The organism is Streptomyces sp. NPDC047525 (assembly GCF_040643025.1).
In the GTDB taxonomy this organism is placed as follows: Bacteria; Actinomycetota; Actinomycetes; order Streptomycetales; family Streptomycetaceae; genus Streptomyces; species Streptomyces durmitorensis.
This window is the reverse complement of sequence record NZ_JBEYTL010000009.1, coordinates 286,438-399,160: the sequence shown is the minus strand read 5'-3', so window position 1 is coordinate 399,160 and position 112,723 is coordinate 286,438. Positions and strand designations below refer to the sequence as shown.

Annotated in this window: 104 protein-coding genes, 8 tRNA genes and 1 other RNA gene (2 of these 113 running past the window's edge); 56 read left to right on the top strand and 57 right to left on the bottom strand. The window is 69.6% G+C overall.

Translation table 11 applies throughout. The features are described from left to right. The 4 genes from ABZ833_RS27945 to ABZ833_RS27930 form a co-directional block, all read right to left on the bottom strand. Positions 1-409 carry the start of an ABC transporter permease gene (locus ABZ833_RS27945; RefSeq protein ID WP_361051734.1) on the bottom strand. The gene continues 755 nt to the left of window position 1, outside the view, so the window shows 409 of its 1,164 coding nt (coding positions 1-409); it begins with the start codon at positions 407-409; its stop codon lies beyond the left edge, outside the window. Positions 410-438: 29 nt separating this feature from the next. Further along, positions 439-1,296 (bottom strand): cytochrome c biogenesis CcdA family protein, encoded by an 858-nt coding sequence (locus ABZ833_RS27940; protein ID WP_361051731.1) that lies wholly within the window; start codon positions 1,294-1,296, stop codon positions 439-441. Next, a complete protein-coding gene (locus tag ABZ833_RS27935; RefSeq protein WP_249589053.1) occupies positions 1,293-2,045 on the bottom strand; it encodes a DsbA family protein in 753 nt (250 codons plus the stop codon). The genes ABZ833_RS27940 and ABZ833_RS27935 overlap by 4 nt, the downstream gene beginning before the upstream one ends. A 63-nt stretch (positions 2,046-2,108) precedes the next feature. Continuing rightward, complete coding sequence (locus ABZ833_RS27930) at positions 2,109-2,510, bottom strand: hypothetical protein (RefSeq protein WP_361051728.1); 402 nt, start codon at positions 2,508-2,510, stop codon at positions 2,109-2,111. An 83-nt stretch (positions 2,511-2,593) separates the two neighbouring features. Between ABZ833_RS27930 and hrpA the strand changes: the two genes are divergently transcribed. From hrpA to ABZ833_RS27915, 3 genes are all read left to right on the top strand, one after another. Next, the gene (hrpA, locus tag ABZ833_RS27925; RefSeq protein WP_361051725.1) at positions 2,594-6,571 is read left to right on the top strand and encodes an ATP-dependent RNA helicase HrpA; all 3,978 of its coding nucleotides are present in this window, start codon (positions 2,594-2,596) and stop codon (positions 6,569-6,571) included. Between the two features lie 95 nt (positions 6,572-6,666). Continuing rightward, positions 6,667-6,741: transfer RNA gene (locus ABZ833_RS27920), tRNA-Asp, on the top strand. A gap of 258 nt (positions 6,742-6,999) precedes the next feature. Beyond that, the gene (locus ABZ833_RS27915) at positions 7,000-7,209 is read left to right on the top strand and encodes a DUF6274 family protein (RefSeq protein WP_361051722.1); all 210 of its coding nucleotides are present in this window, start codon (positions 7,000-7,002) and stop codon (positions 7,207-7,209) included. Between the two features lie 546 nt (positions 7,210-7,755). Here the strand turns inward: ABZ833_RS27915 and bldC are convergent. Then, a complete protein-coding gene (gene bldC / locus ABZ833_RS27910; RefSeq protein ID WP_003949541.1) occupies positions 7,756-7,962 on the bottom strand; it encodes a developmental transcriptional regulator BldC in 207 nt (68 codons plus the stop codon). A 489-nt stretch (positions 7,963-8,451) separates the two neighbouring features. Beyond that, the gene (locus ABZ833_RS27905) at positions 8,452-9,321 is read right to left on the bottom strand and encodes a hypothetical protein (protein WP_361051719.1); all 870 of its coding nucleotides are present in this window, start codon (positions 9,319-9,321) and stop codon (positions 8,452-8,454) included. A gap of 209 nt (positions 9,322-9,530) precedes the next feature. Between ABZ833_RS27905 and ABZ833_RS27900 the strand changes: the two genes are divergently transcribed. Continuing rightward, positions 9,531-10,613 (top strand): Glu/Leu/Phe/Val dehydrogenase dimerization domain-containing protein, encoded by a 1,083-nt coding sequence (locus tag ABZ833_RS27900; protein WP_361051716.1) that lies wholly within the window; start codon positions 9,531-9,533, stop codon positions 10,611-10,613. Between the two features lie 290 nt (positions 10,614-10,903). Beyond that, on the top strand, positions 10,904-11,164 hold the full coding sequence (locus tag ABZ833_RS27895; RefSeq protein WP_361051713.1) for a DUF3073 domain-containing protein: 261 nt from the start codon (positions 10,904-10,906) through the stop codon (positions 11,162-11,164). A 110-nt stretch (positions 11,165-11,274) separates the two neighbouring features. Here ABZ833_RS27895 and purM read toward each other — a convergent pair whose 3' ends face one another. Together purM and purF are read right to left on the bottom strand one after the other, a co-directional pair. After that, positions 11,275-12,369, bottom strand: coding sequence for a phosphoribosylformylglycinamidine cyclo-ligase (gene purM / locus ABZ833_RS27890; protein WP_361051710.1), 1,095 nt, complete (start codon positions 12,367-12,369; stop codon positions 11,275-11,277). Between the two features lie 35 nt (positions 12,370-12,404). Beyond that, positions 12,405-13,931, bottom strand: coding sequence for an amidophosphoribosyltransferase (gene purF, locus ABZ833_RS27885; protein ID WP_361051707.1), 1,527 nt, complete (start codon positions 13,929-13,931; stop codon positions 12,405-12,407). Positions 13,932-14,094: 163 nt separating this feature from the next. Here purF and ABZ833_RS27880 point away from each other — a divergent pair, with 163 nt between their 5' ends. The 3 genes from ABZ833_RS27880 to ABZ833_RS27870 all read left to right on the top strand — a co-directional run bounded on the left by ABZ833_RS27880 (position 14,095) and on the right by ABZ833_RS27870 (position 17,194). Next, positions 14,095-14,196 (top strand): putative leader peptide, encoded by a 102-nt coding sequence (locus ABZ833_RS27880; RefSeq protein ID WP_344646327.1) that lies wholly within the window; start codon positions 14,095-14,097, stop codon positions 14,194-14,196. Positions 14,197-14,283: 87 nt separating this feature from the next. Then, complete coding sequence (locus ABZ833_RS27875) at positions 14,284-15,693, top strand: sulfatase-like hydrolase/transferase (RefSeq protein ID WP_361051703.1); 1,410 nt, start codon at positions 14,284-14,286, stop codon at positions 15,691-15,693. 160 nt (positions 15,694-15,853) lie between these two features. Then, positions 15,854-17,194 carry an LPXTG cell wall anchor domain-containing protein gene (locus ABZ833_RS27870; RefSeq protein WP_361051700.1) on the top strand — a complete coding sequence of 447 codons (1,341 nt, stop codon included), beginning with the start codon at positions 15,854-15,856 and terminating at the stop codon, positions 17,192-17,194. Here the strand turns inward: ABZ833_RS27870 and ABZ833_RS27865 are convergent. From ABZ833_RS27865 to purS, 8 genes are all read right to left on the bottom strand, one after another. After that, on the bottom strand, positions 17,166-17,966 hold the full coding sequence (locus ABZ833_RS27865) for an META domain-containing protein (protein WP_361051698.1): 801 nt from the start codon (positions 17,964-17,966) through the stop codon (positions 17,166-17,168). The genes ABZ833_RS27870 and ABZ833_RS27865 overlap by 29 nt on opposite strands. A 60-nt stretch (positions 17,967-18,026) precedes the next feature. After that, complete coding sequence (locus tag ABZ833_RS27860; RefSeq protein WP_361051695.1) at positions 18,027-18,821, bottom strand: sterol carrier family protein; 795 nt, start codon at positions 18,819-18,821, stop codon at positions 18,027-18,029. A 9-nt stretch (positions 18,822-18,830) separates the two neighbouring features. Then, entirely contained in the window at positions 18,831-19,469 is a 639-nt protein-coding gene (locus ABZ833_RS27855; protein WP_361051692.1) for a TetR/AcrR family transcriptional regulator, read from the bottom strand. 5 nt (positions 19,470-19,474) lie between these two features. Further along, a complete protein-coding gene (locus ABZ833_RS27850) occupies positions 19,475-20,314 on the bottom strand; it encodes a M23 family metallopeptidase (protein WP_361051689.1) in 840 nt (279 codons plus the stop codon). Positions 20,315-20,386: 72 nt separating this feature from the next. Continuing rightward, positions 20,387-20,887 carry a winged helix-turn-helix domain-containing protein gene (locus ABZ833_RS27845; RefSeq protein ID WP_361051686.1) on the bottom strand — a complete coding sequence of 167 codons (501 nt, stop codon included), beginning with the start codon at positions 20,885-20,887 and terminating at the stop codon, positions 20,387-20,389. Between the two features lie 94 nt (positions 20,888-20,981). After that, positions 20,982-23,231 carry a phosphoribosylformylglycinamidine synthase subunit PurL gene (gene purL, locus ABZ833_RS27840; RefSeq protein ID WP_361051683.1) on the bottom strand — a complete coding sequence of 750 codons (2,250 nt, stop codon included), beginning with the start codon at positions 23,229-23,231 and terminating at the stop codon, positions 20,982-20,984. Beyond that, positions 23,231-23,911 (bottom strand): phosphoribosylformylglycinamidine synthase subunit PurQ, encoded by a 681-nt coding sequence (gene purQ / locus ABZ833_RS27835; protein WP_361051680.1) that lies wholly within the window; start codon positions 23,909-23,911, stop codon positions 23,231-23,233. Before purQ ends, purL begins: the two co-directional genes overlap by 1 nt. After that, on the bottom strand, positions 23,908-24,159 hold the full coding sequence (purS, locus tag ABZ833_RS27830) for a phosphoribosylformylglycinamidine synthase subunit PurS (protein WP_135332092.1): 252 nt from the start codon (positions 24,157-24,159) through the stop codon (positions 23,908-23,910). The genes purQ and purS overlap by 4 nt, the downstream gene beginning before the upstream one ends. A 345-nt stretch (positions 24,160-24,504) precedes the next feature. On the opposite strand from purS, the gene ABZ833_RS27825 reads away from it, so the two are divergent. The 8 genes from ABZ833_RS27825 to ABZ833_RS27790 all read left to right on the top strand — a co-directional run bounded on the left by ABZ833_RS27825 (position 24,505) and on the right by ABZ833_RS27790 (position 29,133). Continuing rightward, positions 24,505-24,822, top strand: a complete 318-nt coding sequence (locus tag ABZ833_RS27825; protein ID WP_249589035.1) for an Lsr2 family protein — start codon at positions 24,505-24,507, stop codon at positions 24,820-24,822. A gap of 168 nt (positions 24,823-24,990) precedes the next feature. Further along, positions 24,991-25,062 (top strand) — tRNA-Gly (locus tag ABZ833_RS27820). Between the two features lie 79 nt (positions 25,063-25,141). Further along, positions 25,142-25,217, top strand: a tRNA-Gly gene (locus ABZ833_RS27815). Positions 25,218-25,364: 147 nt separating this feature from the next. Beyond that, entirely contained in the window at positions 25,365-26,336 is a 972-nt protein-coding gene (locus tag ABZ833_RS27810; RefSeq protein WP_361051677.1) for an ABC transporter ATP-binding protein, read from the top strand. After that, positions 26,333-27,136 (top strand): ABC transporter permease, encoded by an 804-nt coding sequence (locus tag ABZ833_RS27805; protein WP_361051674.1) that lies wholly within the window; start codon positions 26,333-26,335, stop codon positions 27,134-27,136. Before ABZ833_RS27810 ends, ABZ833_RS27805 begins: the two co-directional genes overlap by 4 nt. A 12-nt stretch (positions 27,137-27,148) precedes the next feature. Beyond that, positions 27,149-28,429 (top strand): sensor histidine kinase, encoded by a 1,281-nt coding sequence (locus tag ABZ833_RS27800; RefSeq protein WP_361051671.1) that lies wholly within the window; start codon positions 27,149-27,151, stop codon positions 28,427-28,429. Beyond that, entirely contained in the window at positions 28,426-29,034 is a 609-nt protein-coding gene (locus tag ABZ833_RS27795; RefSeq protein WP_249589031.1) for a response regulator transcription factor, read from the top strand. Before ABZ833_RS27800 ends, ABZ833_RS27795 begins: the two co-directional genes overlap by 4 nt. A 23-nt stretch (positions 29,035-29,057) precedes the next feature. Then, a tRNA-Gly gene (locus tag ABZ833_RS27790) sits at positions 29,058-29,133 on the top strand. A 52-nt stretch (positions 29,134-29,185) separates the two neighbouring features. On the opposite strand, the gene ABZ833_RS27785 is transcribed toward ABZ833_RS27790, so the two are convergent. The 6 genes from ABZ833_RS27785 to ffs all read right to left on the bottom strand — a co-directional run bounded on the left by ABZ833_RS27785 (position 29,186) and on the right by ffs (position 38,326). Next, the gene (locus ABZ833_RS27785) at positions 29,186-30,082 is read right to left on the bottom strand and encodes a phosphoribosylaminoimidazolesuccinocarboxamide synthase (RefSeq protein ID WP_361051668.1); all 897 of its coding nucleotides are present in this window, start codon (positions 30,080-30,082) and stop codon (positions 29,186-29,188) included. Positions 30,083-30,199: 117 nt separating this feature from the next. After that, positions 30,200-31,693 carry a N,N-dimethylformamidase beta subunit family domain-containing protein gene (locus ABZ833_RS27780; protein WP_361051665.1) on the bottom strand — a complete coding sequence of 498 codons (1,494 nt, stop codon included), beginning with the start codon at positions 31,691-31,693 and terminating at the stop codon, positions 30,200-30,202. 175 nt (positions 31,694-31,868) lie between these two features. Next, positions 31,869-33,749 carry a hypothetical protein gene (locus ABZ833_RS27775; RefSeq protein ID WP_361051662.1) on the bottom strand — a complete coding sequence of 627 codons (1,881 nt, stop codon included), beginning with the start codon at positions 33,747-33,749 and terminating at the stop codon, positions 31,869-31,871. A 383-nt stretch (positions 33,750-34,132) separates the two neighbouring features. Next, positions 34,133-35,386 carry a phosphoribosylamine--glycine ligase gene (purD, locus tag ABZ833_RS27770; protein ID WP_361051659.1) on the bottom strand — a complete coding sequence of 418 codons (1,254 nt, stop codon included), beginning with the start codon at positions 35,384-35,386 and terminating at the stop codon, positions 34,133-34,135. Between the two features lie 555 nt (positions 35,387-35,941). Next, complete coding sequence (locus tag ABZ833_RS27765; protein ID WP_361051656.1) at positions 35,942-38,185, bottom strand: DNA polymerase III subunit gamma and tau; 2,244 nt, start codon at positions 38,183-38,185, stop codon at positions 35,942-35,944. 42 nt (positions 38,186-38,227) lie between these two features. Next, positions 38,228-38,326, bottom strand: an RNA gene (ffs, locus tag ABZ833_RS27760) — signal recognition particle sRNA small type. 142 nt (positions 38,327-38,468) lie between these two features. Here ffs and ABZ833_RS27755 point away from each other — a divergent pair. The 4 genes from ABZ833_RS27755 (at position 38,469) to ABZ833_RS27740 (ending at position 42,170) form a co-directional block, all read left to right on the top strand. Further along, a tRNA-Ser gene (locus tag ABZ833_RS27755) sits at positions 38,469-38,556 on the top strand. A 1,258-nt stretch (positions 38,557-39,814) separates the two neighbouring features. After that, the gene (locus ABZ833_RS27750; protein WP_361051653.1) at positions 39,815-40,747 is read left to right on the top strand and encodes a hypothetical protein; all 933 of its coding nucleotides are present in this window, start codon (positions 39,815-39,817) and stop codon (positions 40,745-40,747) included. A gap of 788 nt (positions 40,748-41,535) precedes the next feature. After that, positions 41,536-41,751 carry a type II toxin-antitoxin system VapB family antitoxin gene (locus ABZ833_RS27745; protein ID WP_361051650.1) on the top strand — a complete coding sequence of 72 codons (216 nt, stop codon included), beginning with the start codon at positions 41,536-41,538 and terminating at the stop codon, positions 41,749-41,751. Beyond that, complete coding sequence (locus ABZ833_RS27740; protein ID WP_361051647.1) at positions 41,748-42,170, top strand: PIN domain nuclease; 423 nt, start codon at positions 41,748-41,750, stop codon at positions 42,168-42,170. The genes ABZ833_RS27745 and ABZ833_RS27740 overlap by 4 nt, the downstream gene beginning before the upstream one ends. Positions 42,171-42,440: 270 nt before the next feature. On the opposite strand, the gene ABZ833_RS27735 is transcribed toward ABZ833_RS27740, so the two are convergent. Continuing rightward, the gene (locus tag ABZ833_RS27735; RefSeq protein ID WP_361051644.1) at positions 42,441-43,820 is read right to left on the bottom strand and encodes an FAD-binding oxidoreductase; all 1,380 of its coding nucleotides are present in this window, start codon (positions 43,818-43,820) and stop codon (positions 42,441-42,443) included. 189 nt (positions 43,821-44,009) lie between these two features. Further along, positions 44,010-45,242 carry a helix-turn-helix domain-containing protein gene (locus ABZ833_RS27730; protein ID WP_361051641.1) on the bottom strand — a complete coding sequence of 411 codons (1,233 nt, stop codon included), beginning with the start codon at positions 45,240-45,242 and terminating at the stop codon, positions 44,010-44,012. Between the two features lie 107 nt (positions 45,243-45,349). Here ABZ833_RS27730 and ABZ833_RS27725 point away from each other — a divergent pair, with 107 nt between their 5' ends. Together ABZ833_RS27725 and ABZ833_RS27720 are read left to right on the top strand one after the other, a co-directional pair. Then, positions 45,350-46,213, top strand: a complete 864-nt coding sequence (locus ABZ833_RS27725) for an SGNH/GDSL hydrolase family protein (RefSeq protein ID WP_361051638.1) — start codon at positions 45,350-45,352, stop codon at positions 46,211-46,213. Positions 46,214-46,281: 68 nt separating this feature from the next. Next, positions 46,282-47,181, top strand: a complete 900-nt coding sequence (locus tag ABZ833_RS27720) for an acetylxylan esterase (RefSeq protein WP_361051635.1) — start codon at positions 46,282-46,284, stop codon at positions 47,179-47,181. A gap of 13 nt (positions 47,182-47,194) precedes the next feature. Here ABZ833_RS27720 and ABZ833_RS27715 read toward each other — a convergent pair whose 3' ends face one another. After that, positions 47,195-47,680, bottom strand: a complete 486-nt coding sequence (locus ABZ833_RS27715) for a cupin domain-containing protein (RefSeq protein ID WP_361051632.1) — start codon at positions 47,678-47,680, stop codon at positions 47,195-47,197. A gap of 165 nt (positions 47,681-47,845) precedes the next feature. On the opposite strand from ABZ833_RS27715, the gene ABZ833_RS27710 reads away from it, so the two are divergent. Then, entirely contained in the window at positions 47,846-48,793 is a 948-nt protein-coding gene (locus ABZ833_RS27710) for a LysR family transcriptional regulator (RefSeq protein WP_361051629.1), read from the top strand. On the opposite strand, the gene ABZ833_RS27705 is transcribed toward ABZ833_RS27710, so the two are convergent. Next, the gene (locus tag ABZ833_RS27705) at positions 48,733-49,296 is read right to left on the bottom strand and encodes a GNAT family N-acetyltransferase (RefSeq protein ID WP_361051626.1); all 564 of its coding nucleotides are present in this window, start codon (positions 49,294-49,296) and stop codon (positions 48,733-48,735) included. The genes ABZ833_RS27710 and ABZ833_RS27705 overlap by 61 nt on opposite strands. 194 nt (positions 49,297-49,490) lie before the next feature. Between ABZ833_RS27705 and ABZ833_RS27700 the strand changes: the two genes are divergently transcribed. Beyond that, on the top strand, positions 49,491-49,763 hold the full coding sequence (locus ABZ833_RS27700; protein WP_361051623.1) for a hypothetical protein: 273 nt from the start codon (positions 49,491-49,493) through the stop codon (positions 49,761-49,763). A gap of 11 nt (positions 49,764-49,774) precedes the next feature. Beyond that, positions 49,775-50,974, top strand: coding sequence for an SPFH domain-containing protein (locus ABZ833_RS27695; RefSeq protein WP_361051620.1), 1,200 nt, complete (start codon positions 49,775-49,777; stop codon positions 50,972-50,974). A 67-nt stretch (positions 50,975-51,041) separates the two neighbouring features. Here ABZ833_RS27695 and ABZ833_RS27690 read toward each other — a convergent pair whose 3' ends face one another. Next, the gene (locus ABZ833_RS27690) at positions 51,042-52,643 is read right to left on the bottom strand and encodes an ABC-F family ATP-binding cassette domain-containing protein (RefSeq protein WP_361051617.1); all 1,602 of its coding nucleotides are present in this window, start codon (positions 52,641-52,643) and stop codon (positions 51,042-51,044) included. 171 nt (positions 52,644-52,814) lie between these two features. Between ABZ833_RS27690 and ABZ833_RS27685 the strand changes: the two genes are divergently transcribed. The 3 genes from ABZ833_RS27685 (at position 52,815) to ABZ833_RS27675 (ending at position 54,562) form a co-directional block, all read left to right on the top strand. After that, the gene (locus tag ABZ833_RS27685; protein WP_361051614.1) at positions 52,815-53,399 is read left to right on the top strand and encodes an HhH-GPD-type base excision DNA repair protein; all 585 of its coding nucleotides are present in this window, start codon (positions 52,815-52,817) and stop codon (positions 53,397-53,399) included. Between the two features lie 620 nt (positions 53,400-54,019). Beyond that, positions 54,020-54,334, top strand: coding sequence for a hypothetical protein (locus ABZ833_RS27680; protein ID WP_361051611.1), 315 nt, complete (start codon positions 54,020-54,022; stop codon positions 54,332-54,334). A 69-nt stretch (positions 54,335-54,403) separates the two neighbouring features. After that, positions 54,404-54,562: a hypothetical protein gene (locus ABZ833_RS27675; protein WP_361051608.1), complete on the top strand. Its 159-nt coding sequence runs from the start codon at positions 54,404-54,406 to the stop codon at positions 54,560-54,562. 44 nt (positions 54,563-54,606) lie between these two features. On the opposite strand, the gene ABZ833_RS27670 is transcribed toward ABZ833_RS27675, so the two are convergent. After that, positions 54,607-56,127: a helicase HerA-like domain-containing protein gene (locus ABZ833_RS27670; protein WP_361051828.1), complete on the bottom strand. Its 1,521-nt coding sequence runs from the start codon at positions 56,125-56,127 to the stop codon at positions 54,607-54,609. A gap of 309 nt (positions 56,128-56,436) precedes the next feature. Here ABZ833_RS27670 and ABZ833_RS27665 point away from each other — a divergent pair, with 309 nt between their 5' ends. Both ABZ833_RS27665 and ABZ833_RS27660 read left to right on the top strand, forming a co-directional pair. Next, complete coding sequence (locus ABZ833_RS27665; protein WP_003955420.1) at positions 56,437-56,733, top strand: type II toxin-antitoxin system VapB family antitoxin; 297 nt, start codon at positions 56,437-56,439, stop codon at positions 56,731-56,733. A 120-nt stretch (positions 56,734-56,853) separates the two neighbouring features. Continuing rightward, positions 56,854-57,501, top strand: coding sequence for a LytR C-terminal domain-containing protein (locus tag ABZ833_RS27660; protein WP_361051605.1), 648 nt, complete (start codon positions 56,854-56,856; stop codon positions 57,499-57,501). 52 nt (positions 57,502-57,553) lie between these two features. Here ABZ833_RS27660 and upp read toward each other — a convergent pair whose 3' ends face one another. After that, complete coding sequence (gene upp / locus ABZ833_RS27655; protein WP_135331553.1) at positions 57,554-58,189, bottom strand: uracil phosphoribosyltransferase; 636 nt, start codon at positions 58,187-58,189, stop codon at positions 57,554-57,556. Between the two features lie 169 nt (positions 58,190-58,358). Between upp and ABZ833_RS27650 the strand changes: the two genes are divergently transcribed. The 9 genes from ABZ833_RS27650 (at position 58,359) to ABZ833_RS27610 (ending at position 64,107) form a co-directional block, all read left to right on the top strand. Then, on the top strand, positions 58,359-58,544 hold the full coding sequence (locus ABZ833_RS27650; protein ID WP_160505980.1) for a hypothetical protein: 186 nt from the start codon (positions 58,359-58,361) through the stop codon (positions 58,542-58,544). A 206-nt stretch (positions 58,545-58,750) separates the two neighbouring features. Further along, positions 58,751-59,326 (top strand): hypothetical protein, encoded by a 576-nt coding sequence (locus ABZ833_RS27645; protein ID WP_361051602.1) that lies wholly within the window; start codon positions 58,751-58,753, stop codon positions 59,324-59,326. A 126-nt stretch (positions 59,327-59,452) separates the two neighbouring features. Beyond that, the gene (tadA, locus tag ABZ833_RS27640; protein WP_361051825.1) at positions 59,453-59,884 is read left to right on the top strand and encodes a tRNA adenosine(34) deaminase TadA; all 432 of its coding nucleotides are present in this window, start codon (positions 59,453-59,455) and stop codon (positions 59,882-59,884) included. 57 nt (positions 59,885-59,941) lie between these two features. Further along, positions 59,942-60,026 (top strand) — tRNA-Ser (locus ABZ833_RS27635). A 455-nt stretch (positions 60,027-60,481) separates the two neighbouring features. Continuing rightward, positions 60,482-60,661, top strand: coding sequence for a hypothetical protein (locus ABZ833_RS27630; protein WP_160505981.1), 180 nt, complete (start codon positions 60,482-60,484; stop codon positions 60,659-60,661). A gap of 52 nt (positions 60,662-60,713) precedes the next feature. Continuing rightward, entirely contained in the window at positions 60,714-61,007 is a 294-nt protein-coding gene (locus tag ABZ833_RS27625) for a Dabb family protein (RefSeq protein ID WP_351167436.1), read from the top strand. Between the two features lie 237 nt (positions 61,008-61,244). After that, entirely contained in the window at positions 61,245-62,159 is a 915-nt protein-coding gene (locus ABZ833_RS27620; protein ID WP_361051597.1) for an RNA polymerase sigma factor SigF, read from the top strand. Between the two features lie 244 nt (positions 62,160-62,403). Next, positions 62,404-63,264 carry an RNA polymerase sigma factor SigF gene (locus ABZ833_RS27615; RefSeq protein ID WP_361051594.1) on the top strand — a complete coding sequence of 287 codons (861 nt, stop codon included), beginning with the start codon at positions 62,404-62,406 and terminating at the stop codon, positions 63,262-63,264. Between the two features lie 90 nt (positions 63,265-63,354). Beyond that, positions 63,355-64,107 (top strand): hypothetical protein, encoded by a 753-nt coding sequence (locus ABZ833_RS27610; protein WP_361051592.1) that lies wholly within the window; start codon positions 63,355-63,357, stop codon positions 64,105-64,107. A gap of 88 nt (positions 64,108-64,195) precedes the next feature. Here ABZ833_RS27610 and ABZ833_RS27605 read toward each other — a convergent pair whose 3' ends face one another. Continuing rightward, positions 64,196-64,399, bottom strand: a complete 204-nt coding sequence (locus ABZ833_RS27605; RefSeq protein ID WP_249589006.1) for a hypothetical protein — start codon at positions 64,397-64,399, stop codon at positions 64,196-64,198. A gap of 172 nt (positions 64,400-64,571) precedes the next feature. Here ABZ833_RS27605 and ABZ833_RS27600 point away from each other — a divergent pair, with 172 nt between their 5' ends. From ABZ833_RS27600 to ABZ833_RS27585, 4 genes are all read left to right on the top strand, one after another. Further along, positions 64,572-65,051 carry a MarR family transcriptional regulator gene (locus tag ABZ833_RS27600; RefSeq protein ID WP_249589005.1) on the top strand — a complete coding sequence of 160 codons (480 nt, stop codon included), beginning with the start codon at positions 64,572-64,574 and terminating at the stop codon, positions 65,049-65,051. Between the two features lie 14 nt (positions 65,052-65,065). After that, positions 65,066-67,600: an MFS transporter gene (locus tag ABZ833_RS27595; protein ID WP_361051587.1), complete on the top strand. Its 2,535-nt coding sequence runs from the start codon at positions 65,066-65,068 to the stop codon at positions 67,598-67,600. 157 nt (positions 67,601-67,757) lie between these two features. After that, entirely contained in the window at positions 67,758-68,576 is an 819-nt protein-coding gene (locus ABZ833_RS27590) for a YceI family protein (protein ID WP_361051584.1), read from the top strand. A gap of 27 nt (positions 68,577-68,603) precedes the next feature. Next, positions 68,604-69,065 (top strand): PPOX class F420-dependent oxidoreductase, encoded by a 462-nt coding sequence (locus ABZ833_RS27585; RefSeq protein WP_361051581.1) that lies wholly within the window; start codon positions 68,604-68,606, stop codon positions 69,063-69,065. A 23-nt stretch (positions 69,066-69,088) separates the two neighbouring features. Here ABZ833_RS27585 and ABZ833_RS27580 read toward each other — a convergent pair whose 3' ends face one another. The 10 genes from ABZ833_RS27580 to ABZ833_RS27535 all read right to left on the bottom strand — a co-directional run bounded on the left by ABZ833_RS27580 (position 69,089) and on the right by ABZ833_RS27535 (position 80,782). Further along, on the bottom strand, positions 69,089-69,859 hold the full coding sequence (locus ABZ833_RS27580; protein WP_361051578.1) for a TetR/AcrR family transcriptional regulator: 771 nt from the start codon (positions 69,857-69,859) through the stop codon (positions 69,089-69,091). A gap of 103 nt (positions 69,860-69,962) precedes the next feature. Continuing rightward, a complete protein-coding gene (locus ABZ833_RS27575) occupies positions 69,963-71,480 on the bottom strand; it encodes an MFS transporter (RefSeq protein WP_361051575.1) in 1,518 nt (505 codons plus the stop codon). Between the two features lie 164 nt (positions 71,481-71,644). Beyond that, on the bottom strand, positions 71,645-73,873 hold the full coding sequence (locus tag ABZ833_RS27570) for a glycosyltransferase family 39 protein (RefSeq protein WP_361051572.1): 2,229 nt from the start codon (positions 73,871-73,873) through the stop codon (positions 71,645-71,647). Continuing rightward, on the bottom strand, positions 73,870-75,198 hold the full coding sequence (locus tag ABZ833_RS27565) for a bifunctional glycosyltransferase family 2/GtrA family protein (RefSeq protein WP_361051569.1): 1,329 nt from the start codon (positions 75,196-75,198) through the stop codon (positions 73,870-73,872). Before ABZ833_RS27565 ends, ABZ833_RS27570 begins: the two co-directional genes overlap by 4 nt. A gap of 26 nt (positions 75,199-75,224) precedes the next feature. Continuing rightward, positions 75,225-76,805 carry a HAMP domain-containing sensor histidine kinase gene (locus ABZ833_RS27560; RefSeq protein ID WP_361051566.1) on the bottom strand — a complete coding sequence of 527 codons (1,581 nt, stop codon included), beginning with the start codon at positions 76,803-76,805 and terminating at the stop codon, positions 75,225-75,227. Next, a complete protein-coding gene (locus ABZ833_RS27555) occupies positions 76,802-77,563 on the bottom strand; it encodes a response regulator transcription factor (protein WP_361051563.1) in 762 nt (253 codons plus the stop codon). The genes ABZ833_RS27560 and ABZ833_RS27555 overlap by 4 nt, the downstream gene beginning before the upstream one ends. 74 nt (positions 77,564-77,637) lie before the next feature. After that, positions 77,638-78,558 carry an amidohydrolase family protein gene (locus tag ABZ833_RS27550; protein WP_361051560.1) on the bottom strand — a complete coding sequence of 307 codons (921 nt, stop codon included), beginning with the start codon at positions 78,556-78,558 and terminating at the stop codon, positions 77,638-77,640. Next, positions 78,545-78,937: an antibiotic biosynthesis monooxygenase gene (locus tag ABZ833_RS27545; protein WP_361051557.1), complete on the bottom strand. Its 393-nt coding sequence runs from the start codon at positions 78,935-78,937 to the stop codon at positions 78,545-78,547. Before ABZ833_RS27545 ends, ABZ833_RS27550 begins: the two co-directional genes overlap by 14 nt. A 179-nt stretch (positions 78,938-79,116) precedes the next feature. Continuing rightward, entirely contained in the window at positions 79,117-80,016 is a 900-nt protein-coding gene (locus ABZ833_RS27540; RefSeq protein WP_361051554.1) for a DUF2797 domain-containing protein, read from the bottom strand. Between the two features lie 22 nt (positions 80,017-80,038). Continuing rightward, on the bottom strand, positions 80,039-80,782 hold the full coding sequence (locus ABZ833_RS27535; RefSeq protein ID WP_361051552.1) for a chitinase: 744 nt from the start codon (positions 80,780-80,782) through the stop codon (positions 80,039-80,041). Between the two features lie 129 nt (positions 80,783-80,911). Here ABZ833_RS27535 and ABZ833_RS27530 point away from each other — a divergent pair, with 129 nt between their 5' ends. Together ABZ833_RS27530 and ABZ833_RS27525 are read left to right on the top strand one after the other, a co-directional pair. After that, positions 80,912-81,856, top strand: a complete 945-nt coding sequence (locus ABZ833_RS27530; protein WP_361051549.1) for an RNA polymerase sigma-70 factor — start codon at positions 80,912-80,914, stop codon at positions 81,854-81,856. Between the two features lie 122 nt (positions 81,857-81,978). Continuing rightward, entirely contained in the window at positions 81,979-83,175 is a 1,197-nt protein-coding gene (locus tag ABZ833_RS27525; protein ID WP_361051546.1) for an FAD-dependent oxidoreductase, read from the top strand. A 279-nt stretch (positions 83,176-83,454) separates the two neighbouring features. Here ABZ833_RS27525 and ABZ833_RS27520 read toward each other — a convergent pair whose 3' ends face one another. The 5 genes from ABZ833_RS27520 to ABZ833_RS27500 form a co-directional block, all read right to left on the bottom strand. Further along, complete coding sequence (locus ABZ833_RS27520) at positions 83,455-85,380, bottom strand: AAA family ATPase (protein WP_361051543.1); 1,926 nt, start codon at positions 85,378-85,380, stop codon at positions 83,455-83,457. After that, complete coding sequence (locus tag ABZ833_RS27515) at positions 85,377-85,949, bottom strand: hypothetical protein (protein ID WP_361051540.1); 573 nt, start codon at positions 85,947-85,949, stop codon at positions 85,377-85,379. Before ABZ833_RS27515 ends, ABZ833_RS27520 begins: the two co-directional genes overlap by 4 nt. After that, positions 85,946-87,307 carry a hypothetical protein gene (locus ABZ833_RS27510; RefSeq protein ID WP_361051537.1) on the bottom strand — a complete coding sequence of 454 codons (1,362 nt, stop codon included), beginning with the start codon at positions 87,305-87,307 and terminating at the stop codon, positions 85,946-85,948. The genes ABZ833_RS27515 and ABZ833_RS27510 overlap by 4 nt, the downstream gene beginning before the upstream one ends. Before the next feature lie 583 nt (positions 87,308-87,890). Beyond that, entirely contained in the window at positions 87,891-88,361 is a 471-nt protein-coding gene (locus tag ABZ833_RS27505) for an NUDIX domain-containing protein (protein WP_361051534.1), read from the bottom strand. Between the two features lie 2 nt (positions 88,362-88,363). Beyond that, the gene (locus ABZ833_RS27500; protein ID WP_361051531.1) at positions 88,364-89,110 is read right to left on the bottom strand and encodes an XRE family transcriptional regulator; all 747 of its coding nucleotides are present in this window, start codon (positions 89,108-89,110) and stop codon (positions 88,364-88,366) included. Positions 89,111-89,354: 244 nt separating this feature from the next. Here ABZ833_RS27500 and ABZ833_RS27495 point away from each other — a divergent pair, with 244 nt between their 5' ends. Both ABZ833_RS27495 and ABZ833_RS27490 read left to right on the top strand, forming a co-directional pair. Then, positions 89,355-89,537: a hypothetical protein gene (locus ABZ833_RS27495; RefSeq protein WP_361051823.1), complete on the top strand. Its 183-nt coding sequence runs from the start codon at positions 89,355-89,357 to the stop codon at positions 89,535-89,537. Next, positions 89,525-89,770, top strand: a complete 246-nt coding sequence (locus ABZ833_RS27490; RefSeq protein WP_361051528.1) for a hypothetical protein — start codon at positions 89,525-89,527, stop codon at positions 89,768-89,770. The genes ABZ833_RS27495 and ABZ833_RS27490 overlap by 13 nt, the downstream gene beginning before the upstream one ends. A 1,347-nt stretch (positions 89,771-91,117) precedes the next feature. Here ABZ833_RS27490 and ABZ833_RS27485 read toward each other — a convergent pair. Continuing rightward, positions 91,118-91,555, bottom strand: a complete 438-nt coding sequence (locus ABZ833_RS27485; RefSeq protein ID WP_361051525.1) for a GntR family transcriptional regulator — start codon at positions 91,553-91,555, stop codon at positions 91,118-91,120. Positions 91,556-91,713: 158 nt separating this feature from the next. On the opposite strand from ABZ833_RS27485, the gene ABZ833_RS27480 reads away from it, so the two are divergent. The 6 genes from ABZ833_RS27480 (at position 91,714) to ABZ833_RS27455 (ending at position 97,412) form a co-directional block, all read left to right on the top strand. Beyond that, positions 91,714-92,094, top strand: a complete 381-nt coding sequence (locus tag ABZ833_RS27480; protein WP_266741398.1) for a hypothetical protein — start codon at positions 91,714-91,716, stop codon at positions 92,092-92,094. Beyond that, positions 92,015-93,595 carry a cell division protein FtsK gene (locus ABZ833_RS27475; RefSeq protein WP_361051520.1) on the top strand — a complete coding sequence of 527 codons (1,581 nt, stop codon included), beginning with the start codon at positions 92,015-92,017 and terminating at the stop codon, positions 93,593-93,595. Before ABZ833_RS27480 ends, ABZ833_RS27475 begins: the two co-directional genes overlap by 80 nt. A gap of 46 nt (positions 93,596-93,641) precedes the next feature. After that, positions 93,642-94,355, top strand: a complete 714-nt coding sequence (locus ABZ833_RS27470) for a DUF2637 domain-containing protein (protein WP_361051517.1) — start codon at positions 93,642-93,644, stop codon at positions 94,353-94,355. A gap of 131 nt (positions 94,356-94,486) precedes the next feature. After that, positions 94,487-95,950, top strand: coding sequence for a replication initiator (locus tag ABZ833_RS27465; RefSeq protein WP_361051514.1), 1,464 nt, complete (start codon positions 94,487-94,489; stop codon positions 95,948-95,950). Further along, a complete protein-coding gene (locus ABZ833_RS27460) occupies positions 95,947-96,129 on the top strand; it encodes a helix-turn-helix domain-containing protein (RefSeq protein WP_266741402.1) in 183 nt (60 codons plus the stop codon). Before ABZ833_RS27465 ends, ABZ833_RS27460 begins: the two co-directional genes overlap by 4 nt. Next, entirely contained in the window at positions 96,129-97,412 is a 1,284-nt protein-coding gene (locus ABZ833_RS27455) for a tyrosine-type recombinase/integrase (RefSeq protein WP_361051510.1), read from the top strand. The genes ABZ833_RS27460 and ABZ833_RS27455 overlap by 1 nt, the downstream gene beginning before the upstream one ends. 91 nt (positions 97,413-97,503) lie before the next feature. Here ABZ833_RS27455 and ABZ833_RS27450 read toward each other — a convergent pair. Then, positions 97,504-97,576: transfer RNA gene (locus ABZ833_RS27450), tRNA-Arg, on the bottom strand. A gap of 191 nt (positions 97,577-97,767) precedes the next feature. Further along, positions 97,768-97,858: transfer RNA gene (locus tag ABZ833_RS27445), tRNA-Ser, on the bottom strand. A gap of 214 nt (positions 97,859-98,072) precedes the next feature. On the opposite strand from ABZ833_RS27445, the gene ABZ833_RS27440 reads away from it, so the two are divergent. Both ABZ833_RS27440 and ABZ833_RS27435 read left to right on the top strand, forming a co-directional pair. Next, positions 98,073-98,516: an SSI family serine proteinase inhibitor gene (locus ABZ833_RS27440; protein ID WP_361051821.1), complete on the top strand. Its 444-nt coding sequence runs from the start codon at positions 98,073-98,075 to the stop codon at positions 98,514-98,516. Between the two features lie 246 nt (positions 98,517-98,762). Continuing rightward, positions 98,763-103,121, top strand: coding sequence for a PAS domain-containing protein (locus ABZ833_RS27435; protein WP_361051507.1), 4,359 nt, complete (start codon positions 98,763-98,765; stop codon positions 103,119-103,121). Positions 103,122-103,193: 72 nt separating this feature from the next. Here ABZ833_RS27435 and ABZ833_RS27430 read toward each other — a convergent pair whose 3' ends face one another. The 9 genes from ABZ833_RS27430 to ABZ833_RS27390 form a co-directional block, all read right to left on the bottom strand. Continuing rightward, positions 103,194-104,843 (bottom strand): long-chain fatty acid--CoA ligase, encoded by a 1,650-nt coding sequence (locus ABZ833_RS27430; protein ID WP_361051504.1) that lies wholly within the window; start codon positions 104,841-104,843, stop codon positions 103,194-103,196. Positions 104,844-104,987: 144 nt separating this feature from the next. Continuing rightward, entirely contained in the window at positions 104,988-105,551 is a 564-nt protein-coding gene (locus ABZ833_RS27425) for a SigE family RNA polymerase sigma factor (protein WP_249588982.1), read from the bottom strand. Positions 105,552-105,711: 160 nt separating this feature from the next. After that, positions 105,712-106,626 (bottom strand): DUF1906 domain-containing protein, encoded by a 915-nt coding sequence (locus tag ABZ833_RS27420; protein ID WP_361051500.1) that lies wholly within the window; start codon positions 106,624-106,626, stop codon positions 105,712-105,714. Between the two features lie 51 nt (positions 106,627-106,677). Then, the gene (locus ABZ833_RS27415; protein WP_249588980.1) at positions 106,678-107,844 is read right to left on the bottom strand and encodes a lipid-transfer protein; all 1,167 of its coding nucleotides are present in this window, start codon (positions 107,842-107,844) and stop codon (positions 106,678-106,680) included. After that, positions 107,841-108,248: a MaoC family dehydratase gene (locus ABZ833_RS27410; RefSeq protein ID WP_361051818.1), complete on the bottom strand. Its 408-nt coding sequence runs from the start codon at positions 108,246-108,248 to the stop codon at positions 107,841-107,843. Before ABZ833_RS27410 ends, ABZ833_RS27415 begins: the two co-directional genes overlap by 4 nt. A gap of 32 nt (positions 108,249-108,280) precedes the next feature. Beyond that, positions 108,281-109,534, bottom strand: coding sequence for an acyl-CoA dehydrogenase family protein (locus ABZ833_RS27405; RefSeq protein ID WP_361051496.1), 1,254 nt, complete (start codon positions 109,532-109,534; stop codon positions 108,281-108,283). A gap of 1 nt (position 109,535) precedes the next feature. Continuing rightward, on the bottom strand, positions 109,536-110,453 hold the full coding sequence (locus tag ABZ833_RS27400) for an OB-fold domain-containing protein (protein WP_361051493.1): 918 nt from the start codon (positions 110,451-110,453) through the stop codon (positions 109,536-109,538). Further along, positions 110,450-111,640: an acyl-CoA dehydrogenase family protein gene (locus ABZ833_RS27395; RefSeq protein WP_361051491.1), complete on the bottom strand. Its 1,191-nt coding sequence runs from the start codon at positions 111,638-111,640 to the stop codon at positions 110,450-110,452. The genes ABZ833_RS27400 and ABZ833_RS27395 overlap by 4 nt, the downstream gene beginning before the upstream one ends. A 257-nt stretch (positions 111,641-111,897) precedes the next feature. Then, a complete protein-coding gene (locus ABZ833_RS27390) occupies positions 111,898-112,209 on the bottom strand; it encodes a hypothetical protein (protein ID WP_249588976.1) in 312 nt (103 codons plus the stop codon). Positions 112,210-112,579: 370 nt separating this feature from the next. Between ABZ833_RS27390 and ABZ833_RS27385 the strand changes: the two genes are divergently transcribed. Further along, positions 112,580-112,723, top strand: the 5' end (the start) of a protein-coding gene (locus tag ABZ833_RS27385) for a bifunctional DNA primase/polymerase (RefSeq protein ID WP_361051486.1). It continues 735 nt past the right edge of the window; only the first 144 of its 879 coding nucleotides appear in the window; the start codon lies at positions 112,580-112,582; its stop codon lies beyond the right edge, outside the window.

Here is a 112,723-nt window from a genome sequence, read left to right as displayed (position 1 = left end):
GCTCCTCCACCCCGACCCGCGCCGCGGCCACGCTGTCGTACGCGTGCAACTCCAGCGAGGCGTTCAGCGCCTTCTCCATGCCGACGAGGAACTCCTCGCCCCGCGGAGCGTCCTGCGCGCCGACCACCGCCGTGGGGATGCGGTGCGGGGTCGGATTCGCCATGGAGTACGTGTACGAGCCCGCGAAGAGCCCCGCGGCCGCGGCCAGGATGAACACCAGCACGGTCGCCGGCAGGAAGGGCGACTCCTTGAACGCCGACCAGCGCTCGCTCCGGGTGAGGACCCGGCCGTGCGCCCCGTGCTGCTGCCGCTCTTCCCGTTCGCCCTGCTCAGGCCGCTCAGGCCGCTCTTCCCGTTCGCCCTGCTCAGGCCGCTCAGGCCGCTCAGGCTCCTCAGACTGGTCAGACATACGAATACGCTAAACCACCTATAACGGACTTACCCCTGCTCGGCTGGCTCAGCCTCCACAGGGCCACGCCCCCGCCTCCGCCACGCCCGCACCCCGAACCCCGCACCCACCAGCGCCACCACACCCACCAGCAGCACCGAGTCCGGCACGGCACGGCCCACGCCCCCGGCCCACCGCTCCACGGCGAACGAGTCGTCCACGTCGAGCAGACCCGGCAGCGCGGTGGTCCCGTCGTACGCGAGGAAGAGCGCACCGAGGGCCACGAAGAAGAGGCCCGACAGGAGCGAGGTCGTGTGCAGTTCGAAGCGGCCGATCCGGAAGGAACGCCCCCGCAGCCAACGCCGCCGCCCGAGGTCAAAGCGCTCCCAGAGCAGCGCGAGGACGAACAGCGGCACAGCCATCCCCAGCGCGTAGACGGCGAGCAGCAGCCCCCCGTAGACAGGGCTCCCGCTCACCGCCGCCACCGTCAGGACACTCCCCAGGATCGGCCCCGCGCAGAAGCCCGCGAGCCCGTACACCGCGCCAAGCGCGTACACGGACACCGCCGTCGTCGGCCGGATGCGGCCCGACAGCTCGGCCATCTTCCGCGAGGCGAACCCCATCCCGACGACCTGAAGGACACCGAGCGCGATGATCAGCCATCCGGCGACGAGCACCAGCTGGTCCCGGTGCCCGAAGAAGAACCGCCCCGCCACCGAACCCGCCGCGCCCAGCGGCACGAGGGTCGTCGCGAGACCGGCGTAGAAGATGCCGGTGCGGGCGAGCAGCCGCGAGGTCGAGTCGATCGAGTACGCGAAGAAGGCGGGCAGCAGCAGCGCGCTGCACGGGCTCACCAGGGCGAGCAGACCGCCCAGGAACGCCGCGAAGTACCCCACATCGGCGGTCACTTGTCCCCCGCCCCGGACGGCTTCGCCGCCTTCGCCGCCTGCTCGATCGCCTGGTCGAAGACCTCGTCAGGCTGCGCCCCGGAGATGGGCCGCCCGTTGACCAGGAAGGACGGAGTCGACGTGGCCCCCAGGCCGTACGCCTCCTCCTGGTCCTTCTTCACGGCCGCCTTGGCCTCGGCACTGCCCGCGTCGTCCGAGAAGCGGCCGACGTCCTTGACCCCGGCCTCCTTCGCGAGCTCCTTCAGGCGGTCGCCCCCGAAGCCCTTCTCCTTGGAGCCGTCGGCGTACGCCGCCGCGTGGAACTGCCAGAAGCGCCCCTGCTGCCCGGCGGCCCACGCGCCGCGCGCGGCGGACTCGGAGTCCGCGCCGAAGATGGGGAAGTTGCGCCACTCGATGCGCAGGGTGCCGTCCTCGACGTACTTCTTCACCAGGTCCGGCTCGGTGTCGCGGGCGAACTTGCCGCAGTAGCCGCACTTGAAGTCGGCGTACTCGATGAGCACGACCGGCGCGTCCGCGCGCCCCTGGGCGAGCGGGTCCTTGGCGTCGCGCCGGGCGAGCTTGGCCAGCTCCGGGTAGACCCCGGCCTGCGGATCGGCGGAGACGTCCGCGGGGGACTCCTCCTTCGCGGTGACCGATGAGGGCTCGTCGGGCTTGGTCGCGCTGTAGGAAGCGGCGCCGAGCAGCAGGGCGGCGAGGGCCACGCCCGCTCCGATGGCGATGTTCTTCTTTTTGTTGTTGTTCTTGGGCATCAGGGAGTTCTCTCTCGTTCCTGCACGTCTGTACGTCGTTGAAGGGGCCCCGGACGGGGGCCTCTACACGCGCAGGATGGAGAGATCGACAGGCGAGGGCGGCGCGAGCGGCGGCGGCCCGCGCTCCGGCGTCAGGGACGGCACCGTCTGGTCGAAGCCCCACGCACCGGACGCGGCGTGGGCCTGATGCAGGGCGGGCAGCAGCTCGTACGCGGAACTGGAGCGCGGCGGGGCGGCGGGAGCCTGACCGGCGTCCTGCTGACCACCCTTGCCGCAGCCGGGCACCCCGGCGGACACCTCGGCGGACGCTTCGGCGGACGCTTCGGCAGGCACCTCGGCCTGCACCGACACCTTGGGCTTCGCGGGCGTCGGCTCCGCGGCCACCGCAGGCCCGCAGAACGCCCCGAGCACGACGAGCAGCACCCCCAGCAAGGGGCACCACGACAGACGCGCACGGGACGACATGCCCGGAATCGTACGTCCCCGGGCGCCCCGCCAGATAAATCGGTTCGCCACCTTCGAGCGGCGGGTGAGATCCTGGACGCCGTATGTCTACGCAGCCTGCCCTCACCCTCGACACCCTCGCCCCGCGCCTGTCCGAGCTCTCGCTCCGCGACGAGCACCGGATCGGCCGCCGGCTCGAGGGTGCGCGCCGGATCCGCAAGCCCGATGCCAGGGCCGCCGTCATCGCCGAACTCGCGGCGGAGGTCGACAAGGCAGCGGCGCGGATGGCCGAGCGGGGCAGCCGTCTGCCCAAGATCACGTATCCGCAAGAGCTCCCGGTCAGCCAGAAGAAGGACGACATCGCCGCGGCGATCCGCGACCACCAGGTCGTGATCGTGGCGGGCGAGACGGGCTCCGGCAAGACCACGCAGATCCCCAAGATCTGCATGGAGCTCGGCCGCGGCCTGCGCGGCATGATCGGCCATACGCAGCCCCGCCGCATCGCGGCCCGCACGGTCGCCGAGCGCGTGGCCGACGAGCTGAACACCCCGCTCGGCGAGGCCGTCGGCTGGAAGGTCCGCTTCACGGACCAGGTGGGCGCCGACACGTACGTGAAGCTGATGACGGACGGCATCCTGCTGGCCGAGATCCAGACGGACCGCGAGCTGCGCGCGTACGACACGATCATCATCGACGAGGCCCACGAGCGGTCGCTCAACATCGACTTCCTGCTCGGGTACCTCGCCCAGCTCCTGCCCAAGCGCCCGGACCTGAAGGTCGTCATCACGTCGGCGACCATCGACCCGGAGCGGTTCTCGCGGCACTTCGGTGACGCGCCGATCGTCGAGGTCAGCGGCCGTACGTATCCGGTCGAGGTGCGTTATCGCCCGCTCCTGGAGGACGACTCCGAGGACACGGACCGCGACCAGATCACCGCCATCACGGACGCCGTCGAGGAGCTCCAGGGCGAGGGCAAGGGCGACATCCTCGTCTTCCTCTCCGGAGAGCGCGAGATCCGGGACACGGCGGACGCGCTGAACAAGAAGAACTACCGCTTCACGGAAGTCCTCCCCCTCTACGCCCGCCTCTCGCACGCCGAGCAGCACCGCGTCTTCCAGCAGCACACGGGAAGACGGATCGTCCTCGCGACGAACGTCGCGGAGACCTCCCTGACCGTCCCGGGCATCAAGTACGTCATCGACCCGGGCACGGCCCGCATCTCCCGCTACAGCCACCGTACGAAGGTGCAGCGGCTGCCCATCGAGGCGATCAGCCAGGCCAGCGCCAACCAGCGCAAGGGCCGCTGCGGGCGTACGTCGGACGGCATCTGCATCCGCCTCTACTCGGAGGACGACTTCGTCGCCCGCCCCGAGTTCACGGACGCGGAGATCCTCCGTACGAACCTGGCGAGCGTCATCCTGCAGATGACCGCGGCCGGTCTCGGCGACATCGAGAAGTTCCCCTTCATCGACCCGCCGGACCACCGCAACATCCGTGACGGCGTCCAACTCCTCCAGGAACTGGGCGCGTTGGACCCGACGCAGAAGGACCCGAAGAAGCGCCTCACCCCGGAGGGCCGCAAGCTGGCCCAGCTCCCGGTGGACCCGCGCCTGGCCCGCATGGTCCTGGAGGCCGACAAGAACGGCTGCGTACGCGAGGTCATGGTGATCGCCGCCGCGCTCTCCATCCAGGACCCGCGCGAGCGCCCCGCCGAGAAGCAGACGCAGGCGGACCAGCAGCACGCGCGCTTCAAGGACGAGACCTCCGACTTCCTCGCCTTCCTCAACATGTGGCGGTACGTCCGCGAGCAGCAGAAGGAGCGCGGCTCGTCCTCGTTCCGCCGGATGTGCAAGGCGGAGTACCTCAACTTCCTGCGGATCCGCGAGTGGCAGGACATCTATACGCAGCTGCGCACGGTCGCCAAGCAGATGGGGATCCACCTCAACGAGGACGACGCCCCCGAGCAGCAGGTGCACATCTCGCTCCTGGCCGGGCTCCTCTCCCACATCGGGATGAAGGACGTGAAGGAGTCCAAGGACAGCGACCCCAAGCAGCGCGGCGGGCGTGGCGAGTATCTGGGCGCCCGCAACGCCAAGTTCGCGGTCTTCCCCGGCTCCGCGCTCTTCAAGAAGCCCCCGCGCTTCATCATGTCCGCCGAGCTGGTCGAGACCTCCCGCCTGTGGGCGCGGGTCAACGCGCGCATCGAGCCGGAGTGGGTCGAGCCGCTCGCCCAGCACCTCCTGAAGCGCACGTACAGCGAGCCGCACTGGGAGAAGGACCAGGCGGCGGTGATGGCGATCGAGAAGGTCACGCTGTACGGCATCCCGCTCGTCACCGACCGCAAGGTGAACTACGGCCGCATCGACCCCGAGGTCTCCCGCGACCTGTTCATCCGCAACGCGCTCGTCGAGGGCGACTGGCGCACGCACCACAAGTTCTTCGCCGCCAACCGCCGCCTCCTGACCGAGGTGGAGGAGCTGGAGCACCGCGCGAGGCGCCGCGACATCCTCGTCGACGACGAGACGCTCTTCGACTTCTACGACCAGCGGGTGCCCGAGGACGTCGTGTCCGGCGCGCACTTCGACTCCTGGTGGAAGAAGAAGCAGCGCGAGGAGCCCGAGCTGCTCGACTTCGAGCGGTCGATGCTCATCAACGAGCGCGCGGGCGACGTGTCGAAGGACGACTATCCCGACACATGGCGCCAGGGGCCGCTCAAGTTCAAGGTGACCTACCAGTTCGAGCCGGGCGCGGACGCGGACGGCGTCACGGTCCACGTCCCGCTCCAGGTCCTGAACCAGGTCACGGCGGACGGCTTCGACTGGCAGATCCCCGGCCTGCGCGAGGAGGTCGTGATCGAGCTGATCCGCTCCCTGCCCAAGCCGGTCCGCAGGCATTACGTCCCGGCGCCGAACTACGCGACGGCGTTCCTGGACCGGGCGGTCCCGCTCCAGGAGCCGCTGCACGTGACGCTGGCGCGGGAGCTCCAGCGGATGGTCGGCGTCCCGGTCTCGCCGGACGACTTCGACCTCACCCGCGTACCGGACCACCTGAAGATCACCTTCCGGATCACCGACGAGCGGCGCAAGAAGCTCGCCGAGGACAAGGACCTGGAGGCGCTCAAGCTCCAGCTCCGCCCGAAAGCCCGCAAGGCCCTCTCGCAGGCGGCCGCGGCGACGGCCGAGCGGACGGGTGGCTCCGCGGTCGAGCGGACGGGCCTCACGGACTGGTCGCTCGGCTCCCTCAGCCGCGTCTTCGAGACCCGGCGCGCGGGCCAGCCGGTGAAGGCGTACCCGGCGCTCGTGGACGACGGTTCCGAGGCGAACACCGTCTCCGTACGCCTCTTCGACACCGAGGCCGAGCAGCAGCAGGCGATGTGGAAGGGCACGCGTCGCCTGATCCTGCGCAACATCCCGGTGAATCCGGCCAAATTCGCCTCGGACAAACTGACCAACGCCCAGAAGATCGCCCTGTCCGCGAACCCGCACGGCTCCATCCAGGCGCTCTTCGCCGACTGCGCGATGGCGGCGGCGGACAAGCTGATCGGTGACTTCGGCGGTCCCGCCTGGGACGAGGAGTCGTACCGCAAGCTGTACGAGAAGGTGCGCGCGGAGATCGTCGACACGACGGTCCGCACGGTGAGCCAGGTCCAGCAGGTCATCGCCGCCTGGCAGGCCTGCGAGCGCCGCCTGAAGTCGACGAAGAGCCCGACGCTTCTGGCCAACCTCACGGACGTACGGACGCAGTTGGACGCCCTCGTCGGCCCCGGCTTCGTCACGGCCACGGGGATCCGCCGCCTCGGGGACCTGATGCGCTACATGGTGGCCGCCGACCGCCGGCTCCAGCAGATGCCGACGAACGTGCAGCGGGACACCTCGCGCATGGAGAAGGTCCACGAGATGCAGGACGAGTACGCCTGGCTCCTGGAACAGCTCCCGCAGGGCCGTCCCGTCCCCCGGGAGGTCCTGGACATCCGCTGGATGCTGGAGGAGCTGCGCGTCAGCTACTTCGCGCACGCGCTGGGCACGGCGTACCCCGTCTCGGACAAGCGGATCGTGAAGGCGATCGACGCCGCGGCGCCGTGACGGCCCGCTCACACAGAGCGAGTTCGACCAGCGCCCGTGAGCTGCTGTAGAGTCCTGTCTCGCAGCGCAACGCAGTAATCAGCGCCGCAGAGCAAGGTCCTGTGGAGCAGTTTGGAGTGCTCGCCACCCTGTCAAGGTGGAGGCCGCGGGTTCAAATCCCGTCAGGACCGCAGTAAAGGAAGGGCCGCACCCGGCAAACGGGTGCGGCCCTTCTTGCGTACCGCCTCACCCGCCCCAACTGCTCTCGCCACACTGCCGAAGGGCCGCACTCGTTGATCGAGTGCGGCCCTTCTTGCGTACGTCGGCAACGGGCCGTATCCCTTGGGGATACGGCCCGTTGTCGTTCCCGCATCTTGACTCCGTCACATTCCGCCGGTACCTAGACAACAGGGAACGGGGCGGGACCGCTCCCCAGCGGGAGGTGGCGCATGACGGCTTCGGCGGCGTCCGCACGGCACGAGACTCGCGCACTGCTGCGCGCCCACCTCTCCGCGGCGACCAGCTATCGCCACCTGACGCGGCACTGTCCGATCTGCCACCGCCTCGAGCGCCTCGCCCTGGAGACCGCCCCTGCCGCCCAGAGCGGCTGTGAGAGCGGCTGCGAGCCGGGTGAGGACGAAAGTCCCCCGAACGCGTGACCAAAGCCGACCCGCGACCCACCCCGGTGGTGGGAGGGTGAGGGGTAGAGCCTCGGGCGCGCGGAGCCAACTCCCCTGCATGTTCCGGGATCTCCTCTAGCTCAGAGGTATCGCAGGCAACAAGACTCACGGCGTGTGACGGGTGTCACCGAACTTGTTTTGGAAACCCCTGAACTTACCCCCGCCTTACAACAGGTCAATTTAATATGTGCAATTGCACCACCCCGCACAGCGTCCGCCCGGGCCGCACAAGGGTGACGGAAGGGTGGCGCCACAGCCTCCCCACAGCGCGGCCCCAGCACCCCTCAGAGACCAACAAGCCCGCTCACAGGGGCGCTCACCAGGGCCTACCGGGCGCACAAAAAAGATCGCGCTGGACCCGGCGGAGTCCAGCGCGATCGAAACGACTCACCCATGAGGCTCAGGCGTGGGACCCGTTGGGGCGGGGCCCGCGTCGCATGTAGCTAAAAGTCGGACGTTGTGGCTGGGTTGGGGGACCCAGGACCGGTCGTACTCTTCGTCCGGGTACTGCGGTAATGCGGTAAATCAGGCCTCGCTGCGCTGCTGCGGGATACCCGCGAGCAGTGCGCGGACCTCAGCCTCGCGGTAACGGCGATGGCCGCCGAGCGTGCGAATCGACGTGAGCTTGCCAGCCTTGGCCCAGCGCGTCACCGTCTTGGGGTCGACGCGGAACATCGTGGCAACCTCAGCCGGGGTCAGCAGCGGCTCGGCATCAGGGGTGCGAGCGGTCATGAGCGGCCTCCTCGGAGAACCGAACCTTCTCGGTTCATTCCTCTAAATTCTGCACCTTGACCCGCGTTGCCCGAAATGGCGGACGCGAGTCGAGTCGGTTATAGGACGAACGGCTTGTCCTCGGCACTACAACTACACCATCCGTCCAGCCACGTCGGCCAAACCGATGGAATTGCCCTCCCAGGTGTCTATCAGCGACGGAAGCCGATGGACCATGCCATAGCGGACAGTCACGCCACAGTGACGATCAGTCACAGAGCGATCAGGAGTCAACAGACCCCCCATAGCGTGCAATGTCGAGTATTCCGCCCATACATGGACGGAAGGAGCCCTCCCCGGACTCCTTGTCCTATTTTGGCACGAGGGGGGGCGATGGGCGCAAGGGCCCCGTAAGTGCGGTCCGTCACGCTTGATACAAAAGCCCGGATCGGGACCTACGTCCCGTGTAGGCAACACGTAGGGATGACCCGCGCGCGGCCGGGCTGACGCTCAGTTCGAGAACTGGCGGTCCCGGACCGCCCTCCATCGCTCCATGAGCCTCGCATACGCCTCGCCGGCCCCCTCGCCGTCGCCGTTGCGCAGCGCCTCGATTCCTTCGGCCACGTCCGCCGCCGAGTGGTCCTCGTCGAGCTGCTCCTCGGACAGGGCGTGCACGAGCCCGCCGTAGTCGAGCTCGACCAGCGAGCGCGGATGGAACTCCTCCAGCCACCGGCCCACCTCCGTGAGCCCGTCGACGAGCGGCCCCTCGTCGATCGTGTCCCGCAGCGTCCGCAGGCCGCGGGCCACCCGGCGCCGCGCCTGCACCATGGGCGTGCGGTAGCGAAGGACGGGCGCGCAGGCCGCCGCCTCGTCGCCCTCACGCCCCTCCTCGTACCCCTTCTCGAACTGACGCTCCTCGTCCGAGACGAGCACGAACCAGTTCAGGGGCACCTGCCACGTCGACGTACGGATCCACGGGCGCGCGTCGGGGTTCCGGACGAGCCACTGTTCGTAGTCCGCGGCCGTCTGGCGGCGCACCACCGGCGGCAGGACCGCGTCGAGGACCGGCGTCGGCAGCTGCCCCGGCAGCTCGCCCAGGGCCTGCCAGCCGCGCAGCCGGGTGCGCCAGGGGCAGACGCACACCACTCCGTCGGCCTCCACCACGAACGCGTCGCTGCTCTCGTGCACCGGCACGGGCACCGGCGGCGTGGGCAGCAAGTCGGCCAGGGAGCGCCTCAGTTCGTCCTGGTACGAGGGGCGGTCGGTGCGACGCGCGTAGCGCGCCCAGTGGCCGCGCTCGGGTTCGGGGAAAGCAGCGAGTGGCTCATAAACGCGCAAGTAGGACGCGTACGGGACGACCAACGAAGACACCTTGGGCACGGCTGCTCCCTCCCCCGCGTACCGGCTGGAAAACACTGCAAAGCGTGCCATGGCCGAACTCCGCCGTACCCCTGACTGCGCCGGGAGAGGGTGATCCTCGGCACTGCGCGGCCACCGGGTTCTTCCAGGCTCTAGTCTCATGCCCATCGGGCCCCGCCACCCGCACGGGCGCCCGCCCAACCGCCGCCACTTGACCGGGAGTCACCACAGTGACCGAAGCAGACAACGGCGTCCTGCACACCCTGTTCCACTCGGACCAGGGGGGCCATGAGCAAGTAGTGCTCTGCCAGGACCGTGCCAGCGGCCTCAAGGCCGTCATCGCCATCCACTCCACCGCCCTGGGCCCCGCCCTCGGCGGCACGCGCTTCTACCCCTACGCGAGCGAGGAAGCCGCCGTCGCCGACGCGCTGAACCTCGCGCGCGGGATGTCGTACAAGAACGCCATGGCCGGTCTCGACCACGGCGGCGGCAAGGCCGTGATCATCGGGGACCCCGAGCAGATCAAGAGCGAGGAGCTGCTCCTCGCCTACGGGCGCTTCGTGGCCTCGCTCGGCGGCCGCTACGTGACGGCGTGCGACGTCGGTACGTACGTCGCGGACATGGACGTCGTCGCGCGCGAGTGCCGCTGGACCACAGGACGCTCCCCCGAGAACGGCGGCGCGGGCGACTCCTCCGTGCTCACCGCCTTCGGTGTCTTCCAGGGCATGCGGGCCTCGGCCCAGCATCTGTGGGGCGACCCGTCGCTGCGCGGCCGCAAGGTCGGCGTCGCGGGCGTCGGCAAGGTCGGCCACCACCTCGTGGAGCACCTCCTGGAGGACGGTGCCGATGTCGTGATCACCGACGTGCGCGAGGAGTCCGTGAACCGGATCGTCCACAAGCACCCGTCCGTGACCGCCGTCGCCGACACCGAGGCCCTGATCCGGGTCGAGGGCCTCGACGTGTATGCCCCCTGCGCGCTGGGCGGCGCCCTGAGCGACTCCTCCGTGCCGGTGCTCACCGCGAAGGTGGTCTGCGGCGCGGCCAACAACCAGCTCGAGCACCCCGGTGTGGAGAAGGACCTCGCCGACCGCGGGATCCTCTACGCGCCCGACTACGTGGTGAACGCCGGCGGCGTGATCCAGGTCGCCGACGAGCTGCACGGCTTCGACTTCGACCGGTGCAAGGCGAAGGCGTCGAAGATCTTCGACACCACTCTTGCCATATTCGCTCGTGCGAAGGAAGACGGCATTCCGCCGGCCGCGGCAGCCGACAGGATCGCCGAACAGCGGATGGCGGAGGCCCGCCTCCGCTGATCCCGCAGGTGCCGCGAGAGGGCCCCGCCGACGTGCGCGAGAGACAAGACTCACCCCCGTCGGCGGGTCGCCCGGCAAGAAGAGGTTAAAATCGCAGTTGACCAGCGAGGACAGGGCTCCTCGCGGGTTCTGCGCCGAGGCGCGTCCTGCGGGCGACGTACCGTATGGCCGCAGGAGCAGGTACCGTGGAAGCCCTACGGACCGGCCTCTCCACGGAGAGCCCGTTCCTGATCATGAACGCGTGTCAAGACTCTGGGGTCACCAAGCCCCATATCCGAGGGGGTCGAGCCATGGGGCGCGGCCGGGCAAAGGCCAAGCAGACGAAGGTCGCCCGCCAGCTGAAGTACAGCAGCGGCGGGACTGACCTGTCGCGTCTGGCCAATGAGCTGGGCGCTTCGACTTCGCAACAGCCGCCTAACAGCGAGCCGTTCGAAGACGACGACGACGAGGAAGACGACCCGTACGCCCAGTACGCGGATCTGTATAACGACGACGAGGACGACGACTCTGCCGAAGAGTCCGGTCCCTCGTCGCAGCGCCGCGGCGCTTGACCTCGTTGCATTCGCAGCACTTGCAGTATTCGCAGTTCTCGTAGCAACTGCACTTCACCCGGTCCGGGGTGGTCACCACACCGGACCGGGTTTTGTGCTGCCCTGAGGGCTTACTTGGAGTAGTCACCGATGAGCTCAGCGCCCGTCGCGTGGTCCCCGCGCTCAGTGATCTCACCGGCGATCCAGGCGTCCAGGCCGCGGTCCGCGAGGGTCGCGAGGGCCGCGTCGGCGGACTCCTCGGGGACGATCGCCATCATGCCGACGCCCATGTTCAGCGTCTTCTCCAGCTCAAGGCGCTCGACGCCGCCCGCCTTGCCGACGACGTCGAAGACCGCGCCGGGCGTCCAGGTCTCGCGGTCGACGATCGCGTGCAGGCCGTCCGGGATGACCCGGCCCAGGTTCGCCGCGAGGCCGCCGCCCGTGATGTGGCTGAAGGCGTGGACGTCCGTGGTGCGGGTGAGCGCCAGGCAGTCCAGGGAGTAGATCTTGGTGGGCTCCAGGAGCTCCTCGCCGAGCGTGCGGCCGAACTCCTCGACCTTGCGGTCCAGGGACCATCCCGCACGGTCGAAGACCACGTGCCGGACGAGCGAGTACCCGTTCGAGTGAAGACCGGAGGCCGCCATCGCGATGACCGCGTCCCCCTTACGGATGCGATCGGGGCCGAGCACGCGGTCGGCCTCGACCGCGCCCGTGCCGGCGCCCGCGACGTCGAAGTCGTCCGGGCCGAGCAGGCCCGGGTGCTCGGCCGTCTCGCCGCCGATGAGGGCGCAGCCGGCGAGCACACAGCCCTCGGCGATGCCCTTCACGATGGCCGCGACACGCTCGGGGTGGACCTTGCCGACGCAGATGTAGTCGGTCATGAAGAGCGGCTCCGCGCCGCACACCACGATGTCGTCCATGACCATCGCGACCAGGTCGTGCCCGATGGTGTCGTACACGCCGAGCTGGCGGGCGATGTCGACCTTCGTGCCGACACCGTCGGTGGCGGAGGCGAGGAGGGGGCGCTCGAAGCGCTTGAGGGCGGAGGCGTCGAAGAGTCCGGCGAAGCCGCCGATGCCGCCGAGGACCTCGGGGCGCTTCGTCTTCTTCACCCACTCCTTCATCAGCTCGACGGCGCGGTCGCCCGCCTCGATGTCGACGCCTGCGGAGGCGTAGCTGGCACCAGTGCCCGCGTGCGGAGCATGCTCAAAAGACTCAGCAGACATGTGGGGTGAGAACTTTCGTGTCGTTACTACGGGGCTTACGGGCGACGGATCGCGTCGGCCGCTGCCGTGGACGCCGGACCGGCGGCCAGCTCCGTCTCCAGGAGCTGCTTGCCGAGCAGCTCGGGGTCGGGGAGATCCATCGGGTACACGCCGTCGAAGCAGGCGCGGCAGAGGTTCGGCTTGTCGATGGTCGTGGCCTCGATCATGCCGTCGATGGAGATGTACGAGAGGGAGTCGGCGCCCATGGACGTGGCGATCTCATCGATCGTCATGCCGTTGGCGATGAGCTCGGCGCGAGTCGCGAAGTCGATGCCGAAGAAGCAGGGCCACTTCACGGGCGGCGAGGAGATCCGGATGTGGATCTCGGCGGCTCCTGCCTCGCGGAGCATCTTGACCAGGGCGCGCTGGGTGTTGCCGCGGACGATCGAGTCGTCGACGACGACAAGACGCTTGCCCTTGATGACTTCCTTGAGGGGGTTCAGCTTGAGACGGATGCCGAGCTGGCGGATCGTCTGCGAGGGCTGGATGAAGGTCCGGCCGACGTAGGCGTTCTTGACCAGTCCCGCTCCGAAGGGGATGCCGGATGCTTCCGCGTAACCGATCGCGGCGGGCGTTCCGGACTCCGGGGTCGCTATGACGAGGTCGGCTTCCGCCGGAGCTTCCGCGGCGAGTTTTCGGCCCATCTCGACGCGCGAGAGGTAGACGTTCCGGCCCGCGATGTCGGTGTCGGGGCGCGCCAGATAGACGTACTCGAAGACACAGCCCTTGGGCTTCGCTTCCGCGAAGCGGGACGTTCGCAGTCCGTTCTCGTCGACCGCGATGAACTCGCCGGGCTCGACCTCGCGGACGAAGCTGGCGCCGCAGATGTCGAGCGCCGCGGACTCCGATGCCACGACCCAGCCGCGCTCCAGGCGGCCGAGGACCAGCGGGCGGATGCCCTGCGGGTCGCGGGCCGCGTACAGCGTGTGCTCGTTCATGAAGACGAGGGAGAAGGCGCCCTGCACGTCCGGGAGGACCTTGGTGGCGGCTTCTTCGATGGTCAGCGGCTTGCCGTCGTCGTCCACCTGGCCCGCGAGGAGAGCCGTCACCAGGTCGGTGTCGTTGGTCGCCGCGACCTGGGTCGCGCGGCCGTTCTCCTTGGGCAGGTCGGCGACCAGCTCGGCGAGCTGGGCCGTGTTGACGAGGTTGCCGTTGTGCCCGAGCGCGATGGAGCCGTGCGCGGTGGCACGGAACGTCGGCTGGGCGTTCTCCCAGACGGAGGCCCCGGTGGTCGAGTAGCGGGCGTGACCGACCGCGATGTGACCCTGGAGCGAGCTGAGAGAGGTTTCGTCAAAGACCTGGGAAACCAGCCCCATGTCCTTGAAGACAAGGATCTGGGAGCCGTTGCTGACCGCGATTCCCGCGGACTCCTGGCCTCGATGCTGGAGGGCGTACAGCCCGAAGTAAGTGAGCTTGGCGACCTCTTCACCCGGAGCCCAGACACCGAAGACGCCGCAAGCGTCCTGGGGGCCTTTCTCGCCGGGGAGCAGATCATGATTGAGTCGACCGTCACCACGTGGCACGACACCGAGTGTAGGCGAGATCGACCACTGGTCCGAATTGGGGATACGGGCCCCACACGGAGCGTGATGACGCCCCCGGTGCGTACGTGGAGTACGAAGCCCTTGTGAACAGGTGAGCGGGAGCGTTGACAGGGACGGGCGGGTCCCGTGAAGCTCCTGGTCCATGCCCCTGCAGCCCCTCGGTGACCCGACGGTCATCCTTGTGGAGCGCCGCCACGTCGACCTGGTCCGTGTCGCGAGCGCCATCTGTCGCAGCGCTGTCTGAGCTCACTCTCCGTCCCGTTTTTCCTCGCCTTTCCCGTCTCCGGGTACGTGCCCCCTGCCGCGCCGTGCCCCGATCAGGAGCACAGCCATGTCAGCGACGCCTTCGCACCACCAGTCCGCCCTGTCCCGACGCGCCTTCGGGGGCGCCGTGGGAGCCGGAGCCGCCGCCGCGGTGGGCCTGCCCGCCGCCGCCGAGGCCCGCGAGCGCCCCTTCCGTGCCGCCCCGGGCCGCGGCGCCAAGCGGCCCAACATCCTCTTCATCCTCGGCGACGACCTCGGCTGGGCCGACCTCTCCTCCTACGGGTCGCCGCACATCAAGACCCCGAACCTGGACCGCCTCGCGCGCCAGGGCGTGCGCTTCACCGACGCCTACTCCGGGTCGGCGACCTGCTCGCCGACGCGCTTCAGCCTCTACACGGGGCGCTACCCGGGGCGTACGAAGGGCGGGCTCGCCGAGCCCATCGCGGACAAGTCCGTGGGCCTGGAGCCGACCCACCCCACGCTCGCGTCGCTGCTGCGGGACGCCGGGTACGCGACCGCCCTGATCGGCAAGTGGCACTGCGGCTATCTGCCGGACTACTCGCCCACCCGGTCGGGCTGGGACGAGTTCTTCGGGAACTTCGGCGGGGCCCTGGAGTACTACTCGAAGCTGGGGCTCGGCGGTGAGTACGACCTCTACGAGGGCGACGCGGAGTACAAGGACCTGCGCTACTACACGCACATCCTGACCGAGCGGGCGAGCGAGTACGTCGGGCGGGACCACGGGGACAAGCCGTGGCTGCTCAATCTGAACTTCACCACCCCGCACTGGCCCTGGATAGCGGACGGCGACAAGGAGGAGAGCGCCGAGATCGTCCGCAGGATCAAGGCCGGCGAGAAGGGCGCGCTCTGGCACCAGGACGGCGGCTCCGTGGAGAAGTACACGGAGATGGTGCAGGACCTGGACCGGTCGGTCGGCGAGGTCCTCAAGGCCCTGAAGAAATCCGGGCAGGAGCGGGACACCCTGGTCTTCTTCGCCTCCGACAACGGCGGCGAGCGCTTCTCGTACAACTGGCCCCTGTCGGGCAACAAGGCCTCGCTCCAGGAGGGCGGCATCCGCGTGCCGACCATCGTGCGGTGGCCCGCGCGGCTCGACGGCGGGCAGGTCAGCCACGAGCCGGTGTTCACCCCCGACTGGACGGCGACGCTGCTCGACATCGGCGGGGCGCGGCCGAACCCCGCGTACGAACTGGACGGGACCAGCCTCGCGCCCTATCTCCTCAAGGGCGAGGAGCTGGCCGAGCGTGAGCTGTTCTGGCGGGTGCGCGGGGAGCGGGCGCTGCGGCGCGGGGAGTGGAAGTACTACCGGGGCAAGGGCGGCAAGGACCAGCTCTTCAACCTCGCGGCGGATCAGCGGGAGCAGGCGGACCGGGCGCCGGACGAGCCGAAGCTGCTCGCCGAGTTGAAGGCTGCCTGGGAGAAGACGGACGGGGGGCTGTTGCCGTATCCGGCCGCGTGAACGGCTGCCGGTAGGAAGCCGTGAGCCTGAACTGAGCCTTAAGCGCGCCCTAAGAAGCCTTCCCGGGGGTTCGCGCGGACCGAAGTGATCGCTAGCGTGCCTCGCGCGCGCCCAAGTTGATCTACAGGCCCGCGCGAACCCCCACTCGGAAGGTCCCCCCATGAAGCCGTCCCCGCGCCTCTGCCTCATACCGGCCGCCGTGGCCGCCGCCCTGACCGCCGCCGCAGCCACGCCCGCGCCCGCCGCCGACGAGCCTCAGCGGCGCGTCCAGGTCGCCATGGTCAACTTCACGGACAGCCGTATCCCGGACGCGGGCAAGCTCGAAACCGCCCTGAAGGACAACTACTTCGGCTCCACCGGCTCCCTCACCTCGTACTACAACGAGGTCACCGGAGGCGCGACCACCTTCAAGGCCGCCGAGGGCGACGGCGTCACCGGACCCGTCGACATCGATCTCGCGGCCACCGGCTGCGACACCGGCAAGATCAACGACCTGACGCGCAAGGCCCTCACCGCGAAGGGCGTCCCCGAGGACAGCTACGACCACCTGTCGCTCGTCTTCCCCTCGGAGAAGGCGGGCTGCGACTGGCTCGCGCTCGGCACCGTCGGCGGCGGCACCACCTGGATGCCCATCGGCGCCGACGGCAAGATGTCGATGACGGCCCTGGTCCACGAGTTCGGCCACAACTTCGGCTACAGCCACCACATGCGGCTTCGCTGCCCCGAAGGCGACCTGGGCGCGGGCTGCAAGGAGGACGGCACCAGCCACAAGACCCCGATGGGCGGCGGCGGTTGGGAGGCCGGGCTCACCTCGCCCGAGCTGCTTCACAACAAGTGGCTGACGGGTGGCGAGGTCGCAAAGGTGGCCAAGTCGGCGACGTACACGCTGCGTCCGCTGTACGGGAGTGGCGGCGGGGTCCGTGCGCTCGACATCCCGCTGGGTGACGACCGCCTGGTCGTGGAGCTGCGGCACAAGTCAGGCACCGTCGACGGCGAGATCCAGGGCGTGCACGCCTACCGGGTGCCGGAGAAGGACTACACGAAGTCGGCGCTCATCGACCCGACGCCGGACGCCGACGAGTCCACCGGCGGCGATGCCCCGGCCGACGCGGACGCGCTCAAGGCAGGGGCGACGCTGACGGACAAGGCCAGGAAGGTCGAGGTCAAGGTCGTCAAGGCGGCGGCGGACGCGGCGACGGTGCAGGTGAGCCTGGACGGCGTGGCGGCGCCGGCGGCCCCCGCGAAGGCCGATGAGCCCGAGCCCGTGCGGGACGAGGCCGCGGCAGCCCCCGAGGACGCTGCCGCTCCCGACGATGCTGCCGCCCCCAACGACGCGCGCCCCGAAGGCGGTTCCACCGAACTCGCCGAGACCGGCGGCGACTCCGACACCACGCTCGCCTACTCCATCGGCGGCGGCCTGATGCTCGCCTTCGGCGGGGCGTTCCTGCTGAAGTCCCGCACCCGCCGCGTGGCTACTTCTTCTGGTCGGCGTTCGCGCTGACGACCGTGCCGTCGGCCGCGGTGAGCGAGAGTCCGCCGTGGCTCAGGCGGTAACTCACCTTGCCGTCGAAGAGCTTGAGGAGCTTCTTCTCGGTGTCGCCCGCGGCTCCCTGGCACATCATCCGGGTGGTCCGCGGGGCGCCCAGGGTGATCCGCCCGTCCTTCACCTCCGCCTTGGCCGTGACGCTGTTGCAGCCGAGGTTGCCGCGGACGGTGCCGTCCTTGCCGAAGGTCAGATGGGCCTTGCCGTCCACTTCCTTCGGCAGGGGGGTCACCGCCTTGCCGTCGCCGATGGCGTTCACGTTCCACTTGGTGCCCGTCAGCGGGACGTCCGGCTCCGAGGTGAGGGCCACGCGGTCTCCCTTGTCGGTGGTCAGCGTGAGCTTGTCCCCGTCGACCGCGGCCTTCAGGTCGCCCTTGCCCAGAGCGCCCTTGAAGGCGTCCTCGAAGTCGAGTTTGTCGCAGCCCCGCTTGGTGGAGATGGCGTTGGCGAAGTCGACGCTGTCGCCGTCCGTCGAGACGTCCGCGGAGAAGCCGTTGCAGCCGTAGTTGCCCTCGGCCTTCCCCTTGTCGCCGATCTTGACGTAGGCGTCGGCCGGGGCCTGCTGTTTCTTGCCGTCCACCGTGACGCTCTCGACGCTCCAGTGGACGCCGGTGAGGGACGGTTCAGACCCGACGGACCCGCTGCCTGAGCCGGTCTCGGTGCCGCACGCGGTGAGCATGCCCGCGGCGGCCAGGGCCATGACGGTCGGAGTCAGTCGTTGCTTCTGCATGCCGCTGTGACGGGACAAGTGGGTGATCTGGTTCCCCTCCCGCCCACAGTACGGCCCCGGCTAGCTCATGACCGGCAGCAGCGCGGCGAGATCCGCCCGCTCCCCGCTCGCGCTGACCTTCGCCGCGTCGAGGGCCGTCTTCCAGTCGCTGCGCCCGGTCGCGAGGCGGATCCAGGTGAGCGGGTCCGTCTCGACGACGTTCGGCGGGGTGCCGCGGGTGTGCCGGGGCCCTTCCACGCACTGGACCACGGCGAACGGCGGGATTCTGACCTCGACGGCGCCGCCGGGCACCTTCACGGCGAGGGCGTCGGCGAGCAGCCGGGTGCAGGCGGCCAGGGCCTGCCGGTCGTACGGGACGTCCAGACCCGGCACCGCGTCGTTCAGGTCGTCGGTGTGGACGATGAGTTCGACGGTGCGGGTGACCAGGAAGTCGTCGAGGGCCATCGCACCGAAACGGGTGGGCATGAGCCGCCCGGCCGTGACGTCGGGCAACGCGGCCTCGAAATCGGCGAGCGTGCGCGTGTACAGCCCGGCCAGATCCTCCTGCGCGGCGAAGGCCCGCGACGCCTCGTCGACCTGCGCCGCGGCCGAGGCGGTCGCGAACGGCCAGTCCAGCAGGGCTACTTCGCGTGCCGCGGGCTCCGGCATGGCGAGGAAGCGGGTGGCGCCGCCGAGGGCCATCGTGAGGTGCGCGGCCAGCTCGCGGACGGTCCAGCTCCCGAGCCGGGTCGGCAGGGCGAGCTGCTCGGGCTCCAGGGCGCCGACCGCTTCCCGTACGTTCCCGAACTGGGCGAGCACGGCGGTGCGGATCTTGGCGGAGTCGTAGATACGCGTGCGCTTCTTGGCCGGTGGCATGGGCCGAGCCTAATTCTTCCCGGGGTACCCCTGGAGACCCTTTTCCACCTGGCCGAAGACGCGCTCGGCGGACGCGGCGCAGTCCTTCGCGATCTCGTCGAGCGGGTCGTCGAGGAGGCTGCGCTGGTGGTTCTCCATGATGAGCGCGTTCCGGGCGCCGATCAGCTGGGCGGCGGCGACGCGGGCGAGGAGCATGTCGCCCGTCTCCTCGGCGAGGGCGTCCGCGAGGAGCTGGACGCTGCGCATGTGGAAGCTCACCATGCGGTGCGCGAGGGTCGGTGTCTCGCTGATGAGCTGGCGCACCTTGAGGGTGCGCGGGTCGCCGCTGAGGCCGATCGAGGCGTCGCGCCCGGTGACCTGCTCCAGGAACTGGCCGCGCAGCGCGGCGACCGCGGACTCCCCCGGCTGCCGCTCGCGCACCGCACGGGCGGCATCGCCGACGTGCTCCTCCATGGGGCTGACGATCACGCCTTCCTTCGTACCGAAGTAGTTGAAGACGGTCATCTTCGACACCTCGGCCGCCTCGGCGATCTCCGCTACGGAGACGTGGTCGAAGCCCCGCTCGGAGCAGAGGTCCACGGCTGCCTGCCAGATCCGCGACGCGGTCTGCCTCTTCTTGCGCGCACGCAGCCCCAGCTCCTCAGTCATGCAGGTCACGGTACCGGGACGGCCTCTTCCCCCACCGTGAACGTCTCGCCGTTCGCGGGCACTCCGATCCCCCGCCAGCGGAACGGCACACCCCGCGCGGTGTCCAGGTCGGGGCAGTCCATCAGCTGGAAGTGCAGGTGGGGTTCGGTGGTGTTGCCGGAGTTCCCGCAGCGGGCGATGACCTGCCCGGCGACGACCTTGTCCCCCGCGCGGACGGCGAGCGAACCCTGCTGGACGTGGGCGTACACGGCGTACGTCCCCTCACCGAGGTCGAGCACGATGTGGTTCCCGACGACGCGGCGGGCGCCGCCCAGGGTCCGGAACGTGCCCTCGACCACGAACAAGTAGAGGTACGCGGCAAGGGAGTTGCGGCTGAGGTGGTCGCGCTGACCGTCCTCGGCGTGCACGACGGTCGCGTCGGCGACCGAGAGCAGCGGGGCCCCGAAGGCCGGGAAGGCGCGGTTGCCGCGCGCGACGGGCCAGAGCCAGGCGAAGGCGGGACGCTCCGTGCCCTCCGGCTCGGCCACGATGTCGATGGCGTAGGTCTGCCCGAGGCCGTGCGTGCCGTGGCTCGGCACCTTGTCGGCGGGGCTGTTCAGGGCGGTCCAGCGGCCGGTGACGGGCGGGGCGATCTCCACGGGGGCCTTGGGCTCGGCCTGGGCCCGGTGCCGGCGGGCGGCCTGGCCGAGCACGATGGTGAGGACGACGAAGCAGGCCGCGGGGATCACTCCCCACCAGGAGGGATAGGGCAGCTCCACGAAGCGCCCGGTGATCACATGGACGAGGACGACGAGCAACAGCAGCCGCTGAAGCAGCACCGCGAACTTGCGCTGACGTACGGACATGATGGTTCCCCCAGTGTCAGTGGCGCCGGTGATCGGCGATCGGCGACCAGTGGTCAGTGGTCAGTGGTCGGTTCAGGGCCGCGAGGCGGAGAGCACCACGAGCAGCGGAACGACCCGCCCCGCGGGAACCTCGTGCCGCCCGCGCCCCGTGGCGTGCAGCCAGCCCGCGCCGGTCAGTTGGCGCAGGTGGTGGTAGATCTGGCCGGTCGTGCCGATCTCCTCCAGTTCGGCGAGCTCGGCCGCGGTGCGCCGGCCGCCGAGGATCTCCCGCAGGAGCCTCAGCCGCACGGGATGCCCGAGCGCGGCGAACGACTCCGCGGCCTCGGACCAGTCGTCGCCGAGGAGCTGCTCGGTCGTGTGGCCGTACTGCCACTCGTACCGCTCGCCCGTGGGCACCCGCACCGCTCCGGTGAACACGACGGCGCCGTCCGGGACCTGCGCCTCGGGCAGGCGTGCCTTCAGCGCCTCCAGGGCCCAGAAGTCACCCTCGCCCACGGCCGGCGCGGCGGCACCTGCGCTCTCCAGCTCCGCCATGCGCCGTTCCAGCTCGGCGACGCGCTCTTCCAGATCCATGGAGCAAGTATTACGTAATTACGTAATCACCTGCAAGGGCACGACGAAGCCCCCGCCCGGACCAGGTCCGAACGGGGGCTCGCAGCAGTGATCGTCAGGCGAAGAGCCCCGGAAGGGTCCCCTCGTGCGCCTCGCGGATCTCGCCGAGCGTCAGCGTGAACTCGCCCTGCAGCTCCACGGCGTCACCGTCGACCACACCGATGCGCGTCGCGGGAAGGCCCCGCGCCCCGCACATGTCGGTGAAGCGCAGCTCCTCGCTCCGCGGCACGGAGACGACCGCGCGCCCCGCCGACTCCGAGAACAGGAGGGTGAACGCGTCCAGACCGTCCGGGACGACCAGGCGCGCACCCTTCCCGCCGCGGAGGCAGGACTCGGCGACGGCCTGCGCGAGGCCGCCGTCCGAGAGGTCGTGCGCCGCGTCGATCATGCCGTCGCGCGAGCCCGAGATCAGGATCTCGGCGAGCAGCCGCTCGCGCTCCAGGTCCACCTTCGGGGGCAGGCCGCCGAGGTGGTCGTGGACGACCTGCGACCAGGCCGAGCCGCCGAACTCCTCGGTGGTGTCACCGAGGAGGTAGAGCAGCTGGCCCTCTTCGGCGAAGGCGATCGGCGTACGCCGTGCGACGTCGTCGATCACACCGAGGACGGAGACGACGGGCGTCGGGTGGATCGCCGCCTCACCGGTCTGGTTGTAGAGCGAGACGTTGCCGCCGGTCACCGGGGTGCCCAGGATCTGGCAGGCGTCGGCGAGACCACGGGTGGTCTCGGCGAACTGCCACATGACGTCCGGGTCCTCGGGCGAACCGAAGTTCAGGCAGTCCGATACGGCGAGCGGCTTGGCACCGGTCGCGGCGACGTTGCGGTACGCCTCCGACAGGGCCAGCTGCGCGCCGGCGTACGGGTCGAGCTTCGAGTAGCGGCCGTTGCCGTCATTGGCGAGGGCGACACCGAGGCCGGTCTCCTCGTCGATGCGGACCATGCCGGAGTCCTCGGGCTGCGCGAGCACCGTGTTACCCTGCACGAAACGGTCGTACTGGTCCGTCACCCACGCCTTGGAGGCCTGGTTCGGCGACGCGACGACCGCGAGGACCTGGTCGCGCAGTTCGTCCGAACTCACCGGGCGGGCCAGCTTGTTCGCGTCGTCGGCCTGGAGGGCGTCCTGCCACTTCGGGCGCGCGTAGGGGCGCTCGTAGACGGGGCCGTCGTGGGCGACGGTGCGCGGGTCGAGGTCGACGATCTTCTCGCCGTGCCAGAAGATCTCCAGCCGGTCGCCGTCGGTGACCTCACCGACGACGGTGGCGATGACGTCCCACTTCTCGCAGATGGCGAGGAAGCGCTCGACCTTCTCGGGCTCGACGACCGCGCACATGCGCTCCTGCGACTCACTCATGAGGATCTCCTCGGGAGTGAGCGTGGAGTCGCGAAGGGGTACGTCGTCGAGCTCGACGCGCATGCCGCCGGAGCCGTTGGACGCGAGCTCGGAGGTCGCGCAGGAGAGACCGGCCGCACCGAGGTCCTGGATACCGACGACGAGCTTCTCGGCGAAGGCCTCCAGGGTGCACTCGATGAGGAGCTTCTCCTGGAAGGGGTCACCGACCTGCACGGCCGGACGCTTCGACGGCTTCGTGTCGTCGAAGGTCTCGGAGGCCAGGATCGAGGCACCGCCGATGCCGTCGCCGCCGGTGCGGGCCCCGTAGAGGATGACCTTGTTGCCGGGTCCTGAAGCCTTCGCGAGGTGGATGTCCTCGTGCCGCATGACGCCGATGGCACCGGCGTTGACCAGCGGATTGCCCTGATAGCAGGCGTCGAAGACGAGCTCGCCGCCGATGTTCGGCAGGCCCAGGCAGTTGCCGTAGCCGCCGATGCCCGCGACGACGCCCGGCAGGACGCGCTTGGTGTCGGGGTGGTCGGCGGCGCCCATCCGCAGCGGGTCCACGACCGCGACCGGGCGCGCGCCCATCGCGATGATGTCGCGGACGATGCCGCCGACACCGGTGGCCGCGCCCTGGTAGGGCTCGACGTACGAGGGGTGGTTGTGCGACTCGACCTTGAAGGTGACCGCATAGCCGTTGCCGACGTCGACGACACCGGCGTTCTCGCCGATGCCGACGAGCATGGCGTCGTTCTCGGGGGCCTTCTCGCCGAACTGGCGCAGGTGGACCTTGCTGCTCTTGTACGAGCAGTGCTCGGACCACATGACGGAGTACATGGCGAGCTCGGCGCCGGTGGGACGGCGGCCCAGGATCTCGCGTACGCGCGCGTACTCGTCTTCCTTCAGGCCCAGTTCGGCCCAGGGCAGCTTGACCTCGGGAGTCTCGGCGGCGTGCTTGACGGTGTCCAGAGTCATCAGACGTTGACCAGCTTCTTCAGGATCGAGGTGAAGAATCCCAGGCCGTCGGTGCGACCGGTCCCGATCAGCGGCTCGACGGCGTGCTCGGGGTGCGGCATGAGGCCCACGACATTGCCCGCGGCGTTCGAGACACCGGCGATGTCGCGCAGCGACCCGTTGGGATTCACGTCGAGGTAGCGGAAGACGACCCGTCCCTCGGCCTCGAGCATGTCCAGGGTCCGCTCATCGGCGACGTAACGGCCGTCGATGTTCTTCAGCGGTACGGAGATCTCCTGGCCGGCCGCGTAATCGGCGGTCCAGGCGGTGTCGGCCGTCTCCACGCGCAGCTTCTGGTCGCGGCAGATGAAGTGCAGGTGGTTGTTCTTCAGCATCGCGCCGGGCAGCAGGTGCGACTCGGTGAGCACCTGGAAGCCGTTGCAGATGCCGAGAACCGGCATACCGGCCTTCGCCTGCTCGATGACCGACTCCATGACGGGCGAAAACCGTGAAATGGCCCCGGCCCGCAGATAGTCGCCGTACGAGAATCCACCGGGGAGCACCACGGCGTCGACCTGCTTCAGGTCCTTGTCCCGGTGCCAGAGCGGCACGGCTTCGGCGCCGGCGACGCGGACGGCGCGCTGGGTGTCGCGGTCGTCGAGCGTTCCGGGGAAAGTGACGACTCCGATTCGAGCAGTCACTTCTCTTCCTCCACCTTTACGAAGAAGTCCTCGATCACGGTGTTGGCGAGGAAGGTTTCCGCCATCTCGTGGATACGGGCGAGGGCTGCGTCATCGACGGGCCCGTCCACCTCGAGTTCGAAGCGCTTTCCCTGACGTACGTCGGCGATCCCCTTGAATCCGAGGCGCGGCAGTGCACGCTGCACCGCCTGGCCCTGGGGGTCGAGGATCTCCGGCTTGAGCATGACGTCGACTACGACGCGTGCCACTGGCACTCCCGGTGTGTGGTGCTGGCTGAGCGGTCCCTTCAGACTACCCGCACAAAAATTCTACTCGCGTAGATTCGTAGAAACCTACGTGAGGACGGTCACGTTCCTACCCCTACTCACGTATCGAACAGGGCACCTTCGCGAAAAATCCCGGAAAAGATCACGCATCACCATTGCGTCCGGACACGCGGGCGGATTTAGTCGGGCTTCACAATGCAATGCCGGGCACTGTACAAAGGAAAAGGCATTAGCCGATGCTTTGCACATAACAGTGCCCCATAACAGCCGGACAGTCGGCATCACCGCACGTCAAGGCGGTAGAGCCGCACGAAGGGACCGATATTCGTGGCGCAGCGTGTCGTGGTCACTCTCTCTGACGACATCGACGGCGGGGATGCGGCGGAGACGATCGCCTTCGGTCTTGACGGCAGGTCGTACGAGATCGACCTCAATCAAACCAATGCCAAGAAACTGCGCAAGGCACTTGCCCCGTACCTGGACGCCGCCCGCAAGCAGTCCAAGTCCGGCAAGGCCTTCAAGCACACGACGGTGGCCGCGAATCCTGCGGCCGTACGCGCCTGGGCCCGCTCGCACCAGATGGACGTGCCGCCGCGCGGCCGCATCCCGAAGAAGGTCTACGAGGCCTTCGAGGCGGCCAACTGACGCGCGAAGGGCGGCCGGCCGACGCTCGGAGGACGGCCGACTGACCTGGGCCGACGCCCGGCCAGGAGGGCCCCTCGGCAACCGACTTGACCTGCACCCCCGCCGGTCGGCTAAAGTCTGGAGCACGCCGAGGGGCAAGGCCGAAAGGCCCGAACCTCACGGAGTCTTGCGGGTGTAGTTCAGTAGTAGAACATCCCCCTTCCAGGGGGAAGGCGCAGTGTGCAATTCCTGTCACCCGCTCTGCATCGCCGATCAGGCACTCTTTCGAGTGCGGTAGGCTGGTGCTCGCGCCGATCAGTGAGAGCTGGTCGGAGGCAATGCGAACGTAGCTCAGTTGGTAGAGCGCAACCTTGCCAAGGTTGAGGTCGCGAGTTCGAACCTCGTCGTTCGCTCCAGAGAAGAAGGCCCCGGTCATCACGACCGGGGCCTTCTTCGTGTGTGCCCCCTGTTGCCCCTGCTGTTGATCGCCTTCTGACATTTGTCATGCGAGCCGGTGACAGCGCGCACTGCTCCGGCGCCCGGGGCCGGGGGACGCTCTTCTCATGACTGACCAAGTGATCGACGTGACCGATCTGCGGCGCGTGTACGGGGGCGGTTTCGAGGCGGTCCGGGGAGTCTCGTTCTCCGTCGGACGAGGTGAGCTCTTCGCGCTGCTCGGGACCAACGGCGCGGGCAAGACCTCCACCCTCGAACTCCTCGAAGGGCTCGCCGCACCCGCCGGGGGGCGGGTGCGGGTGCTCGGACATGATCCGTACGCCGAGCGGGGCGCCGTGCGCCACCGGATCGGTGTGATGCTCCAGGAGGGCGGCTTTCCCTCCGAACTGACGGTCACGGAGACCGTGCGGATGTGGGCGGGATGCACCAGCGGCTCCCGTCCCGCCGCGGAGGCCCTGGAGATCGTGGGGCTCGGCAAGCGGGCCGGCGTACGCGTGAAGATGCTGTCCGGGGGTGAGAAGCGGCGCCTCGATCTCGCGACGGCGCTCATCGGCCGGCCCGAAGTGCTCTTCCTCGACGAACCGACGACCGGGCTCGACGCCGAAGGGCGCCGCGAGACCTGGGAGTTGGTGCGGGCCCTGCGCGACAACGGCACGACCGTGCTGCTCACCACGCACTACCTCGAAGAGGCCGAGAACCTCGCCGACCGGCTCGCGATCATGCACGAGGGGCGGATCGCGGCCGAGGGACGGGTCGCCGACGTGGTGGCACAGCAGCCCTCGCAGGTCTCCTTCGAACTGCCCGCCGGGTACTTCGTCGGGGATCTGCCGCCGCTGGGCGAGCTCGGCGTGAGCGACCACGAGGTGGTCGGCGGACGGGTCCGGCTGCGTACGCACGAGTTGCAGCGGGCGGCCACGGGGCTGCTGCTGTGGGCGCGGGACGCGAACGTCGAACTCGGCCGGCTCGACGTACGGGCGGCTTCGCTGGAGGAGGCGTTCCTGCGCATCGCGCGGGACGCCGAGGGTGCCGAGAGCGCCGCGGGTGCGGCTGGTGTGGCGCGGAAGGAGACGGTGGCATGAGTGGCATCAGTACGGCGACGGTGGCGAGGGCCGCGACGACGACCCCCGCGGGGCGGATGCGGGCGCTGGCGCGGGCCGAGCTGACGCTGCTCGGGCGCACCAAGGGGACGCTGTTCGCTGCCCTCTTCGTGCCGCTCGCGATGCCGTTCAGCCTGCGCCAGGTCGCCGACAGCATGGACCTGAAGGGCAACGGGCTCTCCATCGGGGCCGTCGTGGTGCCCGGGGCCATCGGCTTCTCCCTGCTCTTCGCCGTCTACTCCGCGCTGACCACCGTCTTCGCCGCCCGCCGCGAGGAGCTGGTCCTGAAGCGGCTGCGCACCGGTGAGCTGCGGGATCCGGAGATCCTTGCCGGGGCCGCGCTGCCCTCCGTCGCCATCGGCCTGACGCAGTGCGTCGTCCTCGCGATCGCCTGTACCGCGCTGCTCGACGCGGGGGCGCCGAGCGCACCCCATCTCGCCGTGATCGGCGTGCTGCTCGGCCTGGTGATGTTCGGCGCCCTCGGCGCGGTCACCGCCAGTTTCAGCAGGTCCGTGGAGTCGGCGCAGGTCATGGCCATGCCCCTGACGTTCGCGTCGATGTTCGGCTCGGGCCTCTTCGTCCCCTTCGAGGTCATGCCCGACAAGCTCGCATCGGTCTGCGAGCTCCTTCCGCTGAGCCCGGTGATCACACTGGTACGCGGCGGCTGGACCGGAGAGCTGTCCGGCGCCGAGACCCTGGGCGCCCTGGCGACCGCTGTGGCCTGGACCGTGGTCTCGGTGTTTGCTGTACGACGGTGGTTCCGCTGGGAACCCCGGCGTTGAGGAAGGGGTCAAGTGGTGGTCGGCCGATTCCGGGGGCTGCAGCGTGGCTGGCATGAGCGGAGCAAGATCGAGAAGGTCGAGTTCCAGAGCATGGCCATGTGGCACGCCATGCCCTGGCTCTTCTTCCTCAGCTGGGCCTCGGTGCCGCTGGCCGTGAGCCTGCGGCACGCGACAGTGCCGCTGGTCCTCGGCTGCTCGCTGATCGGAGTGGCCGTCCTCCAGTGCGTCCACGTCAACCGCACACTGCGCCGCTCCCTCGATCACTACTTGAAGCGCGCGGAGCCACCGCGCCTCGACCTCGCCGTGTCGTTCGTGCTCATGGTCGTCGTGCTGGGCCTCGTGCTCGCCCTGCAGGCCGTGGGCGGGGTCAAGGAAGGCACGCTCGTCCTTGCCACGATGTTCACGGTGATGCCCTACGGACAGTCGCTGGCCTTCGCCGTACCGATCCGCACGTTCTTCATCCGGTTCGCCGTGATGGACGCCGCGATCGTGGCCGGGTTCGCCGCGGTCGGCGTCCGTGACGGGCAGCTCGTGGCCACGGCTCTGGTGATCGCGTTCGGCACGCTGGTCTCCCTGCTGTCCTCGCGCTGCGGCGCCTGGACGCTCTCCGTGATGTGGGAGGCCGACCGGGCCCGCGAGGTCGAGGCACGGCTCGCGGTCGCCGAGGAGCGGCTGCGGTTCGGGCGTGACCTGCACGACGTGATGGGGCGCAACCTCGCCGTCATCGCGCTGAAGAGCGAGCTGGCCGTGCAGCTGGCGAAGCGGGGGCGGCCCGAGGCCGTCGACCAGATGGTCGAGGTGCAGCGGATCGCGCAGGAGTCACAGCGGGAGGTACGGGAAGTGGTGCGGGGGTATCGGGAGTCCGACCTCGCGGTCGAACTCGCCGGTGCGCAAGGTGTGCTTGAGGCGGCGGGGATCGACTGCCGGGTGAGCGGGTCGTCGGCGGGCCTTCCGGTTGCCGTGCAGTCCGCCCTGGGGTGGGTCGTGCGGGAGGCGACCACCAATGTGCTGCGGCACGGGGATCCGCAGCGGTGCGACATCACTCTGGCGATCACTGACGACCGTACGACGCTGGTCGTCGAGAACGACGGGGTGCCCGAGGCCATGCCGGACGGCAGCAAGGGGTCCGGCCTCGCCGGGCTCCGGGAGCGGCTCGCCGCGGTGGACGGGACGCTGGACTTCGCGTCACGGGACGGGCGGTTCCGCCTCGCCGCGGAGGTGCCGCTCGCCCGCCCCGGGCAGGACGGCCCCCGACAGGTCCGCCATCAGGAAGCCGAAAGGGTCGCGCCATGAGCCTGCGCGTGCTGCTCGCCGACGACGAGCACCTCATCCGCGGCGCACTCGCCGCGCTCCTCGCGCTTGAGGACGATCTCGTCGTGGTCGCCGAGGCCGCCTCGGGGCCCGAGGCGCTCGCCATGGCGCGGGCCCACCGGCCCGATGTGGCCGTGCTCGATCTGGAGATGCCGGGCGCCGACGGTGTGACGGTGGCCACATCGCTGCGGGACGAGCTGCCGCACTGCCGCACCATGATCGTGACGAGTCATGGCAGACCGGGGCATCTCAAACGGGCGCTCGCGGTGGGGGTGCGGGGGTTCGTTCCGAAGACCGTGAGCGCGCAGCGCCTCGCCGAGATCATCCGCACCGTTCACGCTGGTAACCGCTATGTGGACCCGGAGTTGGCCGCCGACGCGATCTCCGCCGGGGACTCGCCGCTGACCGCCCGTGAGGCCGAAGTGCTCGAACTGGCCGCCGACGGCGCGCCCGTCGCGGAGATCGCCGAGCGGGCCGCGCTGTCCCAGGGGACCGTCCGCAACTACCTCTCGTCGGCCGTCACGAAGACCGGGGCGGAGAACCGTCATGCCGCGGTGCGTCTCGCACGCGAGCGGGGTTGGGTATAGTTGTCCTCGCGCTTCGGCGCAGCGCGGACGTAGCTCAGTTGGTAGAGCGCAACCTTGCCAAGGTTGAGGTCGCCAGTTCGAACCTGGTCGTCCGCTCCACAGAGAAAACCCCCGGTGCCTCTCGGCGCCGGGGGTTTCTTCGTGCGTGCCGCTACCAGGCCATGCCCGTCAGACGCTCGTACGCCTCGATGTACTTGGCGCGCGTGGCGTCCACCACGTCCTGCGGGAGCGGGGGCGGCGGCTGCTCGCTCTTGCGGTCCCAGCCGGAGGCCGGCGAGGTCAGCCAGTCGCGGACGAACTGCTTGTCGAACGACGGCTGGGCGCGGCCGGGCTGCCAGCTGTCCGCGGGCCAGAAGCGGGAGGAGTCCGGGGTCAGGACCTCGTCCGCGATGACCAGCGTCTCGCCGTCGAAGCCGAACTCGAACTTCGTGTCGGCCAGGATCACACCGCGGTCGCGGGCGATGTCGCGGGCCCGGCCGTAGACCGCGAGGGTCGCCTGGCGGAGCTGGGCCGCCGTGTCCGCGCCCACCTGGCGGGCCACTTCCTCGTAACTCACGTTCTCGTCGTGCTCGCCGACCTCCGCCTTCGTGGCGGGTGTGAAGATCGGGGCGGGCAGCTCCGAGCCGTCGCTGAGGCCGTCGGGCAGCGCGAGGCCGCAGACGGTGCGCGAGGCGTTGTACTCGACCAGGCCGGAGCCCGTGAGATAGCCGCGGGCGACGCACTCGACCGGGACCATCGCCAGGGACTTGCAGACCGTGGTGCGGCCCTCCCAGTCGGCGGGGGCGCCTGCCGGGACGTCGGTGGAGATGACGTGGTTCGGGACGAGGTCGGCGAGCTGGTCGAACCACCACAGGGAGAGCTGAGTGAGGACCCTGCCCTTGTCAGGGATCTCCGAGGGCAGCACCCAGTCGTAGGCGGACATGCGGTCGCTCGCGACCATCACGAGGTCGCCCGCCTCGTTCCGGTACAGGTCGCGCACCTTGCCGGTGTGCACATGCACCAGGCCCGGCACCTGAAGAGGCTCGGGCTTTTCTACGAATCCGGACACGGTTCCTCCCCGTGGTTCTGACTGAATGCTGCTGATTCTCCCGCATGGGGAGGCAGCTTTTGGCCAGGGGTTGTCCCGAGGGCGCCAGGGGCTCTCCCGGGAGCGGATGGACGGTCCTCAGTCCCGTTTGCAGATGCGGTCCAGGAGGTTGGCCGTGGCGCGCTGGACGCGGGTGTCCACATGGCCGGGGCGGTCGAGCGCCGGGGACCAGGCGAAGGTGCCCGAGGCGAAGACCAGGGCGCCGGAGGGCGCGCGGTAGAGGGACGACTCCTGGTGGCGGGTGGCGCCCTCGGAGTCCTCGTACGGAGAGTGCGCGAGGAGGATGCGGCCCTGGTGCTCCGGGAGCGCGGTGCGCGGGAAATAGCGGTCGGCCTCGCCCGCGACCAGGCCCTCGATCTCGTCTCCCTCGTGCGCACCGGTCGCCTCCCACAGCCAGTGGTCGGCGTTGCGCACGACGAGGGGGGCGGGCTCGGGGACCCGGCCCGCGTACTGGATGCCCAGGAGCTGCTGTTCGGCCTTGTCCTGCTCGCGCCAGAGGGTCGGCTTTCCGGGGCCGCCCCGCTTGCGGCAGGTCAGCAGGCGGTCCGCCACACCGGACGGGGAAGGGCCCAACTCCACTTGCCAGTACATGGTGTTGGCGGAGAGGAAGACGAGCGATGTGCCGTGCTCGCGGGCCTGCTCCGTGGTGCGGCGCATGTTCGACGACCAGTACTCGTCGTGGCCCGGGAAGACCAGGCCCCGGTAGCGGGTCGGATCGATGCGGCCCGCGTGCAGGTCGCGGGTGTCGGCGTACGCGAGGTCGTAGCCGTACCGCTCGGCCCAGCGGATGAAGTCGTAGGCGTGGCCCACGTGCAGGGGCAGGCCCGCGCCCGCGTACGGACGGTCGAAGGAGACCGTGTGGGCGGCCTCGCTCTCGCCCAGGAGGCGGCCCTTCTCGTCCCACGCGTGGTAGAGGCTGGCGCCCGTGCGGCCGTCCTCGGGGTAGAGGTTGTACGCCTGCCAGGTGATGTCCGGCAGGAGCAGGAGCAGATCGGCCCGGTGGTCGTCGCGGACCGTGAACGGCACGTGCGAGCGGTAGCCGTCGACCGTGGTGAGGACCGCCACGTACGCCCCCACGCTCCAGTAACTCGGGATCTGCAGACGCCAGGAGAGCCACCAGTGGTGGCAGGAGACCGTGCGGTCGGCGGCGAGCGGGGGCGGCTGGACGATGCCGGAGAGGCGCGGGCTCGTGGTGATCTTGCTGGCGCCGTCGCCGCCGTAGTGCCCGATGCGGTAGATGTCGACGCTGAACTGCTGGGGCGGGTCCACCGTCACGTGGAAGTCGATCGCCTCACCGGGGGCCGCGGCGCCGGTGGAGGCGAAGCCCTTGATCTGGCCGTGCACGTCGTCGGCGGTGCGGGGGCCGTTCGTACGGGTGCGGTTGCGGGGCGCGGGGATGTTCTGCGCGCCGGGTGACGGAGCGTGGTCGACGTACCAGGGGACGACCTGGCCCGTGTCGTCGAAGTAGTGCTCGGCGCCTCGGAGCCAGGGCAGCGGCCCTTGACCGAAGGGGTCGGTCACGGCGTGCGCCAAGGCGCCCGATTCCCACCTGCGGATCTGCTCCGACCCCATGTGTACCCCTCCCTCGCTGCTCCCCCGAGATTGCTCTGCGCGCTGTCCCTGTGTGGTGCCGCTGACATGTCCGGACCGGCGGTCGATCCCAGCACATCACATTACGCACGCACTCCGTCACCGTTCGTCGCTAATCGACGAGAACGGAAGAGAGCGTTCCGGGGAGTGGGGGGGCTCAGACCAGCCGGACCGGCTTCTCCGGGCGGACGCCCAGGCGGGCCAGCCAGCCGCGCAGCGGGATGGGGTCGCCGTCCTCCACGAGGCTCCGGACGTGCGGTGTGAGGTCCGCCGCCCGTTCGCCGTCGATCAGGAGGGACGGGCCGTCCAGCCAGTCGAGGCCGGGGGCCGCGTCCGCCGTGTCCACGGCGGCGCAGCAGACCAGGGCCGTGACGTGATCGGCCAGCAACTCCCGTCCCGTACGCGGCGGCTGGAGCGGGAACAGCGGCAGCATGCCGTCGTCCCAGAGCGCGTCGTCCGGGCCCTGTCCCGTGGGCGCGGGGCGGGGCGGGGCGGCGGCCTCCTCGCGGGCGATCTCCGCACTGAGGCCCGCGGCGAGAAGTCCGCCGGGACCGTCGGTGGACTCTTCGGGGTCTACGGGCTCTTCGAGGTCTACGGGCTCTTCGCCGTACAAGGACTCATCGCCGTCCGCGGGCCCTTCGCCGTACGAGGGCAATTCGGCGTCCAGGGGCTCGGCGCTGCCCGGGATGAGGGCGGCTGCGGTGGGCTCGGTCGCCAGGTCTGTTCCGTTGTCCTGCGCCGTCAGATGGTCCAGTACGCGGCCCAGTGTCGGCCCCTCGGAGTCGGGGGCCGACGGGTCGGCGGAGTGGCTGACGCCCAGGGAGTCGAGGACCCGGTGGAGGCGGGCGGCGTCCATGCGCCACTTGCGGTCGACGACCTCGTCCGGATACTCCTGCCACGCCACCGGCGCCCAGTCAGGGCCCTGCTCGGCGGGGCCCCCGTGGAAGAGGCGGGCGGCGAGCAGCGAAGCCGCCTCGTCCACCGAGCCCGGCTCCTCCAGGAGGTCACAGGCAGGGCGCTCGCCCAGGCGGGAGGTGAAGCCCTCGGCCAGGCGGTCCCTGCGGGAGAGCTCGGTGAGGGCGGAGACGACGCCCGCGTCCAGACGCGAGGGCCAGCGGCCCATCCGCCAGGCGGGCAGCGCGACCTTGGTCAGGAGCCGGTCCCACCCGGCATACGCCAGGCCCACCTGCTCCTGGGCGACGATCCGCACCCCATAGTCCACGGCCTGGGCGCGCTCGGCGGCGGCCGCAGCGACCCCGCGCTCCATCTCGCCCGCATGCCCACGGCAGCTGCGCAGGAGCAGCCGCACCACCCAGCCGGCGCCACCGAGGACCGTACGCACGAGCGGACCGCGCCCCGGGGCGGAGGTGACCGCGACCGCGGCGTCGAGACCGCGGATGAAGCGCCGGGCGGCGGCTATGTCGGGATGCGCCGAGGGGCCCGTGCCTGCCACGACCGGGGCGAGCACCGCGCGGAGCTCGCCGACCCGCATCCACCACAGGAACGGGGAGCCGATGACGAGCACCGGAGCCACGGGGGCCTGGCGGCGCGGGGCGGGGCGACTGTCACGTACGCCGTTGCCCGCCGGCTCCGCCGGGTCGGCGGGGGCCTCCGCGGGCGGGCCGTGCGCGGGGTGCGTGCGGTCCTCCAGCCAGCTGTCGCAGTCCGGGGTGAGCGCTATCGCCGAGGGCGCGGGCACGTCGAGGCGGTCGGCGAGGTCCCGCACCAGGCGATACAGATCGGGGGCCGAGCCCTCGGCGATCGGGACGGTCGGGCTGACGGCGGGCCTGGACCGCGCGACGACGAGCGCGATGCCCGCGGCGGCGATCAGCACGAGGACGGCGACGACCGTCACGACGCCGCGCACGACGTCCCAACTCCCCCCGGTGGCATGGCCCGTGGCCCCGCCCGCGATCAGCACGACGGCGACGGCAGCGGGCAGCAGTGCGACGGCGAGCGCCCTGCTGCGGATGCGCAGCACGGCGAGCGCCTGGGAACGTGCGGACTGCACGCCCACCTCCACACCCGTACCTGACACGACCGATGTCACCCCCTGCTGCCTGTGCCGCCTGCTCCCCGGCCGTGGGCCGGGACTGCGGGCGGACGGCAGCCGCCGATGGATTTGCTCACTCCCCCACTGTGGCACCCGCCACTGACATCGCAATGCCGGTGGTCTGTTTGGCTCTGGGCACCCTTAACCGCTTGCGCCGCACCCTAGTTGGGGCGCCGGGCATCGTCAGCCGGATGGGCCAGCGGTCACTCGATGGAATGGCTTTGGGTAAAGGTGGATGACGGGGTGGATGACGATCAGGCCCCGGATCCAGTGTCGGATCCGGGGCCTGAGAGTGGTTCGCGGGTGACGCGAGGACGACCTTTACGGGGCCTCTATGGGGCCTCTATGGGGCATCCATGGGGCCTTTACTACGCCTCCGACGCCGCCTTCGCCGCGATGTCCGTGCGGTGCTGGGAGCCGTCGAGGCGGATGCGGGACAGCGCCGCGTACGCGCGCTCGCGCGCCGCGGTCAGATCCGTGCCGGTCGCCGTCACGGAGAGCACACGGCCGCCCGCGCTGACCACGGCGTCGCCGTCGCGCTTCGTCCCCGCGTGCAGGACGTACGCGTCCGGGGCATCCTGTGCCGCGACATCGTCGAGCCCTTCGATGGGGTCGCCGGTGCGCGGGGTCTCCGGGTAGTTGTGCGAGGCGATGACCACGGTCACCGCGGCGTCGTCGCTCCAGCGCAGCGGGGGCAGGTCGACGAGGGTGCCGTTCGCCGCGGCCAGCAGGACACCGGCGAGCGGGGTCTTCAGGCGGGCGAGGACGACCTGCGTCTCGGGGTCGCCGAAGCGGGCGTTGAACTCGATGACGCGTACGCCGCGGCTGGTGATCGCAAGGCCCGCGTAGAGCAGCCCCGAGAACGGGGTGCCGCGCCGTCGCAGCTCGTCGACGGTCGGCTGGAGCACGCTCTGCATGACCTCGTCGACCAGCTTCGGGTCGGCCCAGGGGAGCGGGGAGTACGCGCCCATGCCGCCCGTGTTCGGGCCTTCGTCGCCGTCGAGCGCGCGCTTGAAGTCCTGTGCGGGCTGGAGCGGTACGACGGTGACGCCGTCCGTGATGGCGAAGAGGGAGACCTCGGGGCCGTCGAGGAACTCCTCGATGACGACGCGGTCGCAGGCGAGGGCGTGGGTGCGGGCGGCGGCGATGTCGTCCGTCACGACGACGCCCTTCCCGGCGGCGAGCCCGTCGTCCTTGACGACGTAGGGCGCACCGAAGGCGTCGAGCGCCTCATCGATCTCTTCGGGGGTCGTGCAGACGTAGGACCGCGCGGTGGGGACCTGGGCGCCCGCCATCACGTCCTTGGCGAAGGCCTTGGAGCCCTCCAGCTGGGCGGCCTCCTCGGAGGGCCCGAAGCAGGGGATGCCGACGTCGCGTACGGCGTCGGCGACTCCGGCGACGAGCGGCGCCTCCGGGCCCACGATCACCAGATCGGCGCCGAGCCGGGTGGCGAGGGCGGACACCGCGCTGCCGTCGAGGGCGTCGACCGGGTGCAGCTCGGCCACGTCCGCGATGCCGGCGTTGCCGGGGGCGCAGTACAGGGCGGAGACGTCGGGGTCGAGGGACAGAGAGCGGCACAGGGCGTGTTCGCGGGCACCACTGCCGATGACGAGGACCTTCACGGGCGTCAGCCTAGCTGGCGCGGGCCGGTGCGTTCGTACGGGAGCCCCAGCGGGGAAGCCTCCGGCGGTTGTACGTTCCTCCAGGCCGGGGGGCTTCTGCGGCTCTCCGCGGCTGCGGGGGCGCGGGGGGCGGCCCCTGACTTGCCCTTGCTCGCCCTGGCTTCGGGCACCGCGCGGGCGGTCCCGCTGCCCGGCGCTCGATTGGCTCTCCCTGGCTGGGGGCGCCGTGCCTTCGCCCGCGGGTCCGGCGTCCGGGGCGCCCCTCACCCGACCCGGCGCTCCCTTCGCTGTCCTTCGCCGGGAGTGCCGTGCCTTCGCCTGCGGGCCGTCTTCGGACTGGCCCGCCGCTCCGCGGCGGATCTTTCCCGCCCACCCACCCGATTGCCCCGGGGTGAACGGGTGGGCGGGTGGGAGAGATCCGGCGCGGAGCGGCGGGCTTGTTCGGGGCCCCGGACCGCAGGCGAAGGCACCCATGGGGCGGCGGGCCTGGCCGGACCCCCGGACCCCCGGACCGGCGAGCGGGGCAGCACCGCCCCGGGGCAGCCACGCGGTGGATCAGGGTTCGTTGTTGTATTCCTCGACGATCGTGGCGCCCAGTTCGCGGACGATCAGGTCGTGGCCGGACAGCGCCGACTCGACCAGGTCGGGGTCGTCGTCCGCCGGGATGTCGTCCTCCGCGGACACGTGGTCCGGGACATGCCGCTCGGGGGCCGGTGCGGGAGCCGGCGACTGCGCCTGCGCCCGGCCGGCGGCGGGCGGCGGAGGCTGCGGCGACTGCTGCTGCGGAGCGGGGCGGGCCGGCGGCGGCGCGCTGCCTCCGAAGTTGCCCGCCGCGGGCGGCGGCGCAGAGCCCCCCGAGGGGTCGACGATCGCCTCGACCTTCCACTGCACCCCGAACTGCTCGGACAGCGCCTGCCGCAGCACATCCTCGCTGCCGCTGCTGGCGAAGTTGTCCCGCGCGCCCGCGTTGACGAAGCCGATCTGCAGTGTCGTCCCGTCGAACCCCGCCACCTGGGCGTTCTGGCTCAGCAGGATCCAGGTGAAGCGGCGGCGGCCCTTCACCGCGTCGAGGATGTTCGGCCACAGGGTGCGCGGGTCGGGCCCGCCCACCGGGGCCGGAGCCTGAGCCTGTGGCGCAGCCGGAGCCGCAGCCGGAGCAGGCGTCGGAGCAGGGGCAGTCGGCGCGGGCTGCTGCGGGGCCGCCGGAGCACCGCCACCCGCGGACGCGGCCGTGGGCCAGCCCCCCGGCCGAGGGGCCTCCTGCGCCGGTCCGCTCCCCGGCGCCGAAGCCGTGGGCCACCCACCGGGGCGGCGCTCACCGGCCGGCGCGGCAGCCGGAGCCTCCGGGGCGGGAGGAGCCGCAGGAGCAGGAGCCGCCTGCACCGGCGGCGGTGCAGCCTGCGCAGGAGCAGGAGCAGGAGCAGGAGCAGCCGGAGCCGGAGCCTCGGGCTCAGGCACCGCCCCCCCGCCCCGCACAGCCGCCCGCGCCGCCGCAGCACCGCCCCCCGGCGGAACCGGCGGGCCCGAAGCGGCCTGCGGCCCCGCGCCACCCTGCGGCTGCGCTCCCGCATGGGCGTCGGGCCCAGGAACGTACGCCATCGCGGGACCGGGACCGCCGCCCTGACCGCCCGCCATGAAGTTGCCGCCGCGCTCGAGCCGGTCGAGGCGGGCCATGAGCGAGCGCTCGTCGTCGTACGCGGCCGGAAGCAGTACGCGCGCGCAGATCAGTTCGAGCTGCAGCCGGGGCGAGGTCGCCCCGCGCATCTCCGTCAGGCCTTCGTTCACGATGTCGGCCGCGCGGCTGAGCTCGGCGCCGCCGAAGACACCCGCCTGCGCCTGCATCCGCTCCACGACGTCCGACGGGGCGTCGATGAGCCCCTTCTCCGCCGCGTCCGGAACCGCCGCGAGGATCACCAGGTCCCGCAGCCGCTCCAGGAGGTCGGCGACGAAGCGCCGCGGGTCGTTGCCGCCCTCGATGATGCTGTCGACGATCTCGAAGGCGGCGCCCCCGTCCCCGGAAGCGAAGGCCTCCACCACGGCGTCGAGCAACGTCCCGTCCGTGTAGCCGAGAAGGGACGTCGCCATGGCATACGTCACACCGTCCGTCGCCGCGGACGCGAGGAGCTGGTCCATGACGGACATCGAGTCACGCACGGAACCCGCACCGGCCCGCACGACCAGCGGGAACACGCCCTCCTCGACGGCCATCTGTTCCCGGCCGCACACGTCCGCCAGATACTCCCTGAGCGTCCCGGGCGGCACGAGGCGGAACGGGTAGTGGTGCGTGCGCGAGCGGATCGTCCCGATGACCTTCTCGGGCTCCGTCGTCGCGAAGATGAACTTGAGGTGCTCCGGCGGCTCCTCCACCACCTTCAGCAGGGCGTTGAACCCCGCCGGCGTGACCATGTGGGCCTCGTCGATGATGTAGATCTTGTACCGACTGCTCGCCGGGCCGAAGAAGGCCTTCTCGCGCAGGTCACGGGCGTCGTCCACACCGCCGTGCGAAGCGGCGTCGATCTCGATGACGTCGATCGAACCCGGGCCGTTCCTCGCCAGGTCCCGGCAGGACTGGCACTCGCCGCAGGGCGTCGGCGTGGGACCTTGCTCACAGTTGAGACAGCGGGCCAGGATGCGCGCGCTGGTCGTCTTGCCGCAGCCGCGCGGACCACTGAACAGGTAGGCGTGATTGACCCGGTTGTTGCGCAGCGCCTGCTGCAACGGGTCGGTTACATGCTCCTGCCCGATGACCTCGGCGAACGACTCCGGGCGATAGCGGCGGTACAACGCGAGAGACGACACGCATACGAGGTTATAGGCGCCCACTGACAACACATACCGCGAACGCAAAGCGCCCCCCACGCACCCGCCAGAGCCAACCTACCCTTGCTGCCTTCCGGCCCTGGGGGAGTTCAGTCAGATAGCGCCACGTGAGGGGCTGACGCCCACCCTAGCGGATCCCCTGGGCCGGAAGCCACGTCGGTCCGGCCCCGGCACCCGCCTCGGGACGATCTCGGGAGCGATCTTGGGACCGGAGGCGGATCGTGTTCGCGAGCACTCCTCAACGTCTTGTATTGTTTGCGGCGGAGGATTCGCCTAGTGGCCTAGGGCGCACGCTTGGAAAGCGTGTTGGGGGCAACCCCTCACGAGTTCGAATCTCGTATCCTCCGCCAGTGCCTCACCGGGCACTAACGTTGCAGGGCCCCACCGTTCGCGGTGGGGCCCTTCGACGTGCGTGGTTGCAGTTGCCGTCAATCACGGGGCGCCGCTCAGTTTCGCCAACGGCGCGAGGTGAGCCTTCGCTCTTGGAAGGACGCGCGCAGTTTGCCGACTCGGAGCAGGCTGAGGCGCCGGCTCGTCGGTGAAGCCGTCCGCAAGGCCGCCCCCGCACGCCACCTACACCGCTACTGCTGAGGGCCCGATACCCCCTGCGGAACCAGGGACAGCAGCTGGACAAGCCCGTAATGCGTACGCCGTATTGGCCGCACACACCGGGAGGCCTCTGCTCAGCTGTACTCACCACCGGAGCATCTGCCGAGCCATCGGTCTGCCCGCACTGCCGGACGGACCGCGTTCAACGCACCTCCGCCCGCCTCCGAGTGGCTACAGGCGAACATCCAGTTCGCCGACCGCCAAGCCGCCCAACGCGGCTTTCTCACCTATTTGTTGCCGCCCCTACTCGAAGCCCGCGACGCCGCGGCATCATCACCTGGTGATTCGTCCGGATGCCCATGCTGGCACCTCCATAGCACTCACTGCCCGCAGCCGACGGACGCCGACGCATCGGCACCCCTTAGCCCTCGACAGCACGGGCTCAGGGGAGTGGTCAAACGCTGGTGGTCATCGCCATACGAACCCGAGGCCACACCGTCGGCGCCCCCGATGGGTGAAGGTTGCTCACGCCCAGTTCCACACGGGCTGCATCGGCATCCCCAACTACCAACGCGGCTCGGCTGCCGAGGGCACCGCCCCGCTCGACGGTCCCGGTGGGTGGCCACTGCATGGTCGGCGGTACAGGCAACACCGAGTGGTACGGACCGGACCGGACCGCCCCTATGTCGAACTATGTAGCGCTACGGAGGGCCAACTGCAGGCTCCGTTCCCGCCCACCCGCCGCGCATGTGGCTTCCGCGTCGCATCACTCCGCTCCGTTTTCTGGCTGCCGTTGCCGTTCTGATGCGTCCACCACCGTCCGCAATGGTGATGCTTCGTGACCTCGCGTCTCAGTGAAACACTGCGGGCCTTCCCGTGCCCGTATGCCTCCGCTGTGGCAGTCGTAGGAACGACGACCGAGAGGCCTCACAGCTGGCGCTTAGGTTTCAACATGTCACCCCAAAGGGCCAATTCACATGCCCGAACGGGTGATGGAAACTCTACGATGCAGCAAAGAAACATTTCTTCGCCTGCGTAACCATGATTGGCTTCGCCGACATGAGCGAGATCAACAGACCCGAAGATGGTTACGCATTCCGCGTTCCGACACTAAACGAGAACGGAATCCCCGTACGCTCCGGAGATTACTGGGTTGGGGCGGACTTGGCCGAGAAGTGGCTCAGAAGGAACCTTGAGGGGAACAGAAAGGCGTCCACCCTACGAGTGAAGCGATACGCAAAAGCCATGGAGGAGGGCCGCTGGAAGCTGACACACCAATCAATCGCCTTCGATAGCCAGGGAAACCTGATCGATGGACAACACCGCCTGCTGGCCGTAATCCACTCCAAAACCGTGGTCCCAATGAGGGTGCACGTCGGTGCCGACCCATCCACGTTTGCCGTGATTGATACCGGCTACGGACGCGTCCCGTCGCAATTTATGCGAGTGACCAACGCAAACATCATCAAGGGGGCGGCCAGGATCATCCTCTTCGCTGAGGTGTGCCGGGAAAACGGCAGCGAAGCATCATTCATGCACCGTGGCAGCTTCGATAACGACGTCGTATTCGAAACCGTGGATCAATGGCCTGAGCTGCAAGAATACGCCCCCGCAGCGTCACGTATCTACCGGGCTTGCGGAAGCTCGTCGACAAACATGCTGGCGGTCCTCGCACAGGCATCTCGCGGAATGAACCCGGGAGCGATTGATGCATTCGTCGAAGGCATGATCTTGGGCGAAGAAATGTCGAAGGGTAACCCCGTCCTCCTCTTGCGCAACAGGGCCATCGCGCGAATGGACCGTTCTCTGTCCTATAGAGACAAAACTGTACTATATGGAACGACCGTGAAAGCATGGAACGCTCACGCCAGAGGCGAGAAGCTGAAGTTTCTCAGATTCATCTACGATGACAAATCAGAAGAGGGCATGCTGCCTGTAAGCGCAGGAAAGGGTTCAACAGGAATGAGGGAGAAAATCCCCGATGTGTATTGATAAGTAGTTTCAACGCCGCCCGTTCTGCCGTCTGCGCACCTATCTCAGCGCCCGTCACCACCAGATGGTTAAATGGGTGAATGAGCTTCACCCTATTAACCATCCACGGTCGACTGATAGGCGTTTCGGTTCCTCACTACCATGCCGTGAGACAGCTTTCCGGAAATATTCTGCTGGAACGGCCGAAGGCGAATCCGAGTATGGCTACTACGCCACACAGCCGAACGGGGCGGCAAGAAGTGGCACCAGCGAGTACGCGTCTCATGCCCTCCACCAGTGCCTGGCTGGGCACGATGTCGAAGGGCCCCCACCGTTCTCGGTGGGGGCCCTTCGACATCGGCCGTCTCAGGACGGGTCTGTTTGGGTCTGTGGAACCTCGCTCGAGGATCTCCTCACTCCTCGGGGAGGCCACACCTGTGAGCTGCCCCGTTGGCATCTGCTCCCCACCCTTGTCTGTGGCAAACGGGTCCGGGAGACCCGCAAGCGCGGCACCGAAGGTATGAGGCGGGAGGGTGCTGGCGACGCGGTATCCCTCTCCAGTCCGCTGCGCCCAGTGGGCATCGAGAGCATGACCCGCCCGCCCTGGCGCTCGATCGCCGCGCCGTAGAAATGGGCACCCATGTCACCGGCCGCCCCTTGCAACCGCTCGTCGACGACAGCACACATGCGCATGCCATCCGGGCCGACCCAGCGGGCCTGCGAGCACGTACTGGCAGCGTCACGCGCTGAGCCACATGAACCCTTGATGTATATACTCGATGCGAGTTCTTATATCTACGGAGGTGCCGATGAGTCGAACCGTGATCGATCTCGATGACGAGCTGGTGGCCGACGTGGCCAAAGCACTCGGCACCGGAACTAAGAAGGAAACCGTCAACACTGCTCTCCGTGAGGTACTGGAGAACCGGCGACGAGCTCTCGCGCTTACTCGCCTGCGTGCCGCGACTGGCGACGGCGCCTTCGACCTGGGCCTCTTCGAGGCCAAGGGGAACTACCGCCGGTGAACGCGGCCCAGTTCCTGATCGATACCAGCGCACTCGCCCGGTTCATGCGCAGTGATGCGGAGCAGTACGGATGGGACCAGGCTGCCGCAGCCGGGCTGATCGCCACCTGCCCCATCACCGAGTTGGAGTTCTTCTACAGCGCACGTTCCGCCGAAGACCGGTCGCAGGGCGTCGAGGACATGCGGATGATCTTCGGCTGGGTCGCGGTCGATGATCGCGCCTACACGCGTGCCTGGCAGGTGCAAGAAGCCCTGACTCAACGGGGGCAGCATCGGAGTGCGGGAGCCATTGACCTTGTCGTGGCTGCGACGGCCGAGCTCCAGGGGCTGACCCTGCTGCATCGTGACCGGGACTTCGACTGCATCGCCGCTGTCACCGGGCAGGCTCTCCAGTGGTATGGCCCCGAGCCAGGCAAGTAGTTCGTGTGTGGCTGCAGTTCTGGTTGGGCTTACGGGTGTACAGCACCGCTCAGAATCCCATCCAACCGCAGGTCAGGACTTTCCCGCACCAGCAAGAACGGTCAGGCGCACGCTTGGAAAGCGTGTCGGGGGCAACCCCTCACGAGTTCGAATCTCGTATCCTCCGCCAGTGCCTCACCGGGCACTAACGTTGCAGGGCCCCACCGTTCGCGGTGGGGCCCTTCGACGTTCTCCGCCCCGTGTCCCCGCCCCGGTGTTCCCCGCAAGAGCTCACGAGGCCGGCGCGATGTTCTGGTTGGCGTGGAAGAGGTTCTCCGGGTCGTAGGCGTTCTTGATGCGGGTGAGCCGGGCGTAGTGGTCGCGGTAGGTGGCCTTCACGCGGCTCTGGCTCTCGCCCTCGCCGATGAAGTTCACGTAGGCGCCGCCCATGGAGTGCGGGTGCAGCTCTTCCCAGTAGTCGACGCACCACTGTCTGATCGTCCCCGCGTTGGCCGGGTCCGGGTCGATGCCGCCGATGACTCCTGACCAGACCGCGTCGCGGTAGCCCCACGCGGTGTCTTCCTGGTCGACGCGGGCGGCGGCTCCGTCCACGGGGTAGAGGTGCATGGTCGACAGGTCGGTGGGGAGGTTCTCGGCGTACTTGGCGTGCACGTCGATCGCGTCGTCGGTGATCCGGTCGAAGAAGTCGCCGCGCCAGTACCACTGGAGTCCGGTGGGGATCAGCTCGTCGAACATGCTCTGCAGCGCCGGGTAGGGCATCGGCGCGGTGAAGTGGAAGGCGGGCGGGCCGGGTTCATTCACCGCGGCCAGGATCTTCTCGGCGTCGTCCGGGTCGCCCGTCCAGCACCACACGACACCGCACATCTTCTGGCCGTGTATCTCCTCCGGGAACGGCGGGCCGGGCGGGACGCTGAGTGCGGCGAAGAAGCCGTTCAGGTCGTCGGGTGCCTGCGGCAGGAAGTCGCGGTACCAGCGCAGCACGTCGCGGGTCATGTCGACGGGCCACACAGTGACCGCGACGACCACGTCGCCCACCGGGTGCAGGCGGAAGCGGAACGACGTCACGATGCCGAAGTTCCCGCCGCCGCCGCGCAGGGCCCAGAACAGGTCCGGGTGCTGGGACTCGCTCGCGGTGACGAAGCTGCCGTCGGCCAGGACGACGTCCGCCGCGACGAGGTTGTCGATCGTCAGGCCGTACTTGCGGGTGAGGTGGCCGTGGCCGCCGCCGAGGGTGAGGCCCCCGACGCCCGTCGTCGACATGATTCCGGCGGGGGTCGCGAGGCCGAAGGCGTGGGCCGCGTGGTCGAGGTCGCCGAGCTGGCTGCCGCCGCCGACCCGGGCCGTCCTCGCCACCGGGTCGACGCGTGCCCAGCGCATGGGCGACAGGTCGATGGTGACGCCGTCGTCGACCTCGCAGAGCCCGGCGCCGCTGTGGCCGCCGCCCCGGACGGCGAGTTCCAGGTCCCGCTCGCGGACGAAGTCGACGGCGGCCATGACGTCCGCGGCGTCGGAGCACCGCACGAGGGCGGCAGGGCGCCGGTCGATCATCGCGTTGTAGATCGTGCGGGCCCGGTCGTACTCGGGGTCCTGCGGGCCGATGACCGGGCCGCGGAGCGCGGCTCTCATGTCGTCGAGGGTGGTGCCGTCCATGACGGGCTCCTTGCCGAGACGCGGACCGCTTCTCCCACCCGGCCTCTCCCCTGTCGGGCCGTCGGTGAGCGGATGTGCGCCGGCGTCCTGGCGCCCCCCGCCAGCAGCAGAGCTGACCTCTCCAGGATCCCGCCGGTCGGCCCGGCCCGCAATCGGCGGGTGGCACGCCTGCCCTCATCACGCCCGTCCTCAGGACGTCCCCGACGCGTCGTACGCCGTCAGTGCCGCCCGCAGCGTCAGCAGATCCGTGTGCGCGGCGACGTCGAGGCCGGTCAGGGCCGCGATGCGGCGCAGGCGGTAGTCGACGGTGTTGGGGTGCACGTGCAGGCGTTCCGCCGTCCGTCTGCGGTCCAGGTTCGACGCGAAGTACGTCCGCAGGGTCGCCGTCAGGTCCGGGCCCTCCGCCAGAGGGGACAGGAGGGCGGCCAGGTGGGCGCGGGCGGGGCTCGCGCGGGTGAGCTGGTAGTCGAGGAGCAGCGCCGTCAGGGGGTAGACGCCCGGCGGCCGTCCCGTGCCCACCGCGGTGTCGCGCAGTTCGGTGGCGAGGCGGACGGCGTGCGGGACGCCGGCCGGTGCGCTCGCGGCGACCCCCGCCGTCAGGGGCACTCCGCTGACGGTGATGAGGGATCGCGTCAGGTTCTCGAGGCGTGCCCGGTCGGCTTCGGGCGCACGGTCCGGTGCGGTCTCGGACGGGATGAGCGCGAGGCCCTCGTCGGCGGACAGGCGGGAGAGGACGGAGTGGCCGAGGGCGCGGTCGAGCTCCGTACGCAGGCGTCTGATCTTGCGCCGGGATGCCACGGTGGCGTCGACGTCCTCGCGGTCCTCGTCGGGATGGCGGCCGATCGTGAAGGCGAGCACCAGATAGCAGGGCGGGAGGCGTATCCCGAGGTGGGCGGGGTCGAGTCGGGCGCCGCCGGCGTCCACCCGGTCGTCGAGGCCGTCGAGGAGTGCGGACAGGGCCGTGTGCCGGGCCGCGTCCCGCTCCCCGATCAGCGACTGGCTCTCCTCCACGTATCCCGATGTGACGGCGGCAGTGATCTCCCGCAGGCAGTCGAGCAGCAGCCGGTGGGCCTCGATCAGGTCCTGCGGTTCGACCGTCGCCGCCACCTCCTCGACGCAGATGCGGGCCCCGTAGTGATAGGCGCTGACGACCGCGTCCACGGGGAGGCGTTCCTCCGCCCGTCTGGCAGCCGAGCGGCGCACCGCCTCCAGGAACTCCGGGGGCGGCATCCGCTCCGTGCGCAGCACCTCGGCGAAGGCACGGATCGTCATGACGACGATGGCCCTGACGTCTCCGTGCAGTTCCTCCGCGGGCAGCCGGCCGTAGACCGGGAGGTCGTCCGCGATGCGCCGGGTGACCGTCGCGGCGAGGCCAGGTACGTCGGCGATCAGGAAGCGGCCCACGCTTTTGTCACCGGTCACAACTGACCTCTCGGAAAGTCTGGTTGCGCGCCTAGGACACCGAGGCCGCGATGGCCCGGATCATAAGGGCGTCCGTTACCCCCGGTACACCCCACACAGGAGAGCCCGTGCGCCCCACACGCGCCCGTACCACCGCGGTCATGGCCGCCGCCCTGTCCGCCTGCGTCATCGGAACGGCTCCGGCCGCCGGGGCGGTGTCGTCGAAGGCCGACGAGCCCCTGGAGTACGTCGCCATCGGCGACTCGTTCGCCGCGGGTCCCCTCATCCCCGGCCAGAGCCAGCTGTCCTGTCTGCGCTCCGACCGGAACTACCCGGCCGTGGCGGCCAAGGCCCTGGGCGCGAAGCTCACCGACGTCAGCTGCTCGGGCGCGAAGGTGAGCGACTTCTCCGGGCGGCAGTTCGGGCTCCTCGCGCCCCAGTACGAGGCTCTCGAGCCCGGCACCGACCTGGTGACCCTGACCATCGGCGGCAACGACGTCAGCCTCGTCGCCCAGGCGCTCGGCTGCGTCAACCTCCTGCCGAAGCCCACCGGCATCTCCTGCGCCGACACCGCCGCCGCCGAGGGCGATCCCACCGCGAAGGCCATCGACGCCTGGAGCGCCACCTTCGGGCAGGCCCTGGACGAGGTGCACCGGCGCGCGCCGAACGCCCGTGTCGTCGTGGCGGGTTACGCCACCTACGTCCGCAAGGACGGCTGCTGGCCAACCCAGCCCCTGTGGGACAAGGACGCCAACTACCTCCAGGCGCGCGTGAACCAGCTCAACGGCGTGCTCGCCGAACAGAGCCGGGCCCACGGCGCCACCTACGTCGACACCGCCGCCGTCAGCGCCGGACACGACACCTGCGCCGCACCGGCCGAGCGCTACATCGAGGGCCTGGTGCCCACCAGCGTCGCGGCCCCGCTGCACCCCAACGCCCGCGGCATGGCCGCCTTCGGGACGGCCGTCGCCCAGGCCGCGGCCCGCCCGTGACGGCCCGCGCCCGCGCTTGCGCCTCAGTAGCCCCAGAAGCCTCAGGAGCCCCAGGACAGGAGACCCGTATGCCAGGAATCCGCAGGGCCTGGCGGCGGTCCGCCGCCGTGCTCGCCGCATCGCTCGCGCTGTCGGCCGCTCTGACCGGCCAGTCGCTCGCGCAGCCGGACACCGGACCGGGGGCGACGACGGCCCACACGGCCGCCGACTGCCCTTCGGTGGGCGGCCGGTGGGCCGACGACGGGCCCTTCGCCGTGACCAAGGAGCGCGCCGGGCTGGGCCACACCATCCTGCGCCCGACCGAACTCGGCAGCAGGGGCTGCACGAAGCACCCGGTAATCATCTGGGGCAACGGCACGTTCGTGACCCCGGTCATCTACGACGGTCTCCTGAAGCACCTCGCGTCGCACGGGTTCATCGTGGTCGCCGCGAACACCACCCAGTCGGGGACCGGCCACGCCATGCTCGGCGGCCTTGACGTGGTGAAGAAGACAGCCGATGACCCCAAGAGCCCGTACTACGGCAAGGTCGACCTGGAGAAGGTCGGTGCGTCGGGCCACTCGCAGGGCGGCGGCGGGGCGATCAACGCCGGTGCCGACCCGCGCGTCGACGTCACCGTCCCCATCGAGCCGGGCCCCCTGGGCAGCGTCGGCGCACTCAAGGGCCCCATGTTCATCCTCGGCGGCGAGCACGATCCGGTGGTGGTCCCCGAGCTCCTGGTGATCCCCCGGTACGAGAGCGCGGACCACATTCCCGCCGTCTACGGGGAGTTGGCGGGCGCCACGCACGTGACCCCCGCCGGGGACGGCGGCGGGTTCCGGGGCCCGGTCACCGCCTGGTTCCGCTACTTCCTGATGGGCGACCAGGAAGCGCGCGGCGAGTTCTTCGGCGCCGACTGCGGTGCCTGCTCCTCACCGGTCTGGTCGGACTTCCGGCGCAACGCACGGGCGACCGGGCACGGCGGCTGATCCGCTCTCTCCCTCAGCGGTCGACGAAGAAGCTGTCGTGCTTGACGAGGAACTCGCCGAACTCCTTGCCGCCCTTCTGGGCCATCTCCGCCACCTGCTCGAAGTACTCCTCGCGCGGGGCGCCCGGCGAGAAGAGCATGATCATGGAAGCGGGGTCGTCGCTGTCGTTCTTGAAGGCGTGCAGGCCGCCGACCGGGACGTAGAGGAAGTCGCCGGGGCCGCCGGTGATCCAGCGGTCGCCGTCGTAGAGCTGGACCTGTCCTGACAGGACGAAGAAGGACTCCGAGATCGACTTGTGGAAGTGGGTGCTCGGGCCGGGCGACTTCGGGCCCAGATCCACTTTGTAGAGGCCGAACTCGCCGCCGGTGGAGGCGTGCGTCGCGAGGTAGTGCGTGGCGTTCCCGCCGGGGCGGACCAGCTCGGGCTCCTGGTCGGCGGGCCTGAACACCGCGTTGATCTCGCCTTCTTCGCCGAGATAGCGCGGCTCTGGGTAGGACATGTTCCGCTCCTTCGTCCGTGACACGGTCGTGGGTGACACAGCCGTGGGTGACACAGCCGGTCGTTGCTCACTTGTCGCGCACCGGGTGCTGACTTTATCCACCGCTCGCCCGCCTCCCTCATTAGTTGTACGTAAGAATTGAGGGGGAGAGTTAAGCTGGACTGCATGCTTGATACGCGGCGCATGCAGGTCCTCCGGGCGGTGGTCACCAGTGGCTCCGTGACGGCCGCGGCCCGCAACCTCGGGTACACGCCCTCCGCGGTGAGCCAGCAGATGGCCGCCCTGGAGAAGGAGGCGGGCATCGCCCTCCTGGAGCGCACCGGCCGCGGGGTGCGGCCGACGGACGCCGGGCGGCTGCTCACCGAGTACGCGGTCACGATCGGCAAGCAGATCGCCGAGGCGGAGACCGCGCTCGCCGAGCTGCGGGAGGGGCGGACGGGCCGGGTCTCGATGCGGTACTTCACGACGGCGGGCTCGACACTCGTCGCCCCGGCACTGGCCGCGCTGCGGCGCGCGCAGCCCCGCGTACAGGTCGAGTTGAAGCTGTCGGATCCCGACGACCCGATGCCCGAGGTGCGGGACCGGCGGGCGGATCTGGCACTGGTGGTCAGACCGCGGGGCCAACTGGGCGTGGACGGGGTCCGGTTCGAGCATCTCCTGGACGACCGCTACCACGCCGTGCTCCCGGCGGGGCACCCGCTCGCCGCGAAGCAGCTGCTCGACATGACGGACCTGGCCGACGAGCCGTGGGTCGCCAGCGAGTCGCCGGGGCCGTGCCTCGACCCCATCCTCGAGGCGTGCGGCGCGGCCGGTTTCAGCCCGGACTTCGTGGTGGAGAGTGGGGACTACGCCACGGCACAGGGCTTCGTCGCCGCGGGCCTCGGCGTCAGCCTGGTCCCCGAACTCGGCCTGGGCACGCCCCACTCCGGCGTGGTGGTCCGCGAGGTCCACAACCCGGTGCCGATCCGCTCGATCTACGCGGCGGTACGGGGCCCGGCGCCGGACCGCCCGGCGGTAGGGGGACTCCTGGAGGCGCTGCGGTCGGCGGTGACTCAGCTGGCAGAGGCTTCGGGGGCGGCGTCGACCTCGACCTCGACCTCGGGTGCGGCGTAAGACCGCACGATGACGGTCTGCCGCGGAGTCCAGTGCTGCTCGTCGGTGCCGAGGAATCGCCAGCCCGTACGTTCGTAGAGCGCGATGGCCGAGGTGTCGGACGCGACGACGTCCAGGACGGTGGCCAGCCCCAACTCCCCCGCCTCGGCGACGACCCGGTCCAGCAGCATCGCCCCGATCCCGTGCCCGCGGGCCCCGGGCGCGACGAACAGCCGGCTGACGACGGCGACCCGCTCCCCCGCCAGGCCCTCGCGCCCGCTCCACAGGGCAGGGGCCACGTCGTCCGCCCCGCTCCGGCAGAGCGCGACATGGCCGACGACGCGACCGCCGAGCTCGGCCACCCAGGCCCCGATCAGCGATCCCCCGGCCAGCCAGTCGCCCGGCCGCTCGGGCCAGTTGGTGGGGTACCCGTCGGCGATGTGCACCTGGCCGAGGGCTTCCACGCAGGCGGGGAGGTCGGAGGCGCGGCGGGGGCGGACGCGAGGGGCGGTGTCGTGGCGCATCAACGTATGCAAGCACAGGGGCGCAGGGGGCTGCGGTCGCTCCTGCCTCAGAGGGGCGCCGCGGGGTGAACGGGCGGGCGGGGAGCCCTCGTTCTTGACGGTCGGATGACCCTGCCGGGCATGGGCGGCCCGCCCGCCTGCCGCTATGGTCAGGATCAGACAGAGCCTGCATGACATGGGGGAGGCGGCCGACGATGGCGCCGGATGAGGCTGTGATCGGCTGTACCGGTGAACTCGTCATCGGTACACGCGGATCCGCGGGGCCAGGAGAGGTCCTGGTGCGGATCCGAGGAGGTTCCGAGACGTTTCTCGCCTGGTCCGACGAGCCGCTGCCGCGCGGCGCCACCGTGCTCGTGATCGATTCACGGGGCAGCCGCCAGGTCGATGTCATCAAGTGGGCAGACCCGTTGGACCCGTTGGGCCCGTTGAACGCGCTGGACGGCGACCGCGCCGACGGCGCCGGCTGAGGAGTCGATCGATGTTCGGTTACCGCGTTCCCGCCCCCGATGAGGCGATGCTGATCTCCGGCGGCAGACGAGGCCTGGGCGGCGCCCCGTTCCGGGTGGTGACGGGGCACGGCAAGTTCGTGCTGCCCATCTTCCGCAAGACCCGCTTCCTTACGCTGTCCATGTGCGAGGCGGAGGTCGCCGAGACCTGCGTGACCCGGCAGGGCATCGCCCTGACCGTGCGGGCCGTGATCGCCTTCAAGGTCGGCAACGACACGGAGAGCATCGTCAACGCGGGCCAGCGCTTCCTCTCCGACCAGGACCAGATGTCGCTTCTGACCGGCCGGATCTTCTCCGGTCATCTGCGTTCCATCATCGGTTCGATGACGGTCGAGGAGATCGTCACCGAGCGGCAGAAGCTCGCCACCGAGGTCCTGGACACCTCGAAGTCCGAGATGGCGAAGATCGGCCTGCACGTGGACTCGCTGCAGATCCAGTCGATCGACGACGGCGAGACCGGCTACATCGAAGCGATGTCCGCCCCGCACAAGGCAGCCATCCAGCGCCAGGCGCAGATCGCCCAGGCACAGGCCACCCAAGCGTCCGCAGAGGCCGAGCAGGAGGCGGCGCGGAACCAGGCCGAGTACGCGCGGCAGACCGCGATCGTGCAGGCCCAGTACTCCGCCGAGGTCGAGCGGGCCCAGGCCAAGGCCGCCCAGGCGGGCCCCCTCGCGGAGGCGCACGCCCAGCAGGAGGTGCTCGACGCGCGCACCGAACTGGCCGAGCGCGCCGCCCAGTTGCGCCAGCAGCAGCTGGTCGCCGAGGTGGTCAAGCCGGCGGAGGCCGACGCCGAGCGCATCCGGGTCCTTGCACTCGCCGAGGCCGAGCGGATGAAGATCCAGGCGGAGGCGGCCGCGTCGTACGACCGTGTCGCGCTGGACCGGATGCTGATCGACCAGCTGCCGCTGATCGTGAAGGAGGCGGCGACAGGTCTCTCCGGCGCCAACGTCAACGTCCTGAACGGCGCGGACGGCCTCGGCGAGATCGCGGCCGGACTCGTCGGGCAGGGCCTGACGATCCTGGACTCGGTGCGCAACAACCTCGGTACGCCCACCGCGCAGGCGCAGGCGCAGGGCGAGCGCGAACCGGTCGACATCAAGCGCTACTTGGGCGCCCCCGCCAACGGCCGGGCGGACGGCGGCAAGGGCGACGGCCCCGTAGAGATCCAGTAGCCCCGTGGGCGGCCCGGCTCCCTGTCGAATGCGGGCCGGGTCGCAGCCGGAGCACCTCGCACCCGCCCTAGGCGAGCGCGACGAGCTCCCGGTGGTCCGGACTCCACAGGTCCTCGGTCCCGTCCGGCAGGAGCAGCACGCGATCGGGCCGCAGCGCGTCGATGGCCCCCTCGTCGTGCGTCACCATCACGATCGCGCCCGGATACGTCCCCACCGCGCCGAGCACCTCGTCGCGCGAGGCCGGGTCGAGGTTGTTGGTGGGCTCGTCGAGGAGCAGGACGTTCGCCCCCGAGTGCACGAGCCCCGCGAGCGCGAGCCGCGTCTTCTCGCCGCCGGAGAGCACCGCGGCGGGCTTGTCGGCGTCGTCCCCGCGGAACAGGAAGGACCCCAGGACGCCCCGCACCTCGCCGTCCGTGAGACCGGGCGCGGTGGCGGCGAGATTCTCGCGCACCGTCATCCCGCCGTCGAGGGTGTCGTGCTCCTGCGCGAAGTAGCCGAGCCGGGCGCCGTGGCCGTGCACCACCCGTCCGCTGTCGGGGAGTTCGGCCCCGGCGAGGATGCGCAGCAGGGTGGTCTTCCCCGCTCCGTTCAGCCCGAGGACGACGAGCCTGCTCCCCCGGTCGACCGCGAGATCGACACCGCCGAGCACCCCACGCCCGCCGTACGCCTTCACCAGACTGACCGCACCGAGCGGCGTACGCCCGCACGGCGCGGGTTCGGGCAGCCGGATCCGCGCGACCCGCTCGTCCCTCCGCACGGCCTCGGTGGCGGCGAGCATCCGGTCGGCGCGGCGGGTCATGTTCTTCGCGGCGGTGGCGGTGGCGACGTGCGAGCGCATCTTCTCCGCCTGACTGCGCAGCGAAGCGGCCTTCCGCTCCGCGTTGGCCCGCTCACGGGCGCGCCGCCGCTCGTCCGCGGCGCGCTGGTCGAGATAGGTGTGCCAGCCGGTGTTGTGCACGTCGAGGGCCGCGCGGCCGGGGTCGACCACGAAGACGCGATTGACGGTGTCCGCGAGCAGCCCGACGTCATGACTGATGAGCACGAGCCCACCACTCCATGACCCCAGATACCCCCGCAGCCAGCCCACCGAATCGGCGTCCAGATGGTTGGTCGGCTCGTCGAGCAGCAGGGTGTCGTGGCGCGAGAACAGGATCCGGGCCAGCTCGACGCGGCGCCGCTGGCCGCCGGAGAGGTGACCCACCGGTGCGTCCATCAGGCGCTCGGGCAGCCCGAGCCCGGCGGCCACGCGTGCGGCCTCCGCCTCGGCGGCGTACCCGCCCCGCGCCTGGAACGCGTCGTCCGCGCGGGCGTAGGCGGCCATGGCCCTGCGCTGCTCGGTGTCGCTTCCGGCGGCGGCCATCGCGCGCTCGGCGGTACGCAGGTCCTGCGCCGCGCGGTCGAGGCCGCGGGCGGAGAGGATGCGGGCGGTGACGGTGCCGTGCGGGTCGGCGGCGGCGGGGTCCTGGGCGAGGTAACCGACGGAGCCGGTGGTCGTGAGGCTGCCCGCGGCGGGGGCGAGCTGCCCCGCGAGGGTCTTGAGCAGCGTGGTCTTGCCGGCGCCGTTGCGGCCCACGAGGCCGATGCGGTCGCCGGGGGCGATGTGGAAGGAGGCGCCGGCCAGCAGGAGGCGGGCGCCGCCGCGGACGTCGATGCGTCGGGCGGTGATCATGGGGTAACGCTCCGCAGTAGCGAATGGACACACGGGTGACGTGGAGACCGGTGTCCTGGCTAGGAGATGCGGGGCGTAGACATACGACGAGGCTAACGGGGCGGGCGCCGCGGCCGCACGCGGATTTCGGGCACCGTGCGAAGCCCCGCCGCACGGGGGATGATCGACTCCATGGACGCCACCCTGCACCTGGCCCAGGAGCCGGAAGCCGATGAGCTCCTCGGCCGCAGTCCGCTGGCCGCGCTCGTCGGGATGCTGCTCGACCAGCAGGTTCCGATGGAGTGGGCGTTCGCCGGCCCGCATACGATCGCGCGGCGGTTGAACGCTGACGATCTCGACGCGCATGAGATCGCGGCGTACGACCCCGACGAGTTCGCGGCGCTGCTCTCCACCAAACCGGCGGTGCACCGCTATCCCGGATCGATGGCGAAGCGGATCCAGCAGCTCTGCGCCTACCTGGTGGAGCACTACGAGGGCGACCCCACCGCCCTGTGGGAGGGCGCCGCCTCCGGCAAGGACCTCCTGAAGCGCCTGAACGACCTCCCCGGCTTCGGCAAGCAGAAGTCCCAGATCTTCCTGGCCCTGCTCGGCAAGCAGCTGGGCGTACGGCCTTCGGGCTGGCGGGAGGCGGCGGGGGCGTACGGGGAGCCGGACGCGTACCGCTCGGTCGCGGACATCACGGGCCCGGAATCCCTGCAAAGGGTCCGCACCCACAAGCAACAACTGAAGGCAGCAGCGAAGGCCTCCGGCAAGTAACCCCCACTTGGGCAGCCGCCCTAGCTCCAACCCCCGGCACCCCCCTGACCGAACAAGCCTCTCCCACCCACCCGCCCGATCACCCCGCATCCACCCCTGACCGAACAAGCTTTCCCGCCCACCCACCCGATTGCCCCGCGGTGACAAGGGGCGGGTGGGGAGGTCCACGCGGTGGGTGGGTGAACGACAGAAACAGGGGCGGGCGGGGAGGTCCACGCGGTGGGTGGGTGAACGACAGAGACGGGGGTGGGTGGGGAGCGTCGTCAAAGACGCCTCCCCTCAGCAGTCAGAGAGGTCGGCCCTCACGCACCCGCAGCCGGGAGCGCCCGTGAGGGGACGGGCCGGTATGTCCGCCCGGAGCACGGTTCGCGGCGCTCCAGCAGCGAAGCAACCCCACGGCCACCGGACGATAGCGAGGACGGACATACCGGCACGGCCCCGCCCCCACAGACGGACCAGACCCGCAGCAGCCCCCACGCACCAGCAGCCCGCCCCGCCCCCAAGACAGCCCCGCACCGCCCAAGACCCGGCGTCAGCCGCCCGCAGTGTGCGTAGCCCAAGAGGGCGGATCTCGGCGTCGGGCCATGCCAACGGGGTCCAGCCGGGGGACATGACCCCTCATGAGCCGCGCCGCGTCACCCCGCCCCGCGTGGCTCCGCGCTGCCCTCATCCTGCTGGCCCTCCTGGGCGCCGTCCTCGCCCCCGCGGCCCCCACCGAAGCCGCCCCCGCCCCACCCGCAGCCGTCTCCACCGAACCCACCGGCGAGGCCCACCAGGACACCGCCGACAGCGCACTCCGCGTCAGCACAAAGCGCCCCGTCCCCGTCACCACCGCCGCAGCCGCTCGCCCCCGCGAACCCCGCCGAAGCCGCCCCCTCCCCACCCGCGGCCGTATCCACCTCCCCGCCCCACGCTCCGTCGTCCTGCGCTGCTGACAGTCCCCGCCCCGGACTGAACCCACCACCACCAGCAGCAGCATCGAACCGACGACAGGACAGACACCCATGCCCATCGACCCGTACGCGGCCCTGCACGCCCTCCTCCGCGCCGAAGCCGTACGCAACGCTCCCGGCCCCGACGCCACCGCCCCGGCCCCGTCACAGGCAGAAGACGACGAGGACCACGACAAGAAGAAGCACAGCGCCGAGCAGAACGGCCGCTGACCCCACTCGGCGCAGACGCCGACGCCAGACGCCCCCGCCAGGCCTCAGCGTCTGCGCCGAGCCGTTCCGAACACCGACCGCGAGATCTCCCGCCCGATCTGCGTCCCCAACGACCGGGCAAGCGACTTGAAGATCCCGCTCCCCACGACCTGATCAACGACAGAACCAGAACCAGAGCCAGCCCCCTCCGTCTTGCCCTTCCCCGCTGCCTCGGCGGCAGCCGAGGCCGAAGCCGCCTCCGCCTGACGCGCAGTCAACTTCTCGTAGGCCGACTCCCGATCCACCGCCTCCGCATACCGCCCGTACAACAACGACCCCTTCACCGCCGCATCGAGCGCCCCCGCCTCCACCGGCCCCATCAGCGACTCCGGCGCCCGCAGCCGCGTCACCGCCACCGGCGTGGGCGCGCCCTTCTCGCTCAGGACCGTGATCACCGCCTCGCCCGTGCCGATCGCGGTCAGCGTCTCCTCCAGGTCGTACGCCGAGTTCGGGAACGTCCTGACCGTCGCCTTCAGCGCCTTCTGGTCGTCCGGCGTGAACGCACGCAGCGCGTGCTGGACCCGGTTGCCCAGCTGGGCGAGGACATCGCCGGGCACGTCCTTCGGCGTCTGCGTCACGAAGAAGACGCCGACCCCCTTCGACCGGATGAGCCGCACGGTCTGCGTGATCGCCTCCAGGAACGCCTTCGACGCCCCGTTGAAGAGCAGATGCGCCTCGTCGAAGAAGAAGACGAGCTTCGGCTTCTCCACGTCGCCCACCTCGGGCAGGTCGTTGTAGAGATCCGCCAGGAGCCACATCAGGAACGTCGAGAAGAGCTGCGGCTTGTCCTGCACCGCGGGCAGTTCGAGCACCGACACGAGCCCGCGCCCGTCCGGCGCCGCCCGCAGGAACTCGCTCGTGTCGAACTCCGGCTCCCCGAAGAAGTCGCCCATGCCCTGCGCCTCGAAGGCGGTAAGCGCCCGCAGGATGACGCCCGCGGTGACCGTGGACAGACCGCCGATCCCCTTGAGCTCGGACTTGCCCTCGTCCGACGTCAGGAACGTCACCACGGCCCGCAGATCCTTCAGATCGACCAGTTCAAGCCCTTTTTGGTCGGCGTAATGGAAGATCAGACCGAGCGACTGCTCCTGGGTCTGGTTCAGCTGAAGCACCTTCGAGAGCAGCACGGGGCCGAAGCTCGTGATCGTGGCCCGCACCGGAATCCCGGTACCGATCCCGCCCAGTGCGTAGAACTCGCTGGGGAAGCCCGTCGCCTCCCACGTCTGGCCGACCTCCCGCGCCCGCTCGGCGACCTTCTCGCCGCTCTCCCCGGGGAGCGAGATCCCGGAGACGTCTCCCTTGACGTCGGCGAGGAACACCGGCACTCCCTGCGCGGCCAGCTGCTCGGCGATGAGCTGGAGGGTCTTCGTCTTTCCGGTGCCGGTCGCCCCCGCGACGAGCCCGTGCCGGTTGAGCATGGCCAGCGGGATGCGGATCTGGGCGTCGGGCAGACACTGCCCGTCCCACAGGAGCGCGCCGAGATCCAGCGCGGGCCCGCTGAAGGCGTACCCGGAGACGATCTCCATGGCTTCCTGCGGCAGAGCGGCACCCCCACTGACGACCTCGGCGGCCACCCCACCGGAAGCCCCGCGGGAAGCCTCACCGGAAGCCCCACCGGAACCCTCGACTCCGCTCGTCACCCCCGCGACCGGCGAAGACACGTTAGAGGGGTTCGCGCTCCCCGTCGTGGACGGCATCGGCTGACTGTCGCTCACTTCTGCCCCTGTTCCCGGCGTGCGTGTTCCCGGTTTGCCCTGATTTACGACGTCATTTCCCAGAGTCGCACTCCGTCTCCATGGCTGCGCCCGGAGAGCCTTGCCCGGTAGGCTTTCCGTGTGATCTTCAAGCGCATCGGAAACGGCCGGCCGTACCCCGACCACGGCCGGGAAAGCACCCGGCAGTGGGCGGACGTCGCGCCGCGCCCGGTCCGCCTCGATCAGCTCGTGACGACCAAGGGCCAGCTGGACCTGGAGACGCTCCTCGCGGAGGACTCCACGTTCTACGGCGACCTTTTCGCGCACGTGGTGAAGTGGCAGGGCGACCTCTACCTGGAAGACGGACTGCACCGCGCGGTCCGCGCCGCGCTCCAGCAGCGCCAGGTGCTGCACGCCCGCGTCCTCGAACTGGGCTGAACCCGGCGGACAGCCGCGACAGGGGACACCCACGCCCTCATTGACCCTTTCGGGTTGGACTGAGCCCAAGTCAATGATCATTTAGTAGGCATCACGGCGTCGTCGCACTACGCTGCGCCCATGAGCATGCTCACTCCCCCCGGCATGGGCGGCAAGTACCGCATCACGGGGGCCAAATATCCGCGTATGCGCCGAAGCCGTGGCCGCCGCAGGATCGTGCTCGCGGTGGTCGCGTCCGTCGTCGCGGTGGGCCTGATCGGCTGGGGAACACTGCAGCTCATCGACGTCTTCACCGGCGGCAGCAAGGCCACGGCGGCGAGCTCGCGCAGCGACTGCGCCGCCAAGCCGGATCCCTCGGCCAAGCCGCCCGCCCCCAAGGCCCTGCCCAAACCGGACCAGATCAAGGTCAACGTCTTCAACGCGACGCCCCGCGGCGGCCTCGCCAAGGACGTGGCGGCCGAGCTCAAGAAGCGCGGCTTCACCGTCGGCAAGGTGGACAACGCCCCGAAGGCGTACGACAAGAAGGTCAAGGGCACCGGGATACTGCTCGGCGCCAAGACCGCCACGGACACCGCCCTGCCGGTGCTCGGCACGCAGCTCGCGGGCACCGAGAGCCGCACGGACGCCCGCAAGGGCGGCGAGGTCGACCTCATCCTGGGCGCGAAGTTCAAGGATCTGGCAAAGAAAAAGGACGCCGACAAGGCCCTGGCGGTACTTGCCGAGCCCAAGCCGACGTCCTCGCCGTCCAGCGGCAAGAAGGACTGCTGAACGCCACGCCAGAAGGACCGCTGAGGGCTACTCAGCGGTCCCGTGCACAGCGCTACTCCGCGGTCCCGTACATCCGGTCACCCGCGTCGCCGAGGCCCGGCACGATGTAGCCGTTCTCGTTGAGGCGCTCGTCGACCGATGCCGTCACGACCGTCACCGGCGTGCCCGCCAGCTCGCGCTCCATGACCTCGACGCCCTCGGGGGCGGCGAGCAGCACCACGGCGGTGACGTCGTCCGCACCGCGCTTGATCAGCTCCTGGATGGCCGCCACGAGCGTGCCGCCGGTGGCCAGCATCGGGTCCAGGACGTACACCTGGCGCCCGGAGAGGTCCTCCGGCATGCGGGTCGCGTACGTCGACGCCTGGAGGGTCTCCTCGTCGCGGATCATCCCGAGGAAGCCCACCTCGGCGGTCGGCAGGAGCCGCACCATGCCGTCCAGCATGCCGAGCCCGGCGCGCAGGATCGGTACGACCAGGGGGCGCGGGTAGGACAGCTTGACGCCGGTGGTCGGGGTGACCGGGGTCTCGATGTCGACCTGCTCGGTGCGCACGTCCCGGGTGGCCTCGTACGCGAGCAGGGTGACCAGCTCGTCGGCGAGGCGCCGGAAGGTGGGGGAGTCGGTGCGCTTGTCGCGCAGCGTGGTGAGTTTGTGCGCCACCAGTGGGTGATCGACGACGTGAATCCGCATGCCGTCAACAGTAACCGCGCCCTGAGCCCCCCGACCGCTCCCGGGACCGCCCAGGCTCCCCCGCGGCAGTCGGCCGCACCCCCGCTCCGGACCCCTGAGAACAGCTCGCGCTGGCATCAAACCCGCCGTACGGGGGAAAGTGGACGTACGACCTGGGGTGGTGTTGCCCATGCCGGACAGAGAGCCCGGCGGCCGAGAGCCGGACCGCGAGACCGAAGCCGAGCGCCGGCGCCGCCGTGCCCAGTTCCTGCACGAGCGGGCCGAGGCCATCGAGCTCCGCGACCGTGTGAAGCCGCGCCGCGCCCGGGCGGCACGCATGCGTCAGCAGATGCGTATGCGCACGTTCCGCTGGTAGCTGCCACCCCTCACGCAGGCGACGGACAGCCGTCCGGGAAACGCGACGCGGAACACAGCGCGCGGAAGACCTCTCCTCGGGCCGTGGTTTCTGCCACGATTCCGAGTGGGCGGGGCTTGGAACAGCAACTCCCCCGCTCCCCGAACTCGCCGGGGGGACACCCAAACCGTCAACCGGCACTGTCTATGACCAGTGGGAGAGTCACGGTGTACTTCGCCGCACTGCTCGCGCGCACCGAAGACGGGTGGGAAGCGAGCGACACGGAGCTCGACGATGTGGAGACCCTGTCGGATCTGACCGACCTGGCCCGCGAGGCCACGGCCGGCAGCGCTGAGGACGACACCGTCCTCGTCTTCATCGAACAGGAGGACGCCTGGTTCGGCGTCGTCCGCGTCGACGGTGAGGAGGACCCTCGTATCTACGTCTCGGACGCGGCCGCGGCCGCCCGGAGTTCGTACGGCGAGATCCTGCTCACCGACGAGATGCTCGGCCGTGAGCCGGGCACCGACGACCCGGGTGTCGACCTGGACGCCCTCGACCTGGACGGCACGGAGGACGGCGAACCCGCCGAGTCCGACGCCGCCCCCGATTCCGCCGCCGACGACGATGACACGGGGGAGGCCCCGGGCGACGCGGTGCCCGCGGGGCCCCTCGGCGACCCGGAGCTCCTGACCGACCTCGGTGTGCCCGAGAAGGAGCTGCTCGGCCTCGAGCCCGGTGACGCGCTCAGCGACATCGCCGAGATCCTCGGGGCGGCGGAGGTGCTCGAGACGGTCCGCTAGGTTCCGGGTGTGACCGACCGGAACGACCACATCACCCCACCCGAAGCCGACCGGAAAACCGGCCGGGAAACCGATCGAGAAACCGCCCGAGAAGCAGATCCCGTACGCGACCGCTGGCGGGCGCCCATGCGGCTCGCCCTGGCCGAGGCCGAACTGGCCGTCCGGGGCGGCGATGTGCCCGTCGGCGCCGTCGTGCTGTCCCCGGACGGCACGACGGTGCTCGCGGCGGGCCACAACGAACGTGAGGCGACCGGCGACCCGACGGCGCACGCGGAGGTCCTCGCCCTGCGCCGGGCCGCCGCCGCGCTCGGCGAGTGGCGCCTGTCCGGCTGCACGCTGGTGGTGACCCTGGAGCCCTGCACGATGTGCGCGGGCGCCCTCGTCCAGTCCCGCGTCGACCGGGTCGTCTACGGAGCGCGTGACGAGAAGGCGGGCGCCACGGGCTCGGTCTGGGACGTCGTGCGCGACAGAAGGCTGAACCACCGCCCCGAGGTGATCGAGGGCGTCCTCGCGCAGGAGGCCGCGGGGCTGCTCACCCGCTTCTTCCGCGGGCGCTGAGCGGCGTCGGCCAAACGGATTTCGGACCACGGCCCACTTTGGGCTAGAGTTCCTCTCGGTAGCGTGTCCGAGCGGCCGAAGGAGCTCGCCTCGAAAGCGAGTGTGGGGAAACTCACCGTGGGTTCAAATCCCACCGCTACCGCTCTTGAAACGAAGGCCCCGTCCGCGAGGACGGGGCCTTCGTCGTTCCCGGGGCAGGTCATGTGCCCAGCAGGCCGGACCGTCCGTCCCCGCACGCACGAGAGCCCCGGCGCCGCGAAGGCGCCGGGGCTCTGACCCGCGTTGGACGGGGGAAGCGGCATCGGGGGGACAAGCCGCTTCCCCCGATGAGGACTGGAACCCTCAAGCCGGCGCCGTCGTTCGGGGGAAGCAGACGGCGCGTGACCCCGCAGTGGGGCCAGTCCCGTGCCCGCGGATTCCTGCCAGATCCGCTGGGGCACATCACCAATCCTGCGCCTCGCGCAACCGGGAGAGGCCCGGCAAAGGGCCTCTGGTGCCGGGCCGTTGGTCCTTAAAGGCCCCGTGAGGACGTGCCGGGTTAGACTCACGCCCGTCACAGGGGTCACAGAGCGCAGCAGGTAAGGGGAGGCCGGGAGCGTGGCGGTGCAGTGGAAAAAGATCGGGCTCTTCGCGCTCGTCGTCTTCATGCTCTACGTGATCATCACTGACCCGGCCAAGGCCGCGGACTATGTGCAGATAGGCTTCGAGGCGGTTTCGGACGCCGCTCAGAGCATCGGCGACTTCATGACGTGGGTCGCCAACGGAGGCAAGGACTGAGCGGTTCATTCCGCCGCCTTCTCCCTCCTCTCCCCGTTTCCCAGGAGTGCGCATGATCCGCCATCTGGTCCTCTTCAAGCTCAACGACGGTGTGGAGCGCGACGAGCCGCGCGTCGTCGAGGGAGTCAAGGCCTTCCGCGCGCTCGGCGACCAGATCCCGGAGCTCTCGTTCTGGGAGTGCGACTGGAACATCACCGACCGGCCCATCGCGTACGACTTCGCCATCAACTCGGCGGTCGAGGACACCGATGCGCTGAAGCGCTACATCGAGCACCCGGCCCACCAGGCGGGCGTGGCGCTGTGGCGGGAGTTCGCCACGTGGGTGATCGCGGACTACGAGTTCTGAGCCGGCCGGCTCAGCAGCCCTGCGCGAAGCGGGCCCCTCACCGGAACGGTGAGGGGCTTTTCTGCGTCTTGTGCCCCAACTTGCCCCTCAACACGTAGTTATCGGGTGCTTGCACACAGTGCACATGTCTTGTGATGCTATGACCGCTTTTGACGGATGAGTTGACCAGGGTCGGCTGATCTTGACTGAGCTCGACAGGACTTGACTGAGCTTGACCGAGAAGGGGTGGCGTTGACCGTGCCGGCCAGTACTGCGCCCGAAGCACCACCCGTGAGCCCGCAAGCGAGCAGCCCCGAAGCACCGAGCACCCCGGGCGCCCCGGGACTCCAGGACGTGCACGACGCGCAGGGCGGGCAGGGTGCGCAGACCGCCCGGTCCACTCCCGGCAGCAGGGGCGCCGACACCCGGGCCCTGACGCAGGTGCTCTTCGGCGAGCTCAAGGGGCTCGAGCCGGGCAGCCCCGAGCACGGCCGCGTCCGCGGCGCGCTCATCGAGGCCAACCTGCCCCTCGTGCGGTACGCCGCCGCCCGCTTCCGCAGCCGCAACGAGCCGATGGAGGACGTCGTCCAGGTCGGCACGATCGGCCTGATCAACGCCATCGACCGCTTCGACCCCGACCGCGGCGTGCAGTTCCCGACCTTCGCGATGCCCACCGTGGTCGGCGAGATCAAGCGGTACTTCCGCGACAACGTACGAACGGTCCACGTGCCGCGCCGTCTTCACGAGCTGTGGGTGCAGGTGACCGGGGCGACCGAGGACCTCACCACGGCGTTCGGGCGCTCGCCCACGACCTCGGAGATCGCCGAGCGCCTGCGCATCACCGAGGAGGAGGTCCTGGCCTGCATCGAGGCCGGACGCTCGTACCACGCAACGTCGTTGGAGGCGGCCCAGGAGGGCGACGGACTTCCCGGCCTTCTCGACCGGCTCGGCTATGAGGACCCCGCGCTCGACGGCGTCGAGCACCGCGACCTCGTCCGCCATCTCCTCGTCCAACTGCCCGAGCGCGAACAGCGCATCCTGCTTCTGCGCTACTACAGCAATCTGACGCAATCACAGATCAGCGCCGAATTGGGCGTTTCTCAGATGCATGTGTCAAGACTGCTGGCCAGAAGCTTCGCGCGACTTCGATCCGCAAATCGTATCGAGGCGTAACCGTAACGAGTGGACTGCTCTCACGGCGGTTCCCGACGTTCCCCCGAGCAGAAATGCCTCAGACCCCCTCTTTCCTGCATCGATGTCACCCTTATTTGTCGACATGTAACTACAGCGTGTTGCCGACATGTGACATTCTGCTGGAACCGCGTTTGCCGCAGCCCCACGTCCGGTATTCAGGTGGAGGCTGCGTTCCTCCGACGGGAGCGTCCGCCGTGACCGTCCGCGACCTCAAGGGGGTGGCATGTCCGCAGACCAGGGCAGCTCGAAGGTGCTCACGCTCACGAAGAGCGAACCGGCGCCCGACGCGCTTGTGAGTTCAGTTGTGACCGGGACTCCCGGCGCCATCGACACCCGCACCCTGTCCCGCTCCCTGTTCCTGCGGCTCGCCGCACTCGACAAGGACAGCCCGGAGCGTGTCTACGTAAGGGACACGCTGATCGAGCTCAATCTCCCTCTCGTCCGGTATGCGGCGGCCCGCTTCCGCAGCCGCAACGAACCGATGGAGGACATCGTCCAGGTCGGCACGATCGGCCTGATCAAGGCGATCGACCGCTTCGACTGCGAACGGGGCGTGGAATTCCCGACGTTCGCGATGCCGACGGTCGTCGGTGAGATCAAGCGCTTCTTCCGCGACACGAGTTGGTCGGTGCGCGTGCCGCGCCGCCTTCAGGAGCTGCGGCTCGCGCTGACGAAGACGAGCGACGAGCTGGCCCAGAAGCTGGACCGCTCGCCGACCGTGCCCGAACTCGCCAAGGCGCTCGGGGTGTCCGAGGAGGACGTGGTCGACGGCCTGGCCGTCGGCAACGCGTACACGGCCTCCTCGCTCGACTCGCCCGCCCTGGAGGACGACGGCGGCGAGGGCTCCCTCGCGGACCGTCTGGGGTACGAGGACAGCGCCCTTGAAGGCGTCGAGTACCGCGAGTCGCTCAAGCCGCTGCTCGCCAAGCTCCCGCCGCGCGAGCGCCGCATCATCATGCTGCGGTTCTTCGCGAACATGACGCAGTCGCAGATCGGCGAGGAGGTCGGCATCTCGCAGATGCACGTCTCGCGCCTGCTCACGCGCACGCTCTCGCAGCTGCGGGAAGGGCTCATCGCCGACTGATCGCACTCCCCCTGTGGCTCAATGCGCCGCAGGGGGACAGGAGTTGCTGACGGGGTTCCTAATTGACGGACCGTCAGCCACACTGGCGCGATGCGACGTGGCATACGGAACGTACTGGGTGCGTCCACGGCTGCCCTGTGCCTGGGCGGGCTGCTTGCCGCCTGCGGCAGCGGGGACGGCGACGGCTATGTGGCCACGGGGCCGGCTGCGGCGGGCCCTGAGCGGGCTGCGGGCAAGGGTGTCGCCCCCACCGGTGACGTGGAGTTGGTTCCGCTCGACGGCGAGGCGCCTCCCGGCGAGGGGGGCGGTGACGGCTCCCAGGCCCCGAAGCCGAGCGCTTCGGGCGACTCCGCCGACAACTCTGCGGGCGGCAAGGCCGGTTCGGGCTCCCCGGCCACCCCGAACGGCGATGACTCCTCGGCCGAGGGCGCCAAGCCCGGTCGTACGGAGGGAAGTTCAGCGGGAAGCCCGGAGGGCGGGACGAGCGACGCCCCCGCCACCCCGTCCGAGCCCGCCACCAGCACTGGACCGAGCGGACCCGCGAAGCTCAGCGTCGGCGAACCGCAGCGGAAGGCGGCGGCCGATCGCTGGTGCGAGAAAGTGACCGTCTCCTTCAAGAACACCGGCGGATCGCCGGTGCGGTCGGGCACGGTCACCTTCGGTACGCATGTGATCGGGGCGCTTGGCGTGGACTGGGCCACGCTTGAGTCCGCCGTGAAGTTGCCCGCCCCCATCGACGCGGGGAAGACCGCGAAGAAGACCTGGACCGTGTGCGTCGAGGCGTGGCGGGTGCCGCTGGGGATGCACGTGGAGACGCGGGACGTCTCCGTGAAGTGGAAGTAGCTCCTCTTCCGCCTGCGGGCCGCATGTGGCTGGGCGCGCAGTTCCCCGCGCCCCTACAGCGCCCCTGCGGGGCGCTCCGGGGCGTCTTCTACTTGAGGGCCAGCCACGCCACTCCCGCCACCACCACGATCGCGAGTACGACGCCGATGATCAGGCCGATGCGCGGGCCCGCGGGCGCCGCCGCCGGCTGCTGTGCTCGGCCCTGCGGGGACTCGTCGACGAAGGCGCGGAACATCTGCGTGCTGCCGGCCGGGTCGGGGGTGTTCTGGGGGCCCTGGGGGTTGTGTGCCATAGCGCAGGACCCTAGCGAACCATCGGGGGTCGGCCCAACCCCCGCTGACCACTGACTTTACGAGCGCAGCCCCAGACCTTTGCCGACTCTTTAGGGCGTTGGTCCAGTTTTAGTTTGCCTGCGGCAACCAACTGTCTCTATCGTTGCCCTAAGCAACAACATAGGAGGTGCCGTGGCCGCGCAGCGTCAGTACGAGGAGCTGGCCCGACAGCTCAGCGCCATCGGTGCGGTGAAGCGAGGCCTCGGAAGGGGCCTGCCCCACGACTGCCCCGGTGGATCGGCCGCCGTACTCGTCCTGCTCGACCGGCACGGCGCGATGCGGATGAGCAGGCTCGCGGAGCTGCTCGCCGTCGACATGTCGGTGACCAGCCGGCACGTCGCCCATGTCGCGGAGAAGGAGTGGATCCGCCGGGATCCCGACCCCGCCGACAAGCGCTCCCGCATCCTGAGCCTCACGCCCCAGGGCAGGACCAAGCTCGAAGAGCTGAACGAACTGTCGATCAAAACGCTCACCCACTACTTGCATGACTGGTCAGACGACGAGGTCGTCCAGCTCAGCACGCTGCTCGCGCGACTGCGCGACAGCTTCGGGGACTGCCGTGCGGCTTCGGCCCGGCTCCCCTTCGAAGAGACCACCCGTACACCCGCGTAACGAAGAGGAAGCCCATGGCAACAACCACACCATCCGGTGTGCGGGGCAGCCACGCCAAGCACGGAGCCGCTCATGACTCCGGTGCTCCGATGACGCACCGGCAGATCATGGAGGCCCTTTCCGGCCTGCTGCTCGGCATGTTCGTCGCGATCCTGTCGTCGACGATCGTCTCCAACGCCCTGCCCGAAATCATCGGCGACCTGGGCGGCGGCCAGTCCGCCTACACCTGGGTCGTCACCGCGTCGCTCCTGGCGATGACGGCGACCACGCCCCTGTGGGGCAAGCTGTCGGACCTCTTCAGCAAGAAGGCCCTGGTCCAGATAGCCCTGATCATCTACGTCGGCGGTTCGATCGTCGCCGGTCTCTCGCAGAGCGCCGAGATGCTGATCGCCTGCCGTGTCGTGCAGGGCATCGGCGTGGGCGGTCTCTCCGCCCTCGCGCAGATCGTGATGGCCGCGATGATCTCCCCGCGCGAGCGGGGCCGCTACTCCGGCTACCTCGGCGCGACCTTCGCCGTCGCCACCGTCGGCGGCCCGCTGCTCGGCGGTGTCATCACCGACACGTCGTGGCTCGGCTGGCGCTGGTGCTTCTACGTCGGTGTGCCCTTCGCGATCATCGCCCTGATCGTGCTGCAGAAGACCCTGAAGCTGCCCGTCGTGAAGCGGGACGTCAAGGTCGACTGGGGCGGCGCCTTCTTCATCACCGCGGCCGTCTGCCTGCTCCTGGTCTGGGTGACCTTCGCGGGCGACAAGTACGACTGGATGTCCTGGCAGACCGGCGCCATGGTCGGCGGTTCGATCGTCCTCGGTCTGCTCTTCCTGCTCGTCGAGTCCAAGGCGAGCGAGCCGATCATCCCGCTGCGGCTCTTCCGCAACCGCACCATCACCCTCGCCTCGCTCGCCTCGCTCTTCGTGGGTGTCGGCATGTTCGCGGGCACGGTGTTCTTCAGCCAGTACTTCCAGCTGGCGCGCGACAAGTCGCCGACGATGTCCGGCGTCATGACGATCCCGATGATCGGGGGTCTGTTCATCTCCTCGACGGTGTCGGGCCAGATCATCACCAAGACCGGCAAGTGGAAGGTCTGGCTGGTCGCCGGCGGTGCGCTCCTGACCGCGGGTCTCGGCCTGCTCGGCACGATGCGGTACGACACCGAGTACTGGCACATCGCGATCTTCATGGCCCTGATGGGTCTCGGCATCGGCATGATGATGCAGAACCTGGTGCTCGCCACGCAGAACCAGGTCGCTCCCGAGGACCTCGGCTCCGCGAGCTCCGTCGTCACCTTCTTCCGTTCCCTCGGTGGCGCCATCGGCGTCTCGGCGCTCGGCGCCGTGATGTCGACCCGCATCACCGACTACGTGAAGGACGGCCTCGCCGACCTCGGCCCGAAGGCCGCGCAGATGGGCCACGGCGGCACCGGCGGAGGCGGCATCCCGGACCTGGACAAGCTCCCGGCTCCGTTCCGCACGGTCATGGAGAGCGCCTACGGGCACGGCATCGCCGACGTCTTCCTGATCGCCGCCCCGCTGGCCTTCCTGGCCTTCCTGATCACGATCTTCATCAAGGAGGTTCCGTTGCGTACGTCGGGTGCGCTGGCCCAGGCCAGCGAGTCGGCCCAGACCCCGGACACCGCCCCGGCGGCGGCCACCACCGCCTCCGTGGTCGCCGACCAGCAGCCGGTCCTCGCCTCCGTCGGCGCACACACCGAGACGGGCCCCGAGGGCACGCAGAAGCTCGCCGCCGTGGCCTCGTCGGCCACCGGTGAGGCTCCCCCGCAGACCACCGGCGGCGGCACTCCGGTGCACGGCTTCGTCCGTGGCGCGGAGAGCGCTCCGGTCCCGCGGGCCGCGGTCACGCTGATCTCCCTCGGGGGACGCCAGCTCGGCCGTGCGGTCGCGCAGGGCGACGGGTCCTACGCGGTCGACGCCCCCGGCGCCGGCTCGTACGTACTGATCGCCTCGGCCGACGGCTTCCAGCCGCAGGCCTCCACGATCGTCGTCTCCGACGAGGCCCTCGCGTACGACATCCTGCTGAGCGGCACGAGCGGCCTCAGCGGTGTGGTGCGGGCCTCCGACGGCAAGCTGCCGGTCGGCGGCGCGATGGTCATCGTGACCGACGTCCGCGGCGACGTCCTGGCCACCGGGCTCACCGGTGAGCAGGGCGAGTTCACCTTCGCCGAGCTGGTGCCCGGACAGGTCACCATCGCGGTGAACGCCGCGGGGCACCGTCCGATGGCGCTGCCCGTCGAGGTCGGCGCGGTCGGCGTCACCCGGGTCGAGGTCGAGCTCAAGGCCGGTTCGCAGGTGCTCGGCACCGTGCGGGCCAAGGGCGGGCCGCTGAACGACGCGCGGGTCACGCTCGTGGACGCGGCGGGCAACGTCGTCTCCACGGCGACCACCGGGTCGGACGGCGCGTACGCCTTCACCGACCTGGACAACGGCGAGTACACGGTCATCGCGACCGGTTACCCGCCGGTGGCGACGGGTCTGACCGTCTCCGGTGAAGGTGTCGGCGACCACGACATCGAACTCGCCCACCCCGGCGAGTAATTGACCCCGGCCCGTGCGCGCGCTTCGAGCGGATGAGTGCGCACGGGCCGGTTGTGGAAAGGGCCCCCGGGTTGGTGGTGACGTACACGGCAGGGGACGGCCGTGTCACCGCCGCCGGGGGCCGCACTCTTTTGAGCTTGGCAAGGAGAAAAACGGGATGGGACTCAGCGCTCGGATCCGCACGCGTGACGGGTGGGCGGTGTCGCACGCCGTCGTCACCCTGACGGACATGACCGGCGCGCAGGTGCTGCGCGCCGCGGCGGACGAGGAAGGCGCGGTGCGCGACGCGGCCGATCTGCCTCCCGGCCCGTACACCGTGATCGTCACCGCGGTCGGCTACGCGCCCGTGGCCTCGACCGCCCTCGTCACGGCGAGCGGCCGTGCCGATGTGGGCAACATCGTCCTGGCCCGGCAGGGCGGCACCGAGCTGCCGCCGCCCGGTCCCTGGACGATCGACCCGGCGCACTCGACCGTGGGCGCGGTCGCCCAGCACCTGGGGATCACCAGCGTGCACGGGCGGTTCACGGAGTTCGGGGGACGGGTGGAGATCGCCGAGGACGTGGAGAAGTCGCGCGTGGAGGCGGTCATCAGGTCGGCGTCCATCGACACCGGCAACGGCATGCGGGACGGCCACCTGAAGTCGCCCGACTTCCTGGACGTCGAGCAGCACCCGGAGCTGACGTACCGCTCGTCGGGCCTGACACCGGCTGGTTCGGACCGCTGGACGGTGCACGGCGAGCTGCAGATGCACGGTGTCGTACGGCCGGTCGACCTGGACCTGAGCTACCTCGGCACCGGGGCGGACCCCTGGGGCGGGACCCGCGCGGCCTTCCGGGCCACGGCGGAGCTGCGCCGGGAGGACTTCGCGATGAACTACAACCAGGTGGTGCAGGCGGGGATCTCGGCGATCGGCACGACGCTGCGGGTGGAGCTGGACATCCAGGCGGTCCAAGGGGATTCCCTCCCCCAGGCCTAGCGGTGCGTGCGGCACTAGGGTGCGTTCATGGCTCCCAACATCGCTAGCAACACCGCCGTTTCCCTGGACGAGTTGCTGGACTTCGTCCGGCCCCGGCACCGCGGCGTCCTGCTGACCGCCCGCGCGGACGCAACCCCGCAGGGATCCCCCCTGACCTGCGGGGTCGACGACGCCGGGCGGATCGTGGTGTCCACCTATCCGGAGCGGGCCAAGACGCGGAACGCCAAGCGGAATCCACGGGTCAGCATCATCGTCCTGAGCGACGAGTGGAACGGCCCGTGGGTCCAGGTCGACGGCACGGCCGAGGTCATCGACTCCCCGGAGTCGGTGGAGCCGCTCGTCGAGTACTTCCGGAACATCTCCGGTGAACACCCGGACTGGGACGAGTACCGCGAGGCCATGGTGAAGCAGGGCAAGTCCATCATCCGGATCACCCCCGAGCGGTGGGGCCCGGTGGCCACCGGGGGCTTCCCCGCGTCGAAGGCCTAGAGGCCCAGAGACCCGGAGGACCGCTACAGGGTGGCCTCGATGCCCGCCACCAGCAGGTCGAGCGCCACCCTGAAGTCCAGCTCCCACATCTCCTCGACCGTGGACCCGCCCCGCGCCTCCATCATGTCGGAGGAGCTGTGCAGGGTCTCCTCCATGGCCGGATGGGCGCTGACCGCTCCCATGGCCTCCTTGAAGTACTCCTCGGGAGTGAGCCCCGCCGCGGTGCACCGCGCGATGTAGTGGCCCTGGACCGTGCCGAATCCGTACACGAACTGGAAGACCGCGGCGATGGCCCCGGCCTGCTTCTCCGTCGGCAGGCCGGTCCCTCGGACCACCACCTGCACGGCGAGCGCGAACTTGATCCAGTTCGGGCCGATGTTGAGGAAGTTACCGACGAGCGGCGACACCCAGGGGTGCCTGACCAGCAACTCCCGGTACTCCTGCGCCAGTTCGCGCAGCCTCTCCTGCCACCCCTCGGACGAGGCCGAGTCCGGGTCGGGCAGGGTCATCTCCCCGGCGGCCGCGTCCAGGGCCAGTTCGAGGAGGTCGTCCTTGGTGTCGACGTACCAGTACACGGACATCGCCGTGACGTTCAGTTCCGCCGCCAGGCGCCGCATGGAGAACTTGGCGAGGCCCTCCTCGTCCAGGAGGCGGACCGTGACCTCGGTGATGCGGTCCCGGTCGAGGCCCGACGGCTGATCACTCCTGCGGCCCGCGCCGTTCCGGGGGGCTTTGCCCTCCAGCCAGACGCTGGTCCGCGCGGGGCGCTTCGCGCGGTCGGCTGCCTTCGCCATGGCGCACCTTCCTGGTCATGAGCTCTTGTTACCGATACTGGTACCGGTCGTGCGGGGCGGGCGACGACACGGAATCAGCCAGTCCGTCGCCCACCCGTCGATGCTATGCGGACGCCGCGGCGCGGTCCGCCTTCGCTGAGTCTGCCCTCTCCGCGCGCTTCAGCAACGCGGCTGCCAGCAGGCCACCGATGAGCACGGCCACCGCGCCCACCAGCTGGCTGGTCTCCAGGCCCGAGGAGAACGCGTCCGCGATTCTGGTGCGTTCGGCGTCCGATCCCGCGGCCGCGAGTGCCGCCGGCAGCGAGACCGCGGAGACCGTGACGAGTGAGGCGAACCGTGAGTTCAGGACAGCGCCGAGCACGGCGACGCCCAGACCGTTGCCGAACTCCGCGAGCGTGCCGTTGACGCCCGCGCCCACGCCCGCCTTCTCCGGCGGGATCGCGCTCATGATCGCGTTGGCCATGGCGGGCATGGCGAGCGCGATGCCCGCGCCCATCACGATGAGGCCGGCCAGCATCCCGGTGTAGTTGTCGCCGCCGAACAGGGCGATCCCGGCGAGGCCCGCGGAGAGCAGGGTCATGCCGATGGCGATCGTCGCGGGAGTGCTCGTGCGCTTGAGGAGGCGCGCGCCGAGACCGGTGAGGTTGAGCACGACGACGGTGACCGCCAGCGGCGCCGTCCGCAGGCCCGCCTCCAACGGCTCGTACCCGAGGACGAATTGGAGGTGCTGGGTGAGCAGGAACAGCGAGCCGCCCATGCCGAAGGCGACCAGGATGGCGCCCGCGACCGCGCCGATGAAGCGCTGGTTGCGGAAGAAGTGCATGTCCAGCATGGGGTACGGGATCCGCAGCTCCCAGAAGACGAAGACGCCCAGGACGACCACGCCCACCGCCGCCGCGACGAGCACCTGCGTCGACGTCCAGCCGTGCTCGGGGCCGGAGATGATCGCGTAGACGACCGAGGCCATGCCGATGGTGGAGAGCAGCGCGCCGAGCAGGTCGGGACGGTCGCCCTGCGGATTCTTGGACTCGGGGACCAGCTTGACGACGGCGGCGAGCGCCAGGAGCACGACGGGGATGTTGATCAGGAAGATCGCGCCCCACCAGAAGTGGTTGAGCATGACCCCGCCCATCAGCGGGCCGAGCGCGAAGCCGAGGGAGTTGACGGTCGACCAGAGGCCGATCGCCTTCATCCGCTCGCTGTCGTCGAAGATCTGCACGACCACCGCGAGCGTGGTGGTGATCAGGAGCGCGCCGCCGATGCCCATTCCGGCCCGCGCGGCGATGAGCTGCCCGGAGGACTGGGAGAGGCCCGCGACCAGCGAGCCGACACCGAAGAGCACGAGGCCCGCGGTGAGCATCTTCTTGCGGCCGTAGCGGTCGGACGCGCTGCCCGCGGTGAGCAGCAGGCCGGACTGGACGAGCGAGTAGGCGTTGATCATCCACTGGATGTCGGCCGTGGACGCGTCCAGTTCCTCGGTGAGAGAGGGGATGGCGACGTTGAGGACGGTGTTGTCCAGGAGGACGGTGAGCTGGGCGAGGCAGATGACGCCGAGGATCAGCCAGCGCTGGGGGTGCCCTTGTGGGGCTGTGGGGGTCTCGGCGGTCGTCGTTGCCGTCATGCCTCCCTCTCCTTCTGCTTATACGGTGTACGTGTGGTCAGCGACGTACACCGTAAAGCATGTCCCGTACGGCGTACAAGGCGGTTTCCGGCAGACCTGGCGGGCAGCGCGGACGGGGCCGACCGCGGCGTGCGGTCGACCCCGTCCGGTCCGTCAGCTGCGGGTCAGCTCTTCGGCTGGGTCAGGTCGTAGAAGGTCGCGCTGCCGACCGTGACCTTCTTGAAGGTGTCCTCCACCCAGGAGGTGATCTTGGAGGAGGTGCCGCTTTCGCCGCCCATGCCGCCTCCCATGCCACCGCCCGAGATGAAGTAGTGGACCTTTCCGTCCTCGACGTACTGCTTGAACTGCGCGAGGGTCGGGGACGGGTCGCTGCCGTTGAAGCCGCCGATGGCCATCACCGGGTCGCCCGTGGAGAGCTGGTAACTCGCCGCGTTCTGCGAGCCGATGGCCGCCGCGGCCCAGGTGTAGTCGTCGGCGTTGGCCTCCAGGAGCTTCTTGGCCTTGCTGCTCACCTGGGCGCCGTTGAGGAGGCCGCCCATGCCGCCGCCTCCGCCCATGCCGCCGCGCTCGCCGGTGCCGCCGCCGGGGAAGCCGCCCTGCTGCTGGCCCTGCTGGCCCTGCTTGCCCTGGGAGTTGGTGCCCTGCTTGCCGGTCTGGCCGGTCTGGCCGGTCTGGCCCGGGGGCTGGCCCATGCCGCCGCCGTTCTGGCCGCCGGTGGGGGGCTGCATGGCGTTGTTGCCCTGCTTGCCGTTCTGGCCCTGCTGGCCCTGCTGGCCCTGCTGGCCGGGCGGCTGCATCCCGCCGCCCCCGCCCTTGCCGCCCCCGCCGGGACCGCCGCCGCCGGGGCCGCCGCCCATCCGCCCCGCCGAAGCGGGACCCGCGGTCACGATCGACCCGGTGTGTGCGCTGTTCACGGTGGAGAGGGTGTACGCGACGGGACCCGCCACGGATGCGGCGAAGCTCAGCCCCACCGCCGCGATGGCCAGTTGGCGCCCGAGCTTGGCCGCGAGCAGCAGGCCGAGCGCGCCCACGAGGCCGCCGACGAGCACCGCCCAGCGCAGCCACGGCAGGTAGTCCGGGGTCCGGCCGAGGAGGACGTACCCCCACCACGCCGTGCCCGCGACACTCACGCCGAGCAGCGCGCCCGCCCACCACTTGGCCCGCTCCTCCCACAGGACCGTGGCGCCCATGCCGATCAGCGCCGCGATGTAGGGGGCGAGGGCGATCGTGTAGTACTGGTGGAAGATCCCCGCCATGAAGCTGAAGACGGCCGCCGTCATCAGGAGCGCGCTGCCCCACGCCACGAACGCCGAGCGCGCGGTGTCGGTCCTGCGGGCCTTCCAGGTCAGGATGGTGCCGCCGACGAGCAGGATCAGCGCGGCGGGGATCAGCCAGGAGATCTGGCTGCCGACCTCGGAGCTGAACATCCGCCCGAGCCCGGTCTCTCCCCACTGGCCGCCACCGCCGCCACCGCCGGGGCCGCCGCCTCCTCCGACGCTGCCGGTCTCCTCGCCGTTGATGCGGCCGAGGCCGTTGTAGCCGAAGGTCAGCTCCAGGAAGGAGTTGTTCTGGGATCCGCCGATGTACGGGCGCGAGGACGCGGGCCACAGCTCCACGATCGCCACCCACCAGCCACCGGCGACGACCATCGCGAGCCCGGAGAGGGCGAGCTGGCCGAAGCGCTTGCGCAGCCGCACGGGCGCGCAGACCGCGTACAGGACCGCGAGCGGCGGCAGGATCAGGAACGCCTGGAGCGTCTTGGCCAGGAAGGCGACGCCGACCGCGACGCCCGCCCACACCAGCCACTTGGTGCGGCCGTTCTCCAGGGCGCGCAGCACGCAGTACACGGTGACGGTCATCAGGAGCGCGAGGATCGCGTCCGGGTTGTTGAACCGGAACATCAGCGCGGCGACGGGCGTGAGCGCGAGCACCGCGCCCGCGATGAGCCCGGCCGCAGGGCTGAAGCGGCGGCGCACGGCCGCGTACAGGACGCCGACCGTCGCGACCCCCATGAGCACCTGCGGGGCGAGCACCGCCCAGGAGTTGAGCCCGAAGAGGCGTACGGACAGTGCCATCGGCCAGAGCGCGGCCGGGGGCTTGTCGACGGTGATCGCGTTGCCCGCGTCGAGCGAGCCGAAGAACATCGCCTTCCAGCTCTGGCTGCCCGCCTGGACGGCCGCGGAGTAGAAGGAGTTGGCGTAGCCGGACGCGCTGAGGTTCCAGAGGTAGAGGACCGCGGTCGCGAGCAGCAGGCCGAGGAAGGCGGGGCGTGCCCAGCGCGGGTCGTCGGGGCGTCCGCGCCAGAGCCGCGCGGGCAGGGTGCGCGGGCCCCGGTGGGCACGCTCACCCGGCGCCGCGTGCAGCGGCGCGGGCGGGTGGGAAGTCGTCGTCATCGTGCGTTCCTCGGGTCGTGTGCGTAGGTGAGTTCGTACGAGGACGGGGCGTCCGGCGGCGCCGCGTCGGGGCCGCGGTCCGGGAACACCCAGGCCCGCAGCAGCAGGAACCGCAGCACCGTCGCCGCGAGGTTGGCCGCTATCAGGACGGCGAGTTCCGTGGAGTGGGACGGGTCGCCCGAGGCCGCGCCCAGGGCGGCCAGCGAGCCACTGGTCAGGGCGAGGCCGATGCCGAACACGACCAGGCCCTGCGCCTGGTGGCGCATCGCGCGGTCACGGCCGCGCACCCCGAAGGTCAGCCGGCGGTTGGCCGCGGTGTTGGCGACCGCCGACACGAGGAGGGCCAGCGCGTTGGCCACCTGCGACCCCGAGAACGTACGGAAGCCGGAGTACAGGAGCAGATAGAAGAGCGTGGAGAGCGCGCCGACCACGCAGAAGCCGACCAGCTGGCGGGCGAGGCCGCCCGGTACGCCGGTCAGCTGCCGGTCGCGCGGGTCGTCCCCGAAGGGGCGTGCGAGGCGGTCGAGCGGGAGCGCGCCGACCGCGAGGGCGCGCCCGACCCGCCACACCCCCTTGAGGTCGTCCGTGGCCGTCCTGACCAGGTGGACCGTGGAGTCCGGGTCGTCGACCCAGTCGACCGGCACCTCGTGGATCCGCAGGCCCGCCCGCTCGGCGAGCACCAGCATCTCCGTGTCGAAGAACCACCCGGTGTCCTCGACCAGCGGAAGCAGCACCCCCGCCACGTCGCCCCTGATCGCCTTGAAGCCGCACTGGGCGTCGGAGAAGCGCGCGTGCAGGGAGCCGCGCAGGATGAGGTTGTAGCTGCGCGAGATGAACTCCCGCTTGGGGCCGCGCACCACGCGCGAGCTGCGCGCGAGCCGGGAGCCGATCGCCAGGTCCGAGTGCCCGGAGATCAGCGGCGCCACCAGCGGGAGCAGCGCGTTGAGGTCGGTGGACAGGTCCACGTCCATGTAGGCGAGGACGGGGGCGTCCGACGCGGACCACACGGCGCGCAGGGCGCGCCCGCGCCCCTTCTGCTCGAGGCGCGTGTAGCGGACCTCCTCGCTCGACTCCGCGAGCCGCTCCGCCACCTCGGGGGTGCGGTCCGTGGACGCGTTGTCCGCGATGGTGATCCGGAAGGGGTAGGGGAAGGTGCGTACGAGGTGGTCGTGCAGGCGCAGCACGCACGGCCCCAGATCCTTCTCCTCGTTGTAGACGGGGATCACGATGTCCAGGACGGGCACATCGCGCCGTCCGGCGGGAAGGTGGGCCCGCGCCGGCAGAGGCACCGAGCAAGCGCCGCCCGGGGAAGAGTCGGTTTGCATGACACCGACATTCGCCAAGTGGTCTGTCAGGCCTGTGTGGTGAGCCTGTGGCCCGCCTGTGAGTCCCGCCCGGGGACGCTGACCTGCACGGATTCCGTAGGAAGCGTCACCGTGAACACCGTCCGTCCCGGCACGCTCTCCACCGTCACACCGCCGCCGTGCGCCGCGACGATGGCCTGTACGAGGGCGAGGCCGAGCCCCGTGGATCCGGCGTTGCGGGAGCGCGATGCGTCACCGCGGGCGAAGCGTTCGAAGACGTGGGGGAGGAGGGCGGGGGCGATGCCGGGGCCGTCGTCCTCGACCTCCAGGCAGACGCCGGGTCCGGCGCGGCGCACGCGTGCGGTGACCTTCGTGCCAGGTGGCGTGTGCGTACGCGCGTTGGCGAGGAGGTTGACGACGACCTGCTGGAGGCGGGCCGCGTCGGCGAGCACGAGCGCGGGCTCGTCCGGCAGCTCAAGGGACCAGACGTGCTCCGGGCCCGCGGCCCGCGCATCGCTCACGGTGTCCACGACCAGCGGTGAGAGATCAGTGCTCTGATACGAGAGCGGCAGTCGGGCACCGGGCCCACCGCCTCCCGGGCGCCCGCCGTCACGCCCTTCGTCGAGCCGGGCGAGCAGCAGCAGGTCCTCCACGAGCCCGGTCATGCGCTGCGCCTCGGACTCGATCCGGCCGAGCGCGTGCCGCGTGTCGGGGCCCGTCGACTCCCGCCCCCGGCGCGTCAGTTCGGCGTATCCGCGGATCGAGGCAAGGGGCGTACGCAGCTCGTGGCTGGCGTCCGCGACGAACTGGCGTACCCGCGTCTCGCTCTCCTGGCGCGCGTGCAGCGCGGAGTGCACATGGTCGAGCATGCGGTTGAGCGCGGCGCCCACCTGCCCGACCTCCGTGTTCGGCTCCGTGTCGGGGACGCGCTCGTACAGCGTCACCTCGCCGCTGTGCAGGGGGAGTTCGGAGACCCGGGTCGCGGTCGTCGCGACCCGGCGCAGCGGGCGCAGCGCGACGCCGACCATGGCCGCACCGGCGAGCGAGGCGGCGACCAGGCCCGCGGCGGTGACGCTGACCTCGACGATGATCAGCGTTTCGAGGGTGTTCTGCACCTTGGTGGTGGGGATGCCGACGAGGAAGTCGCCGTTGGGTCCTGTCGCGTACTTCACGCGGTAGTCACCGAGGACCGGGATCTCGACGTTGTGCTCCTGCCCGTCCCGCGGCACGGAGCCGAGCGCGGCGGACTGCGCCGCGTCGAGCTGGTCGGTCCGCGGCTCGAAGGATCCGCTGTCCGGCTCGTTGCTGACCAGGGCCTGGCCGACCGAGCCGTCGTCCTCGACGACGGCCCCGATGGTGCCGACCTCCTGGGGCCCCTTGGAGACGAACCGCAGCGGATCGCCCTGGTCCACGGAAGGGGCACCGTGTTCGTCGGCCCCCGGCTTCGGCAGCGGACCCGACGCGCGCATCGCGACCGTGCCGAGCGAGCCGTCCAGCTGGTCGTACAGGTGCGAGCGCAGTGCGATGGTCGTCACCGTGCCGATCACCGCGCAGACGACGGCGATCAGCGCCACCGCCGAGACGACGAGCCGCGTCCGCAGCGACCGCGGCTGCCGCCGCCGTCTCATGAGGCGGCTGCCGCCTCGGTCGAGGGCGCGGCCTTGATCAGATACCCGGCGCCGCGCCGGGTGTGGATCATCGGCTCACGGCCTGCGTCGATCTTCCTGCGGAGATACGAGATGTAGAGCTCGACGACGTTGGCCTGGCCCCCGAAGTCGTAGTTCCACACGCGGTCGAGGATCTGCGCCTTGCTGAGCACGCGCCGCGGATTGCGCATCAGGAACCGCAGCAGCTCGAACTCGGTGGCGGTGAGGTGGATGGAGTCCCCGCCCCGCGTCACCTCGTGGCTGTCCTCGTCGAGGGTGAGGTCCCCGACGGCGAGGACGGACTCGCTGCGCCGGTCGGAGGCCCCGGCCCGGCGGATGAGCCCGCGAAGGCGCGCGACGACTTCCTCCAGGCTGAAGGGCTTGGTGACGTAGTCGTCGCCCCCGGCGGTGAGCCCGGCGATCCGGTCCTCGACGGCGTCCTTGGCCGTCAGGAAGAGCACCGGCACGTCGGGCAGCTCACGCCGCAGCCGTCCGAGGACAGCCAGGCCGTCCATGTCCGGCAGCATCATGTCGAGCACCACGGCGTCGGGCCGGAAGGAGCGGGCGGCGCGCACCGCTCCGGCGCCGTCCCCCGCACTGCGGATCTGCCAGCCCTCGTAGCGCAGGGCCATGGAGAGCAGCTCGGTCAGCGACACCTCGTCGTCGACGACGAGCACGCGAACGGGGCTCCCGTCCGCCCTGAGCAGTTCGGTACGCCCCTGGGGCGAGGTCGTAGTCATGGCACACAGCCTGCGGCGCGGCCCTGAGAGTGCTCTTGCCAGAACCTGTGAATTCCCTGAGAAACGGCCTCGTGCTAGGCGGTGGCGCCCGGCATCCCGAAGATCCGGGCCGCGTTCCCGTGGCACACCGCCCGCAGCCACTCGTCCCCCAGGCCGAGCCGCTCCAGGGCGTGCAGCTGATGCACGTACGCGTGCGGGGTGTTGGGGAAGTCCGAGCCCAGCAGGATCCGGTCCCCCAGATCGGCGAGGCGTGGCAGCTCCGCTCGCGGGAACGGCGAGAGCTCCTCGCAGAAGTCGGTGAACGCCAGGGTCGTGTCCAGCCTGACCTCGCCGTACCGCTCGGCGAGGTCCAGGAAGTCGACGTACTCCGGCATGCCCATGTGCGCCACCACGAGCCGCAGCCGGGGGTGGCGCGCGAGCAGCCGCCCGATCGGCTCGGGCCCGGTGTGCTTGCCCGGCGCGGGTCCCGACCCGCAGTGCACGACGACCGGGATCCCGGCGTCGGCGAGCAGCCCCCAGACGGGCCCGAGCGCGGGGTCGTTCGGGTCGTAACCCCCCACCTGCACATGGGACTTGAAGATCCGTGCCCCGGCATCGACGGCATCCCGCACATACGCCTCCACCCCCGGCTCGGGGAAGAAGGTCGCCGTGTGCAGACAGCCGTCCGTCCGGCGGGCGAAATCGGCGGCCCATCCATTGAGCCACTCCGCCATGCCCGTCTTGTGCGGATAGACCATCGACGTGAAGGCGAGCACCCCGAACTCCCGCAGCAGCGCGAGCCGTTGCTCCTCCTCGTGCCGATAGGCGATGGGCCACTGCACGCCGGTCAGCGGTCCGGCGGAATCGAAGTAGTCCCACACCTTGGCCAGCACGCGCTCGGGCATGAAGTGCGTGTGCACGTCGATGAGGCCGGGCAGTCCGAGCCGCTCCCAGAAGTCGCGGACAGCCCTGCCTTCACCGTCATGGCCGTTGCCTTCGCCCTCATACCCGTTCAAAGCCGTGACTCCGCTCCACCTTGGCGACATGGACGACGTACTTGTCGTACCACTCAGCGCGCCCGCGCTTCTGGGCCGTGCGGTGCTCGGCGTCGCCGCGCCACCGCAGAATCGCCTCCTCGTCCCGGAAGTACCCGACGGTGATGCCGAGCCCGCCGGGCGTCCGCGCGGAGTCCATTCCGAGGAAGCCGGGCACGGAGGCGACGAGCTCGTCCATGAGGGCCCCGGTCGCGTCATAGCCGTCGTCGTGACCGTCGTCGCGGCCGTCGTCGTGGCCGTCTTCCTGGCCGCCTTCGGCCTCGGTCCGCACGGAGGTGAACACGACGGCGTAGTAGGGCGGTTCGAAGGGGGGAACAGGCGCAACGGATTGATCACTCATGTCCCCAGACTCAGCCGCGCCCCACCCGCCTGTCCACCCTCTCCCCGCCTTCATTGCCGTACGGGCAGCGAGACTTGACCATCCGGTCAGCTTGATCGCGACGCGGCTCCGCCCGAGACGCCGTACGCGGCTCCGCCCGAGACCCCGTACGCGGCTCCGCCCGAGCCTCCGCCCGAGGCTCAGAAGAGCCCGCCCTGAACGACGGGAACCTCCCGCACAGGAACATTCGTACGCTCCGCGCCCCTGGCCCCTTCAAGCCGCCAGCCCCGCAGCAGCCTGCTGTCGAGCACGACAAGACGCCCGCCGTCCCCGCCGTCATCCAGATACAGATCGGGCCCGGCCACGGCGACAAGATCCCCCAGCACCACACCGCCGTCGACGAGCTCGGTGACGGCGAACCCGCCGACGCCGCCGAGCCGCTCCACCCCGAACACCTCACCGTGATCGACCACACCGTGCTCACCGTGGCCCCCCACACCGCGTTCCCCCAGCGCCACCCGCTCCAGCGACTCGGGCCACCCGTCGAGCGCGAGGGCGAAGCCATGCATCCGCTCCAGCTCACCCCGCCGCTCGTCCACGCCCGGCAACGCGGCCCTGACGGCCCGCTTCTTGGCGTACGAGATCCGGTCCGGCACCCCGAGGGTGACCCGCAGCAGTTCCTCGGCCCGCCGCGCGGCCATCAGGGGCCCGCGCCCCAGCCAGACGAAGGCGACGGCTCCCTGCTCAAGGAGCCGCGCCGCTCCCCGCTCCTCACGGGTGATGCCGACCTTCACCATCCCGGCGCCGAACCACGCGAGATAGACGCGGTAGGTCCGCGGATCGTCGGCGATGGTGTCGGCGGCCACCGAGTGCGCCCGGTCCAGGCGCGCGCACTCGGCGCACCGCGCCTGGGTCCCCCGCCCCGGCACGACGGCGGCGACGGGACACGCGTTGCCCCGCGCCCCCACGCACTCCCGCCGCCCCAGGGCCCGGAACCCCACGCGCCGCCCCACGACCAGCGGGCTGACGTCCCCGCGCTCCCACACGAGCGCGGGCCGCTCCCGGTCCGCCCAGCTCAGCCCCGCACTACGCCACTCCATGGGGACAGTCTTGCGCCCCGGCTCAGCAACTCAGGTGCCGTCCGGGCGTGGCATGCAACACCCGGACGAAGTCCCGGTAGAGCCCGACCCGGTGCTTCACCTGCTCGGGCCGCCCTCCGTCGCACTCGGGTCCGTTGAGACTGCGGATGGTCTCGCCGAAGCCCTTCTTCCGCACCATGGCCTCGTGCCCGGTCAGGGTGCCCATCCCGGTCTGGGTGTTCCAGTACCAAAGGGCGGTCATCCAGGCCACCTTCGGATCGCGCTCCACCAGCCACGGGTCGTTGAGCAGGTCGATCCCCAGCGCGTCCCCGGCGGCCTTGTAGTTGAAGTTCCAGCTCAGCATGATCGCGCCCCGCCCGTAGTACGCGGACTCCCCGGCCGGGCACCCGAAGGGCTGGGTCTTGTCGCAGAAGACGGGATAGGTCGACTCGTCCTGCGCGACCACGTAGAACAGCCCGCCGGTCTCATGGCTGACGTTGGCCAGGAAGGCGGCGGCCTCCTGCCGACGCACCGTCCGGCTCCCCGTCCGCGCGAACTCGGGATAGGCACGAGTCGCCTCGACGAGACCCTCGTACGTGAAGAAGGAGTCCCGCTCCGGGAACATTCGCTCGAACTGCCGCTCGCTGACGACGAATCGGTCCCTGCCCCGCTCCTCCCCGTCATGGGGGCCGCCGGGCGCCGCGAAGGAGTTGCTCCCGCCCACCCCGCAGAGCAACGCGACCGCCACGAGCACGGCCAGGACTCGGCCTCGCCTTCTCCACACCACGTCATCACTCCCGTCGGACGTCACCATCCCCTGCGGGATTGGTCCGGACCATTGTGCCGAGCATGTCAATATGGCCGGGACTTCCACGACCCGAGAGCGCCGCGCGCCGCGCGGGCTAGGATCCGGAACATGGCTGTGACCATGAACGACACGGACCGGTTCGAGGCCTTCATGCCCCGCCTGGAGGCCATCGCCTACCGCCTCCTCGGCTCCGCGAGCGACGCCGAGGACGCGGTGCAGGACACGTTCCTGCGCTGGCAGGCCACCGACGTCGACCGCATCGAGGTCCCCGAGGCCTGGCTGACGAAGGTCCTCACCAACCTGTGTCTCAACCAGCTCACATCGGCCCGCGCCCGGCGCGAGACCTACGTGGGCCAGTGGCTCCCCGAGCCACTGCTCGCCGGTGACCCGATGCTCGGCCCCGCCGACACCGCCGAACAGCGCGAATCGGTCTCGTACGCGGTCCTGGCCCTCATGGAGCGCCTCTCGCCCAACGAGCGTGTGGTGTACGTGCTGCGGGAGGCCTTCGGCTATCCGCACCGGGAGGTCGCGGAGATCCTCGACATCAGCGAGGCCGCCTGCCAGCAGATCTTCCACCGCGCCAAGAAGCACGTCGCGGCCGGCAAGCCCCGCACCGAGATCGACGAGGCCGCCGCCCAGCGGATCGTCGAGGAGTTCCTCGCGGCCGCCACCAGCGGCCGGACCGAGCCGCTCGTGCGGCTGCTCACCGAGGACGCCATCTCCATCGGCGACGGCGGCGGCAAGGTCCCGGCGCGCGCCAAGGCGTTCGAGGGCGCTGTCGCGGTCGCGAAGTTCATGCGGGGCCTGTTCAAGCCCAGCGAGGCCAAGCGCGCCCACGTCGGCGGCTCACCCGACATCTACATCTCGACCGCCAACGGCGCCCCCGCCGTCGTGGTGACCGTCGCCGACCGGGTCGTCGGCGTCATGTGCCTGGAGATTACCGACGAGGGCATCGTCGCGTTCCGCAACCAGGTGAACCCCGACAAGCTCGAACGCGCGACCCGGCAGTGGGCGACCAGGGACCACGGAACCCCCCTGCTGAAGGCCTTCTGATCACCACCACACCCACCCTGTCCACGATGTGACCTGCTTCACACCACATGTCTGTCAGGAAACAGCGGGCTGCCCGGTTCAAGTGACGAACCCGCTGAAGAGCTGATGACAGGAGCAGGAAAATGAAGCACCGCATCGTCGTCATCGGAGCCGGATACACCGGAGCCATCGCCGCCGGACGCCTTGCCAAGCGGTTGAGCCGCGAGGATGTCGCCATCACCCTCGTCAACGCCGAGCCCGACTTCGTCGAGCGCGTCCGGATGCACCAGCTGACGGTCGGCCAGGACCTCAGGCCCCGGCCCTTCAGCGAGATGTTCGCGAACACCGGCGTCGAACTGCGGCTCGCCAAGGTCACCGGCGTCGACGCCGACGCCAAGACGGTCGCCGTCAGCGACGAGCAGGGCGCAGAGGAACTTCAGTACGACACCCTGGTCTACGCCCTCGGCAGCGGCTGGAACGCCCAGAGCGTCCCCGGCACCGCCGAGCACGCCCACGAGATCGCAGGGCGCCCCGGAGCGCTGCGGCTGCGCGAGCGCCTGGCCGGCCTGGACGCGGGACAGCCCGTGGTCGTCGTCGGCGGCGGCCTCACCGGCCTGGAGGCCGCGACCGAGATCGCCGAGGCCCGCCCGGACCTCGACGTCACCCTCGCCGCCCGCGGCGGACTCGGCGACTGGCTCTCGCCCAAGGGCCGCGCCCACGTACGGAAGGTCTTCGCGAGGCTCGGCATCACCGCGCACGAGCAGGCCGCCGTCACCGGCGTGGCGCCCGACGCCGTCACCACGGCCGACGGCACGTCCATCCCGGCCGCGGTCACCGTGTGGACCACCGGCTTCGCGGTCCACCCCATCGCACGGGCCACCACGCTGGACGTCACCGACACCGGCCAGATCGTGGTCGACCGGACCATGCGCTCGGTCTCGCACCCGGACGTGTACGCGGTCGGCGACGCGGCCATGGCGATGGGCCCCGGCGACAAGCCGCTGCGGATGTCGTGCGCCACGGGCACCCCGATGGCATGGCAGGCCGCGGACGCCATCGCGGCCCGCCTGACCGGCGGCAAGATCCCGAAGACCCCGATGCGCTACTTCAACCAGTGCATCTCGCTGGGCCGCAAGGACGGCCTGATCCAGTACGTCACCGCCGACGACCGCGCGGTCCGCAGCGCCCTGACGGGCCGGCTCGCCGCCGTCTACAAGGAGTTGATCTGCAAGGGCGCGGCGTGGGGCGTGGCCAACCCCCTGCTCGGAATGCCGACGAGGCCCCGCCGTGTCGCACAGAACCACCCCGAGACGGACCCGACCGCGAAGCTGGCGGCCTGACCCGCACAGGGGCCGCACGAAAGAGGCCCCGGACTCTCGTCCGGGGCCTCTCAGTCTGTGCACTCGGCAGGATTCGAACCTGCAACCTTCTGATCCGTAGGATCGGGCAAGATCGCAGCTGAGGGACCGACTACCTCTAACCTTGATCGCCCAGGTTGGCGATCATGCGTGTCTGTGTGCCGCCGTTGCCGTCAGGATTGCCGTCAACCTGACCCATGACGGCACCTGCACCTGTCTGCGCCTACAGGGCTTCAGCACGGCAATCTGGCCAGAGACTCGTCACTCGTCCGCTGAAGCGATCACGTCCACATTCCCCTGCCCCGGGTGGCGGACCGTAGAGACCGTGGGGTGCGCGTAGTCGAACCTAACCCGAGCGAAATCACCACGATAATCGCTCGGGATTTCATTGTCGGCGACAATAAATTGCACCGCACCAGGGGGATCGCTCACTCCGCGAACAAGCCGCTGATAGATGGTTCTGCACGTAACGCTTCCTGGGTCCAGCGCCAACCTAGGCCCATCGATAACCAAAATTGACGGATACGGAGCTCCTGTTTTTTCCGCAACTGTCATCAATGAGGTCCAGTAAGCAATTTGCATCGCCGTCATGGACCCTCCACCGCTCATCATGGCCTTCGTGAAAGCCTTTCCATTGATCAATGGCAGATAGCTCTCCCTGTCGAACCCAGAGGTTTCAACAGAAGCAATCCTTAGGGCCTTGATCGTAGTCTTGAATTCCTTCTCGATATCGTCGAGAATCATGCTTTTGTGCGACTCAAGTGCAGCTTTGCGAGCAGTAATATTCGCCTTAATTCGCTCTTGATCTGAACGAAGGTTCTTGACCTCCAGTTCGATGTCTGAAACTCGATCCCACTGCTGCAGTACCGCCTCAAGGTGCTCATGCTGAGTTCGGGCAGTTGCCCTTCGATCCGATACATCAGCGAAGGCCTGCAAGCGAGGCGTAACGCGCTGGGCAGTACGCTCTTCAAGCGTTGCTGTCAGCTTCCTGACCAAGGACTCTCGGTCGAGGACCATCCGCTCGGCTCTTGCTAGTTGCTGCTCACTTACCTCACTTTGAGCATCCATCTCCTCCAATTGAAGTTGAAGTTGCTGAAGCTCATAGCTGTCAGATGCTTGATCAGGTGACACCGGGTCCGGCTGAAGGCAGAGTCGACACTGATCTTCTGCTACTTGTCGGTTCTTCACTGACTGCATACAGCGCGGACACACCGAGAACTCGATATTCGCCAGCCTGGCGCCCGCATCACGCATCCGCTCAAGACGCGCGCGATCGGACAGCACACGCTGCCGCTCAGTTCGGATTTGGTCACGCTCTCGTGCAAGGTCCTGCACTGAAGCGCGAGCCTCAGACAAAGTCCTCTCTGCGTCCGTGAGTAGGTCTCGATAGGCTTGCGTTTGCCGGTCGATCACGGGATCCAGCTCTTCCCGTAGTGCGTTTAGCTCCTCCAAGGCCCGCTCTTGTTCCTCTACTGCTGCAGCTAGCCTTTCCATCACCTCTTCTCGACCGCTGGTGTTGCTGTCGCGGAGAAAGTCCAGGACGGTCCTCAGCTGGCCAGCAGCGACATCGATTTGGCCATTCAGGAGGTTCACTTGCGACTGCATGGAGAGGATATCTGGATCCGTGAACCGAAACAGGAGCTCGAATACAGCCTTTCGCTTTGGCTCGTAGTAACTGTCTCGACTCTCTGCGATATCCCTATTAATGGCATACTGCGGAATATAAACAAACTTGAAAATATCACCAAAGGTGATACGGCTTCCCGGCTTACTGCTCCTACTTTTTTGGGCAGCGGCACGAACGTTGTCGGGAAACCCAAGCTTTTCAAGGAGAAAACTATTGAAGCTCGACTCCCCGTCACCAACGGAGTGATCGGGAAGCCTTTCCCCTGTAATCAGATCAGTTACTCGTACGTTCTTGCTCTTCTTTGCATCCAGGCTGCGCACGATCAGGAACTGGTCTTTGCCGATGCTGACATCGATAGCAACATCATGGATAGATTCCGTCGCTACCGGTGCGAGCCGTGCTTCTCCTGCCGCGAATCCATACTTGATGAGTTCAAGTAGAGTGGTTTTCCCCACCCCCGTAGGCCCTTCGAGTACCGTCAGGTCAGATCCGAACTCATAGCGAACCTGGCCCTCAGTGGTGTACAGAGAGAGTTCGTTGATTCGGAAGTTCAAGGTCATTTGATTACCTGCCGATGCGGACGGTCCATCAGGGTTTCGAGGCGCTGGTAGATGAGGTCCTTGAGGGAATTTCCAGTCTTCCCCGCTGACGCATCGGCGATCGCTTCACTGCGCTCACTCAGCGCCTTCCAATCGCGGGTCATACTCATCTGCTCTGCGAGGCGCCGGCCCTCCTTGGTCGGAGCCAGAGCGACGCTGCCTTTTCTACCCTTGGCGTACCGTAGAAGTCCACGGCCTACTAATGCACCAATAACAGCGTAATACCGGTCATCCCATGGCCCGTACTTATAGCGCACCATTGGTGCCTCAACATTCGTGGGCGTAACTAATTCCTCGCGGGTAAGATTGAGCCGAGGATCGTTTACTGAGAGATCGTCTAGGATCTTCGCCGCCAAGGCTGGGTACCGCAACAGGAAGTCCATCTTGGCGAGCTTTGTCAGACCGTCAAGTTTTCCCGCGTGTCCGGAAGCCTTGGATACTGCGTCCACGAGAAGCAGAACTCGCGCCTGGTGATAGGCCAGGTCCTCCTTAAGTAATGCGAGTTTCAGATCATCGTAAGCGGTACTCATGCCGCGCTCCCGCGGTTCTCTTCACGGATCCTGTCAAATTCTGCCGCTACATCGAATCGATCACTGAACCATACCTGGCAAGCATTAGCGAGTTCACTGATTCCCCCGAGCAGGAGCTCAGAATCCATTCCGGCAGGAATTCTCTCAGCTGGAATAGCATCAAGCTCATCTTGAAGAAGCCGCCAAAACTCATACCCCCAGACAGCCTGCGCCCGCAGGGACGGAGTGTCGACCTTGTCACTCACTCGCAAAAGAAGCCATCGCAATCGTTCGCGGTCGGCGAGCGCCGTGGGATCACCTGTGAGACGGTCATGCCAATAGCGCTGATAATCCTTTCTCAGTTGCTCACCGCGCTCAATACTGTTGTCCGAACATCGCCCCCTGCCCATTTTGATGGCTGCTCGGCTCATTCTCACAGGAGCCCCAAGGGATTCATACGCGGCAGGATTCGCAGCGGCAGTCATAACGACGAGGTCGATATCCTGCATTGTTACAATGCGACTTGAGAGTTCCCTCTCCTTGTCCGCAGAGGTGGCTGGCCCAGATCCGTTCATAAAGGCGAGTACTGGGGAAATGACTGCGTTGACTCGCGGTCCTGCGGCACGCATACGGGTATGGAAAATCCCGTATACCGCATTCCAGACGGATTCGCAGGGCACATCATAGCCCAAATGATCCACAACAGGTTTCGCAAATTTGGTTGGCGCGAGGAAAGCGACATCTACTCGCCTCGTCAAACCATGGCAGATATTCAGCATCGAGAGGAACCGCGCGACTTCCTCATCCTGAATTTCAACGGATACCTCTTTGAGGTTTCCCTTTTTCCATTCAGGTGGAAGGTGCGCCCCACTGTATGCGTGAATGGCCAAACGAAGCTTCGCGATCAATGCGGCTTGTTTACCATTGATCGTTATTGCCTTTTCAGACAGGCGCATTTCACGAAACGATTTGGTTACCGCCTCGACGTCCTGAGGTTCACCACTGAGAAGGCCGCCGCTGGTTGCCAATCTGCAGGTAGGCTTTTCTTTCAGCGCCCGCCACCGCAGGAACAAATGCGCCAATCCGCCCTCATCGGCGAGCTGGTTCACGGTTCTGTACGCATCCACGGATGCGTCTCTATGTTTGGCCGAGACGAGCTCTGCGGCGCCTCCCTGCATGGCAACCCAGTCCTCGTGATACTCGCAGAGGATTCGCCTGTCTTCATCGCCGCTCAAGCGCTTATTTGCCCCAAGGGCATGCAGGTAAAGCTGAAGGCCGTCCGCAGCAGCCATCGCCGCCTGCCAGTCATAGCGGTCATGCGTGGGGGCCCCTGAGTCATCTGGCTGGGGTTCCGTGACCACCAGTTCTGCGGCCGTCACCTCGGACTGCTCTGACGACTCAGACAATGCGCCCCCACACGGTCTCAAAGTAACAGTGCGTAGATCTTGGCACGCAAACACGCGCATGTGCAGTAGTGCGTACAAAATGACCTTGGATGGCTCGGCGGGGTCGTCTGTCCAGTGATCGCGCATCAAGCACGAGTAGGCGGACTGTTTGGAGCCACAGCCTGCACACTTCCTCGGTCCAACGTGACCCCAGAGGACCACTCCACATGGAGTAACGAACTCAGGTTCGGTCGCCGAAGACTTCAGCACCACGCTTCCGCCGACATGGCTTGCGCTGCACGTGTGCCGCTCATGAACCCCTGCCGGAACTCCCATGCTGGTGCGGCTGGGCCCCAAAAGAGGCTGCCGTCTAGTTCAGCCCCGTATATGGCCGTTCAGACGAGACCGGATGCCGTGGCCCGCCTGTGGGCCAGCCACCTAGGACCACAGGTGGGCATATCTGCACTCAGTCCGGGAGACCACCAGTGCAGTTGGAAAGTGCGTTCAGTGGAGTGAGCAAAACCTTCGACGACAACGACTTCGTTCAACTCCCAGTTGCTAGTGCCGTTCGTCGCCGTCAGCCGAGATACGGGTGCTCACGATGCTCAAGGGCGTGCCGGAGCCTGAGCCGCTGGGTGTGGTGCATCGGCAGGTCCTCAAGTTCCTCCGGGGGGACGAACCGGAGTTCCGTCGACTCATTGGAGATCGCGAGTTGGCCGCCGACAGTCCGGGCGGTGAAGCAGACGTTGAACTGTCGTCGGACCTCGCCGTCCGTGTACTCGATGATGTGCTTCGGGTCGGTGTACGTGCCGACCAGGCCCGTGATCTCGACGTCGAGGCCGGTCTCTTCCTTGACCTCTCGGACCGCCGTCCCAGGGAGGGAATCGGTGAGATCCATGCCGCCCCCCGGTAGCGCCCACAGGTCGTTGTCCCGGCGTCGCTGAAGCAGGATGCGACCTTGCTCGTCGGTGACGACCGCTGAGGCCGCGACGACCATGCTGTTCGGCTTGGGTGCGTTCGGGTCGTCGTAGTACTCGGTGCGCGCCATGGTCACTCCTCCTGATGTACCGGCTCCGCCGTCGCCCATACCGCGTCGAAGCTCTGGCCGTAGGTGTCGAACATGCCGCCTTCCCCGTTACGGCGGAGATGCCACACCGGGGCACCGTAAGCGTTCACTCCCCAGACGTGAGCGTTAATCAGCATCTGGTCGTCGGCGCGGTACAAGGAGTTGTAGAGCGTCGTCGCGTGGGTCCTTATCTCGATGCCGGAGACGCCGACCAGCGGGCGGTAGTGCATGAGGGCCAGGCGGCACCGGGACTCGATGCCGTGCCCGAACCGCTCCTCCTGGCCGCGCGCCTGGACGTTCGAGCTTTCGGCATCACCAACCGCGATGCGTACGGTGCAGCCATCGGCGGCTCGTTCACGAAGCAGATCATTCAGCCGCGGGTACGCCTCGTGCAGGAAGACGGCCGCGTATACCAACACGTCGATGCGCTCGCGGGCCTGCGTCATCATGTCCACGAACGTGGACACGGGGATGTCTGCACGCTGCTCATAAAGGGCAACGAGTTCCGGGCTGATCGCGCGGGCAGGGCGGGCCTGCCGAAGTGCCGGCCAGAGTGCGTGCACGTCTTCTCCTAGGGCTTCAGCCGCCTCCAAGGCTGTGGCTCGGCGCGGCGTACGGCCCAAATTCACCCATCGCTCGACCGACTTGGGGTCGACCTCAACTGCTTTTGCGAGGGCGGCATACGTCCAGCCTCCGGCCGCCATGACGGCACGTAGTCTCTCGTTCTGCATGAGTCTCCCCCTGAGTCTTGGGACGGCACTAGGGACGTTCTACCCGACGCGGGACGTCCCGAAGTGGGGTTTGAGGGTGGTTTCTAGGTCCTGCCGGTCCACCTGATGCTTCTTCGCATGAGTACGGACGGGTGCCGACTGCTTGCCGAGTTACGCGGCGGTCTGGTTCCAAGCCAGTTCGTCCCGTGGCGAGGAGAAGGCAGTAGTGACCGACAACGCGGATTTCCCAACTATCGGCGTTCTCATGGTGGATGAGCGCACTGGCAAAGCGGGCGTCGTGATGGGGCATGAGGGTCCCTATGTACAACTCCGGCCGCTGTGCGGGGGCCTGGAGTGGGACGTCCCACCCGATGCGCTCCGTCATCCCACTCCGTCCGAGGGGCTCAGCGCCAAAGTGGCTGTGGACAACGGGCGGTGGGGACGGTGAGCCCACGCGCTGTACTGCGGTACGAGACGTGGACTCTCGAACCCGATCGTGAACCTGACGCAGAGCCGGCAACGTACGCCATGCGGTGCGCGGTTGACGGCGAGACGTCACCGGCTGGCGAGGACTTCGCCGAGCCTCAGGCTTGGGTCCTCGAACACTGCGGCAAGCACCCGTCACACCACACCTACCGCGAGATCATCACGCGCCCGTGGCGGGCTTGGAGGCGAGCCTGATGCGCCAAGCGATCACCTGGTTGGGACAGTTCACCGGCCCGCTGCTGATCATCATGATCTCCGGATCGTGCGGCCTGGTCATCGGCTTCACTCTGGCGTCTAGCTCGACTCTCCTCTGAACCCCCGTCCCCACCGACTGAAGCCGATCGACGTGTTCCCCCACGTTCTGCGGGCTCGGTGGGGACGGGTTCCACATCTGCATCCGGCCTTGACCGGAAGACCCGATCCCCGCCCTTGATGCGAGCGGCGGGCACGAACAGCAAGAGACCGGACCACCCCTCAGCCTGGACAGCATTCCGGGTGGTCCGGTCGCGGAAGCCCTGATCAGGACCCCGGTGCCGATGGTACCGGGGCGGTCGGCGTGCTCGAACGCGGGTGCGACTGCAATCCCCGTTCCCAGTTATCGAGTTGGAGGGAATCAGTGTTGCGGTGCAGCCGGTGTAGGCCCCGTTCTGGCCTCAGCCACCGAAAGTCAGCCACGACGGCGGGGCGGGCGAACGAGCACCCGCCACGTATGTCTCCAGCAACCCCGCTCCGACCTCAGCCACGCTACTTCTATGCGTCACGGACTGCACCGTTGTATGCCCTTGGCGTTGCTGACGTGGCGTGGCAACTGGGTTCGGTCTGCGGCTCTGTGAACTGTCCGGCCTGGAGCAGCGAGCGATTGAGTGGTGTGGTCGGGCCGGGTACGACGGGCTGGCCCTGGAGCTCGATGCGGTCTGGCTTCTTCCTGATCTTGCTGTCCGCCTTGGCGAAGCTGCGCGCTGAGCGGCCCGTGGCCGCCACAGCGGTGGCGGAGACATGGAGCGGTGGCGGCCACGGGCCGCCAGCGCGCGCGGACCGCCGCAGGCGGGCCGCCTTGATCCAGTAAAGAAACTTTGGACAGCTCGCTCCCCGGGCCGCTCCTCGCTGCCTACTCATCGACACTTCGGCATCTATTGAGGCGTTATGTGCTTCGGATCGCCAGAACTTATCCACAGGCGTTCCAAGCTTTCCTGAACTCGTCGGTTCGGACTGTCACACGGCGAGGCCGCGCCACACCTGTAGCAGGTGAAGGACCGAGCATCGGTGTCATGGCTGAAGCGGGCTACCGAGAGGTGCGCGTGACGGGACGCGAAAGCAAGTCGCATCACCACGGCGCGGGAGGACGAGAAGTCTTCTACCGCCCTGCGGGACGGGGCATCCCACGGGCTAGTGAGCCGTGGTGGCGTGAACAGTCAGATCAGCGCAACGAAGGGCGGGACCTGGTGGACGAGTCGGAGATAGCGGCACTTGACGGTGAAGTGACGCGTCTCGCTGTGGAGATCGCCGAACTGGCGTCGCTCCTGGAGCAAGTGCGAGCGGAGGTTAGGCGCCTTCACTCTCGCTCTTCAGCTGCTGCACCAGCTCCAACACGCTCTGCATCGTCTCGCGCATCTCGCCGAGCTGGCCGCGCAGATCTGCAACCTCGGCGGAAAGGGACGCGACCCTAGAGCCCAAGCCTGCGGCGTCGCCCTCCGACTCGAACGACTCCGGTCCCTCTGTCCCGCCCTCCGACCCTAGGCCGGCCGCGGGGCGGCGGATGAAACTGCCCCGGCCCTGGACGCTGTAGATCAGCTCTTCGCTCTTCAGCAGTCGGAACGCGTTCTGGATGGTCGCGCTGGCCAGTCCGAACTTCTCTTGGAGCTCGCGGGAGGACGGGACCTTGTCCCCAGGACTCAGCTCGCCGCTCTGGATCTGACGGCGGAGGTACTCGGCCACCTGCACGTAGGGCGGTCGAGAGTCGTCTTCGAGGGGCAGCGTCATGGCCCAAGAATACGGCGGCTACGCCTGCCTCACCTACGGAACACATGGGTAGCAGCAAACATCCAACACATAGGTGTTGCAGTACACCTAGCTGTCGTGGTTACCTCTTGGTGCGGCCGGACCCGGACCGCAGAACCAACCGAAGGGCTCTATCTGTCATGGCTATGACCTTCATCCGCGTCGGTCTGCTCGACTCCACGAACTTCATGGTCGGCACTCCTCCGGTGCCGAAGTGGAAGGACCAGGAGAACGGCGTGCGCGCCGTCGATCGGGAGACCGGCCAGCCGATGTTTGTCGTGACGCTCTTCCTGATGGAGGACGACCGAGCCGAGGCAATGAAGATCACCGTTCCGGCAGGTGGCCTGCCGAACGGTCTTCACCCCGGTCGCTTCGTGAAGCCGGTCGAGCTGTTCGCGATTCCGTGGGCCCGGATTTTCAACGACTCCCTCCAGGAGGGCGTTGCCTTCCGGTGCGCGTCCCTGGAACTGGTCGCTGGCCCGGCGGTCCCGCAGGACGCCGCTGAGTCTGCGGCGGCGTAAGTCCCGCACCCTGCGACATCCCAGGGCGGCGGCGCTTGCCTTCTCTCCTCTGCGGGACAGGACGCTGCCGCCCTGGCGGCCAACTCATAGACAGAAGGACGAAGTGATGACCGGAATCAACGAAGCCTTCAGCTGGGTCAGTGGCACTGTCTGGCTGGGCCTCATAGCGATCACCCTCTGGGCGGTGGTGTGGGTGATCCGCTACCTGCGGGCGACGCCCATGAAGCGCCGCAGCATCCGTCTGGCCGTGCGCATCCGGTGGGGCTGGAAGCGGTTGGCGCCGATGGTCAACCTGTCCGTCACCGACAAGATGCCAACTGCCGTGGCCTCCCTCGCCAGCGGCGACAAGGTCGTCAAGCCTCGCGTCCTGGTACCGACTCTCAAGGTCGTCCCGGATGAGTTCGGAGTCATCGTGCGGGCGAGTTGCCTGCCGCAAGTGGGTCTGAAGGAATTCCAGAAAGCAGCCCCGTACCTGGCCGACGCGTGGCGCATGACCCGGGTTTCGGTCCTGCCGGACAAGCCGGGTCAGGTCCTCATCCGTGGGGTGCGAGTCGACCCGCTCATCACCTCGACCACGCACACGCCTTCAGGACACCCGCCGGAGAAGGTCGCCCTGTGGGATCTGGGGGTGGACGAGTTCGGCATGCCCGTCAGCGTGCCGCTGTCGGAAGTTCCCGGCATCACGATGGCGGGCCTGCCCGGCTTCGGAAAGACGTCTGCGGTCAACCGTCTGATCTGTGACTGGGCCCCGTCACCGGCCGTGCAGTTCAACGTGTTCGACGGCAAGGTGTCGCATGCCTATGAGGGGGATTACGCCGACCTTGTAGAGCGGCTGTTCGCCTTCGTCGGTGACGACCTGGAGGCGGCGAACAAAGAGCTGAAGCGCCTGGTCGAGCTTCGCCGTGCCCGCTCGGCCTGCCAGAAGCAGATCCGGGGCGTCAAGAACTTCTGGCACGTCGGGCCCACGGAAGAGTGGCCGCTGATCGTGACCATCATCGATGAAGCTCACACGTACTTCCGCGATCACAAGGGCTCTGACGCGCAGACAAAGCGGCTGGCCGCCCTGGCTGCCGAGAACGCTCGCCTGGTGGAGGACCTCACCAAGAAGGGGCGGGCCCTCGGCTTCCTGACGCTGATCATCACGCAGAAGACCACCGGCGACGCCATCCCCACCTTCATCAGGGACGTGTGCCCGGTCGGCCTGTCCTTCGCCCAGAAGACTGCCGACGCCGCCGTTGCCGCCCTCGGAGACGACATCCGTCAGTGGCCCGAAGCCAACCCGGTCACGCTCCAAGACGCTGCCTACGTGGGAGTGGCGGTCATGAACGCCCACGGTCGCCCGGGCTTCGTCCGCATCCGCACTCCGTTCGTGGCCGACGAGCACGCCGCCCGCATAGCTGCCGAGACAGCTCACCTCACCCGTGACCCCGGGCAGCTCCTCGAACGCCTCACCGGTCAAGACCCCGTGGACCTGGCCAAGGCTCTGTCCGAAGCAGCCTGACGGCCCTCCCCCCTGTCCTTACGCCCTCGAAAGAAGGTGAACCCTCATGTCGGAAGACCGGATCACGCAACGGACGGTGACCGTGGTCATGGCTGTCATCGCCCTGCTGGCCTTCGTGTTCTCCTTCGGCAACGTATGGAGCCTCGCCCTGCGCCTCGGCGTCCCCGGCTCGGTCGCGCCGCTCATCGCCCCGATGGTGGACCTGTCCGTGGTCGGCCTCCTGGTGGCCCTGCGGTACCTGTCTCTGCGCGGAGTACCAGCCAGTGAACTCACGGCGGCGACCCGCCTCATGCACATCTCCGGCTTCTTCACCCTCGCCCTGAACGTGGCCGAACCCATCATCGCCGGGCACTACGGCCGCGCCTGCGTGGACGCCGTAGCTCCGCTACTCCTCCTCGGCTGGGGCGTGGTCGGCCCCGCCCTCCTGCGCCACTTCCACGCGGTCAGTACCCCCGCCGATGCGCCGACCGAATCCCCGGCACCGCTGACCGGCACGGCTCTGGTCCCAGACCAACCGGCACCGCTCGCGCCCGCCGCAGCTGTCGAGCCCGCAGCCCCCGCGGTGACTCCCACGCCGCAGCCCGCCTCCGCCCCGGCCCCCGGCGCTCCGGTGCCCCCGGGCCTCCTGGAAGCCGCACGCGAGATCGCCGCTGAACACACCGCCGCCCACGGCCAGCCCATCACTGCATCCCAGCTAAAGGCCCGGCTCGGCGTCGGCCTTCCCCTGGCCAAGGCCGCTCACGCCGCCCTGACGGCCTGACCTTCGGCCGGCGCCTCGGCCCAGCTCCCCACCCCTGCCCTACCGGGCCCGGTTCGTCATGCCTCCGGGCGGCAACAAAGCCCCTCTGCTGCCCGGAGGCCCCGCCCCATCAGAAGGGAAACCTGCACGTCATGGCCCGCGAAATCGGCCTGCACCACGTGATCAGCCCCGCCGTCAGCGACCTTCTCGCCCTCGCGAACGGCAGCAACTTCGACCGCGTCGCCGAACAGGTCCGCGACCTGCGCGGCTGCACCCACCCCGTGAACCTGCACGGTTGGACGGCCACCACCGACCCGGCCACCAAGCAAGTGGTCCGCTCGTACCGCTCCGAGGACGAGCCCTCCGGACGGCTGCTGACCGCCTGCGGCAACCGCCGCTCCTCCCGCTGCCCTGCGTGCTCCCGGGTGTACGCCGCCGACACGTACCACCTCATCAAGACCGGACTGTCCGGCGGCAAGAACGTCGCCGAAACCGTCCGCGACCACCCCCGCGCCTTCGTCACCCTCACCGCCCCATCCTTCGGCCCCGTCCACAACCGCCCTACGACCAACGCGGGCAAGCCCCGCCCTTGCGCGTGCGGCGCACGCCACCCGCAGAACGCTCCCGAACTCGGCACACCACTTCGCCCAGCAAGCTACGACTACACCGGCGCCGTGCTGTGGAACGCCCACGCCGGGGGGCTCTGGGCACGCTTCACCACCTACCTTCGGCGTGCCCTCGCCGAGCACCTCGGCATGACACAGAAGGCACTGAACGCTGCCCTGCGCGTCTCCTTCGCCAAGGTTGCCGAGTACCAGCAACGCGGCCTGGTCCACTTCCATGCGGTCGTCCGCTTCGACGGTCCCGACGGTCACACCACCTCGCCCCCGGCCTGGGCCACCTTTGACGCCCTTCACGCGGCTGTCGGCCTGGCGGTCGAGCGGGCCAGTCTCCTCGTCGAGTCGGACGCGGTAGGCGAACGCGTCATCAAGTGGGGTGGCCGCTTCAAGGTGGACGAGATCTCCACCCTGGGCGATGGCGAACTCACCGATGCCAAGGTCGCCGGATACGTCGCCAAGTACGCCACGAAAAACGCTGAAGGCGCGGGCACCGTGGACCGCACCCTCGTATGCCGCCCCTGCTCGGGACGCGGCTACGTACGCGGCCCCGATGGGTTCCGCGACCTGTGCGAGGACTGCGACGGCACCGGCCAAGCCGAACCCCTCAGCAGCCTGCCCGTCCAGCAGCACGCCCGGCAGATGATCCGCACAGCTTGGGCGCTGGGCCACCTCCCGGAGTTCGCCCACCTCAAGCTCTGGAAGTGGGCTCACATGCTCGGCTTCCGCGGCCACTTCTCCAGCAAGTCCCGCGCCTACTCCACCACCCTCGGCGCCCTCCGCGACGTCCGCCGGGCCTGGCGTACTGCCCAAGCCGAAGCCGCCCGGGCTCGCGCTGGCCTTCCCATCGACGACGAAAACACCACCCTCGTCACCACCTCCTCGTGGACCTACCTCAGCAGTGGCTACCGATCCGGCGAAGAGCTCCTCGCCGCCCAGGTCCGCCACGACGTGAACCACGCCCAACGCATCAAGCACGAAGGACTGGTGCCCGCATGACAACGGCCGTGCTCACCGTGGACCAGGTCGCCGCGCGCCTCGGCATCAGTCGCTGGAAGGTCCACGACCTGATCCGCTCCCGAGAACTCGCCTCTTTCAAGATCGGCCGTTGCCGACGCATCAGCGAGGCCGCGGTGGACGCGTACGTATCCCTTCGCACCGAACAGGAAGCCGCCTGATGGCCAAGCCGAAGAAGAACGCCAACAACGAGGGCACCATCTACCAGCGCAAAGACGGGCGGTGGGAGGGCAGCGCGTACGTACTCACGACGGACGGCACGTACAAGCGGCGCAGCGTCTACGGCAAGACCTGGGACGAAGCACACGAGAAGCTGACCAGGCTCAAGGCCGACTCCCTCAACGGCATGCCGGTGGCCACCAGCAAGATGACGGTGGCCGAGTACCTGGGGTACTGGCTGCTGAACGTCGCCAGGGGCAAGGTCCGGCGGACGACCTACGTCAACTACGAATCCCTCGTCCGCAACTACGTCACTCCGGAGTTCGGCAGGAAGAAGCTCGTCCGGCTCACCGCCCGCGACATCCGGGCGTTCCTGGTGAAGACGGCCGCCACGTGCCAGTGCTGCGCGCAGGGCAAGGACAAGAAGCGGCCGGAGCACAAGCGGCGTTGCTGCGCCCTCGGCAAGTGCTGCACGAAGCTCCCGTCTGATCGGACCGTGCGCTTCCTGCTGGTGATCCTGCGTGCCGCTCTCCAGCACGCCGTGCGTGAAGACGAGCTGCCGCGCAACGTGGCCCGGAACGTGGAGCTGAGCATGGGAACGAAGCGCGAGATCGAACCGCTCACGGCCAAGGAAGGGGGCCTGCTCTTGGCGGCGGCCCGCGAGAACCGGCTGTGGGCCGCTTACGAGCTGGCGGTCCGGATCGGCCTACGTCGTGGGGAGCTGCTCGGGCTGCGCTGGTCGGACGTGGACCTTCACGAAGGTGTCCTTACGGTCCGGCAGGCTCTTCAGCGGGTCGGCGGTGAGCTGCTGATCGTCGCGCCGAAGACCCAGCGCTCGGCTCGTCGCGTGGCTCTGCCGTCTGAGTGCGTGACGGCGCTCCGCGCCCAGCGGGCCCAGCAGATCGCTGACAAGAAGGCCGCAGACAGCAACTGGAAGGGGACGGGCCATGGCCTCGTCTTCACCACCAAGAACGGCACCCCCATCGAGCCGCGCAACCTCAACCGGTCCTTCGAGGTGCTGTGCGTCCGTGCCGGAGTCCGCAAGGTCCGCTTCCACGACCTGCGGCACACCTGCGCGTCTCTGCTCCACGAACAAGGCGCCGACGCTCGAATGATCATGGAGGTCCTGGGCCACAGCTCGATCCGCGTGACCATGGACATCTACACCTTCGTCCGGCTCGACTCCCAGCGATCCGCTTTTGATCGCGTCGGGGACGCTCTGAGGGGTGACGGCAACGATCCGGACGATGACGACGGTGCGGCCGGTGTCCCGGTGACCGTCTGATTCGCTCCCGGCAGCGGTTGCCGTCAAACACTGCCGTCAGGACATACGCCAGAGGCCCCGTGGATTCCTCCACGGGGCCTCTGGACTGCTGTGCACTCGGCAGGATTCGAACCTGCAACCTTCTGATCCGTAGTCAGATGCTCTATCCGTTAAGCTACGAGTGCTTGATTTTTCTTTTGTTTGCCTTCGCTCCCCGACCTTTCGGCCCGTTCGCGGCGACAGGAAGAACATTACATGACCGCCGCCGCCATGTGAAATCCATTGACCACACCGCTTGCGACCTGCGGAAACGCGCCTCTCGGCAGCGAAACGCCGAAGCCCCGGTCCAGGGGACCGGGGCTTCGGGATCTTGCAGCGGAGGCGGAGGGATTTGAACCCTCGATGGGATTTAAGTCCCAAACCGCATTAGCAGTGCGGCGCCATAGACCGGACTAGGCGACGCCTCCAGCTTGCACACCTGCGCGAACGCGAGGGGTGCGTGCAGATGATGACACAGCCGGGCGGCGTGTCACCAATCGCGGCTTCCAAGGTACTAGTCGGGCGGCCCGCAGAGCAAAGTGTCTTTCCCCGCCCGCAACGTCGCGGCGTCAACGGCGTTAGACGCGGTAGAGCCCGTACGTGTTCGCGTACCCGGTATCCCGCACCCAGTGGAGCCCCGTCATGCTGCGCCGCCTCGTCCTCACCGCCGCCGCGTCCGTCGCCGCGCTGTCCGCCGCGCCCGTCGTCGCCCACGCCGACATGGGGCCCCTGCACCTGTCTACGCCGTTGACCGAGTCGACCCCCGACCGGCTCACGGTGAAGGTGACCGACTCCGGGCACGGACAGGACGGGACGTTCGAGCTGGAGTGTCACCCGTCGGGCGGCACGCACCCGCGGGCGGAGGAGGCGTGCTCGAAGCTCGACCAGGGCACCTGGGGCAAGGACACCTTCGCGCCCACGCCGGCCGACTCGGTCTGCACCATGCAGTACGGCGGTCCCGCCACCGCGCACATCACGGGCACCTGGAACGGGCGGCCCGTCGACGCGACGTACGACCGCAGCAACGGATGCGAGATCTCCCGGTGGGACAAGCTCGTCCCGGTGCTGCCCGAGGCCGGCGCCTAGCACCGGACGAACCCTTTCGGCCACGGCCAAGTCCGGTTCCGGCCACGGGAGAATCCGTCCGGCCGCCACCCCGTCGTGACCAGGCGGTACGGAAGCCTCACATCTTCTGCGTGCGACCTCCCTCTCATCCGGCGTCGCTCGCACAACCACTCCCCGTAGACTCCCTCCCGTGACACGCCGCGGGCCGCGGGGCAAGATGGCCTGGGCGAGTCGGCAAGCAGCAGTAACCAGGGAGGAAGCGTCGTCGTGAGCAGCAGGCCATCCCGAGGCGCTGCTCGCCTCGCAGCCATACTCGACGCGCTCCCGGACGCGCTGGTCCTCGTGAACGCCAACGGGACCGTCGTGAACGCGAACGCGATCGCGCTCGAGGCGTTCGAGACGCCGGGCACCGCCCTCGTGGGCCGTGGCCTCCTCGATCTGTTGCCGGAGTTCGACTCCCGGCTCATTCCCGGATCGATGCGCAGGCCCGAATCCATCGACGAGCGCGGGCGTACGAAGCCGACGCGGATGATCGCGCGTCGCACGGACGGCAGCGAGTTCCCCGTCGAGGTCACCAGCTCGAACCTCGAGGACATCCGGGACGCGTACGACAATTACGGCTACACCGGCGACGAGTTGCTCATGCTCGTCGTACGCGACCTTTCGGGCGCCGTGGACACCGAGGCCGAACTGGCGCGCTCCCAGCGGCAGACCGAGATGATCCTGCGCGCCGCCGCCGAAGGTGTCGTCGGTACGGACACCGACGGACGGGTCGTCCTCGTCAATCCGGCCGCCGCCCAGATACTGGGCTTCCGCGCCAGCGACCTGGGCGGGCAGGAGCTGCACCACTTGGTGCTCCACTCGCGCGCCGACGGCGAGCCCTTCCCCTACGAGGAGTCCCCGCTCGCGGACACGCTGCGCTCCGGGCGCAAGCACCGGGTGCGCGGACAGGTCCTGTGGTCCAAGAGCGGCGACCGGGTCGCGGTCGACCTGACGACGGCGCCGGTGCGGGACGGGGACCAGCTCGTCGGCGCGGTCATGACGTTCACCGACCGGCGGCCCTACGACGCGCTGGCCGAGGAGCACGAGGCCGCGATCGCGCAGCACGCCGAGGAGATGCAGGCCGCCACCGAGCGGCGCACGGAAGAACTGCGGGCCGCCACCGAGCGGCACGCGGCGGAACTGGCCGCAGCGGCCGAGCAGCGCGCGGAGGAGATCGCCGCCGAGCAGGAGCGGTACGCGGCACTCGCCGAGCGCGAGAAGGACCGGTTCGAGGAACTGACCGAGCGCGAGAAGGCGCGGTACGACGCTCTTGCCGCGCGGCATGAGCAGCTGCTCGCCGTGCTCGGATCGTCCCTGCGGGGCCCGCTCGACGAGCTGCGGCGTGAGCTTTCGGCCCTCGCCGCCGATGACGCCGGGCAGTTGTGGCCCGAGGCGAATCAGGTTCTTCATCACCTTTCGGCCGGGTACGCACGGATCACCACGCTTGTCGACAACGTCCTCGGCTTCCAGCTGCTCGACTCCGGTGCGGACGAGCTGTCCTGCGTGAAGGTCATGCTCGACGCCGTCGTCGCGAGCGGCGTGGAGGGCGCGATCGAGCTGATCGGGCCCGGCCGCGCGCAGTTCGCGGTGCACGCGCCGCCGATCGAGGTCGAGGTGGATCCGGGGCGGCTCGCCACGGCGCTCGCACACCTGGTCGCCGACGTGGCGGGGATCGACGCCACGGGCAACGCGCGCGCCGGAGTGGCTCCTTCGGCCGTGGCCCCCGGTGGGTACGTGGACTCGACCGTCGTCGTGGCCGCCGCTCAGCGCGGCGAGGTCGTCCGCATCGAGGTGCGGGGGCCGTACACCGGGGGAGACCCGGTGCACGAGCCGATCGTCCGGGGCATCGTGCGGGCGCACGGCGGCGTGCTGCAGACGCATGAGGTGCCGGGGATGAGCGGCAATGCGTACGTTCTTGAGGTGCCGATCGGTGCGGGGGGCGGGGCTGTTGCCTCTGCTCCTGCCTCCGCCTCTGACTCCGCCTCTGCTCCTGCTCTTGCCTCTGAGGCGCCGGGGGCCTCCTCCGTCGGCTCTTCGGTTGTTGTGCCCTCGCAGGCTTCGCCCTCCACGGGTGGCGGACGGCGACGGGCCCGGCGGGCTGCCGGTCCTTCGGTGGACTCGTTCCTGGAGAGCTCGGATGCCGAGGGTGCCACCTCGGGAGGCGGGGCCTCGCCCAGCGGGACCGGGCGGCGTCGGGGGCGGCGTGCGGCGGAGGCCGCTGAAGCGGCGGAGGCGCAGGCTGTTGCTGAGGCCGCGGCTTCGGGCTCCGCTTCGGGCTCGGGTTCGGGTTCGGGTTCGGGTTCGGCCGAGGTGCCGGTTGCTCCGGAGGCGCCCGCGACGGGCGAGGGTTCGCAGGGGTCGCAGACTTCTGGGGGTACGGGGCGGCGGCGCGGTCGGCCCAGCGCCGCGGAGAGCTCCGCTGGTGCTGCCGGTTCTGCCGGTTCCGTGGGCTCCGTGGTGACCGCTGCCGAGCACGCCGCCGGGTCGGCGGCTCTCGGGCAGACGGTGCCGCCGCAGGGCGTGCCGGTTCCCGCCGGGGGCGTGGCTCCCGCGGCTTCCGGGCAGCGGGCGCGGCGCGGCAGTGACGAGCAGTTGGCGTTGCCGCCCGCGCTGCCTTCGGGCGGTGGCTCCGGGGCGAGCGGCTCCGGGGCGGGGACGGCTGTGGCTGTCGCCGGTTCGGCTGCTTCCGCCGGTGACGCGGGCGAGGCCTCGCCACGGCCGACAGGGCGACGCCGCCGTGCGCTTGCCGCCGCCAAGGAGCGGGCCGCTGCCGAGGAGGCTCCCAGCGGGCGCGTCTTCGCACTGCCGCCCGCTTCGGCGGACCAGGACGACACGGGTCAGCACGAAGCGGCCCTGCACCATCCGGACCATCCGGCCGACGACCACACCCCGCCGCAGCCTCACCCGGCGGAGGCGCCGACGGGCCGCCGCCGGTCCCGTCCCGCGCCGGAAGCTCCGGAAGCTCCGGCAGCTCCGGCAGCTCCGGCAGCTCCGGCAGGTCCTGGTGCGCCCGCGGCTGCCGCCGGTCCCGCGGGGGACGCGCAAGGGACCCCGCCCGCCGGCGTTCCCTCGCAGGCCACCACGTACGGCGAAGGCACAGGCACCCCCGCGCGGGGCGTCCACACACCCGGCAGGGGCGTCGCGCTCCCGCCCGAGCGCGGGACGCAGGCGCGGGCCGCGCAGCCGCTGCCCGCCGAGGCCGCGCCCGGCGACCCCAACTCGACGCAGGGGCGCGCGATCAGCGTGCGTACGCTCGGGCAGGGCGTGCCCTTCGGCCAGCAGATCGCCGAGCAGCAGCAGCGCCGCCTCGGGCTGCAGCAGGGCCAGGCACCGGCAACGGCACCGGCGGCGGCAGCAGCGCAGAATCCGCAGATCCCGCAGGCGCCGCAGCCTCCGCTGCCCCCGCAGACGCCTCCGGCTCAGCAGCCCCCGCAGCCGCCCCAGCAGGCTTCGGCGCCGCCGCAGGCACCGGCCAAGGCCCAGGCCCCGCAGCCCACCGCGGGCGCGGGCCCGCTGCCCGAGCAGGCCCCGGCGCAGCCCGCGGCCCCGGCCCAAGGCCCTGGCACCCTCGGAGGCGGCGGCTCCCTCGGGGGCTCCGTCGGCGGCTCCGGGCGTCGTCGCAGGCTCTCCACCCGGCCTGACCCCGCAGCCGAAGAGCGCCCCGAGGCCGCCGCCCGCCCGCACCCCCAGGCGCAGGCCCAGCCGCAGTCCCGTATCGGGTCCTCCACGGAGGGCACCGGCCGCTCGTACGCCATAGGCGCACCGGACGAGGACGCCGACGAGGGTCCGGAGCCGTTGGACGGTCCCGGCGGTGCCGTCGAGGTCGCCAACCGGCCCCAGCCACAGCCCATGGACGACGAGCTGCCGCCCGAGCCGCTGGACAACCCGCGCCGCCTCCTCGTCTGGCCCGCGCCCGACGTCACCACGCAGCAGGCGCTGAGCGACCGCGGCTACCGTCCCGTGATCGTGAACTCCCGCGAAGAGGTCGACGCCCAGATCGCGGCGTTCCCCGCGGCCCTGTTCGTGGACCCGCTGACCGGACCGATCACGCGTACGGCCCTGCAGTCGCTGCGCACGGCCGCCGTGGCCGCCGAGGTACCCGTGCTGGTCACGGCGGGACTCGGCCAGGCGACGCGCGAGGCTGCGTACGGCGCAGACCCCGCCGTACTCCTGAAGGCCCTCGCACCCCGCGACAGCGAGCAGCACCCGCCCCGTGTCCTGCTCATCGAGGAGCACGAGGAGATCGCGCTCGCCCTGACCGCGACGCTGGAACGGCGTGGCATGCAGGTGGCGCGGGCCGAGAGCGACGCGGACGCGGTGACGCTCGCGGCGCAGATGCGGCCGAACCTGGTGGTGATGGACCTGATGCAGGTACGTCGCCGCAGGGCCGGGATCATCGACTGGCTGCGCGCGAACGGCCAGTTGAACCGCACCCCGCTCGTCGTCTACACCGCCGCCGTCGACCAGACGGAGCTGCCGCGGCTCGCGGCGGGGGAGACGGTGCTGTTCCTCGCGGAGCGGTCGACGAGCACCGAGGTGCAGGGCCGGATCGTGGATCTGCTGGCGAAGATCGGCACGAACTAGGCCTCGGAGTACGGTGATACGCCGCCCCCCCAGCCGGGGGGAACGGCGTATCACCCGCTGTCAGGCCTCGCGTCAGAGCTTCGTGACGTCCAGCTCCCCCTCCGCGTACTGCCTGCGCAGCACCTTCTTGTCGAACTTGCCGACGCTCGTCTTGGGCACGGCGGGCACGATCGCCCAGCGCTCGGGCAGCTGCCACTTGGCGATGGTGCCCGCGAGGAAGTCACGCAGGGCGGCGTATTCGAGGCTCGCGCCCTCCTTCAACACGACCGTGGCGAGCGGGCGTTCGCCCCACTTCTCGTCGGGGACGGCGACGACCGCCGCCTCCGCGACATCCGGGTGGGCCATGATCGCGTTCTCCAGCTCGACGCTGGAGATCCATTCGCCGCCCGACTTGATGACGTCCTTCGCACGGTCGGTGAGGGTGAGGAAGCCGTCGGGGGTGATGACGCCGACGTCGCCGGTCTTCAGCCAGCCGTCCGCGCTGAACTTGTCCTCGGGCTTGAGGGCCTCGCCGCCCGCGCCGCCGTAGTACGCGCCCGCGATCCACGGCCCGCGCACCTCCAACTCGCCTGCCGCCTCGCCGTCCCACGACAGGTGCTCGCCGCCGGGGCCGACCAGGCGGGCCTCGACTCCGGTCGGGAAGCGGCCCTGGGTGAGGCGGTAGCCGAACTCCTCGTCCGTGCCGATGGACTTGGCCGGCGGGCGGGCGACCGTGCCGAGCGGGGAGGTCTCGGTCATGCCCCAGGCGTGGCAGACGCGCATGCCCAGCTTGTCGAAGGCCTCCATCAGCGAGGGCGGGCAGGCCGAGCCGCCGATGGTGACCTGGCCGAGCGAGCTGACGTCGCGCGGCTTCGCGGTGAGTTCGGCGAGCAGGCCCTGCCAGATGGTGGGGACGGCGGCCGCGTGCGTGGGCCGCTCCGTCTCGATCATCTCGGCGAGGGGGGCGGGCTGGAGGAAGCGGTCCGGCATCAGCATGTTCACGCCGGCCATCAGGGTCGCGTGCGGCAGGCCCCAGGCGTTGACGTGGAACTGCGGGACGACGACGAGCGTGGTGTCGGCGTCCGTCAGGCCCATGGACTCGCTCATGTTGACCTGCATGGAGTGCAGGTAGATGGAGCGGTGGGAGTAGACGACGCCCTTGGGGTCGCCGGTGGTGCCGGAGGTGTAGCACATGGCGGCGGCCGTGCGCTCGTCCAGCTCGGGCCAGTCGTACGTCGTGGGCTTGGCGGCGAGCAGGTCCTCGTACTCGTGCACCTGCGCCTGGATCCCGGCCAGCGGCGAACGGTCGCCGGGGCCCGAGACCACCAGGTGCTCGACGGTCGGCAGCTGCGGAAGGAGGGGCGCGAGGAGCGGGATGAGGGAGCCGTTGACGATGATGACGCGGTCGGCCGCGTGGTTCACGATCCAGGTCAACTGGTCGGCGGGCAGCCGGAGATTGAGGGTGTGCAGGACGGCGCCCATACAGGGGACCGCGAAGTAGGCCTCGACGTGCTCGGCGTTGTTCCACATGAACGTGGCCACGCGCTCGTCGCCGTCGACCCCGAGGTCCTCGCGCAGCGCGTGCGCCAGCTGGGCGGAGCGTTCACCGATCTCACGGAAGCTGCGGCGCTGCGGAGCGGCCTCGCCGGTCCATGTGGTGACCTGCGACGACCCGTGCACGGTTGTCCCGTGCCGGAGGATGCGGGTGACGGTCAGTGGTACGTCCTGCATCGTGCTCAGCACGGCGTCCTCCCGGTGGGCGCACGGCATTCATCCAGGGCGGCTCCCGGATGACCTACCTGGCAGTAGGGCTCGCCAGATTCTTGCCGCATACCGCACGGTATGTCACTAGTGCGGGAGAAGAAAGGTCCCGCGGAACTGCGGCGATCACCGGACCGGTGTGAGTTCCGGGTCCTCGCGCAGCTTGCCGAGCGCACGCGAGACCGCGCTCTTGACGGTGCCGATGGACACTCCGAGCACCTCGGCCGTCTGGGCCTCGCTGAGATCCTCGTAGTACCGCAGGACGACCATTGCCCGCTGCCGCGCGGGCAGCTTCATGATCGCGCGCCACATCGCGTCCCTGAGCACCTGCTGCTCCGCCGGATCCGCGACCGGCGTCACCTCGGGCTCGGGAAGCTCGTCACACGCGAACTCGTCGACCTTGCGCTTGCGCCACTGCGAGGTCCGGGTGTTCAGCAGGGCCCGGCGGACATAGCCGTCAAGCGCCCGGTGGTCCTCGATCCGGTCCCACGCGACATAGGTCTTGGTGAGTGCGGTCTGCAGCAGATCCTCGGCATCGCTCGGATTCGCGGTCAGCGAGCGCGCGGTGCGCAACAACACGGGCTGACGTGCCCGTACGTACGACGCGAACGACGGATACGCCGAAGGACTCGCTGTCCGCGTCGCGGCCTTCGATGCGCTGGTGCACATGGGCACCATGGATACGGTCATGGCTCCACGCTAGAAGCGCCCCCTACTTCAGCGGATCGGCCGCAGGTCCCTAAGCGGTGTCCGCCTCAGGTTGTACGCGGGGTGGTAGCCCCACCTCCTGAAGGTGGAGGAGGCGGAGCAGACCCCTGAGGGTTCATCCCTGAGAGGGCGCGCCTTCGGCCTAGCGGATGCGGGCCACCGGCGCGTGCATGAGGTTCCGGTCGATCTTGAGCGTGCGCCCGCCGTGCCGCTCCTTCACGTTCCCCGCGTACTGGTGGATCCGCCGCTCAGGGTGCCACGCGTTCCTCCGCAGCGCGGGCTCGCGATACAGGTGCGGCCGCACGTGCCAGCGCGCGAACCACATCACCGCCGGCAGATCCCGCACCCCGGCCCGCCGCGCCGCCTCCATGTGCCGTACGCCGGAGCTCGCACTGCTGTAGAACCCCGGGACGAACCCGAGCCTGCGCACCTCGCGGTCCCAGGCCCGCACGAAGGTCAGGGTGGTCTTGGCGCACTTCTTCTTCCGGTGGGTGTAGGCCTCCATGTCCAGATAGAGCGGGCTGAGCTGCCGCATCCCCAGCGCCTTCGCCTTCCGTACCGCGTCACGTCCCTCCCGTGTCCCCTGCCTCCAGGGGTGCCGTCCCATGCGTACGTCCTTCTTGTGCTTGGCGGTGACACAGGGGGACTGTGAACCGACGTACACCGGCAGCACCTTCCACCCCATCCCCCGCACCGCGCGCATCCATCCGCGGGACAGCTCCGGCTGGCGCTTGCACGCACGGCCGCGGCCCGCGTAATAGATGCCCACCGCTTGGTAGTCGGAGGCCTTCCAGCGGCGCATCGTCCCGATGGACGGGGCGAGGCAGGTGTCGAAGGCCCAGCCACGGAAGGTCGACACCCCGGGCGCCCACCCGGCGCCACGCTCCGCCGCCTCGGCCCCGCGCCCCTCTGCCCCGCGCCCCGCGGTCCCGAGTCCCTCCGCCCCGCGCCCCTCGGCCTCGGGTCTGCTCGCGGCGCCGGTCGGTGGCACGCACACGGCCAGAGCGGCGAGGGCGACGGCGAGGACAAGTCCCATCATCAGCTTTCGGCAGCGCATACGCCGAGTGAAGAGCCCTGCGACCGCGCCCCGGCCGGGACACGCACGCGTTCAGCCGTCCGCCGCCAGAATCAACCCCGATGTGGGGACACCGGTGCCCGCGGTGACCAGAGTGCGCGCGGCGCCCGGTATCTGGTTCACGGACGTGCCGCGCACCTGTCTGACCGCCTCCGCTATGCCGTTCATCCCGTGCAGATACGCCTCCCCGAGCTGCCCTCCGTGCGTGTTCAGCGGCAGCGTCTCCTCGGCCACGAAGTCCGCGGCCTCCCCCGGCCCGCAGAAGCCGAACTCCTCCAGCTGCATCAGCACGAACGGCGTGAAGTGGTCGTAGAGAATGCCCACGTCGATGTCACCGGGCGCGAGACCGGAGCTCCGCCACAACTGCCGTGCCACCACGCTCATCTCGGGCAGCCCGCTCAGGTCGTCGCGGTAGAAGCTGGTCATCTGCTCCTGCGCCCGGCCCGCGCCCTGGGCCGCCGCCGTGATCACCGCCGCCGGCTTCGGCAGATCCCGGGCCCGCTCCACGCTCGTCACGACGATCGCCTGCCCGCCGTCGGTCTCCTGGCAGCAGTCCAGGAGCCGCAGCGGCTCGACGATCCAGCGCGAGGCCGCGTGATCGGCGAGCGTGATCGGCTTCCCGTGGAAATAGGCCGCCGGGTTCGTCGCCGCGTACTTCCGGTCGGTGACCGCCACATGGCCGAAGGCGTCTGGGGTGAGGCCGTAGGTGTGCAGATAGCGCTGGGCCGCCATCGCCACCCAGGAGGCGGGGGTCAGCAGCCCGAAGGGGAGGGCCCAGCCGAGCGCCGCGCCCTCCGCCGACGGCTCGCGGTGCTGCACGCCCGAACCGAACCGGCGCCCCGAGCGCTCATTGAACGCGCGATAGCAGACGACGACTTCGGCCACTCCCGTCGCCACGGCGAGCGCCGCCTGCTGGACGGTCGCGCAGGCCGCGCCTCCGCCGTAGTGAACGCGCGAGAAGAACGAGAGCTCCCCGATCCCGGCCGCCTGCGCGACGGTGATCTCCGGGTTCGTGTCCATCGTGAACGTGACCATGCCGTCCACGTCCCCGGGACCGAGCCCGGCGTCCTCGAGCGCGAGACCCACCGCCTCAACGGCGAGCCTGAGCTCACTTCGCCCCGAGTCCTTGGAGAACTCGGTGGCCCCGATCCCGACAACGGCGGCCTTCCCGCCGAGGAGGTCGCGTGTACGTACGCTCATGCCGCGCCCCCTGCCGACGCCCCGCCGGGAACCGTGACCGTGACCGTGCCGGTGACGTGCTTGCCGATGCCGTTGGCCCCGACCACCTTCACCGTGGCCGTGTCGCCCTCGACCTTCTCCACGGAACCGCTCAACACCATCGTGTCCCCGGGGTAGTTGGGCGCACCCAGCCGGATCGCCGCCTTTCGGAGGATCGCCCCGGAGCCGAAGTGGTCCGTGATGAACCGGCCGACCAGGCCGTTCGTCGTCAGGATGTTCATGAAGATGTCGGGGGAGCCCTTCTCCTGGGCGACCACCGAGTCGTGGTGCACGTCCTGGTAGTCCCGCGACGCGATCGCACCGGAGACGATCAGTGTGCGGGTGACCGGGATGGTCAGCTCCGGCAGCTCATCACCGACCTTCACGCCGCCACCTCCTGCCGCGTACTGTCCCCCGGTCATGCCGTCTCCTCCTGCCCGGTGTCGTGCTTGCCCTGGCCGCTGTGCTGCTTGCTCTGGACGCTGCGCTGCCTGCTCTGGACGCTGTGCTTGCTCGCCGGGCTCGCCGTGCCCTCCGCGCTCTCCGCGCTCTCCGCGCTCTCCGCGCTCTCCGCGCTCTCCGCGCTCTCCGCGATCAAGTCGCCCATCTCCTCCAGGACTTCGCTCCCGCAGCCGAGGTACGCGTCCAGCTGCCGCCCCCACAGGAAGTGCCGGTGCACGGGGTGGTCGAGGTCGGCCCCCATGCCGCCGTGCAGATGCTGGCCCGCGTGCACGACGCGCTTGCCCGCCTCCGACGCCCACCACGCGGCGGTCAGCGCATGCGTGCCGTACGGCAGTCCGGCGTCACGCCGCCAGGCGGCCTCGTACGCCGTGACCCGTATCGCCTCGGTGTCCATATGGGCGTCCGCCGCCCGGAGTTGGACCCCCTGCTTGGAAGCGAGCGGCCTGCCGAACTGCTCCCGCTCGTTCGTGTGGGCCACCGCACGGGCCAACGACCCCGCGCACACCCCGGCCTGCAGCCCGGCGAAGGCGGTTCGCGCGCTCGCAAGCACGTCGTCGTACGCCCCTTCCCCTCCGATCCGCTCCCCGGGGACCCCGTCCAGGGCCAGCCGCCCCGCCGCCCAGGGCGCGGTCAGTTCCACGGGCTCCGTCTCCGCGTCGGCCACCCGCACCCTCCACAGGCTGTGGCCGCCGCGCGGCGCGGGATCGCGCACCGCGACCAGGACCTCCGTGGCGTCCCGCAGCCACGGCACCCACGGCACCACCCCGGTCAGCGTCCCGGCCGGCTCCGGCTCCCCGGCAGACGCCCCGGTCGATCCGCCGGCCGGCACGCCCGCCACGGAGGCCACCACGCCACCCCGCGCCGGAAACGCCCCCGTCGCCACCGCCGTACCGACCCGCAGCCCCGGCAGCAGCCGCGTCCGCTGCTCCTCCGTGCCATGCGCCGCCACCGCGAGCAGCCCAAAGACACAGCTCGCCGCGAACGGCACCTGCGCAGTCACCCGCCCCTGCTCCTCAAGCAGCAGGACGAGCCCGAGCAGCCCGACATCCTCCACCGCGCCCGGCAGCCCCGCCGCGCACAGGGCCTTCCACAGCTCGGCATCCGACCCCGTGCCCGCCGCCGCGAGCCGCTCGGGTGTGGAGAGGTCCCCGAAGATCTCTCCGGCGAGCTCCCGTGCGGCGGTCTGCTCCTCCGTGGGTGTGAAGTCCATGTCAGACCCCGCCCCCCGCCGTGCCAACCATGCCTTCGACGGCCCGGAACATCGGGAGCTCCAACTCCTTGTCCACCCACTGGAATTCAAGCCGCACCGGCTGCCCGATCCGCACCTTGTCGCTGGGCACGCCCACCACGTTGCTGACCATGCGCACGCCCTCCGCCAGGTCGATGAGCCCGACGGCGTACGGCGGGTCGAAGGCCGGGAAGGGCGGGTGGTGCATGACCACGTACGAATAGACCGTGCCCTCGCCGCTCGCCTCGACCGTGTCCCATTCGAGCGACCCGCAGGCATTGCAGCCCGGCAGCCAGGGGAAGCGCAGAGTCCGGCAGCCGCCGCAGCGCTGGATCAGGAGCTGGTGCCGGGCCACGCCTTCCCAGAACCCGGCGTTGTCCCGGTTGATCACAGGGCGGGGCCTCTTGCCCTGGGGTTTCCGCGCCGCCGGCGCGTACTTGAGGATGCGGAAGCGGTGGGTCCCCGCAGGCTCGCCGCCCGCTCTGACGTCCATCCGCGTCGTGACGAAGTGCCCCGTGCCCAGCTTGGTCGTCTTGCGCTCCGACACCGACTCGATGACCGCGTCGAAGGTGATCTCGTCCCCCGGCCGCAGCGCCCGCAGATACTCCTGCTCGCAGTCCGTGGCGACGACCGAGGTGTACCCCGCGCCGTCCAGGAGCGCGAACAGCTCGTCGTAGGCGGCCGAGCGTCCCTGGTGCCCGGAGAGCCCGCCCATCGTCCAGGCCTGGAGCATGGTCGGCGGCGCGATCGGATCCGCCCCCGCATAGGCCGAGTTGGCGTCTCCCATGGCCTCGCACCAGTGCCGGATCATCGGCTCGTTGACCGGGTCCTTGCCCTCACCCGACGTGGCGGCCGCGCGCCCCTCGAACGTCTTCAGCGTCTCGTACGAAAGATCGGTCACCGCCGTCCCCTCCGCATCCCGAGGCGCATCGTCGCCACGATCTCCCGCTGCACCTCGCTCACCCCGCCCCCGAACGTATTGATCTGTGCCGCTCTGTTCATCCGCTCCAACTCCCCCTCACCGCCCGTGCCGAGCGCCAGGGACCCGGGTGAACCGGCCCGCACCAGGCCCGCCTCGCCCGTGACTTCCTGACATATTCGGTACACCTCCACGGCCGATTCGGTTCCCATGACTTTCACGCCGCTCGCGTCTCCCGGCGCCAGTGCGCCCGCCCCGACATCCCCCACCAAACGCCAGTTGAGCAGGCGCGTTGCCGCAAGCCGCGCCTGCGCTTCGGCCAGTCTCGACCGGACCCACGGAGCGTCAATCCGGCGTTCGCCCGTCACCGGATCGGGCGTACGGGCGAAGGCGAGGGCCGCGTCGTAGAAGTCCTCGGCCTGCATGCCGATCGCGGCGAGCGCCACCCGCTCGTGGTTGAGCTGGTTGGTGATGAGCCCCCAGCCGCCGTTCTCGTCGCCGACCAGATGCGTGGCGGGCACGCGGATCTGGTCGTAGTACGTCGCCGTCGTCGTCAGGCCGCCCACCGTCTCGATGGGCGTCCACGAGAAACCGGGCGCGTCGGTCGGCACGAGGATGATCGAGATGCCCTGGTGCTTGGGGGCCTCGGGGTCGGTGCGGCAGGCCAGCCAGATCCAGTCGGCGTTCTGGGCGTTCGACGTGAAGATCTTCTGCCCGTCGATGACCCACGCGCCGTCGGGCCCATCGCCCTCGCGCACCGCCCTCGTCCGCAGCGAGGCCAGATCCGTCCCCGCCGACGGCTCGCTGTAACCGATCGCGAAGACGAGGTCACCGCTGAGGATGCGCGGCAGGAAGGCGGCCTTCTGCTCCTCGGTGCCGTACTTCATGAGGGTCGGCCCGACAGTGTTCAGGGTGACCATCGAAACGGGCGCGCCCGCGCGGTAGGCCTCGTCGAAGAAGACGAACTGCTCGTCGGGGCCGCGCCCCTGCCCGCCGTACTCGACCGGCCAGCCGAGGCCGAGCATGCCGTCGGCCCCGATGCGCCGCAGCAGCCGGCGCTGCCCCTCCAGGTCACCCCCTGCGGGCGGCCCTCCTGGCATCAGATCGGCGAAGTACGCGCGCAGTTCGGCACGCAGCTGCTGTTGGCGTTCGGTGGGGGCGAGGTGCACGGCGGCGGCCTCTCCTTCGCGTACGGGCGTCGCACCGACAATGGTTTCTGACTGTCCGTCAGAAACTGTCGCGGTGTCAAGAGATCACCCCGGATGCGGGGGGGGGGGGGGGGCAGCCGCCTCGGCCCACCTCCCATACGGGACAGCCGCCTCGCCCGCCCCCGAACGCGCCTGCGCGACGGTGCAGATGCACCGCCGCGCAGAACGCCACACACCCCATCGAGCTGACCCCAGGAGCTATCCCGTGGGCCGTTGGCTCACCAGAGATGGGTGAAGTTGACGGCGATGTTCTCGTTCGACTGGTCGATCGCCGTGAACGCCGAGCCGTTCACCTGGGCGGTGTTGTTCTGGTTCGAGGCGCCCGAGCCGACCGCCTGCTGCTGCGACGTGGACGAGTTGCCGTTGTTGTTGCCGCCGACGCCGCTGCCGTTGACAGTCGCCACGCCCGCATTCGATCCGTCGTCCGCGAAGGCGCCGTTGTCGGCCATCGCGACACCCGAGAAGAGTGCGGCGGCCAGGGGCAGGGCTGCGGCGGCAGCGATGACGCGAGCGGTACGGATGCTTGCCATGTCAATTCCTCCAGAACGGGGGTACGCACCGGCGAGATGCCGGAGGTACCTGAAGTACGGCTGTTTCCAAGGCAGTTGGCCGACCACCCCGGGGGTTCTGCACGACGTCGCGAGTCCAGAGTTGCCCACCGAATCCCCGGCGAACCACCCCGGAAGCCCCAATTCCCCCGCAAGCGTGAGTACAAGTCGATAAACACGCTTCGCTCCCCCATAGCCCCAGCTCAGCCCCCGGAACCCCGCCCAAACCCAGGCGCCGCACGTGCTGAAGCGTTCCGCCACTTCGTGAAGATCGGCGGCCGAACCCGCGTTTCGCCCGCGCGCCGCGCGAGCCCCTCTTCCTTTCTTCGAACGCTTGTACGAAAATGGCGGCATGGCCACCATCGACCGCCATGCCACGACGCTCGCACTCGCCCACGCCCTGTCCGCCGCCGAGCGCGGTCTCGCCGTCATCCCGCTCTCCCGCACCAAGCTGCCGGCGCTCCGCTCCCCCCACCACGAGCAGCCCGAACCGACT

Excerpts from the sequence above, each read along its gene's own strand:
- ABZ833_RS27935 (WP_249589053.1), bottom strand. The coding sequence starts at position 2,045 with ATGCCCAAGAACAACAACAAAAAGAAGAACATCGCCATCGGAGCGGGC.
- ABZ833_RS27930 (WP_361051728.1), bottom strand. The coding sequence starts at position 2,510 with ATGTCGTCCCGTGCGCGTCTGTCGTGGTGCCCCTTGCTGGGGGTGCTG.
- hrpA (WP_361051725.1), top strand. The coding sequence starts at position 2,594 with ATGTCTACGCAGCCTGCCCTCACCCTCGACACCCTCGCCCCGCGCCTG.
- ABZ833_RS27915 (WP_361051722.1), top strand. The coding sequence starts at position 7,000 with ATGACGGCTTCGGCGGCGTCCGCACGGCACGAGACTCGCGCACTGCTG.
- bldC (WP_003949541.1), bottom strand. The coding sequence starts at position 7,962 with ATGACCGCTCGCACCCCTGATGCCGAGCCGCTGCTGACCCCGGCTGAG.
- ABZ833_RS27895 (WP_361051713.1), top strand. The coding sequence starts at position 10,904 with ATGGGGCGCGGCCGGGCAAAGGCCAAGCAGACGAAGGTCGCCCGCCAG.
- purM (WP_361051710.1), bottom strand. The coding sequence starts at position 12,369 with ATGTCTGCTGAGTCTTTTGAGCATGCTCCGCACGCGGGCACTGGTGCC.
- ABZ833_RS27880 (WP_344646327.1), top strand. The coding sequence starts at position 14,095 with ATGCCCCTGCAGCCCCTCGGTGACCCGACGGTCATCCTTGTGGAGCGC.
- ABZ833_RS27875 (WP_361051703.1), top strand. The coding sequence starts at position 14,284 with ATGTCAGCGACGCCTTCGCACCACCAGTCCGCCCTGTCCCGACGCGCC.
- ABZ833_RS27870 (WP_361051700.1), top strand. The coding sequence starts at position 15,854 with ATGAAGCCGTCCCCGCGCCTCTGCCTCATACCGGCCGCCGTGGCCGCC.
- ABZ833_RS27865 (WP_361051698.1), bottom strand. The coding sequence starts at position 17,966 with ATGCAGAAGCAACGACTGACTCCGACCGTCATGGCCCTGGCCGCCGCG.
- ABZ833_RS27860 (WP_361051695.1), bottom strand. The coding sequence starts at position 18,821 with ATGCCACCGGCCAAGAAGCGCACGCGTATCTACGACTCCGCCAAGATC.
- ABZ833_RS27855 (WP_361051692.1), bottom strand. The coding sequence starts at position 19,469 with ATGACTGAGGAGCTGGGGCTGCGTGCGCGCAAGAAGAGGCAGACCGCG.
- ABZ833_RS27850 (WP_361051689.1), bottom strand. The coding sequence starts at position 20,314 with ATGTCCGTACGTCAGCGCAAGTTCGCGGTGCTGCTTCAGCGGCTGCTG.
- ABZ833_RS27845 (WP_361051686.1), bottom strand. The coding sequence starts at position 20,887 with ATGGATCTGGAAGAGCGCGTCGCCGAGCTGGAACGGCGCATGGCGGAG.
- purL (WP_361051683.1), bottom strand. The coding sequence starts at position 23,231 with ATGACTCTGGACACCGTCAAGCACGCCGCCGAGACTCCCGAGGTCAAG.
- ABZ833_RS27810 (WP_361051677.1), top strand. The coding sequence starts at position 25,365 with ATGACTGACCAAGTGATCGACGTGACCGATCTGCGGCGCGTGTACGGG.
- ABZ833_RS27805 (WP_361051674.1), top strand. The coding sequence starts at position 26,333 with ATGAGTGGCATCAGTACGGCGACGGTGGCGAGGGCCGCGACGACGACC.
- ABZ833_RS27795 (WP_249589031.1), top strand. The coding sequence starts at position 28,426 with ATGAGCCTGCGCGTGCTGCTCGCCGACGACGAGCACCTCATCCGCGGC.
- ABZ833_RS27780 (WP_361051665.1), bottom strand. The coding sequence starts at position 31,693 with ATGGGGTCGGAGCAGATCCGCAGGTGGGAATCGGGCGCCTTGGCGCAC.
- ABZ833_RS27750 (WP_361051653.1), top strand. The coding sequence starts at position 39,815 with ATGAGCGAGATCAACAGACCCGAAGATGGTTACGCATTCCGCGTTCCG.
- ABZ833_RS27745 (WP_361051650.1), top strand. The coding sequence starts at position 41,536 with ATGAGTCGAACCGTGATCGATCTCGATGACGAGCTGGTGGCCGACGTG.
- ABZ833_RS27735 (WP_361051644.1), bottom strand. The coding sequence starts at position 43,820 with ATGGACGGCACCACCCTCGACGACATGAGAGCCGCGCTCCGCGGCCCG.
- ABZ833_RS27720 (WP_361051635.1), top strand. The coding sequence starts at position 46,282 with ATGCCAGGAATCCGCAGGGCCTGGCGGCGGTCCGCCGCCGTGCTCGCC.
- ABZ833_RS27715 (WP_361051632.1), bottom strand. The coding sequence starts at position 47,680 with ATGTCCTACCCAGAGCCGCGCTATCTCGGCGAAGAAGGCGAGATCAAC.
- ABZ833_RS27710 (WP_361051629.1), top strand. The coding sequence starts at position 47,846 with ATGCTTGATACGCGGCGCATGCAGGTCCTCCGGGCGGTGGTCACCAGT.
- ABZ833_RS27705 (WP_361051626.1), bottom strand. The coding sequence starts at position 49,296 with ATGCGCCACGACACCGCCCCTCGCGTCCGCCCCCGCCGCGCCTCCGAC.
- ABZ833_RS27700 (WP_361051623.1), top strand. The coding sequence starts at position 49,491 with ATGGCGCCGGATGAGGCTGTGATCGGCTGTACCGGTGAACTCGTCATC.
- ABZ833_RS27695 (WP_361051620.1), top strand. The coding sequence starts at position 49,775 with ATGTTCGGTTACCGCGTTCCCGCCCCCGATGAGGCGATGCTGATCTCC.
- ABZ833_RS27690 (WP_361051617.1), bottom strand. The coding sequence starts at position 52,643 with ATGATCACCGCCCGACGCATCGACGTCCGCGGCGGCGCCCGCCTCCTG.
- ABZ833_RS27685 (WP_361051614.1), top strand. The coding sequence starts at position 52,815 with ATGGACGCCACCCTGCACCTGGCCCAGGAGCCGGAAGCCGATGAGCTC.
- ABZ833_RS27680 (WP_361051611.1), top strand. The coding sequence starts at position 54,020 with ATGAGCCGCGCCGCGTCACCCCGCCCCGCGTGGCTCCGCGCTGCCCTC.
- ABZ833_RS27675 (WP_361051608.1), top strand. The coding sequence starts at position 54,404 with ATGCCCATCGACCCGTACGCGGCCCTGCACGCCCTCCTCCGCGCCGAA.
- ABZ833_RS27670 (WP_361051828.1), bottom strand. The coding sequence starts at position 56,127 with ATGGAGATCGTCTCCGGGTACGCCTTCAGCGGGCCCGCGCTGGATCTC.
- ABZ833_RS27660 (WP_361051605.1), top strand. The coding sequence starts at position 56,854 with ATGAGCATGCTCACTCCCCCCGGCATGGGCGGCAAGTACCGCATCACG.
- upp (WP_135331553.1), bottom strand. The coding sequence starts at position 58,189 with ATGCGGATTCACGTCGTCGATCACCCACTGGTGGCGCACAAACTCACC.
- ABZ833_RS27650 (WP_160505980.1), top strand. The coding sequence starts at position 58,359 with ATGCCGGACAGAGAGCCCGGCGGCCGAGAGCCGGACCGCGAGACCGAA.
- tadA (WP_361051825.1), top strand. The coding sequence starts at position 59,453 with ATGCGGCTCGCCCTGGCCGAGGCCGAACTGGCCGTCCGGGGCGGCGAT.
- ABZ833_RS27625 (WP_351167436.1), top strand. The coding sequence starts at position 60,714 with ATGATCCGCCATCTGGTCCTCTTCAAGCTCAACGACGGTGTGGAGCGC.
- ABZ833_RS27615 (WP_361051594.1), top strand. The coding sequence starts at position 62,404 with ATGTCCGCAGACCAGGGCAGCTCGAAGGTGCTCACGCTCACGAAGAGC.
- ABZ833_RS27610 (WP_361051592.1), top strand. The coding sequence starts at position 63,355 with ATGCGACGTGGCATACGGAACGTACTGGGTGCGTCCACGGCTGCCCTG.
- ABZ833_RS27605 (WP_249589006.1), bottom strand. The coding sequence starts at position 64,399 with ATGGCACACAACCCCCAGGGCCCCCAGAACACCCCCGACCCGGCCGGC.
- ABZ833_RS27595 (WP_361051587.1), top strand. The coding sequence starts at position 65,066 with ATGGCAACAACCACACCATCCGGTGTGCGGGGCAGCCACGCCAAGCAC.
- ABZ833_RS27590 (WP_361051584.1), top strand. The coding sequence starts at position 67,758 with ATGGGACTCAGCGCTCGGATCCGCACGCGTGACGGGTGGGCGGTGTCG.
- ABZ833_RS27585 (WP_361051581.1), top strand. The coding sequence starts at position 68,604 with ATGGCTCCCAACATCGCTAGCAACACCGCCGTTTCCCTGGACGAGTTG.
- ABZ833_RS27580 (WP_361051578.1), bottom strand. The coding sequence starts at position 69,859 with ATGGCGAAGGCAGCCGACCGCGCGAAGCGCCCCGCGCGGACCAGCGTC.
- ABZ833_RS27575 (WP_361051575.1), bottom strand. The coding sequence starts at position 71,480 with ATGACGGCAACGACGACCGCCGAGACCCCCACAGCCCCACAAGGGCAC.
- ABZ833_RS27570 (WP_361051572.1), bottom strand. The coding sequence starts at position 73,873 with ATGACGACGACTTCCCACCCGCCCGCGCCGCTGCACGCGGCGCCGGGT.
- ABZ833_RS27565 (WP_361051569.1), bottom strand. The coding sequence starts at position 75,198 with ATGCAAACCGACTCTTCCCCGGGCGGCGCTTGCTCGGTGCCTCTGCCG.
- ABZ833_RS27560 (WP_361051566.1), bottom strand. The coding sequence starts at position 76,805 with ATGAGACGGCGGCGGCAGCCGCGGTCGCTGCGGACGCGGCTCGTCGTC.
- ABZ833_RS27555 (WP_361051563.1), bottom strand. The coding sequence starts at position 77,563 with ATGACTACGACCTCGCCCCAGGGGCGTACCGAACTGCTCAGGGCGGAC.
- ABZ833_RS27545 (WP_361051557.1), bottom strand. The coding sequence starts at position 78,937 with ATGAGTGATCAATCCGTTGCGCCTGTTCCCCCCTTCGAACCGCCCTAC.
- ABZ833_RS27540 (WP_361051554.1), bottom strand. The coding sequence starts at position 80,016 with ATGGAGTGGCGTAGTGCGGGGCTGAGCTGGGCGGACCGGGAGCGGCCC.
- ABZ833_RS27530 (WP_361051549.1), top strand. The coding sequence starts at position 80,912 with ATGGCTGTGACCATGAACGACACGGACCGGTTCGAGGCCTTCATGCCC.
- ABZ833_RS27525 (WP_361051546.1), top strand. The coding sequence starts at position 81,979 with ATGAAGCACCGCATCGTCGTCATCGGAGCCGGATACACCGGAGCCATC.
- ABZ833_RS27520 (WP_361051543.1), bottom strand. The coding sequence starts at position 85,380 with ATGACCTTGAACTTCCGAATCAACGAACTCTCTCTGTACACCACTGAG.
- ABZ833_RS27515 (WP_361051540.1), bottom strand. The coding sequence starts at position 85,949 with ATGAGTACCGCTTACGATGATCTGAAACTCGCATTACTTAAGGAGGAC.
- ABZ833_RS27505 (WP_361051534.1), bottom strand. The coding sequence starts at position 88,361 with ATGGCGCGCACCGAGTACTACGACGACCCGAACGCACCCAAGCCGAAC.
- ABZ833_RS27500 (WP_361051531.1), bottom strand. The coding sequence starts at position 89,110 with ATGCAGAACGAGAGACTACGTGCCGTCATGGCGGCCGGAGGCTGGACG.
- ABZ833_RS27495 (WP_361051823.1), top strand. The coding sequence starts at position 89,355 with ATGGTGGATGAGCGCACTGGCAAAGCGGGCGTCGTGATGGGGCATGAG.
- ABZ833_RS27485 (WP_361051525.1), bottom strand. The coding sequence starts at position 91,555 with ATGACGCTGCCCCTCGAAGACGACTCTCGACCGCCCTACGTGCAGGTG.
- ABZ833_RS27480 (WP_266741398.1), top strand. The coding sequence starts at position 91,714 with ATGGCTATGACCTTCATCCGCGTCGGTCTGCTCGACTCCACGAACTTC.
- ABZ833_RS27470 (WP_361051517.1), top strand. The coding sequence starts at position 93,642 with ATGTCGGAAGACCGGATCACGCAACGGACGGTGACCGTGGTCATGGCT.
- ABZ833_RS27465 (WP_361051514.1), top strand. The coding sequence starts at position 94,487 with ATGGCCCGCGAAATCGGCCTGCACCACGTGATCAGCCCCGCCGTCAGC.
- ABZ833_RS27460 (WP_266741402.1), top strand. The coding sequence starts at position 95,947 with ATGACAACGGCCGTGCTCACCGTGGACCAGGTCGCCGCGCGCCTCGGC.
- ABZ833_RS27455 (WP_361051510.1), top strand. The coding sequence starts at position 96,129 with ATGGCCAAGCCGAAGAAGAACGCCAACAACGAGGGCACCATCTACCAG.
- ABZ833_RS27440 (WP_361051821.1), top strand. The coding sequence starts at position 98,073 with ATGCTGCGCCGCCTCGTCCTCACCGCCGCCGCGTCCGTCGCCGCGCTG.
- ABZ833_RS27425 (WP_249588982.1), bottom strand. The coding sequence starts at position 105,551 with ATGACCGTATCCATGGTGCCCATGTGCACCAGCGCATCGAAGGCCGCG.
- ABZ833_RS27420 (WP_361051500.1), bottom strand. The coding sequence starts at position 106,626 with ATGCGCTGCCGAAAGCTGATGATGGGACTTGTCCTCGCCGTCGCCCTC.
- ABZ833_RS27415 (WP_249588980.1), bottom strand. The coding sequence starts at position 107,844 with ATGAGCGTACGTACACGCGACCTCCTCGGCGGGAAGGCCGCCGTTGTC.
- ABZ833_RS27405 (WP_361051496.1), bottom strand. The coding sequence starts at position 109,534 with ATGGACTTCACACCCACGGAGGAGCAGACCGCCGCACGGGAGCTCGCC.
- ABZ833_RS27390 (WP_249588976.1), bottom strand. The coding sequence starts at position 112,209 with ATGGCAAGCATCCGTACCGCTCGCGTCATCGCTGCCGCCGCAGCCCTG.